90 protein-coding genes and 1 tRNA gene (2 of these 91 cut by a window edge) are annotated in these 115,343 nt (G+C 31.0%); 41 read left to right on the forward strand and 50 right to left on the reverse strand.

The window, feature by feature from the left end; all coding sequences use genetic code 11:
* Positions 1–1,408, forward strand: partial view of a two-component regulator propeller domain-containing protein gene (locus tag GFU93_RS08075; protein ID WP_160568603.1) — the 3' portion only. 839 nt of this gene lie to the left of the window's left edge; 1,408 of the gene's 2,247 nt are visible here — the last part of the coding sequence; its start codon lies off the left edge, out of view; it ends in the stop codon at positions 1,406–1,408.
* 11 nt (positions 1,409–1,419) lie between these two features.
* Positions 1,420–2,130, forward strand: a complete 711-nt coding sequence (locus GFU93_RS08080) for a DNA repair protein RecO (protein ID WP_160568605.1) — start codon at positions 1,420–1,422, stop codon at positions 2,128–2,130.
* Between the two features lie 16 nt (positions 2,131–2,146).
* On the opposite strand, the gene mnmA is transcribed toward GFU93_RS08080, so the two are convergent.
* The 10 genes from mnmA to GFU93_RS08130 all read right to left on the reverse strand — a co-directional run bounded on the left by mnmA (position 2,147) and on the right by GFU93_RS08130 (position 11,503).
* The gene (gene mnmA, locus GFU93_RS08085) at positions 2,147–3,331 is read right to left on the reverse strand and encodes a tRNA 2-thiouridine(34) synthase MnmA (RefSeq protein ID WP_160568607.1); all 1,185 of its coding nucleotides are present in this window, start codon (positions 3,329–3,331) and stop codon (positions 2,147–2,149) included.
* Positions 3,332–3,396: 65 nt separating this feature from the next.
* Positions 3,397–3,723: a preprotein translocase subunit YajC gene (yajC, locus tag GFU93_RS08090; RefSeq protein WP_105296364.1), complete on the reverse strand. Its 327-nt coding sequence runs from the start codon at positions 3,721–3,723 to the stop codon at positions 3,397–3,399.
* A gap of 18 nt (positions 3,724–3,741) precedes the next feature.
* Positions 3,742–4,194 carry a DUF1573 domain-containing protein gene (locus GFU93_RS08095; RefSeq protein WP_105296365.1) on the reverse strand — a complete coding sequence of 151 codons (453 nt, stop codon included), beginning with the start codon at positions 4,192–4,194 and terminating at the stop codon, positions 3,742–3,744.
* A gap of 12 nt (positions 4,195–4,206) precedes the next feature.
* A complete protein-coding gene (gene nusB / locus GFU93_RS10220) occupies positions 4,207–5,112 on the reverse strand; it encodes a transcription antitermination factor NusB (protein WP_105296366.1) in 906 nt (301 codons plus the stop codon).
* A gap of 64 nt (positions 5,113–5,176) precedes the next feature.
* On the reverse strand, positions 5,177–5,503 hold the full coding sequence (gene secG / locus GFU93_RS08105; RefSeq protein ID WP_105296367.1) for a preprotein translocase subunit SecG: 327 nt from the start codon (positions 5,501–5,503) through the stop codon (positions 5,177–5,179).
* 1 nt (position 5,504) lies between these two features.
* Positions 5,505–6,650, reverse strand: a complete 1,146-nt coding sequence (locus tag GFU93_RS08110) for a hypothetical protein (RefSeq protein ID WP_160568608.1) — start codon at positions 6,648–6,650, stop codon at positions 5,505–5,507.
* Between the two features lie 3 nt (positions 6,651–6,653).
* Positions 6,654–7,163, reverse strand: a complete 510-nt coding sequence (locus tag GFU93_RS08115) for an LptE family protein (RefSeq protein ID WP_160557612.1) — start codon at positions 7,161–7,163, stop codon at positions 6,654–6,656.
* Positions 7,147–8,424 (reverse strand): sigma-54-dependent Fis family transcriptional regulator, encoded by a 1,278-nt coding sequence (locus tag GFU93_RS08120; RefSeq protein WP_160568610.1) that lies wholly within the window; start codon positions 8,422–8,424, stop codon positions 7,147–7,149. Before GFU93_RS08120 ends, GFU93_RS08115 begins: the two co-directional genes overlap by 17 nt.
* Positions 8,425–8,434: 10 nt before the next feature.
* Entirely contained in the window at positions 8,435–9,865 is a 1,431-nt protein-coding gene (gene miaB / locus GFU93_RS08125; RefSeq protein WP_160568612.1) for a tRNA (N6-isopentenyl adenosine(37)-C2)-methylthiotransferase MiaB, read from the reverse strand.
* Positions 9,866–10,012: 147 nt separating this feature from the next.
* Positions 10,013–11,503, reverse strand: a complete 1,491-nt coding sequence (locus GFU93_RS08130) for a DASS family sodium-coupled anion symporter (protein ID WP_160568614.1) — start codon at positions 11,501–11,503, stop codon at positions 10,013–10,015.
* Between the two features lie 189 nt (positions 11,504–11,692).
* Between GFU93_RS08130 and GFU93_RS08135 the strand changes: the two genes are divergently transcribed.
* Positions 11,693–12,157, forward strand: coding sequence for a hypothetical protein (locus tag GFU93_RS08135; protein ID WP_160568616.1), 465 nt, complete (start codon positions 11,693–11,695; stop codon positions 12,155–12,157).
* A 372-nt stretch (positions 12,158–12,529) separates the two neighbouring features.
* Positions 12,530–15,199, forward strand: coding sequence for a reprolysin-like metallopeptidase (locus GFU93_RS08140; RefSeq protein ID WP_160568618.1), 2,670 nt, complete (start codon positions 12,530–12,532; stop codon positions 15,197–15,199).
* A 70-nt stretch (positions 15,200–15,269) separates the two neighbouring features.
* Here the strand turns inward: GFU93_RS08140 and GFU93_RS08145 are convergent, their stop codons facing one another.
* The 5 genes from GFU93_RS08145 to smpB form a co-directional block, all read right to left on the reverse strand.
* Complete coding sequence (locus GFU93_RS08145) at positions 15,270–15,932, reverse strand: histidine kinase (protein WP_160568620.1); 663 nt, start codon at positions 15,930–15,932, stop codon at positions 15,270–15,272.
* Positions 15,933–16,055: 123 nt separating this feature from the next.
* A complete protein-coding gene (locus GFU93_RS08150; protein ID WP_160568622.1) occupies positions 16,056–17,129 on the reverse strand; it encodes an iron-containing alcohol dehydrogenase family protein in 1,074 nt (357 codons plus the stop codon).
* 4 nt (positions 17,130–17,133) lie between these two features.
* Positions 17,134–17,883, reverse strand: a complete 750-nt coding sequence (kdsB, locus tag GFU93_RS08155; protein WP_105296377.1) for a 3-deoxy-manno-octulosonate cytidylyltransferase — start codon at positions 17,881–17,883, stop codon at positions 17,134–17,136.
* A gap of 240 nt (positions 17,884–18,123) precedes the next feature.
* Positions 18,124–19,551 (reverse strand): OmpA family protein, encoded by a 1,428-nt coding sequence (locus GFU93_RS08160; RefSeq protein WP_160568624.1) that lies wholly within the window; start codon positions 19,549–19,551, stop codon positions 18,124–18,126.
* Positions 19,552–19,614: 63 nt separating this feature from the next.
* Entirely contained in the window at positions 19,615–20,073 is a 459-nt protein-coding gene (gene smpB, locus GFU93_RS08165) for an SsrA-binding protein SmpB (RefSeq protein ID WP_105296380.1), read from the reverse strand.
* 45 nt (positions 20,074–20,118) lie between these two features.
* On the opposite strand from smpB, the gene GFU93_RS08170 reads away from it, so the two are divergent.
* Complete coding sequence (locus GFU93_RS08170; protein WP_160542542.1) at positions 20,119–21,741, forward strand: ABC-F family ATP-binding cassette domain-containing protein; 1,623 nt, start codon at positions 20,119–20,121, stop codon at positions 21,739–21,741.
* Between the two features lie 164 nt (positions 21,742–21,905).
* Here the strand turns inward: GFU93_RS08170 and GFU93_RS08175 are convergent, their stop codons facing one another.
* The 5 genes from GFU93_RS08175 to GFU93_RS08195 all read right to left on the reverse strand — a co-directional run bounded on the left by GFU93_RS08175 (position 21,906) and on the right by GFU93_RS08195 (position 25,927).
* Positions 21,906–22,547 (reverse strand): C40 family peptidase, encoded by a 642-nt coding sequence (locus GFU93_RS08175; RefSeq protein ID WP_255448669.1) that lies wholly within the window; start codon positions 22,545–22,547, stop codon positions 21,906–21,908.
* A gap of 114 nt (positions 22,548–22,661) precedes the next feature.
* Positions 22,662–23,144: a ribonuclease HI gene (gene rnhA / locus GFU93_RS08180; protein WP_160568746.1), complete on the reverse strand. Its 483-nt coding sequence runs from the start codon at positions 23,142–23,144 to the stop codon at positions 22,662–22,664.
* A gap of 6 nt (positions 23,145–23,150) precedes the next feature.
* A complete protein-coding gene (locus GFU93_RS08185; RefSeq protein WP_160568626.1) occupies positions 23,151–23,855 on the reverse strand; it encodes an HAD family hydrolase in 705 nt (234 codons plus the stop codon).
* Between the two features lie 12 nt (positions 23,856–23,867).
* Positions 23,868–24,791: a 1,4-dihydroxy-2-naphthoate octaprenyltransferase gene (gene menA, locus GFU93_RS08190; RefSeq protein ID WP_160557621.1), complete on the reverse strand. Its 924-nt coding sequence runs from the start codon at positions 24,789–24,791 to the stop codon at positions 23,868–23,870.
* 131 nt (positions 24,792–24,922) lie between these two features.
* The gene (locus tag GFU93_RS08195) at positions 24,923–25,927 is read right to left on the reverse strand and encodes a lipoate--protein ligase (protein WP_304505498.1); all 1,005 of its coding nucleotides are present in this window, start codon (positions 25,925–25,927) and stop codon (positions 24,923–24,925) included.
* A gap of 220 nt (positions 25,928–26,147) precedes the next feature.
* Between GFU93_RS08195 and tyrS the strand changes: the two genes are divergently transcribed.
* The 3 genes from tyrS to GFU93_RS08210 all read left to right on the forward strand — a co-directional run bounded on the left by tyrS (position 26,148) and on the right by GFU93_RS08210 (position 28,460).
* Positions 26,148–27,446: a tyrosine--tRNA ligase gene (gene tyrS, locus GFU93_RS08200; RefSeq protein WP_160568628.1), complete on the forward strand. Its 1,299-nt coding sequence runs from the start codon at positions 26,148–26,150 to the stop codon at positions 27,444–27,446.
* A 78-nt stretch (positions 27,447–27,524) separates the two neighbouring features.
* On the forward strand, positions 27,525–28,019 hold the full coding sequence (locus GFU93_RS08205; protein ID WP_160568630.1) for a hypothetical protein: 495 nt from the start codon (positions 27,525–27,527) through the stop codon (positions 28,017–28,019).
* Positions 28,020–28,034: 15 nt separating this feature from the next.
* Positions 28,035–28,460: a DUF6646 family protein gene (locus tag GFU93_RS08210; RefSeq protein ID WP_160568632.1), complete on the forward strand. Its 426-nt coding sequence runs from the start codon at positions 28,035–28,037 to the stop codon at positions 28,458–28,460.
* Positions 28,461–28,530: 70 nt separating this feature from the next.
* Here the strand turns inward: GFU93_RS08210 and GFU93_RS08215 are convergent, their stop codons facing one another.
* From GFU93_RS08215 to GFU93_RS08250, 8 genes are all read right to left on the reverse strand, one after another.
* On the reverse strand, positions 28,531–29,121 hold the full coding sequence (locus GFU93_RS08215; protein WP_160568634.1) for an HAD-IB family hydrolase: 591 nt from the start codon (positions 29,119–29,121) through the stop codon (positions 28,531–28,533).
* Between the two features lie 44 nt (positions 29,122–29,165).
* A complete protein-coding gene (locus GFU93_RS08220; protein ID WP_160568636.1) occupies positions 29,166–29,894 on the reverse strand; it encodes an SDR family NAD(P)-dependent oxidoreductase in 729 nt (242 codons plus the stop codon).
* Positions 29,891–30,691 (reverse strand): hypothetical protein, encoded by an 801-nt coding sequence (locus GFU93_RS08225; protein WP_160568638.1) that lies wholly within the window; start codon positions 30,689–30,691, stop codon positions 29,891–29,893. Before GFU93_RS08225 ends, GFU93_RS08220 begins: the two co-directional genes overlap by 4 nt.
* Before the next feature lie 593 nt (positions 30,692–31,284).
* Positions 31,285–32,610: an FAD-binding oxidoreductase gene (locus GFU93_RS08230; protein WP_160568640.1), complete on the reverse strand. Its 1,326-nt coding sequence runs from the start codon at positions 32,608–32,610 to the stop codon at positions 31,285–31,287.
* Between the two features lie 4 nt (positions 32,611–32,614).
* Entirely contained in the window at positions 32,615–33,478 is an 864-nt protein-coding gene (locus GFU93_RS08235; protein WP_160568642.1) for a decaprenyl-phosphate phosphoribosyltransferase, read from the reverse strand.
* 91 nt (positions 33,479–33,569) lie between these two features.
* Positions 33,570–34,166 (reverse strand): ribonuclease HII, encoded by a 597-nt coding sequence (locus GFU93_RS08240; RefSeq protein WP_160568651.1) that lies wholly within the window; start codon positions 34,164–34,166, stop codon positions 33,570–33,572.
* Entirely contained in the window at positions 34,167–34,937 is a 771-nt protein-coding gene (locus GFU93_RS08245) for a C40 family peptidase (protein WP_160568654.1), read from the reverse strand.
* A 10-nt stretch (positions 34,938–34,947) separates the two neighbouring features.
* On the reverse strand, positions 34,948–35,580 hold the full coding sequence (locus GFU93_RS08250) for an O-methyltransferase (protein ID WP_160568656.1): 633 nt from the start codon (positions 35,578–35,580) through the stop codon (positions 34,948–34,950).
* 588 nt (positions 35,581–36,168) lie between these two features.
* Here GFU93_RS08250 and GFU93_RS08255 point away from each other — a divergent pair.
* On the forward strand, positions 36,169–36,495 hold the full coding sequence (locus tag GFU93_RS08255) for a YegP family protein (protein WP_105296398.1): 327 nt from the start codon (positions 36,169–36,171) through the stop codon (positions 36,493–36,495).
* Positions 36,496–36,672: 177 nt separating this feature from the next.
* Positions 36,673–39,480, forward strand: coding sequence for an excinuclease ABC subunit UvrA (gene uvrA / locus GFU93_RS08260; RefSeq protein ID WP_185150457.1), 2,808 nt, complete (start codon positions 36,673–36,675; stop codon positions 39,478–39,480).
* Positions 39,481–39,619: 139 nt separating this feature from the next.
* Here uvrA and GFU93_RS08265 read toward each other — a convergent pair whose 3' ends face one another.
* The 11 genes from GFU93_RS08265 to GFU93_RS08315 all read right to left on the reverse strand — a co-directional run bounded on the left by GFU93_RS08265 (position 39,620) and on the right by GFU93_RS08315 (position 56,551).
* Positions 39,620–41,890: an aconitate hydratase gene (locus GFU93_RS08265; RefSeq protein WP_160568658.1), complete on the reverse strand. Its 2,271-nt coding sequence runs from the start codon at positions 41,888–41,890 to the stop codon at positions 39,620–39,622.
* A 1,499-nt stretch (positions 41,891–43,389) separates the two neighbouring features.
* Positions 43,390–43,893 (reverse strand): cupin domain-containing protein, encoded by a 504-nt coding sequence (locus GFU93_RS08270; protein WP_255448670.1) that lies wholly within the window; start codon positions 43,891–43,893, stop codon positions 43,390–43,392.
* A 45-nt stretch (positions 43,894–43,938) separates the two neighbouring features.
* Positions 43,939–45,000, reverse strand: coding sequence for an alpha/beta hydrolase (locus GFU93_RS08275; protein WP_160568660.1), 1,062 nt, complete (start codon positions 44,998–45,000; stop codon positions 43,939–43,941).
* A 10-nt stretch (positions 45,001–45,010) separates the two neighbouring features.
* The gene (locus tag GFU93_RS08280) at positions 45,011–45,757 is read right to left on the reverse strand and encodes a carboxymuconolactone decarboxylase family protein (protein WP_160568662.1); all 747 of its coding nucleotides are present in this window, start codon (positions 45,755–45,757) and stop codon (positions 45,011–45,013) included.
* 727 nt (positions 45,758–46,484) lie between these two features.
* On the reverse strand, positions 46,485–49,070 hold the full coding sequence (locus tag GFU93_RS08285; protein WP_160568664.1) for a TnsA endonuclease N-terminal domain-containing protein: 2,586 nt from the start codon (positions 49,068–49,070) through the stop codon (positions 46,485–46,487).
* Positions 49,070–50,782: a site-specific DNA-methyltransferase gene (locus tag GFU93_RS08290; protein ID WP_221411319.1), complete on the reverse strand. Its 1,713-nt coding sequence runs from the start codon at positions 50,780–50,782 to the stop codon at positions 49,070–49,072. Before GFU93_RS08290 ends, GFU93_RS08285 begins: the two co-directional genes overlap by 1 nt.
* A 234-nt stretch (positions 50,783–51,016) precedes the next feature.
* Positions 51,017–53,935: an ATP-dependent DNA helicase gene (locus GFU93_RS08295; protein WP_160568668.1), complete on the reverse strand. Its 2,919-nt coding sequence runs from the start codon at positions 53,933–53,935 to the stop codon at positions 51,017–51,019.
* A 703-nt stretch (positions 53,936–54,638) separates the two neighbouring features.
* Positions 54,639–54,712: transfer RNA gene (locus tag GFU93_RS08300), tRNA-Ala, on the reverse strand.
* Between the two features lie 10 nt (positions 54,713–54,722).
* The gene (locus tag GFU93_RS08305; protein WP_160568670.1) at positions 54,723–55,154 is read right to left on the reverse strand and encodes an Rrf2 family transcriptional regulator; all 432 of its coding nucleotides are present in this window, start codon (positions 55,152–55,154) and stop codon (positions 54,723–54,725) included.
* 14 nt (positions 55,155–55,168) lie between these two features.
* A complete protein-coding gene (gene rsmI, locus GFU93_RS08310) occupies positions 55,169–55,840 on the reverse strand; it encodes a 16S rRNA (cytidine(1402)-2'-O)-methyltransferase (RefSeq protein WP_160568672.1) in 672 nt (223 codons plus the stop codon).
* Between the two features lie 15 nt (positions 55,841–55,855).
* The gene (locus GFU93_RS08315) at positions 55,856–56,551 is read right to left on the reverse strand and encodes a hypothetical protein (RefSeq protein ID WP_160568674.1); all 696 of its coding nucleotides are present in this window, start codon (positions 56,549–56,551) and stop codon (positions 55,856–55,858) included.
* A 71-nt stretch (positions 56,552–56,622) separates the two neighbouring features.
* Here GFU93_RS08315 and GFU93_RS08320 point away from each other — a divergent pair, with 71 nt between their 5' ends.
* The gene (locus GFU93_RS08320) at positions 56,623–57,228 is read left to right on the forward strand and encodes a thymidine kinase (protein ID WP_160557642.1); all 606 of its coding nucleotides are present in this window, start codon (positions 56,623–56,625) and stop codon (positions 57,226–57,228) included.
* A 14-nt stretch (positions 57,229–57,242) separates the two neighbouring features.
* Positions 57,243–59,687, forward strand: coding sequence for a bifunctional UDP-N-acetylmuramoyl-tripeptide:D-alanyl-D-alanine ligase/alanine racemase (locus GFU93_RS08325; RefSeq protein ID WP_160568676.1), 2,445 nt, complete (start codon positions 57,243–57,245; stop codon positions 59,685–59,687).
* Positions 59,688–59,912: 225 nt separating this feature from the next.
* On the opposite strand, the gene GFU93_RS08330 is transcribed toward GFU93_RS08325, so the two are convergent.
* Complete coding sequence (locus tag GFU93_RS08330) at positions 59,913–60,644, reverse strand: S24 family peptidase (protein WP_185150456.1); 732 nt, start codon at positions 60,642–60,644, stop codon at positions 59,913–59,915.
* A 360-nt stretch (positions 60,645–61,004) separates the two neighbouring features.
* Here GFU93_RS08330 and GFU93_RS08335 point away from each other — a divergent pair, with 360 nt between their 5' ends.
* The 5 genes from GFU93_RS08335 (at position 61,005) to yaaA (ending at position 65,074) form a co-directional block, all read left to right on the forward strand.
* Positions 61,005–61,274, forward strand: a complete 270-nt coding sequence (locus GFU93_RS08335; RefSeq protein ID WP_105296408.1) for a hypothetical protein — start codon at positions 61,005–61,007, stop codon at positions 61,272–61,274.
* 253 nt (positions 61,275–61,527) lie between these two features.
* Positions 61,528–61,881: a hypothetical protein gene (locus GFU93_RS08340; RefSeq protein WP_160542565.1), complete on the forward strand. Its 354-nt coding sequence runs from the start codon at positions 61,528–61,530 to the stop codon at positions 61,879–61,881.
* A gap of 261 nt (positions 61,882–62,142) precedes the next feature.
* Complete coding sequence (gene sufC, locus GFU93_RS08345; RefSeq protein ID WP_160568678.1) at positions 62,143–62,877, forward strand: Fe-S cluster assembly ATPase SufC; 735 nt, start codon at positions 62,143–62,145, stop codon at positions 62,875–62,877.
* A gap of 46 nt (positions 62,878–62,923) precedes the next feature.
* Positions 62,924–64,189: a Fe-S cluster assembly protein SufD gene (gene sufD / locus GFU93_RS08350; protein ID WP_160568681.1), complete on the forward strand. Its 1,266-nt coding sequence runs from the start codon at positions 62,924–62,926 to the stop codon at positions 64,187–64,189.
* 126 nt (positions 64,190–64,315) lie between these two features.
* On the forward strand, positions 64,316–65,074 hold the full coding sequence (gene yaaA / locus GFU93_RS08355) for a peroxide stress protein YaaA (protein ID WP_160568683.1): 759 nt from the start codon (positions 64,316–64,318) through the stop codon (positions 65,072–65,074).
* A 16-nt stretch (positions 65,075–65,090) separates the two neighbouring features.
* Here the strand turns inward: yaaA and GFU93_RS08360 are convergent, their stop codons facing one another.
* Positions 65,091–65,621: an RNA polymerase sigma factor gene (locus tag GFU93_RS08360; protein ID WP_158254190.1), complete on the reverse strand. Its 531-nt coding sequence runs from the start codon at positions 65,619–65,621 to the stop codon at positions 65,091–65,093.
* Between the two features lie 180 nt (positions 65,622–65,801).
* On the opposite strand from GFU93_RS08360, the gene GFU93_RS08365 reads away from it, so the two are divergent.
* The 6 genes from GFU93_RS08365 to GFU93_RS08390 all read left to right on the forward strand — a co-directional run bounded on the left by GFU93_RS08365 (position 65,802) and on the right by GFU93_RS08390 (position 71,914).
* The gene (locus GFU93_RS08365; protein WP_160568685.1) at positions 65,802–66,347 is read left to right on the forward strand and encodes an HdeD family acid-resistance protein; all 546 of its coding nucleotides are present in this window, start codon (positions 65,802–65,804) and stop codon (positions 66,345–66,347) included.
* Between the two features lie 289 nt (positions 66,348–66,636).
* Positions 66,637–66,915, forward strand: a complete 279-nt coding sequence (gene groES / locus GFU93_RS08370) for a co-chaperone GroES (protein WP_055426187.1) — start codon at positions 66,637–66,639, stop codon at positions 66,913–66,915.
* Positions 66,916–66,949: 34 nt separating this feature from the next.
* Positions 66,950–68,578, forward strand: coding sequence for a chaperonin GroEL (groL, locus tag GFU93_RS08375; protein ID WP_105296415.1), 1,629 nt, complete (start codon positions 66,950–66,952; stop codon positions 68,576–68,578).
* A 481-nt stretch (positions 68,579–69,059) separates the two neighbouring features.
* The gene (locus GFU93_RS08380; RefSeq protein WP_160568687.1) at positions 69,060–69,986 is read left to right on the forward strand and encodes a mevalonate kinase; all 927 of its coding nucleotides are present in this window, start codon (positions 69,060–69,062) and stop codon (positions 69,984–69,986) included.
* Positions 69,987–70,039: 53 nt separating this feature from the next.
* Positions 70,040–70,936 carry a UbiA family prenyltransferase gene (locus GFU93_RS08385; protein WP_160568689.1) on the forward strand — a complete coding sequence of 299 codons (897 nt, stop codon included), beginning with the start codon at positions 70,040–70,042 and terminating at the stop codon, positions 70,934–70,936.
* A gap of 81 nt (positions 70,937–71,017) precedes the next feature.
* The gene (locus GFU93_RS08390) at positions 71,018–71,914 is read left to right on the forward strand and encodes a pseudouridine synthase (protein ID WP_160568691.1); all 897 of its coding nucleotides are present in this window, start codon (positions 71,018–71,020) and stop codon (positions 71,912–71,914) included.
* Positions 71,915–71,935: 21 nt separating this feature from the next.
* Here the strand turns inward: GFU93_RS08390 and GFU93_RS08395 are convergent, their stop codons facing one another.
* Positions 71,936–72,931 (reverse strand): acyltransferase, encoded by a 996-nt coding sequence (locus tag GFU93_RS08395; RefSeq protein WP_105296419.1) that lies wholly within the window; start codon positions 72,929–72,931, stop codon positions 71,936–71,938.
* A 10-nt stretch (positions 72,932–72,941) separates the two neighbouring features.
* Positions 72,942–73,964, reverse strand: coding sequence for an endolytic transglycosylase MltG (gene mltG / locus GFU93_RS08400; RefSeq protein ID WP_160568693.1), 1,023 nt, complete (start codon positions 73,962–73,964; stop codon positions 72,942–72,944).
* A gap of 129 nt (positions 73,965–74,093) precedes the next feature.
* Between mltG and GFU93_RS08405 the strand changes: the two genes are divergently transcribed.
* Entirely contained in the window at positions 74,094–74,816 is a 723-nt protein-coding gene (locus GFU93_RS08405) for a shikimate dehydrogenase (RefSeq protein ID WP_160568695.1), read from the forward strand.
* Between the two features lie 8 nt (positions 74,817–74,824).
* Here the strand turns inward: GFU93_RS08405 and GFU93_RS08410 are convergent, their stop codons facing one another.
* The 4 genes from GFU93_RS08410 to GFU93_RS08425 all read right to left on the reverse strand — a co-directional run bounded on the left by GFU93_RS08410 (position 74,825) and on the right by GFU93_RS08425 (position 80,505).
* On the reverse strand, positions 74,825–75,580 hold the full coding sequence (locus tag GFU93_RS08410; protein WP_160568697.1) for an SDR family NAD(P)-dependent oxidoreductase: 756 nt from the start codon (positions 75,578–75,580) through the stop codon (positions 74,825–74,827).
* An 89-nt stretch (positions 75,581–75,669) separates the two neighbouring features.
* On the reverse strand, positions 75,670–76,329 hold the full coding sequence (locus GFU93_RS08415) for a hypothetical protein (RefSeq protein WP_160568699.1): 660 nt from the start codon (positions 76,327–76,329) through the stop codon (positions 75,670–75,672).
* A gap of 11 nt (positions 76,330–76,340) precedes the next feature.
* Entirely contained in the window at positions 76,341–77,669 is a 1,329-nt protein-coding gene (locus GFU93_RS08420; RefSeq protein ID WP_160568701.1) for a DUF5689 domain-containing protein, read from the reverse strand.
* A gap of 40 nt (positions 77,670–77,709) precedes the next feature.
* Positions 77,710–80,505, reverse strand: a complete 2,796-nt coding sequence (locus GFU93_RS08425; protein WP_160568703.1) for a TonB-dependent receptor — start codon at positions 80,503–80,505, stop codon at positions 77,710–77,712.
* An 80-nt stretch (positions 80,506–80,585) separates the two neighbouring features.
* On the opposite strand from GFU93_RS08425, the gene GFU93_RS08430 reads away from it, so the two are divergent.
* The 7 genes from GFU93_RS08430 to GFU93_RS08460 all read left to right on the forward strand — a co-directional run bounded on the left by GFU93_RS08430 (position 80,586) and on the right by GFU93_RS08460 (position 98,523).
* On the forward strand, positions 80,586–81,776 hold the full coding sequence (locus tag GFU93_RS08430; protein WP_160568705.1) for an endonuclease: 1,191 nt from the start codon (positions 80,586–80,588) through the stop codon (positions 81,774–81,776).
* A 275-nt stretch (positions 81,777–82,051) separates the two neighbouring features.
* Positions 82,052–86,242: a type II CRISPR RNA-guided endonuclease Cas9 gene (gene cas9, locus GFU93_RS08435; protein ID WP_160568707.1), complete on the forward strand. Its 4,191-nt coding sequence runs from the start codon at positions 82,052–82,054 to the stop codon at positions 86,240–86,242.
* 1,151 nt (positions 86,243–87,393) lie between these two features.
* On the forward strand, positions 87,394–88,524 hold the full coding sequence (tgt, locus tag GFU93_RS08440; protein ID WP_160568709.1) for a tRNA guanosine(34) transglycosylase Tgt: 1,131 nt from the start codon (positions 87,394–87,396) through the stop codon (positions 88,522–88,524).
* On the forward strand, positions 88,482–89,621 hold the full coding sequence (locus GFU93_RS08445; protein WP_255448671.1) for an LptF/LptG family permease: 1,140 nt from the start codon (positions 88,482–88,484) through the stop codon (positions 89,619–89,621). Before tgt ends, GFU93_RS08445 begins: the two co-directional genes overlap by 43 nt.
* 25 nt (positions 89,622–89,646) lie before the next feature.
* Positions 89,647–89,844 (forward strand): hypothetical protein, encoded by a 198-nt coding sequence (locus tag GFU93_RS08450; protein ID WP_146105538.1) that lies wholly within the window; start codon positions 89,647–89,649, stop codon positions 89,842–89,844.
* Positions 89,844–90,512, forward strand: coding sequence for a tRNA (adenosine(37)-N6)-threonylcarbamoyltransferase complex dimerization subunit type 1 TsaB (gene tsaB / locus GFU93_RS08455; RefSeq protein ID WP_185150455.1), 669 nt, complete (start codon positions 89,844–89,846; stop codon positions 90,510–90,512). Before GFU93_RS08450 ends, tsaB begins: the two co-directional genes overlap by 1 nt.
* Before the next feature lie 508 nt (positions 90,513–91,020).
* Positions 91,021–98,523: an MBG domain-containing protein gene (locus GFU93_RS08460; RefSeq protein WP_160568711.1), complete on the forward strand. Its 7,503-nt coding sequence runs from the start codon at positions 91,021–91,023 to the stop codon at positions 98,521–98,523.
* A gap of 38 nt (positions 98,524–98,561) precedes the next feature.
* On the opposite strand, the gene lpxB is transcribed toward GFU93_RS08460, so the two are convergent.
* Together lpxB and GFU93_RS08470 are read right to left on the reverse strand one after the other, a co-directional pair.
* Positions 98,562–99,680 (reverse strand): lipid-A-disaccharide synthase, encoded by a 1,119-nt coding sequence (gene lpxB / locus GFU93_RS08465; protein ID WP_160568713.1) that lies wholly within the window; start codon positions 99,678–99,680, stop codon positions 98,562–98,564.
* A gap of 200 nt (positions 99,681–99,880) precedes the next feature.
* Entirely contained in the window at positions 99,881–100,660 is a 780-nt protein-coding gene (locus GFU93_RS08470) for an alpha/beta fold hydrolase (RefSeq protein ID WP_160568715.1), read from the reverse strand.
* A 163-nt stretch (positions 100,661–100,823) separates the two neighbouring features.
* Between GFU93_RS08470 and cycA the strand changes: the two genes are divergently transcribed.
* The 5 genes from cycA to glpC all read left to right on the forward strand — a co-directional run bounded on the left by cycA (position 100,824) and on the right by glpC (position 108,002).
* Positions 100,824–102,224 carry a D-serine/D-alanine/glycine transporter gene (gene cycA / locus GFU93_RS08475; protein WP_370456886.1) on the forward strand — a complete coding sequence of 467 codons (1,401 nt, stop codon included), beginning with the start codon at positions 100,824–100,826 and terminating at the stop codon, positions 102,222–102,224.
* A 245-nt stretch (positions 102,225–102,469) separates the two neighbouring features.
* The gene (gene menB / locus GFU93_RS08480) at positions 102,470–103,288 is read left to right on the forward strand and encodes a 1,4-dihydroxy-2-naphthoyl-CoA synthase (protein WP_160568718.1); all 819 of its coding nucleotides are present in this window, start codon (positions 102,470–102,472) and stop codon (positions 103,286–103,288) included.
* A 587-nt stretch (positions 103,289–103,875) separates the two neighbouring features.
* On the forward strand, positions 103,876–105,537 hold the full coding sequence (gene glpA, locus GFU93_RS08485) for an anaerobic glycerol-3-phosphate dehydrogenase subunit A (protein WP_160568720.1): 1,662 nt from the start codon (positions 103,876–103,878) through the stop codon (positions 105,535–105,537).
* Positions 105,527–106,807, forward strand: coding sequence for a glycerol-3-phosphate dehydrogenase subunit GlpB (gene glpB / locus GFU93_RS08490; RefSeq protein ID WP_160568722.1), 1,281 nt, complete (start codon positions 105,527–105,529; stop codon positions 106,805–106,807). The genes glpA and glpB overlap by 11 nt, the downstream gene beginning before the upstream one ends.
* The gene (gene glpC / locus GFU93_RS08495) at positions 106,788–108,002 is read left to right on the forward strand and encodes an anaerobic glycerol-3-phosphate dehydrogenase subunit GlpC (protein ID WP_160568724.1); all 1,215 of its coding nucleotides are present in this window, start codon (positions 106,788–106,790) and stop codon (positions 108,000–108,002) included. The genes glpB and glpC overlap by 20 nt, the downstream gene beginning before the upstream one ends.
* Before the next feature lie 67 nt (positions 108,003–108,069).
* On the opposite strand, the gene GFU93_RS08500 is transcribed toward glpC, so the two are convergent.
* The gene (locus GFU93_RS08500) at positions 108,070–108,837 is read right to left on the reverse strand and encodes a DeoR/GlpR family DNA-binding transcription regulator (protein WP_105296437.1); all 768 of its coding nucleotides are present in this window, start codon (positions 108,835–108,837) and stop codon (positions 108,070–108,072) included.
* Positions 108,838–109,126: 289 nt separating this feature from the next.
* Here GFU93_RS08500 and GFU93_RS08505 point away from each other — a divergent pair, with 289 nt between their 5' ends.
* From GFU93_RS08505 to GFU93_RS08525, 5 genes are all read left to right on the forward strand, one after another.
* Positions 109,127–110,701, forward strand: a complete 1,575-nt coding sequence (locus tag GFU93_RS08505) for a glycerol-3-phosphate dehydrogenase/oxidase (protein WP_160557792.1) — start codon at positions 109,127–109,129, stop codon at positions 110,699–110,701.
* A gap of 61 nt (positions 110,702–110,762) precedes the next feature.
* On the forward strand, positions 110,763–112,121 hold the full coding sequence (gene pgtP / locus GFU93_RS08510) for a phosphoglycerate transporter protein PgtP (RefSeq protein WP_160542972.1): 1,359 nt from the start codon (positions 110,763–110,765) through the stop codon (positions 112,119–112,121).
* Between the two features lie 329 nt (positions 112,122–112,450).
* The gene (locus tag GFU93_RS08515) at positions 112,451–113,677 is read left to right on the forward strand and encodes a glycerophosphodiester phosphodiesterase family protein (RefSeq protein WP_160568726.1); all 1,227 of its coding nucleotides are present in this window, start codon (positions 112,451–112,453) and stop codon (positions 113,675–113,677) included.
* 326 nt (positions 113,678–114,003) lie between these two features.
* Positions 114,004–114,867, forward strand: coding sequence for a hypothetical protein (locus GFU93_RS08520; RefSeq protein WP_160542970.1), 864 nt, complete (start codon positions 114,004–114,006; stop codon positions 114,865–114,867).
* Positions 114,868–114,987: 120 nt separating this feature from the next.
* Positions 114,988–115,343, forward strand: partial view of a hypothetical protein gene (locus GFU93_RS08525; RefSeq protein WP_160568728.1) — the 5' end (the start) only. The gene runs 952 nt beyond the window's last position; only the first 356 of its 1,308 coding nucleotides appear in the window; its start codon is at positions 114,988–114,990; its stop codon lies beyond the right edge, outside the window.

Raw genomic sequence — 115,343 nt, forward strand, 5'->3', positions numbered from 1 at the left:
TACTACCGGTTTTTACTCTAATGGAATTTTTTATGCAGGAACTCAATTAAAAGGCCTTATTAGAAATAACGCATACCTGGTTCCGGACGGCCCGTTTAATAACCGTTCTTATTCATTAACTATCTATGATAATCAATTATGGGTAGCACCAGGAGGAAGAAATATTGATAATTATTTCGAATTGAATCCCAACTCTTATGGTTTTTATCATTTTAACGGTCAAAAATGGAATCATATAGATTCTAAGAGTATTAACGATGAAAGTTATATTATGAAAGTTATACCTAATATTAACAATATTCATGAAGTTTTCATTATTTCCTATAGTAATGGGTTGATAAAAATGGTAAATGATCAGATGAAAATTATTTATAATCGGACCAATTCACCTATAATTGAATACGAGCGATTAGTTGGCGGTGACTTTGATTCCAATGGTAACTTAATTATGGTTCAATCATTTGCTGCGGAATCTAACAACGGTTTTAATAATGCCATTATCATAAAAACGCCTAATGATCAATTTAAATTTTTAAGTCTTTTACCTAAAAGATTTAACTTGGCCGGAGGAGCTATGAATCCTTATATAGATTCCCAAGGATATATATGGGTTCCTTCTCCAAGAAATAATGGATTGGTTGTATATAAATATAACCGAACTCCGCTTACTACGTCTGATGATAAAATTTATTTATTAGATTCCAATAAAAATAGCGGGAACTTACCTTCTAATAATATATTATGCGTAGAATTAGATAAATTCGGAACTGCTTGGATAGGAACCGACAGCGGTCTTCGTATTTTTAGAAATCCTTATCAATCATTAGAATCAGGAAACTATAATACCGAAAGAATTATTATTACTCAAAACGGTTTAGGTGAAGAAGTTTTACGAGAAACTAAGATTACGGCAATAAAAACCGACGGTGCTAACAGAAAATGGATTGGTACACATAGTTCAGGAGTTTTTTACTTATCGGAAGACGGAACAACTCTTTTAAATAGGTTTACGGAAGAAAATTCTCCTTTACCTTCAAATCTTATTACGGATATACAAATCGATAAGACCGGTGAAGTTTATTTTGTTACTCCTTCAGGTATTGTTTCTTATAGAGGAGACATTATTGATTCAGGAGATGATTTTGGAGAAATTGTAGCCTATCCTAATCCGGTTAGACCCGGTTATACAGGAAATATAACGATACGCGGATTAGCCCATGATGCTTTTGTTAAAATTACTGATGTAGCGGGTAACCTGGTGTATGAAACTAAAGCACCCGGAGGCGTTGCAATTTGGAATGGAACTAATTTTAATGGAAAACCTGTTGCTTCAGGGATTTATTTAGTTTTAATGAGCAATTCTGAAGGAAAAAAACATGCTACAACCAAAATTGCAATTATTCGTTAAGCTTAAAAGAAATGATTGAAACTACTAAAGCTATCGTATTGTCTTTTTTAAAGTATGGAGATTCTTCTCTTATTGTAAAATGCTATACCGAAAATTTTGGATATAAAAGTTTTATTTTAAAAAATTCTTTTTCTAAAAAAAATAGAAAAAGCCATTTTATCTTTTTATTTAATGAAATTGAAGTTACTTTTTATTCTAAAAAAAACCATTCTTTAGAATTGATTAAAGAAATTCATCAAGCTCATATTTTCAATACCATTCATACAAATATTATCAAGTCTTCGATAATAACATTTATTGGAGAAATGGTGAACCAAACGCTAAAAAACGAGGAAGCACAGGACACATCTTTATATAATTTTATTAAAAGCAGTTTAATTAATTTAGATACAAAAGACAGTTACTTTTCTGATTTCCATCTTTATTTTTTACTGCATTTTTCGAAATATATTGGGTTTTATCCCTTAGAAAATGATTCAGAATTTCCTTATTTTAATATTAAAGAGGGTATTTTTTCTTTAAAAGCTGATACTGTTTCAAGGGAAGAAAATGCTCATTTATGGAAGCAATTACTTTCTTATGATTTTAACTCTTTAAAAAATTGCTTTACTAATTCAGAGCGTAAACAGATGCTTTCAGAAATAATAACTTATTTTGAAATGCATTTGTCTAATTTTAAAAAACCTATTTCTTTAGATATTTTAAAATTAATTTTTGATTAAATATTACTAATTAAAATCAAGAGATTACTCCGCTTCCGATTAATTCATCTTCAACATACCAAGCCGCAAATTGCCCTCTAGTAATTGCTGATTGCAAATTTTCAAATTCAATGAAAATTCCTTCTTCAAATTGATACAAAACTGCCTCTTGCAAAGATTGTCTATACCTTATCCTGACTCGAACTCTCATCGTTTCTCCTATCTTCATTTGTAGGTCATCTCTAACCCAATGCACTTCTTTTTGATCTATAAATAGAGCTTTTCTAAATAATCCGGGATGATTTTTACCTTCACCTACATAGATTGTATTGTTTTGTACATCGGTATCTAATACAAAGCATGGCTCGATATGCCCACCTATTCCTAAACCTTTTCTTTGACCGATGGTATAATAATGCGCTCCTGAATGTTCACCGATCACTTTGCCATCCTCTATAGTATATTGAAAAGGAGTTGACAAATAAATCAATTCTTCTTTTTTAGTTGAAAATGATTGTTCTTCTTTTTTATATATAGGATTATCTGAAAAAATTTCAACCAGATTTCCTTTTTTAGGTTTTAATTTTTGTTGTAAAAAGTCAGGTAATCTTATTTTCCCAATAAAGCATAATCCTTGAGAATCCTTTTTATTTGCAGTAACTAAACCAATTTCACTTGCAATTTTCCTTACTTCCGGCTTGGTTAAATTTCCTATAGGAAATAAGGTTTTGGAAAGTTGGTATTGATTAAGTTGACATAAAAAATAGGATTGGTCTTTGTTGGAATCTATACCTGCTAAAAGCTGATAAATTGTTTGGCCTTCGTTATTCAATGATTGAACACGGGCATAATGACCGGTTGCTACTTTATCTGCGCCTAAAGATAAAGCCGTTTTAAGAAATATATCAAACTTGATTTCTCTGTTGCATAATACATCCGGATTAGGGGTACGTCCTGATTCGTATTCATGAAACATGTAATCAACAATTCTTTCTTTATATATTTCAGAAAGGTCTATGACTTGATAGGGAATATTAAGTTTTTGAGCTATTAGCAATGCATCATTGCTATCTTCTACCCATGGACATTCATCTTCCAGTGTAAATTCAGAATCGTTCCAATTCTTCATGAATAGACCTATAACATCATGACCTTGTTGTTGCAATAAATATGCTGCAACACTTGAATCTACTCCTCCCGATAAACCTACTACTACTTTCATTTTATATAATTAAAAAGCATATTCTATATACCATAGAATATGCCTTATGATTTATTTATAATCGTTTACTTCTTTGCAGGTGCATTTTCCGGATATCTCGCTATAGACAATTCTCTGGAAATTGCTGATTTTTCGATTTTTATTTTTCCCGCCATAGTTTCAATAATAAGTCCATCATCCATTATTTCCGCAACTTTTCCATGAATACCGGAAGTGGTAACTATTCTTGTTCCTTTAGCTATATTATCTTGAAAATTCTTTTCTTGTTTTTGTCTTTTTGTTTGCGGCCTAATAAAAAAGAAGTAAAACACCACAAATAGAAGGACTAGGGGAAGGAATGCTCCTGCTTGTTCCATAAAACCTCCTTTTGCTTGTAAAATTATTGTTAACATTTTTATTTAAATTTATTTTTAATTAACTTTTGCTTGAAATTTAATTACTTTAGTTTCAAAATTTCCTGAAACAGCTATTGTTTTAAGTACTTCTCCTTCAAAATTTGAAGAATCAAAAGTAACTGTAATTTCACCTTTCTTGCCCGGATATACGGGTTCTTTAGTATATTTTGGAGTGGTACACCCACAGGAAGGACGTACTTCTGAAATTAATAAAGGACGTTTTCCAACATTGGTAAATTTAAAAACATGGGAAACTTCTTGCCCTCTTTTTATATCCTTAAAATCATACGTATCTTCATTAAATTTTATAATAGATTCTTCGGTTATTTTGGGTACACCATGAGTATTTTTAGTATTCGTATTATCCTGTACGGTACTTTTGATTTGCTTTTGAGAAGAATTTTCTTTTTTGCAACCGATGGTGAATAACATACCTATTAATAAAAATATTACTGCTGACTTTTTCATTTTTCAGGATGTTTAAACTTTATTCATATCTCTAGCATATCTGTCTAAAATACCATTAATAAATACATTACTTTTAGCGCTAGAATAAACTTTTGCTAATTCAATACATTCATTAATAACAACTTTAGCCGGAACTTGAGGGAAATAATTGAGTTCTGTAAATCCCATTGCCAATATGATTTTATCTATTTCCGCAATTCTATCCAACTCCCAGTTATTTGATCTTTTTTCAATTAATTTTAAACTTTCCGGATAGTGTTTAACCGTGGTCCTGAATAAATTTTTTGCAAATAAAATACCCTCATCCGATTTTAAAACTTGAATTAATGTATCAAAGGGTGCCCCTTCCTCAATAGACTTGATAGTCTTCAGGGTCATATTATTGGCAATATGAACATCATCTGCCCAAGAAAGTTTTAATTCCTCAAACCATTCATACATGATGTCATTATCTGCTATATGCTTTAAAAACAGTTTAAGCAATACCTTTTTTTCCGACTCAAAATCTGTTTCTTTACTTTGCATATACTCTAAATAACTTCGCGATGTTTGAAATTTTTTAAAGATAATTGCCGGATAATTATTATTTAAATGCCACGATAATTCTAAATGTTTGTCCGAATACTCTTTTCTAGCTTTGTTTTTTTCTAACAGCTCAAATATCTTATTATTAACAAACTTAAGATTAGGATTTTTTTCCTCATCTGTGGCAAAACGTTTTTGCTTTTTCCTTTCTATTACTTCAAGAGCATAATCTCTCACAGCCAATAGAAGATTTAGTTGATATATATATAAATCATATATCTCATCTATAGACTGGAACATTCTATTTTCAACATATTCTAACTCATTCCCACTTATATTATACGCATACAGAACCTGTAGAATTTTTTCTCTAATTTGCCTTCTTCCTAACACAACAATAAATTTTTAAGAACTTTGTTAATACTATATTTTTAGTGTTAATTATTACAAGTATATTTTACTTAACGTTAGTTTTAGGCAAAGCCTGTTCTTGTTGAGGGGTTGAAGACTGTTTTGAGTTTTGGGTTGGAGTTGATGTATATATAGTTGGCTTTGCAATCAATACCGATGCAAAAATTGACAATACTACTATTACTCCTCCTAAGGTCCAAGTTGCCTTCTCCATAAAATCATTTGTTTTCTGAACACCGAACATTTGTGTTCCACTACCTCCGAAAGTTGAACTTAAACCTCCTCCTTTTGGATTTTGCGACAAAACAACTAATATTAGCAAAACGCATGCGATAATGATAAATATCATTAGTATTCCATATACTGCTGTCATATTATTTTGAATTTTTTATCTTTTTTATTCTTCTTATTTCCGAGGCAAAATAACTACTTTTTTCTGGATATTTCAAACTTAATATCTTAAAAGCTGTTAATGCTGTATCATATTTACCTTGCTCTACATATAATTGAGCTAAGGTAATAGTCATTAAATTTGCAATGTCCTGAATTTCTTCTTTTTTAAATTCTACTTCTTTACTATATTTCGTATCTTTTGCAACCGGTTTTATCTTGGGATTATTTTCAATAAAATTTGAAATAATGCTATTTTGTTTTTCTTGTTGTGGTATTACTTTTTCAGATTTTAAAGCTTTTTTTTGCTTGGAAAGTGAGATCCATTGATTAAAAGTTAATTTGTCCGATTCCAAAGTAATTTCCTCTTGTTTGTTTTCAATACTTGGTTCGCTTAACTGAATTTCATTGATTTCATTACCAACCAAATCTTCCTTTACTTCTTCTTCAATTTCCGAATGTTCAATTTCAGTACTTTCTTCCTTATTCTCGAAATTTTCTTCATTTTCTTTTTCTAAGCTTGAAGTAAATAAATGTGATATTCCTAACTTTTCTATATTGGTATAGGTGACACCACTGTTTAAAAAGATTTTCTTATTATCCTTAGCATCTTCATTAGTTAAAAGTAATTGAATTTTAGAATGATCTTCTATAGGTTCAATTTCTATATTGTTGTTATTTACTAATTCTTCGGATATTTTTTGTTCATTTATAATTTCAGAATTTGAATCTATTGCTTTCAATTGGGTTAAACTGATATCCTCTTCCATAAATTCATTACTAACAATATTTTCAAGAACTATAGTTTCTTCAAATTTATTATCATCTGCTTGTAAAATTTCATCTTCTTTTTTATCGATCAATTCCTCTGCTGTAATTGGTTCTACTAACTTCTTGTTAGTATCAATGGATTTTTTTATTAATTCTCGATAGTTCGTATAAATTGAAACCTTTTTAATATCTTCATTAGTTAACGGTTCTGATACATATCTATTTTTCCAATTTAAATAAATTAAATGAAACGATTGAGAAAATGGATAGTGAGTTATTAAATCTTCCACATAATTCTTATCGGAAAATTTAAGTTTTTCAGGGTTTTCTATTAACTGTATAATTCTACTATTATCCATAATTTACCAATCGGCTACTATCGCTAAAAATATTTGATCAATAATTCTTTGATTGATTTTCTGGGCAAGATCATCTTGAACGTTAATCAATAATTCTTTGCTAGAATAATCTTCATAATCGGAAAAAGTTTTTTCGAAACTCTTTTCAGGCTGCTTTTTATTTTCGTATCTAACAGAAACGCTTATCGTCAATCTGTTTTGCGTTGCTTCGTCGGAATTACTTTGTATATTTACCGGACTGGTTGAAAAATTTGTTATTTCACCTTCTAAAATGATATCCGGATCTATATTAGTCTCTACAAGCTTCGTTCTTTGATTAAATCTACTTTGTAAGGCGGTAGTAAAATCTACACTTAAATTCGGGCTTTGATAAGCTGAATAATTAGGAAATGATTTTATTTCTATAGTTTTTATATCGGGATCCAAAGAAGCCCCTGTGAATGAATAACATCCGGACAAAGATATAAAAAAAATTCCTATTAAGAGTAATATGATTTTATTCTTCAATATCATATTGTTTTATTTTTCTATATAATGTTCTTTCCGAAATCCCCAACTCTTTTGCTGCTAATTTACGTTTTCCATTATACTTTTCTAAAGCTTTTTTAATAAGTTCCTCTTCCTTTCTTTGTAAAGATAAAGATTCTGAATTGTTGGACACATCTTCATATTCATAGTCATCCAAAATTTCGTGATACTCATTAACTGATGAAGGAACTGTCGGTATGACGGGTTTTTCATCATAGTAAACAAGAGAATCTCCCGATTTAGGAATATCATAATCTTTATATACTCGTTGGAAAAGATCCTGATCATTTGAGTTTAGCATCAAATCGCCTTTATTTTTAATGAGCTCTAAAGTCAACGCTTTCAAATCGTTGAGATCTTTTTTCATATCAAATAAAAACTTATATAATATTTCCCTTTCACTGGAAAAATCGGAATGATTTTCATTTTGCTTGGAAAAGTTTACTAAAGACGTGGTTTGTGGAATGTCTTTTAAATATTCTTTTACCTTATCTATAGACAAATTCCTGTTGGTTTCCACCACCGTAATTTGTTCGGTGAAATTTCTTAATTGACGGATATTTCCCGGCCAATAATAATTTTGAATATAGGACATGGCTTCTTCTGATAAACTCACTGAAGGCATTCTATATTTTTCTGAAAAGTCAACTGCAAATTTTCTAAAGAGTAAAGGAATATCATCCTTCCTATCCCTTAAAGCAGGTATATCAATTTGTACTGTATTTAACCTGTAATATAAATCTTCTCTGAATCTGCCTTTTTTAATTGCTTCTAATAAATTAACATTAGTCGCAGCTACAATTCTTATATTTGTTTTTTGAATAGTAGATGATCCGACTTTCATAAATTCACCACTTTCCAACACTCTTAATAAACGAACTTGCGTTTGCAAAGGCAATTCTCCTACTTCATCTAAAAAAATGGTTCCTCCATCTGCTACTTCAAAATATCCTTTACGAACTTTATCTGCTCCCGTAAAAGCTCCTTTTTCGTGACCAAAAAGTTCTGAATCTATGGTCCCTTCAGGAATTGCTCCACAATTAACAGCAATATATTGTTTATGTTTTCTTGGTGAAAGATTATGAATTATTTTAGGAATAAACTCTTTTCCTACCCCACTTTCTCCAATTACCAAAACAGAAATATCTGTAGGTGCTACTTGCATAGCTTTTTCTAAAGCCCTGTTAAGTGCAAGGTTATTTCCAATTATTCCGAATCTTTGTTTTATTGCCTGTAATGAATCCATAATATTTATGTTACGCGATCTCTCCTATCAAGGTAGCTGAAGTGCAATCATTTACCAATACATTAACAAAATCTCCAACTTTTGTTTGATCTGTTTTAGTAAAAACCACCACTGCATTTTGAGAAATCCTTCCGTACCATTGATCTTTACTTTTTTTACTGGTTCCCTCTATCAAAACTTCGTGTACTTTGTTAGTATACGTTTTCATTCTTTCTAATGAAAGTTCTTGTTGAAGATTTATAATTTCTTTAAGTCTTCTTGACTTTATTTCCGCAGGCACATCGTCTTTCATTTTTTTATGAGCTAACGTACCGGGACGTTCTGAATAAGCAAACATGTATCCGAAATCGTATTTTGCATATTTCATTAGAGATAAGGTTTCTAGATGCTCTTCTTCCGTTTCCCCACAAAAACCTGCTATGATATCATGTGAAATCGCGCAGTCAGGTACGATTTCCCTTATTTTATCCACCAAATTAATATATTCTTCACGTGTATGTTGACGATTCATTCGCTGCAAAACTGTAGTGCTCCCACTTTGAACAGGTAAATGGATGTATTTGCAAATGTTATCATGTTTAGCCATTACGTGCAATACTTCTTCATGCATGTCTTGCGGATTAGACGTTGAAAATCGTATTCTAATTTCAGGACAAGCTTCAGCTACCATGTTCAATAATTGTGCAAAATTTATCGCTGTTGCCCTTTGCAATTCACTAGCTTTTAAGAAATCTTTTTTAGGACCTCCTCCATACCATAAGTAACTATCTATATTTTGTCCTAAAAGTGTAATTTCTTTATATCCGTTTTCTCTCAACTCTTTACATTCTTTAAGAATTGAATGTGGATCTCTACTGCGTTCTCTTCCTCTTGTAAAAGGAACCACACAGAATGTACACATATTATCACATCCTCGGGTTATGGACACAAAAGCTGTAACTCCATTTCCGCCTAAGCGTATCGGACTTATATCTGCATAGGTCTCTTCTTTTGATAAAAGTACATTAATGGCATTTCTTCCATCATCCGTATTTTTCAATAAGTTCGGAAGATCTCTGTATGCATCGGGACCTACCACTAGATCAACCAAATGCTCTTCTTCCAAAAACTTTGTTTTTAATCTTTCTGCCATGCAGCCGAGAACGCCTATAACCAGATCCGGCTTTTTTCTTTTTATTGCATTAAATTGAGAAAGTCTTTTTCTAACCGTTTGCTCCGCTTTTTCACGAATAGAGCAAGTGTTGAGAAGAACTAAATCTGCTTCTTCCAGTTGAGAGGTGGTATTATATCCTTCGTTACTAAGTATTGAAGCAACTATTTCACTATCGGAAAAATTCATTTGACAACCATAGCTTTCTAAAAACATTTTTTTGTTGTTTTTAATAGAACTTTCTTGTATTAAGATTTCTCCTTGTCTTCCTTCTATAATTTCTTTTTCCATATTTAAACATTCCCTACGAAAAAAAGTACCGGGATATTACTAAATCAAAATAAAAATAGTCTGCAAAGATAAAACTTTATATGCCAAGTTGACAGATTATTGTTTTAAATATTTCTTAAAATATATGTTAAGTAAATATAATTTTATTTATCTGCTTGTTAAGACCATCTCAAAATACCCCGTAAAATTTTGCAAAAATAACACCCAAGCCATGATTACTACAGTTCCTACTATTGCGGCATAAAAACCTCCAAAATAAAAGTCTGATTGTTTAAGCATTCCTGTACTGTATACTATTGCATTGGGAGGTGTTGACACGGGTAGGAATAATCCGCATGAAGCACAAAGACCAATTACTAAACCGATCGGCAGTATTTGTTCCGGAGGAAGTACCACCGCAGCAATATTTATGACGATGGTTGCTGTAGCCGTACTACTCATTATGTTAGAAAAAATCACAGTCACTATAGCAAAAATCATCATCATTAAATATTCATTAAACGAGGCATCTCCCAATAATTCGGAATAATAGGGCGCCAGCAATTCCTTTATTGCAATCCCTAGTGATAATCCACCGGCGACCAACATTAAGGTATCCCACGGAAGCTTTCTTATATCTTCAGCCGTTATAATCCCTAACATAGGAAGGAAAACAATAGGAATTCCTGAAGTGGCTGCACTTGGGATTTTCAATTTTGAACCCATCATCCAAAAGAAAACGGTTATAAATAAAATTAGTATTACAAAAAACCTCTGCAATCTAATCTTTTTGGGAATCGGGGCTAATTCTTCTAAGAAATTTAAATTAATTTTTTCAACTTTAGAAGTATATTTTTGCTTTAGCAGAATCCAAAAGAACAACAACAATACTATTGATACGGGCAAACCCAAGATCATCCAATCAAAAAAAGAAACCTCAATACCTTTGGATTTTAAAACATCTACTACAATCAAATTGGGAGGAGAAGATATTAAGCTGCCCATTCCTGCAAAAGTTGCCGAGGCCGGTATGCTTATCAATATTGCTTTTGTCATGGGCGAATCTTTACCTTCTCTGTCTAAAAAAGGCATAACAGCTGCCAAAATCATGGCTGACGTTGCCGTATTGGAAATAATTAATGATAAACAGGAAGTAGTTAGCATAATTCCTAACAACATATGCGAGGGCTTACTACCAAAAATAGATATGGTACCCCTAAATAAAGAAATATCTATTCCTGTTTTTCTCATACTTTCACTAAGAAAAAAACCGCCCAAGAAAATCCATATAACACTATCAGACCATGTATTAGAAATAGTTTTCGGATCAATTGTTGATCCTTCTATATTCCCCATGGTATAAATGAGAAAACCTGTGATCAGTATCCCTACGGCAAAGGGAGGGATTGCTTCTGTAACCCATAAAAGTATTGAAAACATCAGAATGAACAGGGTGTATTCTTGAGCTTTAGTAAATTCTTGAGGAGAAAGAAAATAAGTACCTAATAAAGCAATACCTAATGAAAAAAAGAATAAACCAACTTTAGTTTTTATATTCCAAACATCTAAAGATTTTTCTATAAGAAGATCACTATAGACTCTAATATTCGTATTAATCTTTTTAAAATCTTTATTAATTCTATGAAAATCAAAATCCATATATATAGCCCTAAATTAAATTTTATCTACTCTTGAAAACTTTGCTTACCTTAATGACACATAGCAAAACTCTTTATAAATTTACTATTTATTTCTAATAGTTTACCCTTAATTGAGAAATTAATTTTTAAATTTGTATCCTAATTCTCACATTAATAATACAGGTAAAGTTTACCTCTAACATAAATTATGAATAATTTTTCTAAGCTCTGGGTTTTTCAATCTAGAAGATTTCTTACCCTTGAAGAAATTCAAGATATCACCAAAATTCTTACTGATTTTTTGAAAACATGGGCGGCACATGGTGCTGATTTAAAATCTGAGCTTACGATTATTAAAAATAAATTCATAATTATAGCGGTTGATGAAAATCAAGCGAAAGCCACCGGATGTTCTATCGATAAATTGAATCAATGCATTAGACAAATCGATCAAAAATATCAATTAGAACTTTTAAACCGATTATGGGTAAGCTATGAAGACAATAAAGGGGAAATTACTACTGTTCCTATGAATTCTTTCAAGGAAAAAATCAAATCCGCTCAAATTTCTCCTGAAACCTATATTTATAACCTTGCTATAAGTACTTCTAAAGAATTCGATGAAAAATTTAGACTTCCTCTTAAAGAAAGCTGGGCAAGAATATTTATGTAATTTTTATTTATAAAAGGTTTTCATTTTATTAAAACGCGATATTAGTTGCTTCTCAATAAATAATTTCTCTTTTTAAAATAATTTAAGATTCCATAAACCTTATTTTTAATAAACAAACTAATTTTATCTTATAAAATTAAATACTTTCATTTATTGACTTCATTATGTTATTTATCTTGATAATTTTGTTTTATACTATACTATAAATCAAAAACCCTGTTTTTCATTTCATCTCTTTTTTAAAAACTGTTAATAGTAAAATTATAATTTATAATTTTATAGTTAATAATCATAAATAAACATCAATATTATTGCTTATTAATTTATAATGTATATTTTTGTTTTTATAATAACATAAAAAAATAGAAATACATGAAAATTTTCTTATTAATTATTAGTGTTTTTATGTTCAGTATTCCTCTTTCAGCACAAAATTATTGGAAGAGAACAAGCTTAACAGGTAAGAAGATAAAAAGTGAAAATATCAATTTACCCATTGAAGAACTATATACCGTTGATTTTTATTCTTTGAAAAAACAATTAAATTCGGCCGCATTAAGAGGAACTAACCATACTCCTATCATAGTATACGTTCCAACATCCGAAGGAAAAATAGAAAGATTTTCGGTTTATCATGCTCCTGTAATGGATGAAGAAATTGAAAATACATACGAATTGTATTCATACGCAGGAATCGGTTTAGACGATACAAATAAATATATTCGATTTAGTATTTCTCCCAATCAGTTCAATTCAATGATTATGGATAATACGGGTAGCATTCAGCTCATTGATCCTTATACAACCGATGGAGAAGTTTATTCAGTTCGTATTAGAAAGGAAAATATATTTAATGATTTTAATTGTAATACGGTTGATGAAATTAATTCGGAAGAATCAAGTTCCTATAAAATTATATCGAGTGATCGAAAATTTCGCACATATAGATTAGCTCTTTCAGTAACCGGTGAATATACTCAACATTTTGGTAGCGTAACCGGAGCTTTACAACAAATAAATATCACCTTAACCCGAGTGAATGGTATTTTGGAAAAAGATCTAGCTGTAAATCTTAAAATGATTAATAATATTTCTCTTATTTATGAAGATCCAAATACGGACCCTTATTCCGATTCTTCTTTAATGGATATCTGGAATATTGAACTTCAAAGAACATTAACAGCTGTGGTTGGAGAAAATAACTATGATATTGGCCATCTTTTTGGCGGTAATGGTGGAGGAGGAAATGCCGGGTGCATAGGGTGTATTTGTGTCAGTCCTTTGATGGATCAAAATGGAATTCCCACTTCTTTAGGAAAAGGTAGTGGGATAACTTCTCCCTCAAATAACAATCCGTCAGGAGATCATTTTGATATTGATTACGTAGCTCATGAAATGGGACATCAGCTGGGAGCTAATCATACTTTTTCGTGTTGGCTTGAAAATAAAGGGGTTAATATTGAACCGGGAAGCGGAAGTACAATAATGGGATATGCCGGTATTACATCTGCCAATGTACAATTAAGTTCGGATGCTTATTTTCATTCTGCAAGTATTCAGCAAATTAATAGAAATCTACAGCGTAAAATCTGTGGAACAATCAATCAAATTCCTAATCACCCCCCCGTAGTAAATGTAGGTCCCTCTAGTGTGACCATTCCTATAGGGACACGGTTTTACTTGGATGCAGAAGGAACAACAGATCCTGACGGGGATGAGCTGACTTTTTGTTGGGAACAAATTGATAATGCTCGTAAAAATGTTATTCGAGTCGATTCTTCACAAAGATCCGGTCCTATATTCAGATCTTTTATACCGACATCATCTACCAGAAGATATTTTCCCGCTTTAACTACCAATAGTTACTCTCCAAATACTTGGGAGACTGTTTCTAACGTCAAAAGAGTCCTAAATTTTACTGTAACCGTGCGTGATAATAATCTTATTAAACCTCAGACTAAGATTGTTACTAAAGAAGTTATGGTTTCTGATAGCGGGGGGCCATTTATCGCAACATTTCCTACCGCTGATTATATTGCTAAGAAAGGAAGTTCAATTAAAGTAGCATGGAATGTTGCTAATACAACAGCACAGCCATTTAATACACAATATGTGAATATTTCATTAGTTACGGATGAGGGGCAAACTATTACTCCTCTGGCTGATCATATTCCTAATTCGGGAAATGCAACTGTGGATTTACCTGTTGATCTTGTTGCTAAAAAAGCAAAATTAATGATTGAGGCTAGTAATAATATTTATTTTGCCTTAACCGAATATTTTTCAATAGGGTATGAATCGGAAGTAATTTGTAAAAAATATATGCCAAACTTTTCTCCGATTCCGATTCCTGACGGAAATGGTGATCATTTAAATTCTGATTTTGCTACCATGGGAATTATTATTCCTGAAAATGAGAATTATGATGAATTAATTAATTTACAGGTATCTGTTGATATAGATCATCCAAATATTAATGATTTATACATCGTTTTACAAGACCCCGGTCCGGATTATAAATCAACTGTTTTATGGAATCATTCATGTGAATATTATTCAGATTTAAAAGTTACTTTTGATGATAACGGAGCTGCCGTAAACTGTTCTTCTCCTACTACAGGTACGATTAAACCTCGTAATGCAATTCATTCACTTTATAAGAAAAAATATAGCGGTGAATGGCTATTAGGAGTAGCAGATCATTATGCTAACGATGTTGGTACATTAAATTCTTTTTCTTTGAATTTATGCAGTTTGAATTATAAGCAACTCCAAACCGATGAAAATTTTTCAGAAACCTCAACATTTAAAGTTTTCCCTAATCCTTCTGAAGGAGTTTTTACTATCGATTTAGGTGTTATTCAATTTAGAGGAAATACAAGTCATGTTAAAGTTTATAATTTGGCCGGTAGCTTATTATTTTCAAAAGTTGAAAAAAATAAGCTTTTTTCTATAGATCTTACTAATTATCCTGCGGGTATATATACCATAAATATTACGGGGAATGGTAATTCTATATCCAAAAATGTAATTAAGAAGTAATCCTTTAAGCTAAAATAAATAAAGCACTCTTTTATATATTTATGAGAGTGCTTTAAATTTTTCTTTATTCTTAAAATTTAAATTCTTTTTCAGGAATGATCTTGTTAATTTCAAGCGATTTAAATACAAGAATAAATTCTGAGTCATCCTCCTTGTTTTTAACAACCAAACGATACGGAAAGATTAGTCCGGAGACTAATTTAAAGTTTGAATATAATTTACTTTCATTTGAAGTATCTTCTCTAACTAATTGATAGCTGGTTTTATCAAAGTAATAAATTTCTGATTCTCTGTTATTAGTTAGTTTAATTTTATAACAATTCTTATTATCAATACGTTCTTCTCCGAGAAATATAGGAAGAAACCCTTTTGCAGAATAATCAATTAAATCTGATTCAAATGCTTCAGGAACGTAATTATTATCTTCTTCAAGGGAATTCGTTTGAAAGTTATATTGTATAGCTTTCTTTCCGTTGTAAGCATTTAAAATAATTTTTTTTCCTTGTATTTCTATACAAGTTTTATTAAGATTCGGTCTCTGCTGATAAATTTCTATAGGATATGACTCATTTAATCCTAAAATTATATCTCCTTTAATTATTATTGAATTCAATTCTTTCCAATGATCTGTTCCTCCGGTAACTTCCAAATGCTTTTTAATTATTTCTTCTACCGTCTGAGAATAACATATGTTCAAAAGGAATATCAGCAAAACAAAAAAAAGTTTCTTCATATAAAAATTAAAATGGGTTGACTGTAAAAAAATTCCAGGCAACTATAAAGTTATCCTGGAATTTCATTTTTCTTCAATTTATATCTTTGCATTAATTGAATTATTATCTTTCGAGTAATGGTATTACATTTCTTCGTAAAGTGCTCTTAATTTTTCTTTAGTCATTATTTTCTGCCAATCTTTACCTAATGCATTTTCCCAAAGCGGAGCCATTCCATAAGAAACATTAATCATGGTATTGAATTGCTCATCAGATAATCCTTTGCATACACCTTGTGGAATTTCAATCTGATTTTTTTCAACCATATATTTAAATTCCTTAACTCCTTCAGGATAATACTCTTCTAATCGGTCAAAAACAATGCAATTACCTACTCCATGATGAGTTCCTAGTAAATAAGAAAGTCCGTAACTCACCGCATGAGCAATTCCTACTTGTGAATAAGCGATGCTCATTCCTCCATGCCAAGATGCCATCATTAAATCTTCATCAGACTCATCATCCCATTCAGATTTATGAACATATACTTTTTGGCAAAGTTCTAATGCTTTTTCTCCATAACTTTTGCTGAAAGCATTAAGATATGTTCCTGTTAAAGACTCAATGCAATGAATATAACAATCCATACCGGTAAAAAAAGCTTGATTTTTTTCTACTCCTTTTACTAAAGAAGGATCCAATATGACTTGATCAAAAGGGGTAAAGTCTGAATTAATACCTAATTTTCTTTCCGGTCCGGTTAATATACAAGTTCTGGAAACTTCTGCGCCTGTACCACTAATTGTTGGTATACCTACATGATATACAGCCGGATTTTTCACTAAATCCCACCCTTGATATTGCGAAGAAGACCCTTCACTATTCATCATGATTGCAACAGCTTTTGCCGAATCCATTATACTTCCTCCCCCTATTCCAATAACTCCGGAAACAGTTCCATATTCCTCTTTTAATGAATCTCTAATCGCATCAATTCCTTTGGTTTTGGGTTCATCAGTAGTATCTATAAATATAATTTTATCTTTTCCTTTTAAGGGAATTCTTTTTTCTAATTCTTTTCCTTCAAACACTTTATCTACTAAAAAAATAAATGGATAATCTTTATTTCTTTTTTCTTCAATAATTTCTGAAGTTTGATCAAAGCTTCCACGTCCATAAATTACACGGGGAACCATTGGGAAATTTCTGAATTTCATATTTTTAATTTTTCTCGTTTATCTGTTTTTTTAATATTTCATTTGCTTTTTCCAAATCCTCCGGAGTGTCTATTTCAACTCCTACAAAATCAGTCTCTATTACTTTAATTTTCATGCCATATTCTAAATATCGTATGCACTCAACCTTTTCTGCTTGTTCGTTTTGTAACATCGGTAATTTTGCAAAATCTAGTAAGGCTTGTTTACGAAAAGCATATACGCCTACATGCTCATAGTAATCCGCCTGAAATGATTTTTCTCGAGGATATGGTATAACTGAACGCGAAAAATATAGTGCAAAGTCATTTTGGTCTTTAACTACTTTTACATAATTAGAATCTTCAATTAAATTCCAATCGTCCATTTTACGAATCAAGGTAGCAACATCTATTTTATTTTCTTGATCTTTCTTAAATACTTCAATTAGCCTTGCTAACGGTTCGGTTTTTACAAAAGGTTCATCTCCTTGTATGTTTATGATGATATCGCAGTCTAAATTTTCAACAGCTTCTGCAATTCGATCACTTCCTGTCTCATGTTCCTTTTTACTCATAATGGCTTTACCTCCGTTTCTGGTAATTTCATTATGAATGATTTCGGAATCAGTTACTACAAATACATCTGAAAAAAGATTGGTTTTGATTGCATTTTCATAGGTTGACCGAATGACTGTTTTTTCCCCTAACATACCCATCAGCTTTGCAGGGAAACGAGAGGCTGCATATCTTGCAGGAATAACTGCTATTATTTTCACGTTATTTATAATTTAATTACAAAGTTAACTAAAATAGATTTTGTTAACCGGTATTATCCCTATTAAAAAAACATTTTAAATGAGCTTATTTTTTATCTTTAAAATATCTTTAACAGCTATTATTTTTTTATAAATCATTTTAAATGTTTGTATAATTCTATAAAGCATTTATAAGTAATTAATAAAAAAAGTCATCCAAGATTTGGATGACTTTTTTATTATAAAAGTTTGTTTAGTAAATTATCTTCTTCTGTGACTAGGAGTTTTTACTTTAACTTCTTCTGTAATTGATACTTTTGAACCGGTTTGATCTAAGATCACAACTCTTCTGTTTTCTCTATCACAAGTTTCTTGATCCGGATAAAGAATATTTCCTTTATCGTCTTTCTTAGCATTGATATCATGTTGTTTACATAACAATTCTGATTTACCGAATCCTCTTGCTATCAATCTATCTTTGCTTACTCCATTTTTAACTAATTCGTTAACTACAGATTGTGCTCTTTGTTTTGATATTCTATTGTTTACGGCTACAGAACCTACTCTGTCGGTATGTCCGTCTACAAAGAATTTTTTACCATCAAAACTTCCGTCATTTAACATTTTTGCAGCATCGTTAACTAATGGTAAAGATTCTGCTGTTAATTTAGAGCTATTAAATTCAAAGTTGATATTTTTTAATTTGAATGTAACGTCTTTAGTTTCCCAAGGACAACCATTATTATCAATTGGTCCTTTTACTGTTGGACAATTATCATCAATATCAGGGATACCGTCTCCATCTGTGTCAGGACATCCTTGGAATTGTGCTGGTCCTGCTGCATTCGGACATCTGTCTTGATCGTCCGGAATACCGTCTCCGTCTGTGTCAGGACATCCTTGGAATTGTGGTAATCCCGGTGTATCCGGACATCTGTCTTGATCGTCAGGGATACCGTCTCCATCTCTATCACTTGGTGCTTCAACAGGTGGAGGCGGCGGAAGTGGTTCTTCTTTTTTTGCTCCAAATTTGAATATGATTGAAGCTGAATGTTGGAAGAAATCAGAATAATCTTTTGACTGATTGGTTACCCAGTTATATTGTGACTCAATGTTTAGACCAAAGTTTTTAGTTAACCAAAAGTTAATACCAACACCACCGTTTAACACAAACATATCATCTTTTCCTGTAAATTTACCTCCAAGTTTATAATTTTTCTTTGGATTATAATCATCATCGTAAGCGTCTAAGTGAGTAGTTGGATCGTTTTCAACGATTTTAATTCCTTTATAAGAATATTTGTGGTAATTTGCTCCTACTCTAACGTATGGATCTAACCATTTTAAAGATTTGGATTCACTTAATGGGGTATATCTAATACCTAATCCTGCTAAAACAAAGAATTCATCTTTAATTTTTAATCTTTTATTGTCTATTTCTCCAATTGAAGCTTGCAAGTCAACTGCAAAGTTTTTAGCTATGCTTCTAGCTACTGTTAATTTAGACAACGGTGGTACAATACTATAATCATCGGTATCAAAATATCCGTCAAAGATACCACGAACAGAAGTATAGTCTACCGCATGAGCTCCAATCCCGATATACCACTTATCCGAAATGTTTTGAGCAAATACAGTAGTTGCTAACGTTGTAGCCAATCCTGTAAGTAACAAATTGAACTTTTTCATATATAAAAATCTAATTTTTAGGTTGCAAAGTAACATTTTTATTATCTAACTCCCAAGAAAAAATTAATATTTCTTTACCATTCTGTTAATATTTCGTTTGGATTCTCTTTCTTTTATCGCTTCTCTTTTGTCATATAATTTTTTCCCTTTCGCAAGATATACTTGGATCTTAGCGATTCCTTTTTCATTGATATACAATTTTGTAGGAACAATCGTTAATCCTGTTTCTTTAGTTTTTCTTAACAGTTTGTTAATTTCCTTTTTATGTAATAACAGTTTTCTTTCCCTTTTTATTGTATGATTATAACGAGTTCCGTAATAATATTCGTCAATGGTCATATTTATTACATATAATTCGCCATTAATAATCTGACAAAAACTCTCTGCAATACTTGCTTTCCCTAATCTAATAGATTTTATCTCAGTACCATGTAAAACTATTCCTGCCTCATATTTATCCAATAATTCATAGTTAAATCTAGCTTTTCTATTCAGTATATTTACTTTATTTTCAAATTTCATAATCAAAGTTTTTCTTACTACTTTTGTACAAATTTATTAAAGTATATGCTTACAGTATCAAATTTATCTTTACAATTTGGAAAAAGAGTACTCTTTGATGAGGTTAATGTAAAATTTACGAAAGGAAACTGTTATGGAATTATTGGAGCTAATGGAGCAGGAAAATCTACATTTTTGAAAATTCTATCCGGCGATGTTGAACCGACTACAGGAAGTGTAAGCCTTGAAACAGATAAAAGGATGTCTGTATTGGAACAAAATCACTTTGCTTATGATGCATATCCTGTACTGGAAACGGTTATTAAAGGGAATCAGAAGCTTTTCCACATAAAGGAGGAAATGGATGCTTTATATGCCAAACCTGATTTTTCTGATGAAGATGGAGTTAAAGCGGGAGAACTAGGTATTATTTATGAAGAAATGGGGGGATGGAATGCTGAGTCTGACGCAGGAACTTTATTATCTAATCTTGGAATAAAAGACGATGCACATTATAAAATGATGTCTGAATTGGAAAATGCTGACAAAGTAAGAGTATTACTTGCTCAAGCTTTATTCGGAAATCCTGATGTTCTTATTCTTGATGAGCCTACGAATGATTTAGACATTGAAACCATATCTTGGTTAGAAGATTTCTTGGCGGGATACGAAAATACTGTAATTGTTGTTTCGCACGACCGTCACTTTTTGGATGCAGTTTGTACTCATACCTGCGATTTAGATTTCGGAAAATTAAATTTATATACCGGTAACTATTCTTTTTGGTATGAGGCCAGTCAATTAGCTGCCCGTCAAAGAGCTCAACAAAACAAAAAGGCTGAGGAAAAAAAGAAAGAACTTCAAGAGTTTATTTCCAGGTTTAGTTCTAATGTTGCTAAAGCTAAACAAGCCACGGCTCGTAAAAAAATGATCGAAAAATTAAACATTGAAGATATCAAGCCGTCTTCTAGAAGATATCCGGCAATTATTTTTGAACAAGAACGTGAAGCAGGGGATCAAATATTGGACGTTAAAGGATTGGAAAAAACTAAAGATGGTGAATTGTTATTCAGCAATATTGACTTGAACCTAAAAAAGGGGGATAAAGTTGCCGTTCTATCCAGAAATTCTTTGGCTATTACTGAATTTTTTCAAATATTATCCGGAGAGTCAGAACCTGATAAAGGGAGTTATTCTTGGGGTATAACTACTAAGCAAAGTTACCTTCCTTTAGATAATACTAAATATTTTCAATCGGACGATAACCTTGTAGATTGGCTTCGTCAGTATGTGAATACGGATGAGGAGAGACATGAAGAATATATCCGAGGATTTTTAGGTAAAATGCTATTTAGTGGTGATGAAGCTTTAAAATCTTGCAAAGTTCTTTCGGGAGGTGAAAAAATGCGTTGTATGTTTTCAAGAATGATGTTATTTAAAGCTAATGTTTTACTTCTTGATGAGCCTACCAACCATTTAGACTTGGAAAGTATTACGGCTCTTAACAACTCGTTAACCAATTTTAAGGGTACTATTTTACTTTCTTCTCATGACCACGAATTATTATCTACTGTTTGTAACAGAATCATTGAATTAACCCCTAAAGGTATCATTGACCGCTATATGAGCTATGATGAGTACTTATCTGACGCAAAAGTTAAAGAACTTAAAGCGCAATATTATAGCTAAGAAATTATTGGGCGAAATTTAAATCGCAAAGATTTTTATTTCACCAAAATGATAATACTACAAAACCTTTTAATCTTTAAGATGATTAAAAGGTTTTTTTATATAATAAACTTCGAATTATCCGGCTGGCAAGCGTATTATTCTAACAATATTTTTACTTTAACTTAAAGTATCCTTTGTGCTTTTTTAAATTTATTTTTCCAATAAGTTTCTTCGAGAGAACTAATTATAACCCCTTTAGATGTTGAGGCATGTATGAATGTTATTTCGCCTGAACCGGATATGTTATAGACTATACCTACATGATTTATTGAGCTCCCCCCTGTATTAAAAAATAATAAATCGCCTTCTTTTATTCGAGAGATACTTATATCTTTTCCTGCATTAGACATATCTATGGAACGTCTTGGTAATTTTACATCTATTCTTTGGTAAGCATTGCAAACTAAACCGGAGCAATCTATACCACTCAATGTATTTCCTCCATATTTATAAGGAGTCCCTTTATATTTTTCTGCTTCTTTCAAAACCAAAATAACATCCGTAGATTTTATATTTTTATGAACTCCGTATTTTTTTGATTCTGAATTCGAATCTTTCTTTATCGGTTTGGAAATATGGGGTGATTTATGCGATGGTTTTGAGTTTGAAATATGTTTATTTGTTTTATTGGAATTATAAGTATATCTTTTCGAATGAGAATGTTTTGGTTTTTTATATGAAGAAGTTGCCTCGTAAGATACACAAGATGTTATAAATGAAAAAAACATCAATCCGAACACATAGATTACCATTTTACTTTTCATATATCTTATTTTTTAATAATCTTTGTGCTAATTTATAAAATTATGAACATTTTTTTAACACGTTATTTACTAATTTATTAACAAATTATTTTTCTAACGGTTTAGACTATTTAATTAAAAAATATTATTGTTATCTGATATAAGATTTTCATACCCTATATCAATGGACAGATTTTCTCCTTTAGCTGCAGCAGTTGCCAACTGATCCGCCTTTTCATTGTAAAAATGCCCATGATGACCCTTTACCCAGTGGAAAGTTACTTTATGTTTTCTGTATATTTTAATAAATCGAATCCATAGATCTGGATTTTTAACTTTTTCAAATCTTTTTTTCTCCCAACCATAAATCCATTTATTATTAACGGCATCGACTACATATTTTGAATCAGAATATATTTCAACTTCTTGATCGGGTTTATTAATTTTTTCCAAAGCAATAATTACGGCCAATAATTCCATTCTATTGTTGGTAGTTAAGCGAAATCCTTCTGAAAACTTTTTTTCATATGAAGTTCCTTTCAGCTTCATTATTATGCCATATCCTCCTTTTCCCGGATTTCCGGAAGAAGCTCCGTCTGTATAAACCTCAATCATAATATCTATTTAAAAGATATTTTTTAATTCTAACAAATTTTCAATTATGGGAATTTCTGCACTTTTATGATGCTCTTCTTTTTTGTAATTAAAATAGACCGGATGCATCCCTATTTTTTGAGAACCTAATACATCTGCCTCCCAATCATCTCCGATAAACGCGGATTCATTCACTAATGCATGGGCTTTTTTAAGACCTAATTCAAATACTTCTTTAGCCGGCTTTCTTTTATTTATTTCTTCTCCGCTGGTTAGGGTGGTTATATAATCTTTAATACAAGTTTCTTGAACTTTTTGTTCGGTTTGTTGTATAAAGCCATTGGAAACAACATGTAATTGGTAACCATTTGTTTTTAGATATTTCAAAATTTCCTCTGCATACTCAATTAAATTATTGTTTTCCATGATCTGAGTTAAAAAATTGGCATTAAAATAATCCCAAATTTCAGGATCATTTATACGAAATTCCAAAAACGTATCCTTAAATCTTTTTTCCAGTATATCTGCCTTGCTTACCTTATCTTGCCTATATAAGGACCATAGATTTTCATTCCTGTTGTAATAACTTGTATAAAAATCTGAAAATTGTAATTGATACTTTTCTTCAATTTTTAAATTTTCATAAATATTTTTAAGAGTTAACTTTGAATTTTTATCCGTATCCCAAAGTGTATTATCAAGATCAAAGAATATGTGTTTTATGTTATTTTTCATGTATAGTTTTTTTTAAAGACTTAATCCCATTCCAAAGAAAACGGAAAAACATAAGGCTAACAATGCTGTAGGTTTTAAGTATAAATCTAAATCTTTGGGGTTTTGGGTGTAAAGAATTTTTCTGCGTACTATAGTATTCGGAATAAATAGTATAAAGAATAAAAATGGTTTTAATGATGACCAACTATCTAATTTTATAACAAATTCTTTCTGATGTATTAACAGGAAAATGAGACAAAGTATAAAAGGAAGATTCATTAGTACCATTTGATAATACTTAGCATTTTGAAATCCTAATCGTAATGCCAGCGTTTTTTTATGACTGATTCTATCCGATTCAATGTCTCTCATATTATTTAGATTCAAAACGGCTACACTAAATAAGCCAATTGCAGAGGCGGGAAGCAAATTATCCCAAGTAAAAGACTTTGTATAAAGAAATTCACTTCCTAAAACAGAAACCCATCCAAAAAAAATAAAAACAAAAAAATCCCCTAATCCCATATATCCGTAGGGCTTTTTTCCCATAGTATAAAATATAGCTGCCAATACACAAGCAATTCCCAAACCAATGAATATAAAAAATTCACTTTTATAATTGGGGATAAAAGCATACCAAAGAAGAACTACCGAAGAAAGTAGGGACAGAAATACAGTAATTAAAATTGCACGAAACATGGATTGTTGCGTAATAGCTCCCGATTGAATAGCACGGACCGGACCAACTCGTAACTCATTATCGGTTCCTTTGGTTCCATCTCCATAATCATTGGCAAAATTGGACAAGATTTGAAATAATATGGTTGTAAGACAAGAAAGTCCAAAAATAATTCCATCAAAATTTCCTTTCCATTTGGCAAGTAATCCTCCTAAAATAATTCCACTTAATGAAAGCGGTAACGTTCTTAATCTAGCGGCCTCAATCCAATTTTTCATCTGTTTTTCTTCTATTTTTTAACTTTTTACAAAAATACACTAATTATATGATAGATTTAACGCATCTTGAATTGGATAATAATTGCGTCAAAATATACAGAATTATACCTTTCTTTAAGATCCCCGATTTATCAATATATTAAGGAAAGAAATTCATCAAGTGTGATTTTCCCAAAATATGCTGATAGATCAATATCTTTTAATGAATCGGCAACGGAAGCTTTTGTGTATTTTTTTCCTAATAATCTGTTCTCTATATCTTCAAGGTCTCCCACTCCGAAGAAATCTCCGTATATTTTAATTGCAGTAATGTTTCCTTCTTCTACATTTAATTTTAAATCGATGGAACCTATTGAAAACCGTTGACTTCTTTCCATATAAAATTTGGGAGAACGTCCATAATTCCAATCCCAATTTGAATACCTTTGATGTGAAATTTTATTTATTTGTTCCCAATCTGTTTCCGTCAATTCATATTTATTGACATCTTCTGTTTTATCTACATTAAAAATTGAAAGTAGTAATTTATCTCTAAATTCTTCTATGGTTAAATCTGTTGTGACAAAATCAGATATATTGGCTACTCTGCTTCTGATTGATTTAATTCCTTTCGATTCAATTTTATCTTTTCTTACCTTTAAAGAGTTAACAACTTCATCCATGTTGCTGTTGAATAATAGTGTTCCATGGGTAAACATTCTTTTGTTAGTGGCAAATTGAGCATTTCCGCTTATTTTCTTTCCTTCCACTACTATGTCATTCCTTCCCTTAATTTCCGCATTGACTCCCATTTGCTTCAACGCTTCTAGTACCGGATGTAAATATTTTTGATAATTTGAAAAACTATTACCATCATTTTTGGTAATAAAACTAAAATTTAAATTACCTCTATCGTGATACACAGCTCCTCCTCCCGATAACCTCCTAACTACTTTTATGTTTTTTTCTTCTACATATTCAGTATTGATTTCTTCTATAGTGTTTTGGTGTTTTCCTATGATTATGGAAGGATCATTTATATAGAAAAGAAGATATGAATCTTCCTCAATTGGCAAGTTCATTACAAGATACTCTTCAATAGCTAAATTAATTTCGGGATTGTAATTGTTTTTATTATCTACAAATAACATTCTCATTTTTTTTTGGATCAAAAATACAATAAATAGTTTTTACGCCTTCTTTGCTGAATATACAGCGGCTCATGAATATTCATTATAAGTAAATCAATGTGATATTAAATATTATAATATATATTTAATTTGTTTAGTTAAAACCGTAAAAAAAGTATAATTTATGCTTATAAATGGAACATATTCATCGAAAAATTATAAATTTGCCTGTTGAAAAATCTAACATATGAATTCTTTTATTGAAGAGTTAACTTGGAGGGGATTAATTCATAATATAATCCCGGGAACAGAAGAACAATTAAATAAGGAAATGACGCTGGGTTATATTGGTTTTGATCCGACTGCAGATTCTCTTCATGTAGGAAGCCTGGTGCCTATCTTACTTTTAGTTCATTTTCAAAGACATGGTCATAAGCCTGTTGCTTTAGTGGGTGGTTCCACAGGTATGATCGGTGATCCATCCGGAAAAAGCACAGAGCGCAATTTACTGGATAGTGAAACTTTACAAAAGCACATTTTAGGAATAAAATCTCAATTAGAACGATTTTTAGACTTTGACAGTAACAAGTCAAATTCTGCCATACTGGTTAATAATTATGACTGGATGAAGGATGTTACTTTTTTAGACTTTGCGCGTGATATTGGAAAGCACATAACTGTTAATTACATGATGGCTAAAGATTCCGTCAAAAAAAGATTAAACGGTGAATATCAAGAGGGTATGTCTTTTACAGAATTTACATATCAACTTTTACAAGGTTTTGATTTTTATCATTTATACAAAGAAAAAGGGGTTAAACTTCAAATGGGAGGTTCCGACCAATGGGGAAATTTGACTACAGGAACTGAGCTCATTAGAAAAAAAATCGGTGAAGAAGCTTTTGCTTTAACTTGTCCACTAACTACAAAGTCTAATGGTACTAAATTCGGTAAAAGTGAGGGAGGTGAAAATGTTTGGTTAGATGTAAATAGAACTTCCGTTTTTAAATTTTATCAATTCTGGTTAAATATAACAGATATTGATGCTGAAAAATATATAAAAATTTATACATTCCTCTCCAAGGATGAAATTGAATCATTAATTAGAAATCATAATGAAAACCCATCCCTTAGGATTTTACAAAAAAAATTAGCTGAAGAGGTCACCCGTTGGGTTCATGGTAAGGAAGATACGGATAAGGTCATAAAAGCTTCCTCTATTTTGTTTGGAAAATCAACTAAGGAAGATTTCCTATCTTTAGATGAAACTACTTTTTTATCTTTATTTGAAGGGGTTCCGCAAAAAGAAGTTTCTTTAAATATTCTTAAAAATGGAATTTCAATTCTTGATGCATTATCAGAAATAAGCGGTTTTTTATCTTCAAAAAATGAAGCTAAAAGAGCTCTAAAGGAAAAATCAATATCTGTTAATCAAGAAAAAGTTAACGTTGATTTTATTATTAATGAATCAAATTTAATTCAAGGAAAATACGTTTTACTTCAACGAGGAAAAAAATCATATTTTATCCTTAAAGGAATTGAATAAAATAGTTTTTATTTTAAGTAAATAAATTTTATAAAATAACACAATATATATTTTTGCAACACGTTATATAACAAATAGATGAAAGGGCTTATTAAGTTTTATCATCCTGATGAAACCTTAGTGTATCACATCAGGAAATGTTTTTGTAAGGTTGTTTTTCTTAACAAGAAAAATACATTAGTAGTTGAAATAGAATCAGATGATGATTTAGATCACGTAGAAGAAGACTCATATCAAAATGAATACCCGCAAGTGTCTTTTTCCATTGAAGATTTCGAAATTCCAGTAAAAACTATACAGCAACTTTGCGGAAAATCTTTTCAAATACCTTCGTATGAAGAAAAAGAAAATGAAAATGGCGAAGCAGAAGAATTATATTATACAAATCTGAATTTAAATGATGAAGAGGATTTGGAAACTGACAATAATGAATTGAAATTCGGTAAAGATGAACAGGGTAATTTAAAACTTATATGGCAAGGCTATTGTGAAGATTTTATTACTCAAGAAGAACCCTTACGATTTAAAGTATCTTGCTCATTTATCAATGATATCTTAGAAATAGACGAATAACCTGAACCATACATAATGAAAAAATTAATAGTACTTTTTTATTTTTTAGGGCTGATTTCCTTTACCCATGCTCAGAGTTTTAGAGGTATTGGAGACCAAAAAGTACAGGTAGGAATTAATGCTTTCGGATATGGAACCGGAATTACTGCTTCTTATGATTACGGAGTAATGGATTGGCTTTCCATTGGTGGGGGTACCGATTTTTATTGGAGCGCAGATGATGATAATTTTTTTATTTATGGACGGGCTAATTTTCATTTAAATGATCTCTTAGATCTTCCTCATACTATGGACTTATATCCCGGAATAAATATAGGAGGAAGAAATGACGGTTTTGGTATAGGTGCACATATTGGGTATCGGTATTTCTTCGATGATAAATTTGGTGCATTTGCAGAGCTAGGGAGCCATGGTTCTATTGGAGTTATTATAAACTTATAAAAATATACAGAATATCAGATTAAATCAGGAATTTTACTAGTAGATTTTTTCTTCTGAACTTTCTACATTTTTATTCAAAATGACGATAAAAAGGATCTGTCGCAAGTTCTAACATATTTTTATCTCCTTTACTATCTCCAAATGCGTATATTTTGGAATAATGGGCTAATTGTATTTCATTAATTATTCTAACTACTTTCTGCTTATTATTACAATTAGGTGTAGCAAATTTACCGTTAAAAACTCCATTAATATATTCTGCTTCTGTAGAAATCAAACGTAATCCTAAATATTTTGCAAAAGGTTTAACCCATAGATCTAAGGAAGCCGTGACAATATATTTATTGGGTTCTCTTGATAACGCTCGTATGTATTCCAATGCCTTGGGTCTGATAATAGTATTTTTCCTACTTTCAAAATAACATTGAGCTAATTCTTCTAATTCTGAACGTGTTTTACCTTTTAAAAATTGAGAGATAAATTTTTGCTTAATTTTTCCTGCATCGAATATTTTAAATCTTACCAATATAAATAAAGGAATAAATTTAATAAAGACTTTTTTGTATTTATGAGGAAAAGAAAATTGTAAAAAATCAAATAAAGTATCTTTGTTTGTTAACGTTCCATCAAAGTCAAAAAGATATAATTTTTTTTCATCCATTGAAAATATGATTTGTTTAGCATTTGTTTTAAAAGTGTATTATATTACATCTTTAATTTTTTAAATATAAATTCCGGAATATTCCTTACAACTAACATTATATATCTCCAGATGCCCGTTATATATATTTTATTTTTTTTCTTCTTATATGCTTTATAGATAATGTCTGCGGCTTGTTGCGGTGAAGCGGTTAGGAGTTTAGGTAAAGCCATTCCCAAAGTCATTTTGGTATCCATAAATCCGGGAAGAACAGTCATAACATGAACATTTTTATGATAAAGATAATTACGCAAACCATCTAAATAAACCATAAATCCGGCTTTAGAACTCCCGTAAATAAAATTACTTTGCCTACCCCGAAGTCCGGCAACAGATGATAATCCGATGATAGTTCCTGATTTTTTATTTTCAAATTTTTGAGCAAAATAATTTACTAATGGTACAAGTTTAGAATAATTTATTTCAAGAATTCTTTGTGTATTATTTTCATCATATAATCCCTCTTCTGTATTTTTTCCTAAAAAACCTGTCGCACAAAATAATAAATCCGAATCAATAGAATCAAATACAGAATAATCAACATCTTTAGTTGAATCAAAATTTATAATTTCGGAATCTTGTTTAAACTTAATTAAAATATGCTTTGATAATCGTTGGGTTTCTTCCGGGTTTGACGTTATTAAATATATTTTGGGATATCTGTTTATATTGTCAGATAATAATTTATTAATAAATGCTTGAGAGATATCTGAAGTTGCTCCTAGAATTATCATTTTATTTCAGAATTGTATAATATTAAACTTTTATTCGTAATTGAATTATCTTTTTGAATGGTTTGGATATCAGGATTAATTGATCTTACAATATTAGAATTTATATAACCTGATTGTAAATAAGGATGAAAGTATTCAAATTTTTTATTAAGTAATGGAATTTTATATATGGAAACATGATCGTTACCCGTATCATTTAAAAAATATTTTAGATTTTTTCTTTCTTTTAAAATTTTTATCACTTTTGATCTATAATAAAGGTAATTTACCGGCGATTTCAATTGATATATTATATTTATTGCTAACGATAAAATACTTAACATAAAAATATAATGCAATTTGCTGGGATAAGTTTTAAAAAATAATATTAGAAATGAAAAACAAAAACAAAAAGATGCCGGAGCCAACATTCTTGTGTTTAATGATTCTATTCCTTGTGTAAATTCTGACATAAACATTAAAATGAGATATACACATCCTATAGTCAGTAATAATTGATGAAATGTGGTAACCTTACCTTTAAAAGGCATTCGATAAAACCATATATAGGATAGTAGGAAGAATAAATCTATTAACAATATACCTATCATTAAAAAAATTAATACCGTCGTCGGTTCCAGTATTTTAATTGAAAATATAGGATTAACAACATTTAGTACACCTAACAAATTATCTAATGTATGTTTCCATAGGCTATCTAAAGAGGGAGCTGATCTTATATGCTCACCAAAAAAACTTCCAAATTCCAAGTAATTATAGATTAAATATATACCGATTCCTAAAGATGAAAATAACAAATAATAAAAATAATTTTTATAAATAAGTTTATCGAAGAGATTATATTTAATTGTATAACATATAAAGTATATTGTTATTGCTATAAAAATATATAAGCCTGTATATCGTACTAAAGTTAAAAATACAGTTAAGATAACTGCCGGATAAATAATTTTAAATTTTAACTTGTTTTCTGTCAAAAATTTATTTAAATAAAAGATTAAAATATAAAAAAATGTTAAGAAAATACTTTCAGAAATAGAAAGAATATAGAGAGAAATAATAAATTTAAAAGTAACCAGTAAAGCCGTCTCCTTAAAATAAAATTTTTTAAAATATGAGAAGCTAATTATAACAGCAAAACTTAGGCAACTAATAATTCGAGAACTAAAATAAAACTCATTTGTAATAAAATATCCAATTCTTAAAACTATTGGATATCCGATAGGAAACAAATTACTTTTACCATTGGGTATATCCTTTGCAATCTTAAAATAAGATAATGAATCAGGTGTAATACCACCAAAAGGCAAAAACAAAGGTAATAAAGCAATACTTATTAATGTAATTATGATGAGAATCCAATATTTAACTTTCTTATAATCCACCATTATCAAGATAAATAATTGGTAATTCTTTTTCTTTGTAAGGAATCAAATTTACCTGTTTCAGGAACTTTGACATAGTCTATAAGTGATTTTTTGGACATGGAATCTTTGGCTAAATAAATCCTTCCCCCATAATGTTCCACTATTTCATCTAATTCCTTAACTAAAAATGGTAATTTTTTATTGATTTTAAAATCCAATGCTAAACTGTATCCGTCAATAGGAAACGAATTATGAGCATTTATATTTCCTTTTTTATATAATTTTAAAACTGCAAGGAATGAACCTTGGCCACTTTTTGCTATAGTTTTTAAAATCTCTGTCATTCCCTCTTTACCAACCTTTTTAGGTATTATAAATTGATATTGTATAAACCCATTTTTACCATAAATTCTGTTCCAATTGTTGATCGCATCTAAAGGGTAGAAAAATGTATCATAGTCTACTACATTACTTATGATTTTTTTTCTTTGTTTCAAATAATATAAAAAATTAAAAGCCTTAATAGACCATGTATTCAACACAAATGACGGAAAATCAAAAGGAACATTTAATTTTAATTTTTTCTTAGTTTGTAATGGATTTTCTTTCCATTGAGTGGGTAATTCTGACAACTTTGCATGTTCACCCACCATTAATATTGATCTCCCCATTTGGTTGCCTTTTTGTAGGCAATCAATCCATGCTACACTATACGTCCAGTTTTCACATTCCTCGAAAAATTTAAAAATTTTCTCAAGGTTTTCAGCCTTTAAAACTTTTTGTTTAATATAAGCCGTCTGTATTCTTTTTAAAGTAAATTTTGCAGAAATGATGATACCGGTTAATCCCATACCTCCAATGGTATTCCAAAATAAATCGGAATTTTCCTCACGGGAGCATTTTTTTATTTCTCCATCTTGGGTGATTATTTTGAAATCAATCAAATAATCCCCAAAACAACCTTCTGAATGATTATTTTTTCCATGAACATCAGATCCTATGGCTCCTCCAACCGTAATTAATTTAGTACCCGGTGTTACAGGTAAAAAATAACCTTCCGGAACAATTACATCAAGAATATCAGACAAAATAACTCCGGATTCACATTCAAAAATACCATTTTCTCTATCAAAGGATAAAAATTTATTTAATCGCAGAGTAGATAAAACATGATCGCTGTTTAACGAATTATCGCCATAAGACCTTCCGTTTCCCCTTGCAATAATTGAAGTACTATTTTTTATTATATTTACTATTTCTTTTACGTCAGATGTTATATGAAAATTAGTTTTAACTACCGGATATTTCCCCCAATTAGTTATATTTATTTTATTTTCAATTTCACTCATCTTTTTAATTTAAATATTTTAGTATAAAAATCATCACGATCCAAATTGCTAAGTCTATTTGGAGAAATAGGTCTCTGTAAATCATCTTGGTAGGAGATTCTGTTTTATTATATACAAAAGTTAATTGTAAATATCTTAGAATACCAATTACTGCAAACAAAGAAGTATACACAATGTAATAATGGAAGTTCATTTTTATTACAGGGTCTAAGGTATACATAATATAACAAACGACAAAAGAGGTAGAAACCATCGTAATTGCAATATCTATAAATTGGAGATTATACCCGTCTAAAGCTTTCCTAGTTTGACCTGTCAATTGAACGTTAATTAATTCACCTCTTCTCTTCCCTAAAGCCATTACTAATGCCAAGAAAAATGTAATTAATACAGCCCAAACTGATATGGGTAAATTAGTTGCATATCCCCCCATATAAATTCTCAGTAAAAAACCTATAGCAATAATTGATACATCAATAATGGCGATATGTTTTAAATTAAAGCTATAAGCTAAATTCATTATAAAGTAAACAGAAATTATTAAAATTACCCCCCAAGAATGAGTAAAATAACCAAAAAAATAGGATGCAATGACTAGAAATAGAAATACTATAATTGCATGATTAATTGGTATCTTGCCGGCTGCTAGAGGTCTATTTTTTTTTTCAGGATGCATCCTATCTTTTTCGATATCTGTATAATCATTAATTATATAAATAGAACTTGCTATAAATGAAAACGAAAAAAAGGCGATTATTGAATTTAACAATAAATTCAAATCTAATATTTTACCTGCAAAAAATATAGGAAGAAATACAAAAACATTTTTTAGCCATTGCTTGACCCTTATTAATCTTAAATAACCCACTTTTATTTTATCCCATTGATTTTATAAGTCGTAAAGATATAACATTTATGTTAATTATATATTCACAGGAATTAGCTAATAATTTTCTAATTCAGAAATTTAAGGATAATTGTTCGTCTAACAGTTTAAAAGTCTTTCTATGAAGATAAGTAATTCCATAATTTTTTATTGCTTGTCTATGAGCAGTCGTTGGGTATCCCTTGTTCTTTTTCCATAAATAATCAGGAAATTCTTCATGGAATTTATCCATTAAAAAATCTCTGTGATTTTTAGCCAAGATAGATGCAGCAGCTATATTCATATAATTAGCATCACCCTTTATAGCACAAAAATGCGGTATTTCTTTATATTTATGGAACCTATTTCCATCAACTAATAAAAATTCCGGTTGAATTTTTAATTTATCCACAGCTAAATGCATAGCTAAAAAGCTGGCATTTAAAATATTAATTTCATCAATTTTTTGTGGGGAAACTTCTGCAATTGCATAATCAATTGCATTTTGTCTAATAATACTATCTAATTCTTTTCTTTTCCTTTCACTTAGCTGTTTGGAATCATTGATTTCTTCATTAAAAAAGTCTTCAGGAAAAACGACTGCTGCTGCAACTACAGGACCTGCCAAACAGCCCCTCCCTACTTCATCCAGTGCAACTTCAAATTTATATTTTGAATATTTTAATTTCATTTAGAATATTCTTCTGATAAAACGCAACTGATGCGTATGTTTATTAAGATCTGAATTAAAAATTCCTGTATAATCTAAATTGTCAATGCGTACTTTTCCGTGGGCATGTAGAATTTTCTGATCAGGAAGTATAAACCCAACATGTATAATTTTTCCATCCTGATTTTCAAAAAAAGCAAGATCTCCCGGTTCTGCTTCTTCTATAAAACTTAATACTTGCCCTTCTAATGCTTGTTGACCGGCATCTCTTGGTAATTTATACCCGGCTAATTTATAAACCATTTGAACCAAGCCACTGCAATCAATACCATAGGTTGTTTTCCCCCCCCACAAATAGGGAGTATTTATGTATTTAAAAGCCAATTCTAAAATTTGATCTTTTTTTTGTTTTCCTTTTAACAAAGTTTCATCAATAAAAAAATGTTTATCGGGAGCTAATTTAAAAACGCTATTTTCAATAGCACCGTGAACCTCTGCACCAATAGTAACCGGAAAAGGTTGATTATTTAAAATTAATAGGCTGAAAGGCTCTGATATATATGAATGATCTTGAGAAAAATTAGCAAATTCTATCTCACTGAGAATGGAAACCTGTTTATAATCTACCCATCCTTCATAGCCATCAAAATAGATTTTAATTTTAACCCATTGTTGTTTCACTTCTAAAATCTCACATAGCTCACCAAACAACAATTGAGTAACCATTTCTGAAGAATCAGACGGTTCTTTTCGTACTGGGGCAACACTTACCTGACAAATAGATTTACTCATAAATGCAAATTTATTTTTTTCTAACAATACTTATACCATCTCTAATAGGTAAAATTAGCACTTCTAGTGATGAATCCGATCTTATAAAAGAATTGAATTCCTTTATACATTCCGTTTTTTTGTCTTTAAAATCTTGAACTACCTTTCCCTTCCATAAAATATTATCTGCTATTATTATTCCCCCTGAACGCAACTTTGGCTTAACTATCTCAACATACTTACTATAATTCTTTTTATCGGCATCCAGAAAAATCATATCAATTTCCTGATTAATTTCTTGTAAAACATTTATAGCATCATCCAAAATAAAATTAATTTTTTGGGAGTATTCTGATTTTAAAAAGTATTTTTTAGTTATATATGCCGTTTCGCGATTATTATCTACTGTTATTATTTTACCGGACTCTGAAAGTCCTTCAGCTAAACATAATGTTGAATATCCGGTAAAAGTTCCTATTTCAACAATTAAATGGGGAGAAATTAATTTCGAAATCATACTTAACAGTCTTCCTTGCAACAAACCGGACAACATATGTGGTTGTGTCGTTTTTAAAAACGTTTCTCTCCTTAATTCTTTTAATAAAGTCGGTTCTTCTGTACTGTTTTTTTCTATATAATCTTCAAGTAAAGGGGTTATCTCCATTATTTTATATTATTCTTTACAAATATAATTCGTTTCTAAAAATTCGTTACCATTAAATGGCAGTATATCTAACTAATAATTAGGATATTTAAACATAATAACATTTATATTCTATTATATAAAATGCCTTATATAAAGCAAATTATAAACAAAATTCTTTTATCAAAAATTTAATTACACATATTTTTAATGAATTTAATAACATAAATTATAATAACTTTTTAACAGTATAACATAATTTAGAAAAAACAATATTTTTATACACACAAAAGTTACAAAGAAAAAATATAACCATTAAGTATATATAAGATAAACTAAAATCATATAAAATTGCATGCAACTGGTGAAAAATGCAAAAATGTCAGTATACAATTTTGTGTACATCATTGTAAAAATTATCTTAAAAAATGTTAAAATTTAAATTATAAATTTTATTCAAAATAAGCTACAATCCTTTATTTTAGCCTATCCTATGAAATTATCACATTTTTTATCTATTGTTAAAAAATACAGAATAGTTTTGTTTATAAAATAATGGCATGATTTTTTCCTACCTTATGCCATATTAACACTAAATAGTATAACAATATGTTTGAAATTTTCAAAGACAAAGAAGGAGCTTTTTTCTTTAGATTAAAAGAAAAAAATGGTCAAATTATTCTTGAAAGTGATGGATATACACAAAAAACAAATTGTCAAAAAGGAATCAGTTCAGTAAAAAGAAATTCCAAAAATGAAGATCGTTTTGAAGTGAAACAAGCTTCCAATAAAAAATGGATGTTTAGTTTAAAATCCGGAAACGGACAATTAGTAGGGACCAGTTCTTATTTTGATTCTGAAACCGATGCTAAAAACGGTATAAGAACAGTAATGAAAACTGCACCTGTATCCGAAACAGTTGACTTGTCAAAATAATAGATTCCATAAATTGTTATCAAAAAATGAAAAAACCATCCGCTGGATGGTTTTTTTTTATAATTAATACGATACTAATTACATTTTTAAAAAATTATTTATTTCCCTACCTTTGTATATACTATATTTATAGTAAAATAGCGTTACTTTTCAATTTAGCTAATCAAATACAAACTTTTGAAAACAAATAATAAAATTAAAACACATCCAGATCAAGATGTGGTTTTCATAAAAAATGCACATCTTCATAATCTTAGAAATATAGATGTTTCCATTCCCAAAAATAAATTAACCATAATAACAGGTGTATCAGGAAGTGGAAAATCTACCCTGGCTTTTGATACCTTATATGCAGAAGGTCAAAGACGATATGTGGAAAGCCTAAGCTCCTATGCGCGGCAATTTTTAGGAAAATTAGAGAAACCTCAAGTAGATGACATTAAGGGACTTGCTCCGGCAATTGCCATTCAACAAAAAGTCATTTCAGGAAACCCTAGATCAACCGTAGGTACTTCTACTGAAATCTATGATTATTTAAGACTATTGTTTTCTCGTGTAGGTAAAACCTATTCGCCCATATCGGGACAAGAAGTGAAAAAAGATGAGGTTACAGATGTTATCGATTATATACTCTCTTTAGCGGAAGGTGGTAAATACATCTTATCTGCTCCGATTACTATGGTAGATAAAGATTTTAAAGTATTTTTAAATACTTTGAAAGGCCAAGGATATGTCAGGTTGGAAGTTGGTGGAAATATTGCTACTATTGAGGATTTGGAAAGTTTTGGATTTGTACCGGATAGCAATACCCCTATAAATTTAGTTATTGAACGTTTTTCCGTTGAACATAATGAGGAATTCTTACAAAGATTTGCTGATAGTGTTCAAATAGCTTTTTACGAAGGCAAAGGCTCTTGTTCCATTAAAAATGTTGACACTCAAGAAATTAAAACCTTTTCTAATGCATTTGAACTGGACGGAATTAAGTTTTTGGAGCCTACCATACATTTTTTTAGTTTTAATAATCCTTATGGAGCTTGTCCGGTTTGTGAAGGATATGGAAAAATTTTAGGTATTGATGAAGACCTGGTAATTCCTAACAAAAATTTATCAATCTATGAAGATGCTGTTGTTGCTTGGAGAGGAGAAAAAATGAGTGAATGGAAAGATGATTTTATTAAAAAATCATCTAAACTCAACTTTCCCATTCACAAACCGTATTTTGAATTAACAGATAAACAAAAAGATATTTTATGGAAAGGTACAGGGGATCATAGTTTTCCCAGCCTGAACCATTTCTTCAAAATGGTTGAAGAAAATACGTATAAAATTCAATACAGGGTTATGCTTTCCAGATATAGAGGCAAAACTATTTGCCCAGAATGCAAAGGAAAACGTTTACGACCTGAAACCAATTACGTTAAAATCAATGGATATTCGATTAACGATTGGATTGATTTACCTATTGACCAGTTACACGGTATAATAAAAAATTTAACGCTTAATGAATATCAACAAAAAATTGCTAAACGATTACTTTTTGAAATTAATAGCAGAATTGAATTTCTTTTAGACGTTGGCTTGGGATATTTAACTTTAAATCGAGCTTCTAATACCCTCTCAGGCGGAGAATCTCAACGAATTAATTTAGCAACTTCATTAGGAAGCAGTTTAGTAGGATCTATTTATATTTTAGATGAACCTAGTATCGGACTACATGGAAGAGATACCAACCGCTTAATCACTGTTCTGGAAAAATTAAGAGATCTGGGAAATACCGTGGTTGTAGTTGAACATGATGAGGATATTATGAAAGCTGCCGATTATTTGGTTGATATTGGACCAAAAGCCGGTAGTCTGGGAGGAAATGTCGTATTTTCTGGCACTTATTCGGAAATGATGCAAACCCATACATTAACCGCCGAATATTTAAATGGTGAAAAGAAAATTGAAATACCTAAAACTCGAAGAAAAACTAAAGAATTTATTGAAATAACAGGAGCCAGACAAAATAATTTAAAAGGCATTGATGTTAAATTACCCTTACACTGCTTAACGGTTATAACCGGAGTAAGCGGTTCAGGTAAAAGTACTTTAATGAAAAATATCTTAACTCCTGCATTACAAAGAAAATTGGGAATAAACGGTGATAAACCCGGTAATTTTTCTGAATTAAAGGGAAATTGGAAGGAAATTAAACATCTAGAACTGATTGACCAAAATCCAATTGGAAAATCTTCTCGATCCAACCCGGCCACCTATGTTAAGGCTTTTGACGATATACGCGATTTATTTTCCAAGCAAAAACTAAGTAAGCTTAACAATTTTAAACCGAAACATTTTTCATTCAATGTAGAGGGCGGACGTTGTGAAACTTGTTTAGGAGAAGGATTTATAACTGTTGAAATGCAGTTTATGGCAGATATTGAATTAGAATGCGAAACCTGTCATGGCAAAAGATTTAAGCAAGATGTTTTGGAAGTTAAATATGAAGGTAAAAATATTGCTGACGTCTTAGAAATGACCATTGACGAGGCCATAACCTTTTTTAATGAACACAATCAGGATAAAATTGCAACTAAATTGCAACCCTTACAAGATGTGGGCTTAGGTTATTTGGAATTAGGACAATCATCCGGTACACTATCCGGAGGAGAAGCTCAACGAATTAAAATAGCTTCATTTTTGGTAAAAGGTAATTCTTCCGAAAATACCTTATTTATTTTTGATGAACCAAGTACCGGCTTGCATTTTGATGACATAAATAAATTACTAAAATCATTTAATGCATTAATTGAGAAAGGCCACAGTGTTATGGTTATTGAACATCATCCGGATATTATCAAATGTGCAGATTATCTGGTTGATATCGGACCGGATGCCGGAATTAATGGAGGAAATATTGTCTTTCAAGGTACTCCTGAAGAAATTATTAAATGCAAAGAATCTTATACCGGACAATTTTTAAAAGAAAAGTTTAACTAATAATGATACGTACACCTTGTTTACACGTTTAAATGTTTATTTAAAAATGACAAAATTTTAGTAATCAATCATTATATTATTAAAAGAAAAAACACCGGAATAAACCAGTGTTTTTTTATGATTGTTTTTTTATTTTTTATTAAATCTTACCCTCATTTTTCTTAATTAAATTTAATGCTGAACCTGCTTTAAACCATTCGATTTGTCCATTATTATAAGTATGATTAGCTATGATATTTTCTCTAGTTCCATCAGAATGAACTAATTCAATAGTAATAGGTTTTCCGGGAGAAAATTGATCTAAATCTAAAAAATTAAATAAATCATCTTCCTGAATTTTATCGTAATCTTCGGGGTTAGCAAAAGTTAAAGCTAACATCCCCTGCTTTTTTAAATTTGTTTCATGTATTCTTGCAAAGGATTTAACCAAAACGGCTCTTACTCCTAAATGACGAGGCTGCATAGCAGCATGTTCTCTTGATGATCCTTCTCCATAATTATAATCTCCTACCACTATAGTAGGAACTCCATCTGCTTTATATTTTCTTGCCGAATCAGGAACAGCCATATATTCTCCTGTATCTTCATTCTTAACTTTATTAGTTTCCATGTTAAAAGCATTTACAGCACCAATCAAAGTATTATTTGAAATATTGTCTAAATGCCCTCTGTATTTTAACCAAGGTCCGGCCATAGAAATATGGTCTGTAGTACATTTTCCATAAGCTTTAATCAGCAATCTCATTCCGGTAATATTTTTACCGTCCCATGCAGGGAAGCTTTCTAACAACTGTAATCTTTCTGAAGTAGGTGAAACTTGAACCTGTATTTCGGAACCATCTTCGGCAGGTTTTTGATATCCCGGATCATCTACTTCAAATCCTCTCGGTGGAAGCTCAAATCCTTGCGGTTCGTCCAACATAAACTCTTCTCCTTGATCGTTTATCAATTTATCTTTTCTAGGATCAAAACTTAGATCTCCTGCAATAGCCAATGCAGTAACTAATTCCGGAGAAGCTACAAATGCATATGTATTAGGATTTCCATCTGCTCTTTTGGCAAAATTTCTATTGAAAGAATGCACAATAGTATTCTTTTGTTGTTTTTCTGCCCCTTCTCTAGCCCATTGTCCAATACATGGTCCACATGCATTTGCAAAGACTTTGCCTCCAATTTTATCGAAAACAGCTAAATATCCGTCTCTTTCTACGGTATAACGTACCAATTCCGATCCCGGTGTTATGGTATATTCTGCTTTAGGACTAATCTTTTTATCTGCTGCTTGTTTCGCTATCGAGGCTGCTCTTGAAATATCTTCATAAGAAGAATTGGTACAAGAACCTATCAATCCGACATCTACTTTTAAAGGCCATCCATTTTTTTCAGCTACTTCTTTAATTCGAGATATAGGTGTTGCTATATCCGGAGAAAATGGACCATTGAGATGAGGCTCTAAAGAAGTTAAATCAATTTCAAAAACTTGGTCATAATATTTTTCCGGGTTCTCATAAACTTCTTTATCGGAACGAAGTTCCTCTTTAATTTTATCTGCCATGTCTGCAACTTCAGTACGTCCGGTAGCTTTTAGATATTTTGACATATTTTCGTCGTAAGCAAATATTGAAGTAGTTGCTCCTACTTCCGCTCCCATGTTACAAATAGTTCCTTTTCCGGTAGCCGATAATGATTCTGCTCCTTCTCCGAAGTATTCTATGATACATCCGGTACCTCCTTTTACGGTCAAAAGACCTGTTACTTCCAATATGATATCTTTAGGTGCAGTCCAGCCATTGAGTTTACCTTTAAGATGAATTCCAATTAATTTTGGAAATTTTAATTCCCAAGACATTCCCGCCATAACGTCGACCGCATCAGCTCCTCCAACTCCAATGGCAACCATTCCTAAACCACCTGCATTCGGAGTATGGGAATCAGTTCCTATCATCATTCCTCCCGGAAATGCATAATTTTCAAGAATTACCTGATGTATAATTCCCGCTCCGGGTTTCCAAAATCCTATATTGTATTTGTTGGAAACAGACGATAGAAAATTATATACTTCATTATTTTTATTGATTGCCTCTTGCAAGTCTTTATCGGCTCCAACTCTGGCCTGAATTAAATGATCGGCATGAACGGTAGAAGGCACCGCTACCTTTTTCTTACCGGCTTGCATAAATTGTAATAAGGCCATTTGCGCAGTAGCATCCTGCATAGCTACTCTATCCGGTGCAAAATCTACATAAGATTCTCCTCTTTTATATGCTTCAGATGGATTTCCATCAAACAAATGTGAATATAATATTTTTTCAGAATATGTCAGAGGCCTCCCCACTACTTTTCGCGCCATTCCAACCTTTAACTGAAAGCGATTATATACCGCTTTTATCATATCTAAATCAAAAATCATATAGTAAATTTATTTTTTGCTTTGTTAATTTTATGTAACATTTAAATTTTACTTTGCTATTGCTGTTTAATGACAGCCTTTTAATAAAACAAGTATTTTTAAAGGAAAATTTATCTGCTAGGTTTTTAAATATACAATTTTAAAATCAATATATACGATGTTTTAATTTTTTGACAGATATTTATAAAGATTCTAAATAATTTTAAGATATATTACAGGTATTATATTAAATAAAGCACTTTATATATAAATTTATTTGATATAAGAATTTATTTTTTTTATTCAATTTATACACATTTATTAATATTTAAATATAACTAATTAAATATACTGTAAAACTATTTATAATTTAAAGAAAAGAGGCTGTTATTAACATATGTTTAAAATTATTCAAGTGTTATAAACGGAATTATTTGCCTATAAATTTAAAGCTTTAAACAAAGAATGAGAATATAAATTTAATCGATTAAATTTTAAATGGATTATCAATTAAAAGCTCCCTTTTTTTAAAAAAAGAGAGCTTTAACTACACTAATTAGTTGTTTACATATAACAATAGGTGCTTAATAATATTATAAAATTTGTACGAGGCAAAGATATTCTATTATTGTAACATTAAATTGAGGAATCCCGTAATTATAATTTTTTTTATAATAAAATTTTTAAAAATTAAAATTTATGAATCTCTAATAAATTATAATATCTTCTTAAAACTCCTTATAATGCTTAAATAATTCATCATAAATTTATTTTACAAGTATATATTTACAGATAAAAAATATATTTTTATGAAATAAATCATATCTAAAAAATCTCAATAAATATGTAAAGAGATATGGATTTTAGTTAATTACTTATGTATAAATACGATTTTTCTTACTATTCGATAATTAAAAATACAACAAAAATGAATAATATTATATTTAGATAAATATATTATTTTTAAAAAACAATTATCATATAATTTTATAATATTTACATATATTGCAAATTATATTACCATATATTTTTGTAATTGCTATTACAATTATATTAAAAATTGAGATTATATATTTATTTAAACGGTTAAACTTGTCTCTGATTTTCATCTTTATAAATATTATTTCAATTCTGACAATTATTTATAATTTAACTTTATTTTTTCATTTATATAGATTTTATATTTCAGATGTTTTTATGATTATAAAAAATTTATTTTTAAGATTGAAATAATATTTTACCTTATATATAACTAATAATAATGATTGTTTACTATTTTTTTTACTATATGATCATTTTGTCTTTTTTAAAATCTTTTTATGAAAACAGATGTAATAATATTATTCGACGCATATAATTGTTACCTTATTTAGGCTGCAAAATGAAAAATTTAAATTTATTATCCTGAACTTGATGATATTCTTTTTGTATAGGATTTAATTTATTCGAATATTTTAACAACTAGCAGCAGTATATATTATCGATAAAATGGAATAGAATATAAAATATTACCTTTTAAATTAAAAATCCCCGCTAAAATATTCTTTATCGGTAACCGGATGAAGCCACACAGCCCCGCCTAAATTGCTATTAGTTCCAATGGCAATATGTGTCATGGACTGATCTTTTGAAGCTCCATGCCAATGCTCAATATCACGCGTACATTTTATTACGTCTCCTTTTTTAATAATTTCAACGGGCTTACCTTTTTCTTGATACCATCCTTCCCCTTCAGTTATCAATAATATTTGGCCTCCAGGGTGATAATGCCAATGAGTTCTTGCTCCCGGCTCAAAACTTACAGAACCAATTACAACATTATAAACGCTATCGGATGGAGCTAAATATGTTAACCATACGTTTCCTGTAAAATGCTCATTGGAAACCTTAGTTCCTTTAGGAAAAATCGCCGACACTTCCCGTGCATCCAATCTATTACTTTGTCGGGTACTCCTACACGCCATTAATAATAATAAAGTACATAAAAGTATTCCTTGAAAAAATGAGCTCCTAATTTGATTCATGGTTTATTAAATTTTAAAAAAACTTGATGATTTATCCACTACTTTTTAAAGGTTTTTCTTATAAAATTCAACTAATTTATTTACTGCTTGAGATACGTATTCAGACTTCCAATAGGTTTGTATATGAGTTGCCCCTTCAATTTGGAATAACTCCTTATTTTTTGCATTAATAGCCTTAGAAAAAGCTTCTTCGGTCATGTATTTGGTATCTGCTTTACTTCCAGCAATCATTACTAATGGCTGATTAAGTAATTCTATTTGATCGGTCGCATCCCACGCCATTAAATATATAAGGCTACTAGTAGTGTAAAGAAAAGTTGAATTGGGATGCGCATGAGTTCGGTAATAATATACAAATCCTTCACGATATAAATCCGTAGGAGTTTTATTAATCTCTTCATCCGTAACACTAGCTACTCCCGAATACAAAATTTTTCCTCCGGATGCTTCTTGGGCTCGAGCCTCGGATGCTTGTTTTAAACGTTCTTGAATCGTACTGATTTGTGAGTTCCGGAATCCATTGCGTCGTACTTCTCCCGAATTAAACATACTAAGAGTGGCTATAGCTTTTAATCTTTTATCTGTTTGAGCCGCCTTAAGAGTATACCCACCGCCCCCGCAAATTCCCAGAGCTCCGATACGATTGGCGTCAACTCCGGGGTATTGAGAAATGTAGTCTGCCATGCCATGAATATCTTCGGTGCGATAGGCCGGATTATCCGTATGACGAGGCTCTCCCCCACTGGCTCCTTGATAGGCTGCATCGGCAGCTATGGTAATATAACCTGCTTCTGCTAGTTTTTGCGCATAAAGTCCGGCAGTTTGTTCTTTCACTCCCCCGTTAGGATGGGCTACCACTACAGCCGGATATTTTTTTGAAGACTCGTAATGGGCCGGAGTATAAACATTAGCCGCTATTTCAATTCCATGTAATTTATAGGTAACCGGATGTATATTTACTTTTCCCGGTTCATTTTTTCGGATCGCACCTTCATAAACTAAGGTAAACGAATTTTGTTGATCGTTTTTATGAGACGATTGTGCTTGCATTGCATCAGCCCCTACTAATGATGTTGCAATAGCTAATATTGAGGTTAATTTATTCATGATTAAAATGTTATGTATTTTTTTCTTGCTGTTCAACTATTTCATTTACAATTTTTCGCACAGAGGCAGCTTCTTTTCTTTTTAAAGTTGTTTTTATTATAGTTGTAAATTGTTGAAGTTGTCGGGGAGACCAACCTACATTAAGACAGATATTTAAATGGGAACGAAGCATAGGTTCTGCTTTTCCAATTGCACTAATAGCTGAAATGGTAACTAACTCCCTTTCAGCATAAGTAAGAATATTTCTTTCAAAAATATCGGCAAATAAATGTTCTTTCAAAAAGGTATCAATTATCGGAGCAAATGCTGAATAACCACTAAGTTTTTCAGGTTGTTGGGTTTTAGTCAATTCTTCCAGTATCCTTTTTCCTCTTTCATATTTGTTTTCGTTCCTCTTAATGGGAGAAATATCTTTTCCATCTATGTCTTTTATGCCTTGATTTTTACGATCCTCAATCACTTCCATAAAGGTTTGTAATCCCCGAATACTTCGCGGAAATCCACAATAGGCATATAAATGTACCAAGATCTCTTTGATTTCATTTACTGTTAAACCGGAGTTAAGCCCATTATTTAACGCTTTTTTAATTTGAGATAAGTCTCCTTTAGCTGTATAGTTCGATATAATTATTATACTCTGCTGCCTGGAATTCAAAAGAGTATCCTGTATTTTATTGTTATATTGTGATTTAAGATGGCTAACCATACCAATGACAATAAATAAAAACAGTATGGTTTTATGATATATTATTTTCATCATTTAAATACACGCAATTGTTAACATGATGGATCTTTTTAAAATTTAATTACTTCATCTCTACCTATAATCTAATTGCAATGATTATACCTTTATAATTTTTAAATCGTTGATAAAGACACCGATGGTATTCTTTAAACTGTTTTTATTTCATAAACAAATTATATTTAATGTTAATCATGTTAATTAACATTGATAGAGCTAATGTAAATTTCTGATTTTAAATCATCTTAATTTGTATACTGATTACCTTTATTTCTACCAATATAACTGATTTCAAAATGGATTAATTTTCAAAAGAGAGGAGATACTTATAGGTGTAGAAATTAGAGTTATTAAAAATATAAAAGCACCGAAAAAATAATTTGGAGCTTAGAGTTATTATGCTCAAGTTTAATTTCTTTTTTAAATAGTAAAATAAAGAGCTAATTAAATACTAATCCGGTGTCCATCTCCAGCCTACTTATACTGTTTTTATATTCAAAACTAAGTCTAACACTTTATTTAAATATTTTTTTATCCATCTTTTTGATTAATATTATATCATACTAAAAAAACAAAGTCTTTTATAGTTAAGGTTGAATTTTTCAACAATTAACTCTAAAGTTTCTTCAAACTTAATTTTAGACTAATAATATTCTAAATATTTTAAAAAAGACATAATAAAATACGATAAATGTAATCCAGCATTGTCTTATTTATAAATAAATGTTTTTATGAAATAACTTTAAAATTTAATTGTTGGATTACTTGATTGTATAATTTCATATCTCATTTTGTTTGCATCAGCCAATTGTTTAGCATATTCACTTTTAGCTTTTACCACTTCATCATCAATCATATAATCAGCTTTCACTTCTAATATAACATATGAACCATCTTTGAGCAATACTAGAAAGTCAGGATAATAACTGCGTAATGTATGCGAAACATTATCTATATAATGTATTACAAAATCAGATTGGCCATTTGCTAACATGCCTGTAAACCATACTTTGTCTACCTTGTTTTCATTAAGCAATGTTTGGAATAATGTTTTTTCTGGAACACTATCAAAACAATAATTGTCAAGATGGAACGATTTGTTTTTGAAAGGTTTGTATTTATTGTCTTCTAAACTTGCTAAGAGTTCAGGCTTAACCTTCATTTGGTAAAATCCTTCTTTTGGTGCTTTGACTAAATCAACTTTTATTTCATCCGTAGAGGTAAATTCCTGTATATCCCAATAATAATTGAATAGTTTGGGTATAACCCAATCGTATAACAATTCATTATAGTCATTTACCCATTTTAAAACTTCATCAAGCCTTTGTTTGGATTCTTGTAATATTTGTTTTATAAGTGTTGGTTTGAGATTCAAATATCGTGATATTTCACCGATTAATAATAATGTTGAATATTTAAATTTCTCTTTTATATAAGTAATATCTTTAGAATATCTTTTTTTTGATAAATCGGTAATTGATCTTTCTGTTTGAATAATCCTATACCTTTCAATATCAACCTTTTCAAATTCAAAGTCTATACCCTCATTAAGTTTTCGTTCTTTCAGTTTGTATAATTTCTTAACCTGTTTTAATTTCAATTCTACTGGTGGTGGAACGAAACGAACCTCAACTAATTCTTTGTCATCGTTTTCTCCTTTTAAATCATCAATCGTTAGTCTGAAATTTTCTTCCAATTCAGCATTCAAAATATCAACGTTTTCTTTGGATAGGAATACCATGGCTGTTTCTTGATACCCTGTGATTTTACGCAAACAACGCATTGTCGCCTGAAGTACAAATATCTTTGACTTAGGGCATCGATGCATACCCACACCAAATAATGAACGACAGTTCCAACCCTCTTTTCCTTTGTTTACAAGAAGAACGAATTGTTTCTCTGAGCTTATGGTGTCCAAATTAATAAACTCTCTTAAATCATCATTATTTGTGATAGTTGCATCACCTACATTTACAAGAATTTTTGAAATTGGTATATTCAATTCTATTAATACCTGCTCAACTGCAGGGCGTAATTCATTTTGAAGTTCATCTATTGAACTTGCAAAGAATGCTATTTTAGGTAACATCCCTTCAAAGCGTTTCCCATCATAAGCATCCCAAAATTTAGTAATTGAATATCTTACAAATGCTTGTGTTTGACTTCTTATATTTTCAAATTCTTCTACTTTGACTTTTTTCAAATACTTGTTATCAATCGCATCTTTCAAACCGTAATAATAAACTACCTCAGGTAATAAACGTTTACCAACGTAAGGAGTTCCTGTATAATTGTAACAGCCTACAATGTGAGTTCCTGCGTAATTCAAACTTTCTGCTAACTTATTGATAGTGTTTCGTAAACTTGTAGCCTTGTTGGGATCAAAATCTTTCTTTAAGGTACTACCAAATACATGGTGAGCTTCATCAACATAAATACCTAACTGAGAAATACGCCTTAAGGATTCAAAACGTTGATTTGTAAGGAGATTGTGTTCATTTAGTTCTTCACCATACAAGTCTTCTCCCATTTTTAAAAATGCATGGGTTCGATCACTGAATAATTGTTGAGTTTGAGTTTGCTCTTTTTGTTGCCTTCTCAGAATTATTTTTTGAGTATTGGATATGATAATATTAAATCTTGAACCTTCGAGCAGATTCAATGTAAGTCCTGTGTCATCCAAAAAATGGAATTTTATATTTTCTATAAAATTGACATATTCAGGAGGTACAACTTTTGATTTGTCAAAAGTTTGAATCTCTTTTAGTGATTGTAAAACAGTCTTGTCTGGTGCAAATACCAAAGCATTATGACAAAATTTTGGGTCTTTGGGAAATTTATTTGCTAATAGGAATTCATAAAAGATCGATGTAGCCATCAGAACAGTCTTCCCTAGCCCCATTGTGAGAGAAAAGATATAGTTGGGATACTCTTGTTTGAATTCTTCTATTTGATTAAAGACTGCTTGATAAAGATCCTTATTTTCATCGAAGTTAAATTCGTTTTCAAATAAATCTATTTGTCCTTTAGAACTTAATCCCGTGGTTTCTCTGTATTTAAACTCATTTTTTTTATAAACCCATTCTATAAATATTTCGTTCAAATGCTTGTTTTCACAAAACTCTTTTAGGAAAACATACATTTCCAAGGCTTCAAATTGTGGTTTGCGAAGATAGGCTTCAACATTTTCTTCAGGATTATTAAAAATTAAATATTTCTTAGTTATTCCTTTAAATTCTTTATATATCCGTTTCCTTTCTTGTGAAATGAATAAGTTCAAATACCGATAAAAGGGAAAATCAATATGTGATGATTTTTTCTTTGCCATTATTTAATAGTCTTTTCAAAAGTTTCACTCAAAAGGTCTGTTATTTTGATATGGATTGTACCCGAATCTTTTGGTATATCATAGACTCCCTTTACCAATTCATTTTTCTCCGGTATATCAACAATCTGAGGTTCGAAAATAGAACCATCATAATTGAAGTCTATCATTATACTTTCTGTCATTTCTTTCCAATTCTCTACATTTTCTTTTTGGATGGAAAGTTTTTGAAGTAAATTCATTGGATAGAATTCACGAACCAACAAACGATTACCCTCGATACTGATTTCAGCATCGCTGTCATGTTTGAATTCTAAGTTCGATTTATCCCTCAAAACATCCACTATTTTCACATCTAATGGAAAGGGTACTTGTTCTTTCAAATGTGCTGCCAAGTCGGGTTCGTGTCCCATACACACCAAAAGAATGGCTTCAACAGGTTTGTTTGGGCTTTCATTGTGACGTTTTTCAAATGTTTTGTAATCGAAATTAACTATTAGTTCATTCAGGTCGGCACGTGTAGCAATACGATTTACAGGCATCACTTTTACAAAACGTCCATCTTTTTCACCATCATACAACATGCTGTTTGGCATGGGTTGTACTTCTAATGCCTTTAGCAACAAATCTTTTGCTTCGATAGGATTACGAAAAACATCGTAATTGTTAACATTGTAGACATGAAAACCTGTATAGTAATTTTCTATCTTACTCTCATCATCAAAGTCTATTGTTGTTTGTTGACTACCTAATTCATTAGCTAACTTAACTAAACGTTTAGTCGTAATCTGAACAGCACCAAGATTGATATCAGCACCAATAAAGCGTCTACCAAGTTTTAATGCTGCAACTTGGGTAGTTCCACTACCCATAAAACAGTCAAAAATGATATCACCTTTGTTTGAACCCATTTTGATAATCCTGTCAAGTAAAGCTTCGGGTTTTTGCGTTGGATATCCATTCCTTTCTTCTGCAACAGGATTAACGGCATAAACATCTGTCCAAATGTCTTGCAATTTAATACCTTCCATTTCATCAAGGTACTGTTTATATTGTATACGACCATCCATATTCTCAGGGAATATTAATCTTCCTTCTGCTTCAAATTGCTCCATTTTTTCTTTTGTCCATTTATACCCATTCGCATGGGGTAAGTACCCCTTATATGAATAGTATAAATTGGGACGAGCCCCTGGGTTGCCTGTTGGAATTGGAATATACAATCTTCCATTTTCATCTTTTCGTGCTCTTTTTAAATATTTCTCATCATATTCATGGTATTGCATATTAAATACATAATCACTTGTTTTAGAATACCAATATATTGTGTCATGTAAAGTCCCACATCTTTTACTTGATAATCCTGTTGATGTACTTCTTTTCCAAATAATTTCATTAATAAAATTATTATTCCCAAAGACCTCTTCAAGTAACATCCTTAATAAGTAACTTTTACTATCATCACAATGAAGAAAAATAGAACCTGTATCAGATAATAGTTCTCTTAACAGAATTAATCGTTCATACATAAATTGAAGATATTCGTCATTTGTCCAAATATCTGTATATTGTTTTTCCTCAAATGCGTTTGCATCATTTTGGATATTCTTTCCTTTTAGGGATATCTTTTTTTTGTAATCAGCTTTACTATCAAATGGCGGGTCTATATAAATTAAATCTACCTGTCCACGATATTTTTTCAAAAGATGAGACATCACTTGTAAGTTATCACCCCAAAAGATTTTATTCATCCAACCATCGGTTTCTTCACCATGTTGTTCCTTCAATTGTGCAGGGTAATATTGCGTACTTGTAAAAGGACGTTTACCCTTCCATCTCAACATGGGATAACCTTTGATAGGTTCAAATTTAAATTTTTCAACCGAATCTATTTTTCGTTCTGCATTCAGATTTAATATATTATCTTCCATAGTATTTAATTCTTTCTTTTATTCACTAAACATATGTGGATTACAATAATATCGCATATCACATTCACCGCATTGCTTTTCACCTTTAGGCGTACGACTCATATCGTAATCTTTTGATTCTATTCTGTTTACTACCTCAGAAAATATATCAATCGTAGCGTTTATATTATCTATATTTGCTTTAAAAGTAATGTATGGGATACCATCATCTTCTTTTGGGTAGCACAAATGCAGTTTACTTATTTTTACCCCTTTGTTTTTCTCGATAATATGCGCATAAACTTCCAATTGACGTTGGTATTGGTTCAACAATTTTCGCTCCTTAGGGTCAGTTGAGTTTACATCGGGTTTATCACCTGATTTGAAATCCACCAATTCTACTGTTTCATTATCACCCTTTATAAGGTCGATAGTTCCTTTCAGAATATAATCTTCTTTTACCAAAGACACATCAACTTCGGTTTCTAATATCAAATTCCAACGACTCTGATTGCGGTCACGATACCTTAACACCTGTTTCAACAATGCGTTAAGCTGTCCTTGGTGTAGATAACTTCTTTGCTGTTTGGATAATAGTTGATAATTACGATTAAACCAATCGGTTATATTATCATTAGTGAGCTTATTTTCTTCTTTCTTCAATACTGCACGATGAATATCTTCAATCGTTTGATGTAATAAACTACCCCCTAAAACGCCCCCTGTACGAACTTCAACAAATCCTAATTCTTTATAGAATTTATATTGTAAAGGACAGTTTTCATATAATAAGATATCGGATGTAAAAGCATATTCACGCTTTATATTGATGGGTTTTAGGTTTTCTAATTCAAGCAATTCGGGTTTAAAACGTTTATCTGTCCAAGATGGCAATTTATTAAAAGTATCCGCAAAATGTTTGGATGGTGTGCGTCCTTGTCCCTCTCTTGTACAAGCTGATAATACCAATAGGTTCTGAGGTCTTGAAAAAGCAGTATAAAACAACCTGTAAAAGTCATAATACTTAGTTTTTTCAATCGGTTCGAAGGGTGGCTTGTGATAGTAGTCTGATTGAAGTTTCAAATCAATATCATCATATTGTTTTCGTGGTGATGCGTTTAGTGAACCAACAATAACAATAGGGAATTCAAGCCCTTTGGATTGGTGAATAGTCATAAATGAAATACAACCTGAGGGAGCGTATTCTTCAAAGTCTTCATATTCTTCAAGACCACCTTCCTTCAAAAATCGTAAGAATTTATTAAACAATTCTTTTAATGTTCTGTCAATATTCTTTTCTGTAAAAACAGTGAAATTATAGGTATGTTCAAACTTAAATAATAGTTTGGAGAACATAGCGATATTATATGTTGCTCTCAGGTCTGTTTTCTTTTCTTGTAGGTTGACATCCAAATATTTTGAAAACATTGGAAATTCAAGAAGTTGATACAAAAGGGCAGCAAATGCATAGTTGGTACTTTGAGAAAAGTTATTATGAGCTTTCATCTTACTCAAAGTCCACTTATAAAGTGTTTTGTGAGTTTGTGAGTCTTTCGTAAACTCATTCATAAATTCTACCTGACAACCTCTATAATAATCCCATATATCCAATTCTGCTGTATCATTCCATTTCAGACGTTGAAATATGTCAGGAAATATGGTAACAAATGCACCAATCAGCAAACGTATTTCTTCACGTTCAAAAAACATCTTGGAACGTGGTGAGAATACAGGTATGCCCTTATCTTCTAAAAATTCAGCTAATCCAATGGCTTGGTCACTTTGAACAGATTTGAATAGAAATGCTATTTGATTGTAATCAGTCAGTACACCCTTATCTTTTAAATCTTTGATGAAATTATAAACTTCTTGATGATAAGCTTCTGTATCATTATGTTTAGATACTTTTATCACAGCAGGGATGTTTGGAAATTCACCATTATTTGGTTTGATGGTCTTTTCATATCTGAAAGTTTTACCATTATGATTCCAATTATGTCTGTTCATAAACCTGTTATAGAAATTGATAATATCAGGGTGTGAACGATAATTGGTATCTAATGTAACCTTTTTACAAGTCCCTTTTTCAAAGTGTGTAGAAAACTCTAAAATATTTCGTATAGAAGCTCCTCGAAAACGATATAAACTTTGATCATCATCTCCAACAACACAAATATTTTTGTGTTTATCAGCTAGTAATAGAATAAGACGTTCTTGAATAGTATTGGTATCTTGATATTCATCAATCATAATATATTTAATCTTATTCTGCAATTCTGCTAATATATCAGGATTGTACTCTAATAACTCAAGAGCTTTACTCTGTATAGTAGCAAAATCAATAACATTTTCTTCTTTCAGCAGTTTTTGATATTCTTTGTAGAAATCACCAATCACTTGTAAATCAGGCTCATCAGAATTGTATAGCTCATCAGGGTCGATATATTCTTCTGCTATTTTAGATACATATTTTACAACGATATCAGCTTTAATCCAATTGGATAAATTTATCTTCCAAATGAAGTCACTATTTTCAACTGCTGTGAATCTATTGATATTTCTAAATATAAGATATCGTTGGTCAAATTGATCAAGAATATTATAGTTTCGGTTAAGACTCGTAAACTCTCTATATTCTTCCAATATTCTAAGAAAAATAGAATGTAGTGTACCAATATACATTTCATTGAGATTAATATCTATCCCAAGTTGTAATAATCGATTTGAAATTCTTGTGACAAGTTCTTTTGCTGCTTTCTCAGTGAATGTAGCAACAAGTATATTCTCTGCATTAACACCTTTTGATATAAGGTAAACTACACGTTCCACAAGGGTTTTTGTTTTACCTGCTCCTGGACCCGCAATTATTAGCAGGGGGCCTTCTGTATTTAAAATAGCTTCCTTTTGGTTTTTATTAAGAGCTTGTTTATCGATTTTCCATATTTCTTCTAATACCATTGTATATCAACATAACGTCAAAATCAAAGGATAAATATATATATTAATATAAAATAAAACAACAAAAAGTAAAAGGCTTATACTTAATACTTTGACACTAAACAAAAACAAATCAATTTTATAAACCATTATTTGTTTCATGTATCTATAATTAATTGAATATAAAAACAATGATGGGAAAATTGTTTATAATAAAAAATGTTAGGGAAAACTTATTTTCGAGCTAGATCCAAATATGCATCATGGAAGAAATGTAATATCTTCTCGAATTATTAGGAGTTTAACCGGAAGAATAGGTAAATAAGTTGAAACTTTCTTAACAAACGGTATCTAAACTTGAGAAAAAGGAGTAAATAAATGATAATATTCTAGATAAAAATGCTTCTGCTCTACATTTTCTTATTGAATCCATTAAGATTTATAAAGAAAAGGGTATTAATTATAATAAATATATGTCAAGATGAATCATTCAGTTACGCTGTTCATTATAAATATGCTATTTATCCTATTGAAAAAATAGTAGAATTCTATATTATAAAATAAGCACTTTATGAAAAAATGATTTAATAGAGAAACTGTTTAATAAGTAAAATAATATTTATTTATTGAAAATAAAAATCAAACCGGCTTTATAGATATTGCCTAAAAATAAAAACACCGAATATTATAATTCGGTGTTACAGATATTTGAATTTTAATCTTGTGGAGCTGATGGGGCTCGAACCCACGACCTTTAGACTGCCAGTCTAACACTCTAGCCAGCTGAGCTACAGCCCCGAATTTTCGATCACAAAGATAACTTATTTTTCTTTTTTGCCAAACTTGCTATGGTTGTTTTTCTATATATTTCTAAGGTTGCATCTCGAACTTCTATAAATACATCGCGTATGGTACAAGTATCTTCTGTTGTACAAGTATCACACGGCTGATGGTACATAATCGACACACAAGGCAATAATGCTATCGGACCATCCATTAATCTAATCACTTCTATCAAGGTTACTTTTTCGGGGTCTTTATTCAATCGATACCCTCCTTTTGCTCCTCTTCTACTGGTTAAAAATTGTGCATTCTTAAGGTCTCTTAAAATATTTTCCAAAAACTTTTTGGGAATATTTTCATCATTAGAGATTTCTGTCGACAATATACTTTTATCCTTATCTTGTCTTGCTATATAAATTAAAGCTTTTAAAGCGTATTTACACCGGTTGGAAATCATAAATCTAAAGATACTTATTTTCCTTCAATTAGTAAAACTATTTCGCCTTTCAAAGGCTTTTGTTTGCATATTTTTACTATTTCGCCTACGCTACCCCGCAACGTTTCTTCATACATTTTGGTAAGTTCCCTGCTTATGCTAACTCTTCGATCTTCTCCGAAGATTTCAGAGATTTGTTCCAAAATATTATTTATTTTATGGGGGCTTTCATATAAAATAATAGTTCTGCTCTCTTGAGATAGCTCTTTAAGTTTTGTTTGCCTTCCTTTTTTGGCCGGTAAAAAGCCTACAAAAATAAATTCATGAGAAGGAAGCCCGGAGATAGCCAGGGCAGGAACAAAAGCCGTTGCTCCCGGAAGGCATTCTACCGATATATTTTTTTCGATACACGATTTTACAAGCATATATCCGGGGTCCGAGATACCCGGTGTTCCGGCATCGGTGATTAAAGCAATGACACGTCCTTCAGAAATTTGTTGAGTATATCCCTCTGTTTTTTGATGTTCATTAAACATATGATATGATTGCATAGGTGTTTGGATATCGTAATGCTTTAAAAGCTTTCCGGAAGTACGAGTATCTTCTGCCAAAATTAAGTCTACTTCCTTCAAAAGACGTAAAGCCCGCAGGGTTATATCTTCCAGATTTCCAATAGGAGTTGGAATTAAATATAGCTTTCCACTCATATATTTTATAAACTTTTAAGAATCAAACCTGTGTACTATTAAACCGGATAGACGTTCCACATATTCTTCTTTGTTTTTCCAATTGTATTTTACGAACATTTTTTCCATCCATCTTTTTGCTTCTTCTATGGTTTGGGTTTGGTTTAACTGAGCAAATTCAGCATCCATATCTGATTTGCTGCCATTAAACAATTGACTGATAAATGCTATGGAATCATTAAAATCTAAATTAATTGGTCGTACAATTCTATTCTTTTCTTGAGGTTTTATTTCTGCAATTTGGATATTCAGAGAATCCATTTTTTTTAAATTTTCTTCCTCTGATTTTCTCATCTCTTCAGTTGTATCAACTGCTTCTACAAAGGGATCCTCAACATTTTGTTCTTCTGTGATTACATTGTTTTCAACATTATCTTTTTTTATTGAGTCTATAGGATCAGACACTTCACTTGCCGCCTCTTTGTTCGTTTCATAAAAATCTCTAACCTCTACTTTTTTTTCCTGAACTTTTCCATTACTTTCTAAACTTTCAAGAATCTGCTGATATTTAGAAGTAGATAATTGTTTTAAAAAAATAAATTTTTCGTATAAATTTTGAATTTTCTGCTGATGCGACAAAAGACCTGAAAAGCTTTGCACACGGCTAATTTCTCCGGCAATGGATTTTATTTCCTCTAGAACTACCTTTTGAAATATTTCTTTAGCATTCATAATTTGCTTTTTAATATGTTCGTTAATTTCTACTTTTGTAAAAATTTTTATTAAAGACCCGAAATTTACAAATGTTTCTTGAAAATACAACAAATAGCACTCAACAAACTGGCTGGATTGAAGTAATTTGCGGTTCCATGTTCTCCGGTAAAACTGAAGAACTTATACGCAGACTTAAACGTGCAGAATTTGCAAAACAAAAGGTTGAAATTTTCAAACCTGCCATGGATGTAAGATATGATGAAACATTGGTGGTTTCCCATGATCAAACTTCTTATCCCAGCACTCCTATTGATAATCCTTTAGAAATTCCTCTTTTGGCAGCCGATTGCGATGTTGTAGGAATCGATGAAGCTCAGTTTTTTAGCGATACTATAGTGGAAGTTTGCAATCTACTTGCTAATCAAGGAAAACGAGTTATAGTTGCAGGTTTGGATATGGATTTTAAAGGCAGACCTTTTGGACCGATGCCCTTTTTAATGGCTACCGCCGAATACGTAACAAAAGTACATGCTGTTTGCGTAAAAACCGGAAATTTAGCTAATTATTCCCATCGAATTTCATCCGGTGAGAACTTGGTGGAATTAGGAGAAAAGGACAAATATGAACCTCTAAGCAGGCAAGCTTTTTGGGAGATAATGAATAAGGAAAAAGTACAGAAAAAGGATGAAATTTAACTAGAGATTCTACGATGAAATATTCAGCATCTCAACTGGCTCGAATTATCGATGCCCAACTCATCGGCAATCCTGATAGAATAATTAAACATGTATTCTATGACAGCCGAAATATAGTATCTCCTGCCGATGGTACTTTTATTGCATTTAAAGGAGTTCGAGACGGACATACTTATATGGAAGATGCCTATAATAAATCGGTTCGAATTTTTATAGCGTCACATATTCCCTCAATGCATCCCGATGCTACGTATTTGATAGTAGATGATACGGTTTCTGCATTGCAAAAATGGGCTCGTCATCACACAAATTCTTTTCCTAATCTTCTAACTATAGGCATTACCGGAAGTAATGGTAAAACTATACTAAAAGAGTGGCTTGACCAATGTTTATGGGATGAATTTTCAATTATAAAAAGTCCTAAGAGTTTTAATTCTCAAATTGGACTTCCCTTATCTCTATTACAAATTACTTCTAAACACAATTTAGGAATTTTTGAAGTCGGAATTTCCAAACCCGGTGAAATGGATAAACAGGAAGATGTTTTGCATCCTTCGATTGGAGTTCTCACAAATGTACTGGCAGCTCATTCCGAATATTTTAAAGATCGGGAAGAGCAAATTGTGGAAAAAATTAAACTTTTTAAACACTCAAGGGTAATTATTTATCCAAGTGATCCGATTATTTCAAAAATAATTCAAAAAACGTATCCCAATAAAAAATTAATTTCTTTCGGAAAGGAAAATTCAGACATCCAATTATTAGATATTTCTCTTACCGGTAATACAACAGAATTGAACGTTTCCATTTGGGGAGAAAAAAGAAAATATACTATCCCTTTTACTGATAATGCCTCTATTCAAAATGTATTATGTTTAGTAGCCGTACTTTCTGAATTGGGTTGTAAATACGATTTTATACAAGAAAAAATTTTTCATTTGCAACCGGTATCGATGCGTTTAGAACAAGTATCGGGAATTAACAATTGTACTATCATAAACGACACCTTCAACTCGGATTATCAATCTTTGGAAATAGCCTTACAGTTTCTTTTTCAGCAAAATAAACCTAAAAAAGTATTGATATTGTCGGATATTTTCCAATCTCGTCTTCCTGAAGCTGCATTGTATAAAAAAATTGCTGACTTGGTTAATTCTTTTCCTTTACATCATGTCCTTTTAGTAGGAGAAAAAATGCACCAATATCAAAGCTTATTTAATGCTATATTAAAAAGCTTTTTGTCCACAGCAGAAGTTATTAAGTTTTTAGAAAGTCGATCTATAAAAGACGCTGCCCTATTAATTAAAGGGGCCCGCGCGTTTGAATTGGAAAAAGTCGCTCAATTATTGCAAATTCAATCTCATGATACCATACTGGAAGTTAATCTGAATTCACTTTTGATTAATGTAAATTATTTCAAAAGTCAATTAAAACCTAAAACTAAAATTATTGCCATGGTTAAGGCTTTTTCTTACGGTTTGGGAAATTTTGAAATTGCAGAAGTTTTACAATATTATCATATAGACTATCTGGCCGTAGCTTATGCGGATGAAGGTATTAAATTAAGAGACCGGGGGATTTATTTACCTATTATGGTTATGAATCCTGAAATCAGCAGTTATAATCGTGTCATTGAATATAACTTGGAGCCGGAAATATACAGTTTTAGGGAACTTGACTTATTTACACAAAAATTAAAAGAAAAAAACGTATCGGATTATCCTATTCATATTAAAATAGATACCGGAATGCATCGCTTAGGCTTCCAACCCGATGAAGCTCAAAAATTAGGTGACTTATTAAAAGATAATATTTATGTAAAGGTAAAATCGGTTTTCAGTCATTTTGCAGTGTCCGATGTGTTAGAGCAAGAAGAATTTACCAGATTACAAGCGACGAGACTGAAATATTCATTTGATCTATTAGTTAAAATATTAGGTTATCGACCTCTTCTTCATATAGCAAATTCAAACGGTATTCTTAATTATCCCGATTATCAATTTGACGCCGTTCGTTTAGGTATTGGTATGTATGGATATATTGATAACGAAAAGGCTTTAAAAATGCTGGAAAATGTAATTACTTTAAAAACTGTTATCTCTAATATTCACAATCTTAAACCCGGAGAAACAGTCGGATATGGTCGACATTATGTTGTTGAAAAAAATTCTTCTATTGCAACTTTACCTATTGGCTATGCAGATGGTATTCGTAGAATCATAGGAAATGGTAAAGGATATGTAACGATACAGGGAATGAAAGCTCCTATCATTGGAAATATTTGTATGGATATGATGATGATTGATGTAACGGGCATTGCTTGTAAGGAAGGTGACCCAGTCACTATAATTGGTGAAAATCCTAGTTTGAAAGAATATGCTGACTGGTATCAAACAATTCCTTATGAAGTCTTAACCTCTATTTCGCCCAGAGTAAAGCGCATCTATTACAGGGATTAAATATTCCTTATTATACTATTATATTTGAGGATCATCTATATTCTTATATAATTTTGAACTAATAAGCCTTTAATTACTATCGATCACAATATTATTTATTTATAAAAAATTTATAATATCTACAGGTTTTAAAAAAAACGGTTAAGGTAAAAAAGTTACTTTATGAAGTTTACAAATAAATTTTACTTAACCGTATAAAATCTTAAATGTATTAAAAATAGTAATTTAATTATGCAACCGTATACTTGCTCGTATTAACGCAATAGCATTTATATGTTCCATTAACATATCTTTAGGCTGATGATGTTGATTCTGTGAAACCAGCTTTATATAATTGTCTCCTAATTCGGATTTTTGGACAAACTTAACGGTAATATATTCACTCCAATCATCAATTTTTATAGATAGTAAATACATTTCTCCCCAAAAAATTTTATCTAAAGTTATTTCTTTATATAATACTATATCACCACTTTTCAGTAATGGATACATGGAATCTCCTTTCACATATACTCCTCCATCGCAATTAGCTATACCCGGTATACGAATTCGATCCAGAACCGCTTCACTGGAAGTCCCCTTAAAAAGCTCAACCAAACCGGCCGTAGCTTCTAAATCATATAATGGAACATCTTGTATTTCTCTAACAGGATCCGCCGTTTTACGGTGCACATTTATCGGAACAGTAATAATTTCTTTTCCCCTCGGAAATCCTGATCCTCTTTTTAACATGGATTCCCTTCCGGTAAGAAGCCAATTTACATTTATTTCATCAAACTTATTGGCAATATCTTCTAATATGTCATAAGAAGGTTTAGTTCCTTCCCTTTTTAATCGGTTTAATTTTTCCGAAGAACTATATCCCAACCCATTAATTGCAAAATCATGAACACTTCTAAATCCTTTATATTTAATGATCTCAGCTATTCTTTCAAAGAAATTTGTGTTATTTTTCATATTTTATTTATTTTTTGCAAATATGTTTGTATGTTTGTTTTGTATTATAACGTAAATATACATTATTTTTTTAAAAACCCATATAATTACCAGAAAATTAATTTATTAGATATCGAAATTTTTATTTCGATTTACAAACAAACAAGAAAGATGTTAACTAAATAGGAACTAATAAATAATTAAATGAATATTAAGAACAAAATACCATTTTTAAGATTGATTCCACGAATTATAACGGTTTAATTAATATAGTTCGCGAATCTAAAATGCTCCAATTATTAATATTCAATTATAACCCGATTTAGCCTAGTCTCAATTAGCAATTAAAAAGAATTAATTCACCAATTAATAAACCATACCATGAGAAAAAGAAAATTAAACATCCATGATTTAAGAACCTGTTTAAGCTATGATTCTGAAGTTCGAAAATTTCTTAGTTTAAAGGAAAGATGCATCATCCATCATAATCAGATTAAAATTTTAGAGTGGTCCTACCCTTTAGAAATACCCGTCGACCTCATTGATAAAATTGAAGATAAATTAGATGAAATACGTCGAAAAAGATGGAAACGACCTGAGTTTCATTTTGAAAGAGAAAGCAACCATATTACGAGAATACAAATAAAATGAAAGAAAATATTCTTTTTTTATGATTTATCTATTGATATGTTACCGATTTCATTTAGTAAGAATTTCCTTTTTTTATTCTTTTTTATTAAAAGCTTCTTTATTATTAGCTTTTCTTATCCCTTAATTTTCAAGAAGTAATAAGCTAATAATTTTTGTTATCGAAACAAGACACCCTAAAAATTAATATTTTATATGATATAATTAAAGTGTATTTCATATTAAAACCTTAAATAACAACCTTTAAAAAGTCCATATGATACCATATTATAAAGAAATTAACGAAACACTATTTGATTTTTTTATCCAAAACAAAGGTGTGATCCTTGTTACTGTGATCAGTATGATCGCTCGTTCCTTATATAAAGGAACTTCGGTATGCAGACTTCTTATTAAAACACCCATTTCCATAATAATAGGAATTTCTATGGGGATACTGATGCAAGAATTTACCGATGTATCCCACAATACTATATACGTATTATGTATGCTTACCGGTGCATATACGGGAGAAATTTTAGATGGCATTGAACAACTTTTAAAGTGGATTCCATCGGCTTTAAAGAAAATTATAAGTAAAAAACTGGATATTGACGATAAAGACTCTTAATTTAAAGAGAATCAACATCAATTGAATTCATTGAATTTATTAAAACATACTTTTTTAAATAAGAAGTATTTTAAAATGAGAGATTTTCTGTGAAATATTCCATTTAATAGGAAACCTTTGCATTAGTAAGTCTTTGAAAAATATTTATTTAAATAATGTTAATCAATTTTGAAATCAATAAAATTTATAACCTATTTTTTACAGCAGTTATAAAGGTAGTATATTTGTTTTTGAATAAGTTTAAGATAATATACGATAAAAATGCTATCAATAAAAAATTTGCACGCAAGAATTGGAGAAAAAGAAATACTTAAAGGAATAAATCTTGAAATCAATAAAGGAGAAGTACATGCGATTATGGGGCCTAATGGAGGGGGAAAAAGTACGCTTTCCAACGTAATTACCGGAAGAGAAGATTATGAAGTTACCGAAGGTTCTATTCTTTTAGACGGAAAAAATTTGTTAGACCTTGCTCCTGAAGAAAGAGCCAATGACGGAATATTTATGTCTTTTCAATATCCCGTGGAAATTCCTGGTGTAGGCGTTTCCAACTTTTTAAAGGCAGCCATAAATGCTAATCGCAAAGCTCGCGGACAGGAAGATATTTCGGCACAAGAATTTTTACAAAAAGTTAAAGAAAAATCTGAAATGCTTGAAATAAGAAAAGATTTTCTTTCCCGATCTCTTAATGAAGGATTTTCAGGTGGTGAAAAGAAAAGAAATGAAATTTTCCAAATGGCTATGTTAGAACCTAAATTATCCATTTTGGATGAAACGGATTCAGGGCTTGATATTGATGCATTACGTATTGTTTCTAATGGGGTTAATAAATTAAAAAATAAAGATAATGCCGTTTTAGTTATTACTCATTACCAACGCTTATTGGATTATATCGTTCCTGACTTCGTACATGTTTTAATGAACGGAAAAATTATAAAATCGGGAACTAAAGAATTAGCATTGGAATTAGAAGAAAAAGGTTACGATTGGTTATAATTTTCAAATACGCCAATCAGTCATCCTCTTAACTAAAATTAGTAAAATGAACATTCCACAACATACAGAATTAGTAAAAATTATAAAACAAGCTCAACAAACATTAGAGAATAGCAGTCTTCCTACCTCAAAAAATGAAGATTGGAAATTTTCAAAAATAGAAGATTTTAATCCGGAAACCTATGAAGCTGCAAAAAATAATCCTGTTTCTAAAGAGATTATAGAGAGTATTTTAGGTAATGAATCGAATTCTTTTAAAATAGTTTTGATTGATGGAATCATTTCACCAATGTATTCCAATTACCCACAGGATTCATGGAAAGTGCTTCCTTTTTCTGAAGCTTTAAAAAATGAAACGTATCAAACAATTATTCTCTCTAAGCTAAATTCCATTTCTAATAATGAAAATTATTTTAACGTATTAAATACGGCATCATATCAAGAAGGTACTTTTATTTATGTACCTAAACATACAATAGAGAATCAGTTAATTGAATTAATCTATATAAGCTCAAAACAAGAATATAAAGCCATTAGCAACCTTCGTAATTTATTTGTCATTGAAGATCAGTCTCAAATTCAAATTTCTGAAAGAATTCATACGCTTTCTGAATTGGACTTCTTTCATAATATCGTTACAGAAATAGTTGTTGGAAAAAATACGAATTTCAGCCTTTATAAAATTCAGGATGATAAACATTCCTCTTGTTTAATAGACTCTACCTATATTGAACAAGAAAAAGACAGCAACGCTTTTGTGCATACTTTTTCTTTTGGCGGCAAAACGGTTCGTAATGAATTATCTTTTGATCACAAAGGAGAAAATATCAATTCAACGTTAAAAGGTGTTACTCTTATAGGAGAAGGACAAGAAGTGGGAAATCATACACTAGTTAAACATAACCAACCTAATTGTGAAAGCCATGAACTTTATAGAGGGATATATCAAGATTCTGCACATGGCATATTTAACGGAAAAATCAAAGTAAATAAAATAGCTCAAAAAACGAATGCTTTCCAGCAAAATAATAATATTTTGCTATCTGAAAACTCGAGCATCGATACGAAACCTCAGTTAGAAATTTTTGCAGACGACGTGAAATGTTCCCATGGGTGTACTGTAGGGCAACTTGATGAAGATGCCTTGTTTTATATGAAACAAAGGGGAATTCATGAGAAAGAAGCTAAAGCTTTACTTATGTTCGCATTCTGTGCGGATGTAATGGAATCTGTTTCCATTCCTTATTTGAAAAATAAAATAAACAAGATTATTGCTCAAAAATTAGATGTAAATTCTGATTTTGAAATATAAAAAATATATATAATTTTTTTCAAAGGTTAGGATTAATTCCTAACCTTTCGTATTTAAATAAGTTAAATTCAACGTTTAAACTTCAATCTTTTTTAATAACTTAGCTACATCGCTAATAAATTTTAAATGAAAATACTTCTTTCTCCGGCAAAAATTATGAGTTTGGAAACCAATTCAAGCTGGAATCAACACACTCAACCCGAATTCATTGATTATAGTAAAAAATTACAACATGTTTTAAAGGAATATTCTCCTTCTGATTTAGAAAATCTATTGAATATCTCATCAAAATTGTCCGAAGAAAATTGGGAACGAATTCAGAAATGGACTCCCAATCCTTTAAAAAAGGAATGCGTACAGGCAATTTTTGCATTTAAAGGAGAAGTTTACAGAGGGCTAGATGCCGAATCCTTATCTAAATCCGCCTTAGATTATTTACAAAAAAATTTATTAATTCTTTCAGGTCTTTACGGTTTGCTTCATCCTTCAGATGATATTATGTTATATCGATTGGAAATGGGCAAAAAACTTAAAACCGAACAAGCCAACGATTTATATGGATTTTGGAAAGATATATTGAATACTTATTTGAATAACTTACTTGAAAATGATGAACCTATACTAAACCTTGCGAGTAAAGAATATTTTAAAGTAATTGACTTAAAAAAGTTGAAAGGTCAAGTTATGGATATTGAATTTAAAGATTATAAAAATGGAACTTTAAAAAGCATTATGATGTATTTTAAAAATGCCCGTGGAAAGATGACTCGTTGGTGCGCTGAAAACTCTATCACCCATTGGGAGGATATCAAGACGTATAATGAGGACGGCTATGAATATTCAGATCAATTATCTACAGAAAAAAGTTTAGTATTTGTCAGGTAATTAAAGTAAATTTTTTTTAAGATAAAAGCTTACGTGCTCTCATCAAGCTTACTTTTACATTAGCTAAAGATAAACCGGTTTCTTCAACTATATCTTTAAGCTTTTTACCTTCTACATATCGAGAATAAATTAATTTTCGATAATTTTCAGGAAGATTATTTAATCTTTTTTCAAATGCTTCTAAATTTTGTTTATCAATAAACAACTGCTCAGGCGATGGTTCCCAATCTCTTGGCTGTTGATAGTCATCGTCTAAAAATTTATTTTTATCCTTATTTTTTTTTCTTAAAAAATCTATGGCTGAATTATGCGCAATGGAAGTGACCCAAGTTCTAAAATCAAAATCAGAATTGTATAAATTTAACTTACTTAAAACTTTTGTAAAGGTTTCAACAGTGAGCTCTTCTGAATAATTTTCATCTTTCACTAAAGAAAAAATATAGGACTTAATATCACTCCAAAATAAATTTACTATTTTACTTTGAGCCTGTTGCCTGGAATTTTTTGCTTCTTCGATTAGCTGTAATAGATCTAATTTATTTTTCAATTTGAAATTATTCTCTTTTTTAGTTGACAATCTACAATAATAATACCTAATTAAAAAAATAAAAATTTAATAGTTGCACTTATTATATGAGTACTTATCAACCTTTATTTCATTTGTATATAACAATTTCATGGCATTATTTTTGAAATTATCTTATCCTAATAATTACATAAAATTTATATGAAATCATTTATAAAAAATTGGTGGATTATGCTCCTTTTAGGCATATTGTTCATTTTAGCAGGTATTATAGTAATGGTGTCTCCTACTCCATCACTAATTTTCTTAACAACATTTTTTTCTGTCTCTTTTCTGATTTTTGGTATTTTTGAAATTGTTTTTTCATTAAGTAATACTCATACCAGCAATTGGGGATGGTATTTGGCCGGTGGTATTTTAGATTTATTGGTAGGGATTATATTAATATCCTCCAATATATTTACTCAAATGGGAATCTTATCTTTCTTTATTGGCTTCTGGCTGTTATTTAAAGGAGTTAGTTTAATTGGCCACTCGTTTGATATTAAGAACATGGGGTTAAGTAATTGGGGATGGTTATTAACTTTAGGCATACTGGAAGTTATCCTTTCATTTGTAATAGTGGTATTCCCTCCAATAGGATTAGCCGCTTTGCTAATATGGGTTAGCATATCTATGTTGTTTTTAGGAATTTATTACATCAGTTTATCTTTTAGTGTTAAAAAAATAAAAAATAATATAGTTTAATTTTAAATTATCTATATTTCATTATAGACCTTTGATATTTTTATTTTATCAAAGGTTTTTTCATTTATACTTAACTTTTTAAACGTATTTTAAACTTATAGTGCTGTATTACAGATACTTATTTATAAAAATAAATACCCCACTTAAACCATATATATAAGTCATCTGACACCTTGACGCGTTTACTTTCTTTTTGTCATAAAACTTTTATTTGGCATATTTTTAGAAAAAAGAAAAGGGTATTACCAATTAGTTTAAAAAAATAATATAAAAATTAAAAATAATAGATATGTCAGAACTATCAATTAAACCATTGGCTGACCGTGTAGTAGTAGAGCCGGCAGCTGCTGAAACAAAAACAGCTTCAGGAATCATTATCCCTGATAGTGCTAAAGAAAAACCACAAGAAGGGGTTATAGTTGCAGTAGGAGCCGGAAAAAAAGACGAACCGTTAACTGTTAAAGTTGGTGATAAAGTTTTATATGGAAAATATTCCGGAACTGAACTAAAACTTAATGGAAAGGATTATCTTATAATGAGAGAGTCTGATATTTTAGCAATTGTTTAATTAAACCAAATACTCAAATCTTAAAAAAATTAAAATGGCAAAAGATATAAAATTTAATATTGAATCTAGAGATGCCCTTAAAAAAGGGGTAGACGCTTTAGCTGACGCTGTTAAAGTTACTTTAGGACCTAAAGGAAGAAATGTAGTTATACAAAAATCTTTCGGAGCTCCTCATGTAACTAAAGATGGTGTTACTGTTGCAAAAGAAATTGAATTAGAAGAGCCTATTGAAAATTTAGGAGCTCAAATGGTTAAAGAAGTTGCTTCTAAAACCAATGATGTTGCCGGTGATGGAACAACTACAGCAACTGTATTGGCACAAGCTATTGTAAGAGAAGGATTAAAAAATGTAGCTGCGGGTGCAAATCCAATGGATTTAAAAAGAGGGATTGATAAAGCAGTAGCTGCTGTTGTTGAAGAATTAAAAAAACAATCTCAAGAAGTTGGTTCTGATTCAGAAAAGATCAAACAAGTTGCATCAATTTCTGCAAATAACGATGATACTATCGGTTCACTTATTGCTGAAGCTTTCGGTAAAGTAGGAAAAGAAGGTGTTATCACTGTGGAAGAAGCAAAAGGTACTGATACTTACGTAGACGTAGTAGAAGGTATGCAATTTGACAGAGGATACCAATCTCCTTACTTTGTGACTAATACAGATAAAATGATCACTGAGCTGGAAAATCCATATATTTTATTATGCGATAAAAAAATATCCAGCATGAAAGATTTACTTCCAGTGTTAGAACCAGTTGCACAACATGGTAAATCTTTACTTATTATTTCTGAAGAAGTAGATGGTGAAGCATTGGCTACTTTAGTAGTAAATAAGTTAAGAGGGTCTTTAAAAATTGCTGCTGTTAAAGCTCCGGGATTTGGAGACAGAAGAAAAGCAATGTTGGAAGATATCGCTATTTTAACAGGTGGAACTGTTATTTCTGAAGAAGCCGGATTAACTCTTGAAGGAGCTACATTAGAAATGTTAGGTACTGCTGAAAAAGTATCTATCGATAAAGATAACACGACTATTGTTAATGGTGCAGGAAGTGATGAAAACATCAAACAAAGAGTAGCTCAAATTAAAGCTCAAATTGAAAATACTACTTCTGATTACGATAAAGAAAAACTTCAAGAGAGACTTGCTAAATTAGCGGGAGGAGTTGCTGTTTTATATGTAGGGGCTGCTTCAGAAGTTGAAATGAAAGAGAAAAAAGACCGAGTAGATGATGCATTACATGCAACTCGTGCTGCTGTTGAGGAAGGTTTTGTTGCCGGAGGTGGTGTCGCTTTAGTTCGCGCAATTAACGGAATTGAATCTCTTAAAGGTATTAATCAAGATGAAGAAACCGGTATCAAAATCGTTAGAAGAGCTATTGAAGAACCACTTCGTCAAATTGTAGCTAATGCCGGTGGTGAAGGCTCTGTTGTAGTTAATAAAGTTAAAGAAGGAAAAGATGATTTCGGTTACAATGCCAAATCTGAACAATACGAAAATATGTTCAGCGCCGGAATTATTGACCCTACTAAAGTAACTCGTGTTGCATTAGAAAATGCGGCTTCTGTTGCCGGAATGTTATTAACTACTGAATGTGTAATTACTGATATTAAAAAAGATGAACCTGCAATGCCTCCAATGGGTGGAGGAATGCCGGGAATGATGTAATAATCACATTTTTTCTTTATAAAAATAAAAAAATCCCGGAATTCCGGGATTTTTTTATTTTATTTTAAATTATTCAATTAATTTTTAGAATATTCTTTTCTTTATATTTATACCGTTATTTATTGAATTTATTTTCCCCCATACATTACAACTAGTTAACTTCTTATTTAAAAAACCGCCTACAACAGGTTAACTTGCTAATTAGGTGATTAATAGCAATTACATCCAAACCTAAAAAACTAATGATACGTATGCAATATCCCAAAATTTGTATATAAATTAAGTTAATGTTTTAATCTCTGAAAAAATTAATGCCAACTTTTTCATTATCAGCATGAATATTTTGTTTTTATATCCATTGGATTTAAATAGTTTTTAAAATTAGAAACTTTCAAAGGTTTATAAAAATATTAGTTAAATTTTAATTACAAAATTAATATAATGTGTAAATTTGTAATGTTTTTTGAAGAATATATAAAATATGAAGCATCCTTTATTTTATGCAAAAATTTTACTCTTTGGAGAATATGGAATTATTGAAAATTCAAGAGGGTTAACCCTACCCTACAATACCTATAAAGGAACTTTACAGTTTTCTTCAAAACTTAATGAAATTGAATCAAAATCAAATAAATCATTGCATAAATTTGCAGATTATTTGAAAACTTTATCATTGCCTGAAAAATTTTCGATTAATATTTCTCAGCTTGAAAAAGATATTGAAAAAGGAATGTTCTTTGATTCTAATATTCCTCAAGGATATGGGGTTGGTAGCTCCGGTGCTCTGGTAGCAGCTATCTTCGATAAATATTCTGTAAATAAAATCTCATCTGATAAGATTCTAAAAACTGATTTAAAAGATTTAAAAAACGTTTTAGGACAAATGGAATCTTTTTTTCACGGAAAAAGTTCAGGTATTGACCCTCTTATCTGTTATATGAATATCCCATTATTAATTCAGCCTAATGCAGATGTTGACAAAATAGGATTAACTGAGAGTAAAGATGGAAAAGGAGCTGTTTTTTTAATTAATTCCGGTATGCCCGGTGAAACAGAACCTATGGTTCAGATTTTTTTCGAAAAACTTAAAAATGAAGGTTTTAGAAAAACTTTAAAAGAAGAATTTATAAAATATAATAACAATTGTATAGATTCTTTCCTAAATAGGGACATGGGATCCTTTTTTCAAAACTTGAAACATCTTTCTCTGTGGGCCTTAGATCATTTTACCCCCATGATCCCTCGAAAATTTTTAAAAATTTGGAAAAAGGGTATTGATACTAATACCTATTATTTGAAACTTTGCGGATCGGGAGGAGGCGGATATATATTAGGTTTTACCCAGGATTATGAAGCTACTGAAAAAATGTTAAAAAATTATAAAAAAGAAATCGTATATCGTTTTTAATTATAAATCCCATAATTTTTTTTGTATTTTTACCTGATTAATATCCTTAATGGATGTACTCTTCAGGAAAAAAAATATTTTTAATTAACCTTTCTTTTTTGGTTAGAGTTAGAATTTTTAATGTAATTATGCTAATTCTAGCCATGTATATTTCTGCTATCTATTTATTTGGTGATGAAAAAAATATTGTCGAAAATTTAAAAAATATAAAGCTTCATGGTATTATCTTATCCTCATCACTAAGTGCCATGGCTGGTTATATTATAAATTTTTTTTACGATCAGGAAAAAGATATGATATATAAACCGATAACTTCTATATTGCAACGATTTATCAGTAATGGAATAGCTTTACGATTTTACATTTTTTTCAATTTCGTATCTTTAACTATTGCCATAGTGTTATCTTATCGTATTTTTATTTTTTTTCTAATTTATCAATTTATCATTTGGTTTTACAGCCATAAACTTAGTCGAATAGTTTTTATCAATAATTTGACTAATTCTGCAATCATGCTTTTTCCTTTTTTAGCGCTGTTTTTATTTTATGAAAATTTTTCTTCTTACATTTTATATCTTTCTGGATTTTTATTCTTTATCATATTCATAAAAGATATTTGTAAAGATCTTCTCTCCTATAAATATGATCATCTATTTAACTACCATACTTTGCCTAATACTTTAGGTATTATACCTACCAAAATTATATTAAATATATTATTTTGTTTATTATTAGGTATTTCCTTTCAATTAAGTTGCGAACCTCATCTTTATGAAATACGACTTTATTATTTACTAACCATACTATTATGCGTTTGTTCGATTGTGGTTATCTGGTTAAGTAAACCTCAATATATTCAGATATTAATATTTATGATCAAATTTTGGATTTTTTTAGGCACTATTTCTCTAGTATTTATTGATGGGAATCCCTTAACTTTGCACTTTTAATGAAGTTTGTTTAAAAATAGCTTTCTACCCTATTTATATTCACATATATCATAAAGGTATATTAACATAGATTTGTAACAGATGAAAAATAATAAATCATACGACAGAAGAGGCTCTGGAAGAAATGAAAAGTCTCATAAAAAAGAATATTTCAAAGCCAATGATAAAAAGGAAAATAAACCCGGTAAAAAAAATAAATTCGAGGATAAAAAACGATTTGCATCAACTGCTCCATTTAGAAAAAGATTACCTAAAACTCCTAAAGAAAATGACGGAACAAGACTTAATAAATATATAGCAAATTCAGGAGTTTGCAGCAGAAGAGAAGCGGATATATTTATTCAAAATGGAGTTGTTGAAGTTAACGGAAAAATTATTACAGAATTTGGGTATAAAGTACAACCGGGCGATGAAGTATTTTTTGACGGGAGATATATTCGTCCTGAGAAAAATGTATACGTACTTTTGAATAAACCCAAAGGTTATATTTCAACCACTAAGGATGAAAAGGCCAGAAAGACCGTATTAGATCTAGTTGCCAACGCTTCTCCTTATCGTTTGTATCCTGTTGGCCGATTGGATAGGCAAACCACCGGTGTACTTCTTTTAACCAATGATGGAGATCTTACTAAAAAATTAACCCATCCTTCCCATGAAGTTAAAAAGATTTATCATGTCACATTAAATAAAAAAGTTTCGGTTGAAGATTTTGGAAAATTGTTGGATGGTTTACGATTTGAAGAGGGTATAGCTAAGGTTGACAAGATATCCTATATTGAAGGAGCTCCAAAAAACGAAGTAGGGGTTGAAATCCATATCGGGTGGAACCGTATAATTCGAAGAATGTTTGAAAGGTTAGGATATGAGGTAGAAAAGCTCGATCGGGTTATGTTTGCCGGACTAACTAAAAAAGCATTAAAACGAGGTTACTGGAGAATTCTCACAGACCTCGAAGTTAATACTTTAAAAATGCTTTAATTATTATAATATTAAACTTTCCTATTGGAAAGTTTTTTTCTTTATAGTTATCTTATTAACAATATTGTCAACTAATTTTTGCCAAATATACGCCAAAATAATTGTTACAATAAATGCGCAAATATCTTGAATATTTGAAGGTAAAAACAGATAAAATAAGAATAAGATTTTTTCGTGGAAAATAAATAAGGTAAGACTGTGAATTCCAAAAAAAGTGAGAATAGGAAATTTATACGACTTAAATAAAGAAAAGAAATAACATAAGAACATACACAATGGGAATGTTATAAGAATAAAAGGAGCCACATAAATTCCATATTGTTCAAAATAGGGAGTATAATAATAAAAATAATAAAGAAAGCTTACTCCTGCTATTAGACTTAATGCACATAAAACTATTGTAAATTTGTTTAATTCATATTCCTTATTTCTAATTAAGAAATCGGCTAACCAAAATCCTATTACATAATGAGGAATTCTAAAAGTTAAATTATAAAGATAATCATAATTCCCATTAGTAGAATAGCTAAAAACATATGCTGCTATAATAGCAAATATAGTAGTAACATTCTTGTTAATTTTAAAAAATTTATAATATAATGGCGTTACCAAATATAAAAATATAAGTGCCGGTATATACCAATCGTATATTTTTCCTAAACCCACATTTCTCCAGTAGCCTAAGGTTGTTAAATTATAAAATAATGAATCTGTATTCCAAATTCCCAATTTTATCGCTATAATAGTTACTATTATAACAATTGGATAGTAATAAGGTAATATACGTAACGCTCTTTTTTTATAAAAATGTCTTATTGAATCATCATTATGGATTGAAAAATAGACTCCAAAACCGGATACTAATATAAAAATATCCACCCCTCCATAACCTATACGCTTAAAGAATTCAAAAAATGTTGATGTACCTACCTGCACATGCGAATGGAAAAACATGACCCATAAAATGGCAACACCCATCAATAAAGTTCTATACTTACTAAGCAAATTTAATTTCATAATATTTATTTTAGTTTATTTTGATTGAGTTTAACCATTCTATATATGCTTTTGCATTTTTCATATGTTCTTCCGGTTTTGAAGTAAAGGCATGTCTGCCGGTATTTCTAATAGCGCACATATATAAATATTCAGTTTTAGCCGGATTTAAAACGGCATCGATTACAAAATCATTAGGAATACAAATAGGTAAAGGAGGTAAGCCTTTATACTTATAGGTATTATATGGAGAATCAATAGATACATTTTTTACTCTCTTGATTTGAACCTTAAAACCATATACCTTTCTTTCTGCATACTGAACGGTAGGATCCGATTGTAATTTCATATTTTCTTTTAAACGATTAAGATATAAGCTGGCAATGATGGGCAATTCTTCTTTATTTACATATTCCCTTTGAACTATGGAAGCTAAGGTATAAACTTCTAAAATAGACAACCCTAAGTTATAGGCTTCTGCCTTTCTTTTTTCATTCCAAAAACGGTTATGAATAGTTTCAAATCTTGAAAATAATAGTTCCGGCGAAGTATTCCAGTCCATATAATAGGTTTCCGGAGTGAAATATATTTTCAGTTCTTCTACATCATTATATCCTTTTAATGATGCTTGTTTTTTAAAATAATTTATAAAATGTAAAGAATCGTCCTCTAAATTTTTACCTAAGTCGGAAGCCAATTCATAAATGTCATCATATGATTTAATTCTTAAATGAACTTCATCTTGTTTGCCCAATAATAAACGTCTGATTAAATCTTTATTATTTTCTCCTACATTTAATTTATATCTCCCGGCTTTTATTTTATTCGGATATTTTTCGGCATAAGCTACTTTGTCAAAAGATTCAATGTCTTTAAGATAAGGAGCGATCATTTTTTTTACCTGATGGTAACTAGCTCGAGTTGGAATATATATAAGCTTTTCCTGTATAACATTTGAGCTGTAATATTTTTTGTAATAAGGAACGCCTACAATAATTAATCCCAACGAAAATAATAAAAACAAAATTATTATGACAATAATTATTTTTTTCATATTCGATTACTTGGTTCGATAAACATCCAATATGGATTGAACGCTGCAAAAATACATATCTTTATTTAATTTGTATAATATAAACTCGGGTTTTTATATATTTGTTAGTAACTTCAAGTTTAAAAAAATATGATTTTAGGTTTATTAGGAAAAAATATTTCTTATTCTTTTTCCAAAAATTATTTCACGGAAAAATTTAAACTACAGGGATTAAAAGATTTTTCCTATAAAATATTTGATATTCCTTCCAAAAATGATATTTCAAAACTTTTTAACACGCCAGATTTACTCGGTTTTAATGTTACCATTCCTTATAAAAAAGATATACTAGATTTTCTAGATGAATTAAGTCCTGAGGCTGAAAAAATTGGGGCTGTTAATACGGTTAAAATTAAAGGTAAAAAAAGGATTGGTTATAATACCGATGCAATCGGTTTTAAAAACTCATTAGTTCCTTTATTAAAACCTCATCACCAATCGGCTTTAATTCTCGGTAACGGTGGAGCTTCACAAGCGGTCGCTTATATTTTACACCATCTTTCCATACCTTATACAATCATCTCCCGAAACGGAATAAATACTTATAGCTCATTAACCCAAGAAATAATTTCATCTCACAATTTAATTATAAATACAACACCGGTAGGAACTTATCCTAATATAGATGATTGTCCCCCTGTACCCACTCATTTTTTTACCCCTGAACATTTAATTTATGATTTGATATACAATCCGGAAGAAACTAAATTGTTACAACTGGGAAAAAAAGCAGGTTCACAAACTAAAAATGGATTGGAAATGCTTCATTTACAAGCTGATCATGCCTGGAATATCTGGTATGAAAATAAGTAACTAAAAAATTATTTTCTGTCAAATAACGTTCCGGAAGCTTGAGCTTTCGGAAATATGGTCATATCCGCAATTTGTACATGATCAGGTCTTGATACTGCATAATAGATAGCGTCCGCTATATCTTCTGCGACTAAAGGCTCAAATCCCTGATATACAGCATCTGCCCTTTTTTGGTCTCCTTTAAATCGAACCAAGGAAAATTCAGTTTCAACAGCACCCGGAGCAATATTGGTAACCTTTATCCCTTGAGTTAACAAATCCATTCTCATTCCTTTACTGATTGCTTCCACGGCATGTTTGGTAGCACAATATACCGTTCCTTTTGGATAAGTTTCCTTTCCTGCAATAGAACTTATGTTTATTATATGTCCTCTTTTGTTGGCAACTAAAATAGGAACGACGGCTTTGGATACATACAGAAGTCCTTTAACATTCGAATCGATCATCGAATCAAAATCATCAATTGAAGAATCCAAAAATGTGTCTAATCCATGGGCATTTCCTGCACAATTTACTAATATATTTATATCTTTCTTATTTTGATCCGACAAACTTTCTATTGCAGAAAATACCGCTTCTCTATTTCCAACATCAAATGAAAGAGTGGTTATTTTCACTTTATCTTCCAATGCTTTTTTTATATCGTCCAATCTACTTTTTCTTCTTCCACAGAGTATAAGATTGATTCCATTTTCAGCGAATATTTTCGCCGTAGCTTGACCTATACCTGAAGTAGCCCCTGTAATTAAAGCTGTTTTTTGCATATACTATTTTTAAAGAATTTACCTACTAAATATACAAAATTATTCCAATTAAAATAGTTTATAAAAAACAGTTTGTATATTATTTGACTTTATTCAAAATTCGGAAAATTCTCAACCAATTCAATATCATCAACTCTAAAACCTCTATCATTACTTGCCGCTTCACTAATCAATTCTAAGGTTGAAATTTCTTTTAAAATTTCATCCGGAATTCTGATCATTACGCCTTTATATTTGTTTCTATTGTTGAAGGCATTGAGTTCAATATCGGGTAATGTCAGCTCTTTCTCATTAAATCTAATCCTTAGCTTGTTTGTATTAGAAATTTCATCTGAGTTATAAATGTTTGCATTGAAATTATATCTCAAGGCTATATTTTTTCGGTTTCCTAATGGAATATGACTTATGATTAAAGACGATTCTTTGTTTGCCGGAAACCATATAAAAAATTCTTTCTTGGCAATTTCACTGGTCCCGTTTAATTTTCTTATATCAGCCAGTTTAAATGAATCCGAATAAACTGCTCCTACTGCTTCTCCATCAAAATTAGTAACCGCAGATATTTTAGGCCATGGACTTGAAATAATTAATCCTCCCTTGACTTTAGTTACCTTATTAAAAGTTTCTTTAAAAAATCCGCTTGGAGGAATTGGTGGCGTTGAGTAGTCATCATTATCAACACAGGAGATAAGAAATCCCTTAACCACTAATCCAATTATTATAAGTGAATATATGTATTTTAATTTCATCATTTCAATAATTAATCTTCCAATTGTATCGTATCAATCCTAATTCCTTTTTTATTTTTACTTGCTGATCCAAAAAATTCAATTTTTTGAGTATCATCGGGAATAGGAATTCGCACAGTATAAAATGTATTTTTATTATTGCTTTTATCTAAAGCAATATGGGGCAGCTCTACTTCAAAATCATTACATTTAACTATTAGATCATCCACAAAGCCGATATCCAATGAATCAAAAATGCCTACATTAAGTTTAAAGGATAAAATCATTTGTTTATGACCTGATGTATTGATATGGTCTATAATTAATGAAGCATTAGTATTTGCCGGAAACCAAACTAAAGGGGAAGGAAATGAAGTTCCAGAAGTCCTAATATCTGCTTTTCCATAAGGATCACTATAGGTGACCGATTGAGAATTATCAAAACCGATTGCATTATTTATTTTAGGTCTTACGGATACATTTGAAACCTTATTAAAAGTTTCAATAAAAAAAGGTTGAGTAAGTGGAAAATTTTTGACATCTTCTATAGTTCTCAGGTTCAATCTATAGGTTTTATACATCCCATCATATCGGGTCATAATTCCTCTCAATTTACCCTCTCCATAGGGAATTTTATATCCCGCAAAAGAAGCATAATTACTTATAGGTACAGCAAAATAATTGAGATTTATAGTATTTACCTGATTGTCAGTGCTTGAATTGTTTCTTACAAATGTCTTACCCGGTTCATTAAATTCTACTCCGCTAATTTCAACCAAGGTACACAAATATGTTTCATTATTATTGACCTCTCTAGCAGTTAATAATTTACCGTCTGAATTTCTTTTAATAACCAATTCTTCTTCATTTTTTTGATCTTTACCCAAGATAATATTCGATTTCATAATTGAAGGGGATATTTGATCGACGATATATTTTTCCGGCTGTGTGGGAAGCATACCAATCTGAACCATACCGTTTTGCTTTCCATAATAGAGATTATCTAATTTAATATATAGTTTAGACCCAAGCGGATAATAAGTATATAAGCTGGATTTATTAATGCTGAGTACAATTCCTTGAGTTCCGTCTTCAGTTACTAAAAATAAATTTTTATAAATATTTCCGGCATGATCTGTTGAAATAACATAACCCTCTAAAAGTTCGCCATTTGTAAAAGCTTGTGCCTCTATACCATTTTTTCCGGTAAAAACAGGAGCTGTTTTTAAAAGATCAGAAATGTATACAGTCGCTTGCATTAGCCGACCTTGATTTACTGAGGGATTTTTATAATCATCATCATGTACACAGGCCAAGAGAAACCAAGATATAAATATAAATAGTACACTATTTTTAATCATTTTTTCAATTTTAAAATTTATCGTTTATTTCAGCATTAATTTAAAATCTAAAAGAAACGTTTATGAAATACGATCTGCCTCTATCGTAAAAAAGCTTATTGCCAAAAAGCGGATAGGCCAACGATTTATCTTTTTCCAATTGTTCATAATTGGAATATCTTCCTTGCTCAAATGATCCGGTAACATATCCTCTTTCATTTAAAATATTATTTACCGAAGCACTTAAACCCAGGGAATATTTACCCATTTTAAGAGATTTACCCAGAGAAGCATTTAACATAAAAACATCTTGAAATTGCTTCTGTTTTATAATTGATTTAACATTTTCTTGAGTAGCTCCCTCATATGGAAAAGCATCATCTTTCATTATAAAATTTTTGGTTCTTGATAGAGAAGATATATTCGAATAATTATCTTGTAAGAAATTACCACTAACTCCTACCCACCAATAGTTAGGCGAATCATATTTAATACCAATTACATATGCTTTTTGCGGTGTTCCGGAAATCTTATAATTTTTAATGAAAGAAGATCCGTAATCATGTACACCCGGTGAATTATCACTAAGTATGTACAAATTAGGATTATTTTTATATGTAAATTGCCCTACAGATGCTATACCGGAGAGGGTTAAAGATGGTGTTAATTTCCATTCCAACCCTATTTCGGACCCTAAATATTCTTTTTCAACACCTGCTAAAACTTCTGAAACAAACGCGTCTTCACTTTCATCTAAACTAACTCCTTTAGCATAATAACGTGTTATTTCTACCGCATCTTTTATCTTTGTATAATATCCGGTAATCCTGGCTTTCACAGAAGGAGACTTTAAAATATATGTTAAATCATTAGTATTTATTCTTTGATTGGATATATGAGGTGTTATATCATTATTTAATCGGGAATTCACAAATATTTCATTTAAAGTTGGTGAAGACTCAAAATAGGCGGAGTTTACTATAATGAAATTTCTTCCATTAATCTTATAAGTTATTCCTGTTCTAAGACCCAATTCTGTAAAATTGGCTTTATTAGATTTTCCGTACGAATTATTCGGATATAATCCGTGTTTAAATTTTCCGTCTCTATAGGCTTCATTCCAACCGAATACTAATGATACTGCCATCTCCCAATGGTTTAACGTTACTCTTGAGGTAGCATTTCCTGTTATTTCCTGCCTGAACATTCGGTAATCATATTCCGTTTTCTCGCCTTTCCTTGCCACACTACCCGGTTTTAAGCTGTTATAATCATCGGTAGATGAACCGGAACCATCACCCTTGATAAATGAACTTTTATTTACGACAAAATCTGCTCCCAATAAATCATTTACCTCTCTATAATTATCTGAAACTAAATTTTGATAATTAATATTGAGAAATAATTTCCAATTATCGCTTAAAAAAGTCTGCAAATGAGTGGCAGCATTAAAGGTTTTATCTTTATAAACATCATCCACCAGGAAATAGGAAGCCCTTCTGCCTATTTGCCCGCTGTAGGGATCTTGATATGTTGGAGCATGATAATTCGTATTATATAAATATTCCCAATCGAGTTGTGTCACGTTGAGATCATTTGTCTCCCAAGCATGTAGAAAATTTTCATATTCCGTCATATTTCCCTGACTAAGCCAGTAACTAGGTAAATTTTTATAATAAGTTGGAGATGGGTTATCGGCTTCATATCTATTTAGACGGGAATTTTTATTATACCCGAATTGATATGAGGCTGTAGTTGTTATCTTTGATTTATCGCTTAAATTCCAGTAATGAGTTAACATAAATATCGGTTCAAAAATTCTTTTTACCCTTTCATTTCTTTTATCTCCATCTTGCCAGCCCCAATATGAATTATAATTCTTACCTCTTAGATCATATACTTCTTGTGTATTAGGACTCATTCCTGTTTTTCTTGTTGGAGCACCGAATGCAGTAAGATTTAGTCTGTGATTATCGTTGATTTTTTTTTCCAGGGATGCGAAATATGCATAGGAATTATTATAAGTCCCATCAATTACTCCTTCTTCCATCCATCTTCTAGAGCCTGAAAAAGTGAAAGCCCATCCCGACGGAAGCATTCCCGAGGAATACGTTGTCATGATTCTATGTTGATACGTACGATTTGAAAAAGAATAGGTTAGCTGAAATCCTTTCCTGTAAGAAGAAGAACGTGTATCGTAATAGGTTGTTCCTCCCAAATTGCTGAAAGAATAATCAGAGATGGTATTATTTTCCGCTAATTCGTAAGGATATTTAACAACATTATTTAAACCACCCCAATTTCCAAAATCAGGTTTTCCTGTATGATTTTTAGACATTGGAATACCATTAAACATAATATTTGCATAACTGTTATCAATTCCCCTTACTTTGAACCAGTAAGATCCTAATTCAAAAGAGGCGGTTTTAGAAAATACATCTTTAGAAGATTGTAATAACCCAATTCCTGTCATAGATTGAGAACTCTCTTCATCCGGCGAAAAATCATCTTCCATCAAAGTCAATAAACCTTCATCCTCTTGCGAAGGATTATATTCTAATTTTATTACTCCTAAATCTTTCTTCGTTTCTTTAGGAAAAATTTTTACCGTTAGAGTTAAGGGCACATAGCCTAATCTATTAATGATTATTAGATAAGTTCCGGCAGCTACATCTTTAAATTGAAAATATCCTACCCTATCGGATTTGGATTGTATCAAACGATCTTCACCTAAGCTAACGACAGCCTGATCTAAAGGTTTATCTTGATCTCCTTTGAGATAACCATAGATCATAGTTTGCGCAAATATTACCTGATTTACAAAAAGTATCCAATACAATAACTTAAATTTCATCATCTTTTAGTAATTTCAAGAAGCCTATTGAAGCAAATATAATTATTTATTTTTAGTTTTGTTAATATAAAAAAAGCGGATCTATGCGTATATTTTTAAGAAATATATTTGTTTTTATTTTTTTATTACCTGCTAACACCCCTATTGAAGCACAAATACGATATAAATCAGCAACCGTTATGTCCTATAACGTAGAAAATCTCTATGACACCATTCCATCTGCTGATCTTATTAACGGCACCCTAGATCCTAATGATCCAAAGTATCAAATAAGCGTATCCGAAGATGAAGCTTTACAATCCGGATATGAGATGTACAGAGGTGAACTATCCTTCAATAAACTAAAAGGAAAAAAGGTAATCAGAAAGCATATTTTAACCGATGAATTCCATTACAAAGGTTCGAAACGTTGGAATTCAAAGAAATATAAAGAAAAAATCAATAACATCAGCCGAGTTATATCCGAAACCGGTAAAGCCGAAACTCAATCTATGCCGGTCATCATTGGTTTATGTGAAATTGAAAATGAGCATGTATTGAATGATCTATGCGAAGCCATCAATAAAAGAGGAGGAAATTATGAATTTATTCATTTTAATTCTTTCGATGAAAGAGGCATTGACGTTGGCTTATTATATAACAAAACAAGGTTTATCCCCCTAAATAAACAAAAGCTGTTAATAAATTTACCCAGACAAGAAGGTTATAAAAATTATACACGCGATATACTACTGGTAGAAGGTTTGTTAGAAGGTGAAAAAATGTATTTCTTCGTCAATCATTGGCCTTCCCGACGAGGAGGTGAACAAAGAAGTCTTCCCAAAAGGATGGCGGCTGCCAAAGTCTTAAAACAAGCAATGGACAGCCTAATAAGCATCAACCCAAAGGCAAAAATAGTAGCTATGGGTGATTTTAATGATGATTGCACCAGCCCAAGTATTAAAAAAGGGTTAAATACGGTATCTAAAAAAGAAAACGTAACAACCGGTTCTTATTATAATCCCGCAGAGAACTTATTTAAAAAAGGATTGGGAACTATTGCCTATCAAGATTCATTTAGCTTTTTCGATCAACAAATTATGTCTCCCGCCCTTGTTACAGATCAGGAAGGTTATCACTTTTATAAAATGAATGTGTTTGCGCCATTTTATTTAGTTACACAAGAAGGACCTTATAAAGGCTATCCCTACCGTACTTTTTCTAATGATAATTATACCGGAGGATATAGTGATCATTTTCCGGTTTATACTATTCTTATTAAAGAAATTAAATAAGTTTAATTTAAAATAAATTATTCTATATAATTATCCTTAAAAAATACCATCTACTATAACAGCATAAAATCACCTAGACACCAATAAAAAAAGCGAGATAATTCCCGCCTTTAATGTTTTCACAACGGAATAATCCTTATTGTGAATTGCTTTCAAATTTTATTCGCTTCAAATATAAACAATAAATTAAACTAATTCATCATAAATATACATTTTTTTTATTTCTAATTTGTTTATACTTTTATTGAATAATTACTAAAACCAAATAGATCATTATGTCTTTTAAGAAAATTCTTGGCCTGAACGTAGGAGTATCTTCTATTGGCTGGGCTGTTGTCCATGAAAATGAAGAAAATCCAAATTTAAATACTATTACCAAATTAGGGGTGCGGGTGATTCCTATAACCAAAGATGAAAAGAATAATTTTGATAAAGGATTGTCTGTAACACCCAATGCAGAAAGATCTTCAGCAAGAAGCGCTAGAAGAAATCTTCAACGTTTTAAGCTGAGAAGAAATAACTTAATCGCATTGCTACTTCAAAACCAAATTATTACATCCAACTCTTCTTTGACAGAAAAAGGTAAATTTACCTCTTTCGAAACCTTAAAAAATCGAGCAAAAGCAACAAAAGAAAGAATAGAGCTGGAAGAATTAGCCAGGGTTTTACTTCATATAAACAAAAAGAGAGGGTATAAAAGCAGTCGAAAAGTAAAAAACAATGAGGATGGGAAGGCAATAGACGGAATGGAGATCGCTAAGCTTTTATATGAAAAAAAGTTAACTCCCGGACAATATACTTACCAACTTATTAGAAAAGGAAAAAAACAAACTCCGGACTTTTACCGTTCTGATTTAGAAAAGGAATGGTCTGCATTATGGGATTTTCAAAAAAAATATTATCCCGATATTATGACCGAAGATTTAAAAAAAGAGCTGGAAGGAAAAGGACAAAGAGCAACTGCCGCTTTATTTCTAAAAAAATATGGAATCAGAATCGCCATAAATAAAGGGAAAAGAGATGAAAAAAAGTTACAAGCCTTTAAATGGAGAAACCAAGCAGTCTCGGAAAAAATAACCCTTGAAGAAATAGCCTATGTTTTGGCTGAAATAAATAACCATATTGCTAATACCAGCGGATATTTAGGCGCAATTAGTGATCGAAGTAAAGAGCTATATTTCAACCAACAGACAATAGGCGAAAATCTTTTTTCTCAAGTAGAAAAAAATATTCATACCAAATTAAAAAATCAAGTATTTTTGAGACAAGACTATCTTGATGAGTTTGAGCAAATATGGGAAACTCAAGCGCAATTCTACCCTCAACTTACTCCTGAGCTAAAAAAAAAGATTCGAGATTCCGTTATCTTTTACCAACGTAAACTTCGTTCCCAAAAAAGATTAATTAGTCTTTGTGAATTTGAAAACCAAGAAATTGAAATAAGTAAAAACGGAAAAAAGAAAAAGAAAAAAATCGGTTTGAAGGTTGCCCCCAAGTCCTCCCCTCTTTTCCAACAGTTTAAAATATGGCAAAGCCTTGGTAATGTTCTCATCAAAAAGGAAGGAAACGATCGTCCGTTGACGTTAAAAGAAAAAGAATTACTATTTACAGAACTGAATATTAAAGGAAACCTATCCGGACCAAAGGTTTTATCCCTATTAAAATTGCCTTCTAAAGAAACTAAAATCAATTTTACGAACCTGGAAGGAAATCGAACTCAAGAACAGCTTTACCGAATTTATCTTAAAATTTTAGATATGGAAGGATATAATGTTTTTGAACTTTTAGACATACCGGAAGATCAAGAAGAATTAAAACCGGGAGAAAGTAAAATCCCTGCCGCCGAAATCAAAGAAATAGTAAAATCTGTTTTTGAAACATGTTCTATTTCTACTTCTATATTAGATTTTGACCCGTTGCTTCCAAATCCTGAATTTGAGAATCAAAGCGCATATCAACTTTGGCATCTAATATATTCTTATGAAGAGGACAATTCTACCTCGGGAAATGATAAATTGTTGGAACTGTTAACTACTAAATTCGGATTTAAAAAGGAATATGCACAACTGTTTGCTTCTATCTCATATGATTCAGAATATGGTAATTTAAGTAGTAAGGCAATGCGAAAAATTTTCCCCTATTGTAAAGAAAATACTTTTAGTGAGGCTTGCATATTGGCGGGATATCAACATTATTCTAAACATTACCTATTTCGTGAGGACAGTAATAACCGCAAATTAAAAGATCGACTCGAAATTTTACCTAAAAATTCTTTGAGAAGTCCTGTAGTGGAAAAAGTCATAAACCAATTAATTAATTTGGTAAATTCATTAATGGATGAATATGGTGCTTTTGATGAAATACGCCTTGAATCAGCAAAAGAGCTCAAAAAAAACGCTAAAGAGCGAGAGAAAATTTCAAAAAATAGGGATGCTGCTAAAATTCGATATCAAAAATATGCAGAAATACTAAAAAAAGAATTTAATATTTCGAGCCCCTCTAAGAACGATATAATTCGCTATCGATTATATTTAGAATTGGAAGCGAATGGTTTTAACGATTTATATACTCATACTCCTATAAATAAAGATTATCTTTTTACAAACAACTATGACGTAGACCATATCATCCCGCAATCCAAAGTATTTGATAACAGCTTTTCCAATAAAGTACTGGTTCCCAGGCAAGCAAACCTTGAAAAAAGTAATTTAACTGCTTTCGATTACCTATCAAATCAAGGAAAAGAGAAAGAAGAACACTTTCAATATGTAATTTCAGAATTATATAAAAAAGGAGCTATTTCCGAAACCAAATATAAAAACTTACGTAAAAAAGGCTCCGAAATAGGAGAAAGTTTTATCAACAGAGAGTTGCAAGATACACCATATATTGCCGGAAAAATTAAGGAACTCCTTTTTGAAATTGCTCCCGATGTGGTTACTACTTGCAGTGATATTACTTCTAAATTACGTAAAGATTGGAACTTAACTGATCTTATGAAAGAATTGAATATTGAAAAATTCCGTAACGCCGGACTTACAAAGTTGGTTGGAAATTCAAGAGGTGAAAAAAAAGAAATGATCATCGATTGGGACAAAGGAAATGACCATCGTCATCAAGCTCTCGATGCCTTACTTGTTGCTTTTACATCCCGAAATCATATTCAATATTTAAATCATATGAATGCTCGGGACGATGAAAAACATAAACGACATGCAGTTATTCTTGCTATTGAAAAGAAGATCAAATATGATAAAATCAATGAAAATGGAAGCAGCCCCTCTCGATTTACTTTTCCAACTCAAAATTTTCGACAAGAAGTCGAAAAGCAATTAAAAGAAATATTGGTTTCATACAAAACTAAAAATACGGTAGCCACTGTAAACTTAAATAAACCTAAGAAAAAAGGCGGATATTCGCCCAAGCTTGAACTTACGCCAAGAGGCCCTTTACATAAAGAAACCATTTATGGGATGTCAAAAATTTCCCGGACTAAAGAAATAATGATTTCTTCAAAATGTAACTATGAGACGGTATCAATGGTTCAAAATCCTATATACAAAAATGCTTTATTAAAACGATTGAATGATCATTTCAATGATCCTAAAAAAGCTTTTTCCGGTAAAAATTCAGTAACTAAAAAACCAATTTTTTTGAATGCTTTTTCAACCGATACCATTCCTGAAAAAGTTACCATCCAATGGTTTGAAAAAGTTTATACTATAAGAAAAGCTATTACCCCCGAAAATTTTAAAAATGAAAAAACTATTGAAAAAGTATTGGATCCCACTACCCAAAACATACTAAGAAATCGATTAAAAGAAGCTCATGGAAATGCTAAAGAAGCCTTTTCAGATTTGGAAAAAAAACCAATCTGGCTAAACCAAGAAAAAGGAATCTGCATTAAAACAGCAACTATAATCGGAGTTAGTAACGTGGAATCGCTACATACTAAAAAAGACCATTTCGGAAATGAACTTTTAGATTTAAACGGCAAACCTATTCCGGTGGACTTTGTGAGTACGGGAAATAACCATCATGTAGCTATTTATGAAGATGCAGAAGGAAACCTACAGGAAAAAATAGTCAGTTTTTTTGAAGCGGTCGAAAAAGTAAATCAAGGACTTCCCGTAATTGATAAGTTCTATAATGAAAACCTGGGTTGGAAATTTCTTTTTACCATGAAACAAAACGAGATGTTTTTATTTCCTTCAGAAGATTTCAATCCGAATGATCTAGATATCAACGATGAAAAAAACTTAAATCTAATTTCCCAACATCTATTCAGAGTCCAAAAATTAGCTTCTAAAGACTATTATTTTAGACATCATTTGGAAACCGGCATTGAATTTAATGATGCAAATTTAAAAAGAATAATCTGGAGGAGGGAAAGACCTAGTGGGGTTAGAAATATCGTTAAAGTTCGTTTGAATCATATGGGGAAAATTGTTCATATAGGAGAATGAAAAGAATTATGAAGACTCATTCCCTTTATTTCGTTTTATCTCATACTTAAAGATTTATTTACATCCTAAAAGTAAGACGGCTATTTAAGGAAACGGATCGTGTACGTCTTTAATTGAATTGGTGAAAAATTGTATAAAATAGTTAAGCGGTCCTACAATTATTCTCGTGATAGCTAAATATCTCCGACATTAAAAAGCAGTTTTACTAATTTATTAGAATAAAAACAGATATACTATGGAGTAAAATTACAATAATATTTGAATAATTAGAAAAGCTTTAAATAATAATAAAGATAATTTTAAATTAGATACTTGTGCTCAAAAAGCTCATTTTTTTGCAACATCTCGAGAAGAATCATGCTCAGATTAAAAAGAAGCTTTAAAAGGAGAAAGTTTAAATTATGCTGCGGAAGACAGTCATTATACTTTAGATAGTGCAGACTTTGTATGGTAAGTTTTTAAATGAGTTCCAAAATGAAAAAAATAATGTTATTGATTAGAAACTACTAAAATAAGTTAAACAATAAAAAAAACAAGGTTGACTAATTTCACCTAAATGTAAACTGAATCTGATGGATGGATTAATCGAAAGTTAAATTGACCTATAGGGTACTATTCAATTAATTTTGAATATACAAAACAAAAAAATAAATACCCATTTAAAAGTCAATAATATATTTCTATATCTAATAAAATTTGAAATCAATTCACAACATTACATATTTTCCAACCCTTACGGGTACTTGCGATTGATTTATACCATTATGATTTAAATTACCTAAAAGCGTTCACAATATTCTCACATCAAGTTGTTCACTAATTGTTATTATGAAAACTCGGTATATCTAATAAAATTTAAAGCAATTCACAACACTAAGTATACTTCATTGTAATAATTAAAGTTGTGAATTATCACTAAAACATCATATTAAAAAAGCATTATCATCATGACTTCTTTAATCTTTTAAAGATAAAATGATTACAATTTTACAAATATATAAAATTTATCAATCTTTATCCATGAATACTCTAGTTAAATATCGAACGCAAAATTTAAAAATCAAAAATAATTAAAATTTATAGGTTATCTTAAATGTTAAAAAACATCCTTTTTTAGAATATTTCTTAAATCAGTTTATATATTTGCATTTATGTTTTTTAGTAGCAACGTTAAGGATAAAAATTCTAAAGCAAGAGCAGGTATTTTGCAAACAGATCACGGAAAAATAGAAACCCCTATTTTTATGCCGGTTGGAACAGTTGGATCTGTAAAATCAGTACATCAGAGAGAACTTAAAGAAGATATTAAAGCCCAGATCATTTTAGGAAATACTTATCATCTATATCTAAGACCGGGTACCGATATATTATACAAGGCCGGCGGGTTACATAAATTTATCCATTGGGATCGTCCTATCCTTACAGATAGTGGCGGTTATCAAGTATTTTCTCTTTCTCAAACTCGTAAAATCCAAGAAGAAGGAGTAAAATTTAAATCGCACATTGACGGATCGTATCATTTTTTTACACCTGAAAAATCTATGGAAATCCAACGATATATCGGAGGGGATATCTTTATGGCGTTTGATGAATGTACCCCCTATCCTTGCGATTATTCCTATGCTAAAAATTCATTGGAAATTACGCATAAATGGCTTAAACGTTGTGTGAAATGGTGTGATGAAAATCCGGAATTTTATAATTATAAACAACATTTATTCCCTATTGTACAAGGAAGTACCTTCGATGATTTACGCAAATTTTCAGCAGAATTTATTTCCTCTGTCAATGCGGATGGTAATGCTATTGGTGGGTTAAGCGTTGGAGAACCGGAAGAAGAAATGTATCGTATCACCGATTTGGTAACCGATATTTTGCCTCTTGAAAAACCGAGATATTTAATGGGTGTAGGTACTCCATGGAATATTTTGGAATCCATTTCTTTAGGTATTGATATGATGGACTGTGTAATGCCTACTCGAAATGCCCGAAACGGTATGCTATTTACCTGGGATGGCGTTATTAATATTAAAAACAAAAAATGGGCGGATGATTTTTCCGAACTGGACCCTAAAGGTACTGCTTTTGTTGACCATGATTACTCCAAAGCCTATCTAAGGCATTTGTTTTCTGCTAATGAATTTTTAGGAAAACAAATTGCTTCTGTACATAATCTTGCTTTTTATTTAGACTTGGTTAAAACCGCTCGTAAACATATTGTAGAAGGTGATTTTACAAGTTGGAAAAAATCGGTCATTCCGCAGCTAAGAAACAGATTATGATTACTATTTTAGACCGGTATATTATTCGAAACTTTCTGGGAACCTTGTTTTTCATGCTGCTTCTTTTAATTGCTGTTTTTGTGATTATTGATATTCAAAGTCATTATCAGGAATTCAGCGAAAACGGATTTTCCGTATTGGATACCCTAAAATTATATTATCCGTTTTATGTTATTTGGGCAGTAAATGTTTTTGCATCCATACTGGTTTTTATTTCAGTAATTTATTTTACCTCTCGAATGGCAAATAATACGGAAATTGTTGCCATAACCAGCTCAGGGACCAGTTTTTTCAGATTTTCACGACCCTATTTTATCGTGGGAATCATGATTGCGTTAGGTTCTTTCATGACCAATCATTTTCTTCTTCCTTGGGCAAACATTAAAAAGAATGAGTTTAATGTAAAAATTCTTACCGGAAACAAAAAAGATGCCTATATGGCCAATCAAAATATATCTGCACAAATTTCTCCTACAGAATATATTTTCGTTAACAGCTATAATCGTCAAATGAAGAGAGGAACGGGATTTTTATATCAGAAATTTAATGAAAAAAGAATATTGCTGCATGAATTACGTTCTGCTGAAATTTATTGGTCTGAAGAAGACAATACCTATGTCTTAGGCAACTATTACGAAAAGGAAATGTCTTCTAATGGAAATATAGTATCTTTAAAAAACGGAAGTACGTTAAAAAAACATTTTAATTTTACTCCTGATGAATTACTGCCTGAAGCCTTTGTAGCAGAAACTATGAATACTCCTGAATTAAGAGAGTTTATAAAAAAAGAAAAGATGAGAGGTGCTAATAATGTAAATATCTATCTTAATGAGCTTCATCAAAGAACCAGCTCATCTGTAGCTGTAGTTATTCTTACCTTCCTTGCCTTATCTCTTTCTTCAACCAAAAAAAGAGGCGGATTAGGAATAAATTTGGCGATTGGTATATCCTGTGCTTTTTTATATATATTTTCTTTCCAAGCCTTACAAGTATTCTCTTCCAAAGGAATTTTACCTTCTTGGTTTGCAGTATGGCTCCCAAATATTATTTTTGGTATAATTACTTTAGTCTTGTATGTAAAACGCGCATACGCTTAAATAAATAAGTAACACTACTATTACGATGAAAAAAAAGATTGCAAATTTTATAGCATTTATAATTGGTATTTATTTTATTATCCGTTCGTTTTTCTGGTATAACCGCTCGCAAGGTGATCCCTCACAAAATAATTTTTTTGCGATCGTTTATTTTTGCATTGGAATAGTTGCCATTATCATTCAATTAGTTGTAAATTACCGTAAGAAAAAGAAAAAACAGTAATGGCAATCAACATTCTTCATATAGAAACCTCTTCAAAATACTGTTCGGTAGCGATTGGAACTGACGGTAAAATAAATTCATATTGTGAAGAAATATCCCAAGATTATAAACATAGCGAAAATCTTCATTTATTTATTCAATGGGCTCTTGAAGGTGCAGAATTAGCACTTTCAGATATCCACGCCATCTCTGTAGGAAAAGGACCCGGATCTTATACGGGTTTACGTATAGGATTAGCATCAGCCAAAGGGTTTTGTTTTGGAAATGATATCCCACTAATCTCCATAAACTCTTTATATATTTTAGCCGTTCCCTATTTAAATTCCGAGTACGATTATATTATACCTGTTATTGATGCGAGAAGGATGGAAATTTACACGTCTGTCTTAAATAAAAAAGGTGAATATTTAATTGAGACTCATGCTCATGTTTTAAATGAAAAATCTTTTGAACAAATAAGTTCAAAGAAAGTACTCTTTGTTGGAGATGCCGTTGAAAAAACTGAAAATTTCTTGAAAGAAACTTCATTTCCTTTGGAAAACGCTACCTTTATTAATGCTTATCCTCAAGCAAAAAATATGGTTGATCTCTCATATAAAAAATTCCAACAAACTATATTTGAAAATGTTGCCTATTTCGATCCTTTGTATTTAAAAGATTGGAAATAGTTTTTTCAAATAACTATTCCAAACTAGATCTTTATACTTTTAAAGTAAAGTTAATTGTAATAACTTATCTAATTACATTTACTCTATACTAATTTAGCTCAATAATTTAAAAATAGTTTTTTAATTTTAAAATTATTTCTACAATAAGATTAAAAATTATTTTTTTATAAAATTGTTTTTATAAAATAAAATCTATTATATAATTCTTACACATTTAATTTATATCTATTAACAATAATTCATCTAAATATAAATAATTTTATTATATAATAAGTAATTTTATACAAATATTCAGATAAACACCTTAATAATAATATAGAAATATTTGTATTTTTGCAAAATTGTGTGTGTGTAATTAGTTTTAGTTTATGTTATTTAAATAGTTCTTACTATCAATTTATTATATTTGTTCATATATTTCTATTTAAATATTCTTTATTAATCAGATTACTTCATTCACTTTGATAATTTAATTAATTATTTAATTTTTTTGATCAATAGTTGATTTATGAAACATCTATATTTTGTTCTTATTTTACTGCAAACTATAGGCATTGGGTCCCTTTATTCGCAAGAAAAAAATTCAATACTTACAGAATCTTCTCAAACACTTAAAGAAAGAACCTACCAACATCTAATTATGTATGGACAAAGTTTGTCCACCGGAGCTCAATCGTATCCCGCTCTATCTACCGAAAATATTGAGGGAAACTATATGATAGGAGATCAAGTCTGGATCGAGCAGGGAAATACCCATTTCACGGACTTTAATCCGTTGAAAGCTTCCACTGCCATAATGTACCAAAATTATCCTAAAAACAGAGCATCCATCACGTTGGCGGAAACTCCTTTGGTAGGCCTGGTAAACCATTTACAATTAAAGCAACCCAAAGCAGGTATTAAATATCTGGCTTCATCCGATGGAGAAAATGGAAAAAGCATTGAAGCTTTATCTAAAAAAGGGTATTTTAAAACTAATTATTATAACAATTATTTTTTAAAATCAGTTGAATCTGCTGCAAATATTGCCCGATCTAATGGTTATAAAATGGTCACTCCGGCTATTTTTTGGCTTCAAGGAGAATACAATTATTTTACTCTTCATGATGATAATACTAGTGGTGCTACTCTTGACAAATACGGTTATAAAAAACTTCTGGTTGAATTAAAAAATGATATGCAGAAAGATATCATGAATGCTTATGGGCAAACTAAAAAACCGGTATTTATTACCTATCAAGTAGGATCGTTACGAAATGATGATAATCTCAATATTGGACTCGCTCAATTAGAATTATCAAATACATATGATGACATTATAAATGCCGGCCCAATTTATCATTTGCCACACAGAGGAATTCATATGGATGCCAACGGATACAGATGGTATGGTGAAATGTTGGCAAAAGTATATTATAAAACCCAAGTACTAGGCGAAGATTTTAAACCTCTACAACCTAAACAGATCTATCGTATATCTTCGAATTCAGTGGGGATTATATTTCATGTACCTCAACCACCTCTGGTATTTGATACCAATCTTGTGCAAGCACTTCCCAATTATGGATTTAAAATAAAGAATAACGGGGTGGAACAAAATATATCTGAGGTAAAAATCGATTCGAATAATAATACGATAATTATTTCTTGTACAAATGCTATTACCGGAAATGTAGAGGTCATATACGGACAGCAAAATATATATCTTAATAATAAATTATTGATTAAAGCCGGAAATCTAAGGGATAGTGATAACTATCCTGCTTTTTTTACTTATGTAGATTTGGATGCTAAAAAGGATGGCGAATATATCTATCCAAGAGAAAAATCAGAAACAACCTTAAGACCGGACAATGAACCTAAAGATAAGGACGGGAGTTTTTTACATGGCAAACCTTATCCGTTGTATAATTTTAGTGTAGCTTTCAGTTACACTCTGGATGCTAATAGAAATTCAGTTTTTATGCCCGGTTTCAGATCCAAACAAGACATTTTATATGTTAAAAAAGGTAGTAATGGAGATGGAAGTTCTTGGGAAAATGCTTTGGGAGAATTAGCTGATGCTTTAAAAATTGCCGAAGAGCAGAATATGGGTAATGAGATACAGGTTAACCAAATATGGGTTGCTAAAGGTTCTTATTCTCCATTATATACTGCAGGTGATGGAGGAAATGCTAATGATCGTTCATTTGTATTACCAAAAAATGTAGAAATTTATGGTGGATTTACTGGAACAGAAACATCCGTTAGTCAAAGAGATTGGAAAAATAATAGTACTACGCTCCAAGGGGATAATGTTTACCATGTTGTTATTTCATCAGGAGATGCCGGAAAAACAGTTCTTGACGGTTTCACTATAAAAGGAGGTAATGCAAGTCTAGCTACTAAAGCATGTAATAAATGGCCATTTAATACCCTTTGTCACATTATGCTTAATAATAGTTGGATTTTTACAGGATATGGAGGAGGAGTTTATCTTTCCAATTCATCGCCCAAACTAAAAAATTTGATTATTGAAGAAAACAAAGCAGCGGATGCCGGAGCCGGTTTAATAATTGATGTATCTAGCCCTTTATTAAGCAATGTTACAATAAAAGATAATATATTAAAAGGTAATGAGGTAATTGGTGGTGGCGGCGTTTATAATTATAAATCATCACCTAACCTAGTTAATGTTACCATTAATAATAATAAAATTGAAGCAACTAATAGCACTGTTGGTGGCGGAATATATAATCATGAATCAATACAACCCAAACTAACTAATGTACTAATTGCTGATAATTCAATTACTATTTATTCCAAAAATAAAAATGTAATTGGTAGAGGTGGAGGTATTTTTAATAAAAACTCCGGTTTATTATTAACTAACTCTTTAATTGTTAGAAATAAATCCCACGTAGGTGGAGGTATTTATATGGAAGGAACAGATGGATCTAAATTTACAAATGTTACTGTTTCAGACAATGAAGTTTTGGCTAATAGAGGAAGTGGTTTATATTGTAATTCTGCTGACCCAATAATTTACAATAGTATTATTTGGGGCAACAAACCCAATACAACCTTTAATGATGAAGGTCAAAAACCTATTTTTAATTATAGTTTAGTTCAATATAATTTTTCCACCGATAATTTTAATTTAAGCGGTCAAACAGATCCTTTATTCGAAGACGGATATAAATTAAATCTAAACAGTCCGGTTATAAATAAGGGCAATAATGAGTATATAACTGCAACGAATAAAGACTTAGACAACAACCCTCGAATTGTTAACAAAACCGTAGATATAGGTGCTTATGAATATCAAAATGAAACCTCATGTAACAGCTTTAATGATATTACAATTAATGACACAGAAGTAACTTATGATGGAACACCTAAAGAAATTGTTTTAAATGATCTTCCTGATCATATAAGTGCAGAAATCAAATATAAAGGTATCGGGAATACTTCTTATAATGAAAGTTCTGACGCTCCTATTGATGCCGGAACTTATTTAGTAATCGTTCAATTAAAAAATAATTCTGAATCAACTGATTGCGAAACAACTCTTACAGCAAATTTGACTATCAATAAAGCTATAACTGAAATTGTTTCGGATGATTTATATACCTACATTTACGATGGAAAAGAAAAGAAAGTATTCGCTTCCCATAATCATACTGATTCTTCAATTACTTATGAACCCCAACAAGAATATGTAAATGCCGGTGGGTATACCATAACAGCAAAATCTGCTGAAACAAAAAATTACCTTGCCGCAAAAAAAGATATTATATTAGTTATAGAAAAAGCAAACTTTACTAATATTTCATTACCTGAAATAAGTGTTACTTATGATGGTTTAGAAAAATCTGTTGAGATTACCGGAACTGTACCGGCAGAAACCGATATAGTGTATGAATACGAAGGCATTAATGCAACATCCTATCCTAAACAAAAAAATAAACCTGTAAATAGTGGTACTTACCTTGTAACGGCAACAGTAAGTAACCCTAATTATAATACCCTGTTGATACAAGGTAAATTAATAATTAATAAGGCAAATTTTAACGGTATTAAACTTAATGAGAAAGTTACTACTTACAATGGTGATAAACATAATAATGTTATCACTGTTTCAGATAAACTCCCCAACAATACCGAAATAAAATATGAATACGAAGGAGTTAAACATACTTCATATCCTAAAAATACAGAAGAACCGATCAATTCCGGTACATACAAGGTGACAGCCACTATAACAAACATTAATTATAATACACTGATTCTAAACAACAACCTTATAATAAACAAAGCTGAAGCAATTATTACTGCTGAAGACGAACAAAGTTTTATTTATGATGGTAATGAGAAAAATATAAGTGCCATTCTTAATCATTCGGAAAGCCAACTTCAATATTTACCTAACAATACATATATTAATGCAGGAGACTATGAAATAAAAATTGAAGCTCCGGAATCAGATAATTACCAAAAGGCCAGTAAGAAAGTAATATTAAAAATTAAAAGGGCAAAAACTGTAATTACAGCCCAAAGTATACAAATATATACATATGATGGCAAGGAAAAAACTGTTACCGGCTCTATTAATCATAAGGAAACCACCATTGATTTTCATCCCCAAAAAGGATATATTAATGCCGGAGAATATTCAATAACATTAAAAACAAGACAAACCAATAATTATGAAGCAGCATCATTAGATGTAAAATTGATTATTGAAAAAGCACAATCCATAATTTCTGCTGATGATATACAAACATTTTTCTATAATGGTAAACAAAGAAACATTTCTGCAACTTTAAACCATAATGAGGCAGATTTAACCTTTAGCCCTCAAAAAGGCTTTACTGAATCAGGTTCTTATGATATTGTTATAAATGCACCCGCTTCAACAAATTATGAATCCGGTTCAAAGAAAGTTAAACTTATTATTAAAAAAGCGGAGGCTTTAATCACCGGTAACGAAATTCAAACATATACTTTTGATGGGACAGTAAAAAATGTAGTTGCTCAATTAAACCATGACGAAGCCACACTTACCTATTCTCCACAAAGAGGATATACAGATGCCGGCTCCTATAAAATTATCGTTAGTGCTCCTTCTACTTCTAATTATGAAGCTGTTACTAAATCCATTACTTTAAATATTAATAAAGCTGTTTCTTATCCATCAACGATTAAATTAGAAAGTAAAACATTTACTTATGATGGAAATCCACATAGTTTATTTGTTGAAGATTATCCGGAAGGCACACAAATTAATTATGAAAATAATGATAAAATTAAAAGTGGAACATATACAGTTACCGCCACTTTAATACATAAAAATTACAAAGACGTTCAATTATTCGCTCAATTAATTATTAATAAAGCTCCTTCAATTATATCCGCTGAAGATTTACAAAATTTCACTTATGATGGTAAAGAAAAAGTTGTAACGGCTTCTCTAAATCATAATGAGACATCCTTATCTTATTTTCCACAACAAGGATACAGTCAGGCGGGTAAATATACAATTACCGCTAAAGCTGCAGAGTCTAATAATTATAAACATTCTTCAAAACATATTGTTTTAAACATTGAAAAAGCTAATGCTGAAATTACGGCCGATGAGGTACAAACATTTACTTATGATGGAAATTTAAAAAAGATATCAGCTACACTTAATCATAATGAAACCGAATTAACCTTTTCACCGGTAAATGGATTTACAAATGCCGGAGAATATACAATTACCATTTCTGCTAAAGCAACTGATAATTATAAATCTGTTTCTAAAACCGTAATTTTAAGAATTGAAAAAGCAGAGGCTTCCATTATTGCAGATGATACGCAAATATTTTCATATGATGGTTCTGTTAAAAATGTAAAGGCTATTTTAAATCATAAAGAAGCCCACGTAACGTATAGTCCTAAACAAGGATATACTGAGGTAGGATCCTATGCTATTACAGCTACTGCTCCAGAAACACCTAATTATAAAAAAGTTTCTAAGGAAATTACATTGAAAATTAATTATCCTAACAAATTCCCTTCTACTGTGAAGTTGGAAAATAAATCTTTCACATACAACGGAGAACCTCATAGCTTAGTAATTTTCGGATTACCGGAATCTACCCAAGTTACTTATAAAAATAATGAACATGTAAAGGCGGGCTCATACTTGGTTACAGCGATATTAACTCATCCTAATTATGGTAAAGCAGAGTATACCGCTACCTTAACCATTGATAAGGCTAAGGCAAATATCTCCGCTGATGATGTACAATCATTTATCTATGATGGTTTAGTTAAAAATGTGACAGCTACCCTTAATCATACGGAAACTGATTTAATTTATTCACAAGGATATATTAATGCCGGGGAATATACTATAAAAGTCAGTGCTCCTGAATCTGATAATTATAAGGAAGTTTCTAAAATAATTACTTTAAAAATTGAAAAAGCTACTACAATAATTTCTGCCGAAGAGATACAAATTGCCACCTATGATGGAACAGTTAAAAAAGTTAATGCTTACCTAAATCACAACGAAACAGCAATCAATTTTGTCCCTAATGAAGGCGGCTATATCAATGCAGGAACTTATAAAATTACCATTGAAGCTCCAGCCACCCAAAATTATAAGGCAGCATCCAAAACTGTAACATTAAAAATTAATAAGGCTGATGCTGAAATTATGGCTCCTGAATTCCAAACATATGATTATGATGGATCCGTGAAAAAAATCACTGCAAGACTTAATCATGACGAAGCGGTAATTTCCTATGCACCTCAACAAGGATATACAGATATAGGAATTTATTTAATTACGGCCAGTGCTCCTGAAACAACTAATTACAATAAAGTTTCAAAAGATATTAAATTAAAAATTGTCGCAACTAATTCATTCCCGGCTTCTGTCTTATTGAAAAGTAAATCGTTTATATATGATGGCAAACCACATAGTTTATCGGTTACAGGTATACCGGAATCAACTCAAGTTTCTTATGAAAACAATGGTCATACAAATGCCGGTTCTTACTTAGTTAAAGCTAAATTAAATCACCCTAATTACGGTTCTGCGGAATATACGGCTACTCTCACCATCGATAAGGCTCCGTCCATTATTTCCGGTTCTGATACGCAAACATTAACTTATGATGGTTCTGTAAAAAATGTGACAGCTACCCTGAACCATACAGAATCAAATTTAATTTATAGTCCACAAGAAATTAGAAATGCAGGAGAATATGTTATTACCGTTTTTGCTCCGGGGTCCAAAAATTACAAAGAGGCCTCCAAACAAATAACTCTAATAATTAAAAAGGCAGTGGCAAACATTTCTGCTGATGAAACTCAAAAATTTACATATGACGGTTCTGTAAAAAATGTAACAGCTACTTTGAATCATACGGAAACTAATTTAATTTATACGCCACAGAGCTTTATTAATGCAGGTATACATAAAGTAACCGTAAGTGCTCCTGAAACTCAAAATTATTTGGAAGTATCTAAACAAATATCTTTAATTATTGAAAAGGCTAAGTCTGTTATTTCTGCTGATGACACACAAACTTTCATTTATGACGGTTCGGTGAAAAATGTTCAAGCCAATTTAAATCATACAGAAACTAATTTAATTTATTCTCCTCAACAAGGATATATTGAAGAAGGTTCTTATGATATTATCATTATAGCTAATGAAAGTTCAAATTATTTAGCTTCATCTAAAAATGTAAAACTAGTTATAAATAAAAATTCACTGGGAGTAGATGATATTACGGTAGAAAATAAAGAAATCAAAATAGCACCGAATCCAGTTTCAACTATTTTAAAAATAGCTTTCTCAAAACCACTGGTTAAAAAAGAAGTAATAAGCATCTATGATCTAATGGGTAGATTAATTATGAAAACCACCATTGCTCCGGGAGAAAAAATTAAAGAAGTCGATTTTAACGGTTATTATTCCGGTGTTTATATTTTAAAATATAAAAACAAAGTATTCAAAATCGTTAAAGAGTAAAATAGTTTTCAAATAATTACAAAAAAAGGATTCCTAAATTAGGAATCCTTTTTTAATTCTTCAACTATCAGTTTAGCCGTTCGAGAAGAAGCTCCGGAATCTCCCAACTTATGCCTGAGCTCTATATAGTTCTTTTTAATTTCTGCTGCATTTTCGGGCTCCAATATTTTAGTTAATTCACTCTTTAAATTATTGTAATTTAAATCATCTTGGATAAGCTCGGTTACTACTTTTCGATCCATGATTAGATTAACTAAAGAAATATACTGTATATGCTTAATTAATCTTTTGGCTATTTCATAAGAAATTCTACTGCCTTTATAACAAACCACTTCAGGCACGTTCAGTAAAGCAGTTTCCAGGGTAGCTGTTCCGGAGGTAACTAAAGCAGCTTGAGAGATCCTCAATAAATTATACGTTTGATTGGAAACGATCTTTACATGTGAATTCAAAAATTGTTGATAAAACTCTATTTCAATAGAGGGTGCACCTGCAATGACAAACTCATAAGATAAAAAATCTTTTTCCACCGATAACATTTGAGATAACATCTTTTTAATCTCTTGTTTTCTACTACCCGGTAGTAATGCTATTATAGGCTTATCCGAGAGACCATGCTCTTTTCTGAACTTATTTTGATCTAGTTCAGGTAATGAATTTAAAGCATCTAATAAAGGATGTCCCACAAAATCCACCGGATAATTATATTTAGCATAAAAATCTTTCTCAAAAGGAAGAATTACAAACATTCGATCAATATATTTTTTAATAATCTTTACCCTTCCGGATTTCCATGCCCATAATTGAGGAGATATATAATAAAATGTTTTTATCCCTAATTTTTTCACACTTTTACAAATGCGAAGATTGAATCCGGGATAATCAATAAAGATCACACAATCCGGTTTATATGCAGTAATATCTTTTTTACACAAGTTAATATTACCCAGTATAGTACCTAAATTAGCCACTACTTCAAGAAATCCCATAAAAGATAAATCCTTATAATGTTTAACCATTATTCCCCCTTGAGCTTGCATTAAATCTCCTCCCCAGAAACGAAATTCTGCGTTTTGATCCTCTTTTTTAATTTCTTTCATGAGGTTAGAACCATGTAAATCTCCTGAAGCCTCTCCTGCAATTATGTAGTATTTCATATTATTTAAAATTTAAGGTAGAAAATGTTCGAACCTTCCTTCTTACTCTTGTAAAGATACGTTCTTCCTCCTTTTCAATAATCAATCTGTCTCCAACGTATTTTAAATTTCTCTTATACTAATTTTTAAAATCTTTAGATTAGAATGTACGTGTTAACAATTTCTTCTTATAACTTAAAAGCGAATAAAATCTTTATAAATTAAGATAGAAGAAAAGTGGTTACAGTTTCATAAAAAACTGTAGGATTATCTACTTGAACCCAATGCCCGGCATTAGGGATAACAACTGTTTTTTCATTTGGAAATTGTTGACGTATCGAAAATTCATCTTCCTTCAAAATATAATTAGAATTTTCTCCGGCAATAAATAAAGTAGGACCTTCATATTTTCCAAAAGAAATTGTATTATTTATTAACTGATTGTATTTCTCTTTTAAGGTTTTTAAATTAAAACGAAAATCGAAACGGTTATCTTCCGTTCTGTAAACATTTTTCATTAAAAACATTAGTATTCCGGCATCACTTATATGCTGAGATAACATGTTTTCAACATCTTTTTTTTCATTTACCTTTGAAAAATCAACGCTTTCTAATGCCTTGAAAATTTGTTGATGATGTGGAGGATAGGCTTTAGGTGCCATATCAACAACTATTAATTTTTCAACAAGATCAGGGTGTTTAACAGCGCATTCCATGACAGCCTTTCCCCCTAAAGAATGCCCTAATAAAATGGCTTTATCTAATGAATAATGTTTCATATAATTAACAATATCATCAGACATAGTTGTGTAGCTCATCTCATCCGAATGAAAACTTCTACCGTGATTTCGTAAATCGATAAGATGTACTTCATTGGTTTCAGAAAATTTTTTTCCTAAAGTCCCCCAATTGTCCAACATTCCAAATAAACCGTGAAAAATCAATAAGGGCATTTTTCCGGGATTATAAAATATTTTTGAATTTAAGACACGATTTTCCATTGAATTATCTTTTTTACAAAAATATGGATATTCTTAAATATACTTATTTTTTAAATAGAAACACAAATAGGTTTTAATTTATATGTGAAACTTCATAAAAAAATGTAATTTTATACTATATTTTATCAACAAAACAATTAATTATTACATAACTAAGAAAAAAATTGAACACATGAATAATTCCAACAATCAGTTAAAAAGGAGTTTAACTAACAGACACATACAGCTCATTGCAATTGGAGGAGCTATCGGAACGGGATTATTTATGGGATCGGGAAAAACCATAAACTTGGCCGGTCCATCAATTTTATTGGTGTATACCATTATAGGTTTTATTTTGTTCTTTGTCATGAGAGCCATGGGCGAATTGCTCCTTTCCAATCTTAACTATAAATCTTTTGTCGATTTTACTACCGATTTATTAGGCCCTATGGCAGGTTTTTTTATGGGATGGACTTATTGGTTTTGCTGGATAGTTACCGGAAGTGCTGATTTAATCGCTATTTCCGGATATGTAGAATATCTTTTTCCGAATATGGTTGCACCGTGGATTCCAGCCTTAGCTTGTATAATATTATTCTTATGTTTAAATCTATTAACTGTTAAGCTTTTTGGAGAAGCAGAATTTTGGTTTGCCATAATTAAAATTATTGCCATAATTTCCCTTATTGCAATCGGTATACTATTCATAATTAATCATTTCAAATCTCCATCCGGAGTAACTACCTCACTTTCCAATATATGGAACGATGGAGGATTTTTCCCTACCGGTTTTACCGGATTTGTTGCGGGATTTCAAATCGCCGCTTTTGCATTTGTTGGAGTAGAATTGGTAGGAACGACAGCTGCTGAAACTAAAGATCCGGAAAAAACTCTTCCCAGAGCCATTAATGCCATTCCTGTTCGAGTTATTCTATTTTATGTACTTTCTTTAGCCGTAATCATGTCGGTAATGCCTTGGAGAACTATAGACCCCGACAAAAGTCCTTTTGTTGTTTTATTTTCTTTTGCCGGAATAACTGCTGCATTCAGTATAACTTATTTTGTAGTACTTACTTCCGCTGCTTCTTCTGCTAACAGCGGGATATTTTCAACCAGTAGAATGTTATACGGTCTTTCGTTAAGCAAAAAAGCACCTGTTTATTTCCGAAAACTTTCCAAAGCTTCAGTTCCTTCCTATGGATTAACGTTCTCCTGCATCTGTTTGCTCCCTGCCGTACTAATCCTTTGCTATGGAAACGAAAATATAATGTATGCTTTTACATTGGTAACTACAGTTGCTACCGTACTTTTTATTTTTATTTGGTCTATGATCCTCATATCCTATATTTCATTCCGAAAGAGAAAACCCGAACTTCACCAAAAATCAAATTATAAAGTTCCCGGAGGTCTTCTATCCATTTATTTATCCTTATTGTTTTTCTTATTTCTCATTGTGGCTTTTTGGTTTAAAGAAGACACAAGACAGGCTCTCATTTTTACTCCTTTATGGTTTATATTATTGGGAATTTGCTACTCAATAATTCCAAAACAAATAAAAAACCAGTGGAAAGCACATTTTTAGAATTTTATACCTTTTATCAAGTAAAAAGATTTTCTAAAATCAATTAGTTCAAACAAAAAGTGATCTTTACTAATCATTTAAGATTTTAAATTGTTTGTAGAGTTAAATTAAAAAGCGTTGTCCGTTATCCTCAAAATTGCCATAGTTTGGTGGTAAAACACAAGCAGCCTTAGTACTCATACTTTTATAATAGGTATTAAATACCTAAATTTGAAAAATATCAACGAAAATAAATCTAATACAATATGGCTAGAAATTGGGAAACCATAAAAGAATACTCTGATATTTTATTTGAATACTGGAACGGAATTGCAAAAATAACTATTAATCGACCGGAAGTTTATAATGCTTTCCGACCGGAAACCAATTTTCAAATGATTGAAGCAATGGAATATTGTCGAGAGCATCCCGAAATTGATGTAGTTATCCTAACCGGAGCGGGAGATAAAGCCTTTTGCAGCGGAGGTGATCAAAATGTGAAAGGTGTTGGCGGCTACGTAGGAGAAGATGGAGTACCTAGATTAAATGTATTGGAATTACATAAAAAAATAAGGGAAATTCCTAAACCGGTAATTGCTATGGTAAACGGATATGCTATCGGAGGAGGACATGTGCTTCATGTCGTTTGTGATTTAACAATAGCTTCCGAAAATGCTAAATTTGGACAAACCGGTCCAAAAGTTGGAAGCTTTGACGGTGGTTTTGGTTCATCGTACCTTGCCAGAAGTATTGGTCAAAAAAAGACAAGAGAAATTTGGTTCCTATGCCAACAATATACCGCTGAAGAAGCTAGAGAAATGGGAATGGTAAATAAAGTTGTTCCAAAGGAACAACTTGAAGATGCCACCATAGAATGGTGTGAAATTATGCAGCAACGAAGTCCAATGGCATTACGTATGATAAAACGTTGTTTAAATGCTGAGCTTGACGGGCAGCATGGTCTAATGCAATTAGCCGGAGATGCTACCCTTATGTATTATTTAATGGATGAAGCCCAAGAAGGTAAAAAAGCTTTCTTGGAAAAACGTAAACCCGATTTTAAAAAATTCCCTAAATTTCCTTAATAATATTAAAAAAGTTCCTTAATCAAGGAACTTTTTTTATTTGAATATGAAAATACTTTGTTTTATATCGTTCATACAAAACAATATCATTTTAAAACTACATCAATAATTTTTATCTATTAAAAACTTTATTTTAAATGATGAAATAATTTCATTGATTATCAAGTCTCTTAGTTCTATATACTCTTATCTTTCATTTTATAATTGGTAAAGATAGTATACAAAAAAATACAAGTCCATTAAATCTATTTTATTTTCCATTGTTAAAAAAATCACTATTTCTCCCTTATAAAATTTTACCATTACTTACGTTTTAAAACCGATTTTTCAGATAAAAACAAAAGTAATAGTAGACCCTATTAGAAAATTTTTCTAAAAATTTTCATCATAATAATTTGTAAATAAATTTTAATTAATTAAAACTTTTACAATTAATTAAGTAATAATTAATCTAATTTATCAATCATATATTGATAAGAAAAAATTATCTTATCTGTTTTTTAAAAAAATGATTAATATCAGAATAGTAACTCCATATTGTTTCGTTTTCTTTCGTAATTTTGCTACTAAAATAAAACCAAACATTTGTGAAAACAGAATTATCTAATTCTAGTAAAACTAACACTTGGGATGTAATTGTTATCGGAGGAGGTGCGACCGGTGCCGGAACTGCCCGAGATTGTGCAAGGAGAGGATTGCGTACGCTTATGTTAGAGCGTCACGATATAGCTACTGGAGCTACGGGAAGAAATCACGGATTACTACATAGCGGCAGCCGTTATGCGGTTACTGATAGAGAATCCGCTGAAGAATGTATCAAAGAAAATATGATCTTAAAACGTATCGCCAGCCATTGTGTTGAAAAAACAGACGGTCTTTTTTTAACCTTACCGGAAGACGATATTGCTTTTCAATCTAAATTTATAGAGGCTTGCCATACTGCAGGAATTGATGCTAAGGCCATCGACCCTAAAGAGGCATTACATTTAGAGCCTTCTGCAAATCCTTCCATAATCGGTGCAGTAGTTGTACCGGATGGAACTGTAGATCCGTTCCGTTTAACTCTTTCTAATATAGTAGATGCTAAACAACATGGAGCAACCATTGAAACCTACCATGAAGTTTTAGGATTAATTAAAGAGCAGAACAGAGTTATCGGAGTAAAAGTTTATGATCATATAACTAAACAGGAAAAAAATTTATATGCTTCTATAGTAGTAAATGCCGGAGGAATATGGGGTCAAAAAATTGCGGAGTATGCTGATTTAAAAATAAAAATGTTTCCTGCTAAAGGATCGCTTCTTATTTTTGGACACAGAGTTAACAATATGGTATTAAACCGTTGTCGTAAACCTGCGGACTCTGATATCCTCGTACCCGGAGACACCATTTGTTTAATAGGTACAACTTCCACCCATGTCCCTTACGAAGAAATTGACAACATGTATGTTACTCCTGAAGAAGTAGACATCTTAATCCGTGAAGGTGGAAAACTATCCCCTACCCTGCTTCAAACCCGAATATTACGTGGGTATGCAGGAGTGCGACCATTAGTAGCTTCCGATGATGATCCTACAGGACGTAATGTTAGCCGAGGTATCGTTTTATTAGACCATGCTACAAGAGATGGCCTGGAAGGTTTTATCACCATTACCGGTGGTAAATTAATGACGTACCGATTAATGGCTGAATGGGCTACAGACTTAGTATGTAAAAAATTAAATAATACAACTCCTTGTACAACCGCTGAATCCAATCTTCCGGGATCTCAACAAAGTACTGAAGAAATAAATCAAAAAATGACTTCAGTACCAACTACCATACGTAAATCTGCCATTTACAGATTGGGAGATATGGCAGAGAATTTAAAAGCAAACAAGGTTACGGAAAATAGTTTAGTTTGCGAATGTGAGGAAGTATCTGTCGGAGAAGTCGAATATGCTATTAATGAATTACATGTCAACAATCTAATTGATCTTCGTAGAAGAACTCGTGTTGGCATGGGAACCTGTCAAGGAGAACTTTGTGCCTGTAGAGCAGCCGGATTAATGAACCATTATCAAGTTTTAAGCCCGGATAAATCTAAAGAAGATTTAACCATTTTCCTTAATGAAAGATGGAAAGGAATACGTCCTATTGCTTGGGGCGATACTTTAAGAGAGAGTGAATTTACCAGTTGGGTTTATGAAGGAGTATGCGGATTAGATATGATACAAGAACAAATTAAAAAAGCAAAAGATGAAATTTGATACAGTAATAGTAGGAGGTGGTTTAACCGGATTGGTTAGTGGAATTAGATTAATGCAGAAAGGGCAAAAATGCGCTATTATCTCTTCCGGACAAAGTGCTTTACATTTTTTTTCAGGTTCTTTCGATTTGTTAAATAATCTTCCGGACGGAACGCCTGTTAATAACCCGGAAGCTTCCCTATCAGAACTTTCTAAACAAGCGCCGAATCATCCATATACCAAAATGGGCGAATCTAAATTTAAAGAATTAGCCCAAGAAGCTAAAAATTTTCTAAATGAAATTGGAATAAAAATCCAAGGGTCTTCAACTAAAAATCATTATCGAATTACCCCTATGGGTATGATAAAACCCACTTGGTTAACCATGCCAAATTTTGTTTTTTTTGAAAATGGAAAATTTCCGATTAAAAAAGCAGCAATTATAAATGTTGAGGGATTTTTAGATTTTAATCCTGATTTTATTTCCGAAGCATTTGAAAAAATAGGTGTGGAAACTACCATCAACTATTTCAACTTACCGGAATTAAATACAATCAGAAAAAATCCGAGCGAATTTAGATCTACTAACCTGTCCTTTGTATTTGACAAAGAAGCTAACCAAGATCTTCTGGCTAAAATTCTCACTGAAAAAAGTCAAGGATGCGATGCTATTATTTTCCCTGATTGTATTGGCTTTAGAAATTCGGATGTATTACCTAAACTCATTCAAAAGGTAGGAAAACCTATATATTTAATCCCGACCTTCCCTCCTTCCCTAGTAGGTGTTAGTACTCAATTATATCTAAAAGATTATTTCACAAAATTGGGCGGTATTTTTATGCTGGGAGACAGCGTAACCCATGCCAACATTGAAGGAAATCAAGTTACCGAATTATATACACTCAACCACGGAAATATTCCAATTTCTGCCAAAAACGTAATACTTTCTTCCGGAAGCTTTTTTAGTCAAGGATTATTAGCTGATAGTAAACAAGTTTATGAACCTGTATTTGACCTTGATACGGATTATTTACAAGATCGAGCAGAGTGGTATAATAGTAATTTATTTGAAAAGCAAAATTATCAACAGTTTGGTGTTAAAACTGACAAAAATTTTCACGGTATAAAAAACGATATGCCTATCGATAATCTATATGTGGCAGGTGCCATTCTTAGTGGGTTCAATCCATTAAAAGAAGGATGCGGTGCAGGTGTTTCTTTTTTATCCGCATTATATGTAGCTGAACAAATTTTAATCAAAGAAAAGACCTATGAACCTATTGCTCAATAAAAGTGAAAATAATTTCGAACAATGCATTAAATGTACGATCTGTACGGTGTATTGTCCCGTATCCAAAGTAAATCCCGATTATCCGGGACCAAAACATTCCGGCCCTGATGGAGAAAGATTACGTTTAAAAGACCCTGAATTTTATGACGAATCTTTAAAATATTGTATTAACTGCAAAAGATGTGAAGTTGCTTGTCCATCTAACGTTAAGATTGGAGATATAATCCAGATGGCTCGTATTAAATACAGCAAGAAAAAACCTATTTTAAGGGATGTAATTCTTGCTCACACGGACTTTATGGGTACACTGGCTACTCCATTTGCTCCTATTGTGAATGCAATGACTTCTTTTAAACCGGTTAAAAGCTTAATTGAGCCTATCTTAAAAATAGATAAGAGAAGAAGCCTTCCCAAATATTCATTCGGTACGTTCAGAAGTTGGTACAAAAATGTTGCTGAAGAACAAAAAAAATATCCAACACAAGTATCTTATTTTCACGGTTGTTATGTAAATTATAATAATCCGCAGCTTGGAAAGGATATGATCAAAGTTCTTAACTCATTGAACATAGGGATTCAACTTCTTGAAAAAGAAAGATGTTGCGGTATTGCTTTAATATCAAACGGTTTTATAGATAAAGCTAAGAAAAACGCGACCATCGATGAAGCTGAAATTCGCAAATCCGTAATAGACAAAAAACTTCCGGTAATCACTACTTCTTCTTCCTGTACGTTTACTGTACGTGATGAACATTCTCATCTTTTGGGAGTAGATAATAGTTCCGTTAAAGATCAAGTAGAATTAGCTACTCGATACATTTACCGATTACTGAGTTCTTCTGACACTAAACTTAAGTTTAAAAATAAACCTTTAAAAATTGCGTATCATACCCCTTGTCACATGGCAAAATTAGGATGGACGTATTATTCCGTTGAATTGTTAAAACTTATTCCAAATGTAGAAGTAACCGTTTTAGAATCTAATTGTTGCGGAATTGCCGGAACTTTTGGATTTAAAAAAGAAAATCACGAAGTTTCTAAAAAAATTGGTGATCCATTATTTAATCAAATAGAAACGGGAGGTTTCGATCTTGTTGCAACCGATTGCGAAACTTGTAAATGGCAAATTGAAATGTTTACCACTAAAAAATGTGAACATCCCCTTAGTATAATTGCCAATGCATTAGAGAATTGATATTATATTTTCAGTAAAAAACCCTTATGAAAAATCATAAGGGTTTTTTTTATAAACAAATCAAAATTTATTTGGCTACAATTACTTCTATTCCATTATCTTCTAAAGTGGTAAGATCCTTTTCCGTAATATCATTATCTGTAATCAAAACATCTACTTTATCCAGAGAACAAATCTGACCAAACCCTCTTTTATTTATTTTAGTTGAATCTGCCAAAACAATGACTTTCTCCGATTGCTCTATCATTACTTTATTAAGATGAGCTTCTGTTGAATTGGAGGTTGAAAGACCAAAGTCTAGGTCTATGCCATCTATTCCCAAAAACAATTTATTACATGAAAATTTTTTTAATTCGGATTCTGCTAAAGATCCTATTACGGAAATGGAGCTTTTCCTTAGATTTCCCCCCAGCTGAATTACATCAATAAAAGAATCCTTACTCAACTCCATTGATACACTTAACGAAGAGGTAATGATTGTTAATTTTTCATATCCTGAAATGATTTTTGCTAAATAATATACAGTAGTTCCTGAAGCTAAAATAATAAAATCCTGATCGTTAACGAACTTAAGTGCAGCTTTCGCTATTTTTTGTTTTTGCATTACTTGCACAAATTCTTTTTCGTTAATATTTTTTTCGAAAGCATAGAGAGGCTGCTTACTTGCTCCACCATGTGTTCTATATAAAAGACCGGTATTTTCCAAATATTGAAGATCCTTTCTGATAGTAACCGCCGAAACATTTAATTTTTCACAAAGCTCATTAACTTTAGTGAAATTATGCTCATCTAATTCATCGATAATAAGTTGCTGCCTTCTATTAAGCTTAATCATGATCAGGAATTTTTGAAAGTTTAAAGTTAAGAATAAAATCTAAATCTTTATTGCATTTTATCAATATGTCAATTAAATTATCATTAACAACTATACAGCCAATAAATTATTTTATTTTTATTCCATTAATTAACAGCCTGCACCTTTATTTTATCAAATTTTTAACTAAAATTTATAGGAATTTCAACAGAAAATTGTATATTAAAAAATTTCATACTGTTTCGTATTGTTTTTTTTGTAATTTTACCGACAACAGAAAAGAAGCAAAAAACAATTAAATTAAAACAAAATGAAACGAAGTGATCAATTATCAAAACTAAATACAAATTCTGAATGGGATGTAATTATAATTGGTGGCGGTTCAAGTGGTTTGGGAGCAGCTGTAGATGCAGCAACAAGAGGATATAAAACCGTTTTATTTGAAGCTCATGATTTTGCAAAAGCAACATCAAGTCGTTCTACAAAATTACTTCATGGAGGTGTTCGATATTTAGCACAAGGAGATATTGCCTTAGTAAAAGAGGCACTAAGAGAAAGAGGTCTTTTGGAAAGAAATGCCAGTCACCTTGCAAAAAAACAAGTTTTTGTTATACCTAACTATAAATGGATTGATGGTCCTTTTTACACCATTGGGCTAAAAATATATGATATGCTTTCGAAAAAACTTAGCTTAGGAAAATCCGAGCATATCAGTAAAAGCAAAGCGCTGGAAATGCTACCTACTGTAGAACCTAACGGTCTACATGGAGGGGTAATATATTATGATGGACAGTTTGACGATTCTCGTATGGCTGTAAATCTTGCCCAAACTGCTGTAGAAAATGGGGGAGCCATCTTAAACTATATGAAAGTAACCGGTTTAATCAAAGATGATAAAAACCAAATTACAGGTGTAAAAGTTAAAGACGAAATTAACGGTACCGAATACGAAGTAAAAGGAAAGGTAGTATTAAATGCCACCGGTGTATTTACTAATGATATTCTTAATATGAATGACCCTAACCATAAAAAAACAGTTGTTCCAAGTCAAGGGATCCACTTAGTATTAGACAAATCATTCTTACCGGGAGATAATGCTTTGATGATTCCTAAAACCAGCGACGGAAGGGTATTATTTGCCGTTCCATGGCATAACAGACTAGTGGTAGGTACCACAGATGTATTAGTTGATCACCCAAGTTTAGAGCCTAGAGCTTTGGAACAAGAAATTGAATTTGTACTTAATACAGCATCTCAATATCTTGTTAAAAAACCTACTCGAAAAGACGTATTATCCATCTTTGCGGGACAAAGACCATTAGCGGCTCCTGATAAAGAAGGAGGAAGCACTAAAGAAGTATCTAGAAATCATAAAATTTTAGTTTCAGAAACCGGATTATTAAGTATAATCGGTGGAAAATGGACTACCTTCCGACAAATGGCAGAAGACTTTATAGATAAAGCCATAGAGACCGGAAAAATTGACCGTAAACCTTGTAAAACAGTTAATCTTTCCATTCACGGGAATATGCCGGCAAATCAAGTAGACAGAACCAATCATTTATATGTTTATGGTTCCGATATACCGGCTATCAAAAAACTTCAGCAAGAAAATCCTGAATATGCAGAAAAAATCCATCCAAACCATGACTATACAAAAGCTGAAATTGTATGGGCTGTTAGACAAGAGATGGCGCAAAAAGTTGAAGATATATTAGCCCGAAGAGTTCGACTATTATTTGTTGATGCGCGCGCTGCTATAGATGCAGCTGAATCGGTAGCAAAAATTATAGCTAACGAATTAGGATATGACGACAATTGGGTTGCTAAAGAAACTAAAGAGTTCCAAGATTTAGCCAAAGGATATTTATTAGTTAATTACTAAAATAAGTTGTCTATCATTTTTTCATTAAAAAAATAATTAACTCTATTATAAATTTAAAAAAATGTCAAATTTTTTAGCTCCACCTAAGCCTATTGAACGTAAGCCGGAATCGGAAGTTAAATCTTCCTATACGCAATTGAGGCTTCAGGTCTTCATAGGAATATTTATAGGATATGCAGCCTATTATCTTGTTAGAAAAAACTTTTCATTGGCTATGCCTTATTTAGTTGAAATGGGTTTTTCTAAATCAGACCTCGGAATTGCCTTTTCATTCAATGCTACTGCGTATGGTTTATCTAAGTTCATTATGGGTGGTATTTCAGATAGAAGTAATGCAAGAAAATTCCTTCCTTTAGGATTAATTTTAGCTGCGGTTTCAACCATTATAGCAGGAACTTCCATAGGAATGTATAATATTACCGTAATGGCCGTTTTCCAATTTTTAGTGGGTTGGTTCGGGGGTATGGGTTGGCCTCCCTGCGGACGTGTGATGACTCATTGGTTTTCTGTTAAAGAAAGGGGAACAAAAATGGCTATATGGAATTTAGCTCACAATGTTGGTGGTGGATTATTAGGTCAGGTAACCAAATGGGGAATTCTTTTCGCTTCATCTCTTAGTATGAGTGTTCTAAGCTGGAAAGTAGGAATGTTTTGGTTTCCTGCAGGAATTGCCATCCTAATCGCTATAATTTCTTATATTCTTATTCGTGACAATCCTCAAGCATGCGGCTTGCCGAGCATTGAAGAATATAAAAATGATTTCCCTCCTAATTATTCTAAAGATTCCGAAAAAGTATTATCGACTAAAGAAATATTTTTCAAATACGTTTTAAATAACAAAATGCTTTGGTTCGTTGCATTCGCTAACGCCTTTGTTTACTTTATCCGATACGGAGTACAAGACTGGGCTCCAACTTATCTTTCAGAAGTAAAAGGATATTCCCAAAGTGATATCAGCAATGCCTATACCTATTATGAATTGGCTGCTATACCGGGAACCTTATTATGTGGTTGGGTTAGTGATAAGATATTTAAAGGGAAAAGAGCCATGACTACCATTATATTTATGTTATTGGTAATTGTATCAATAGTTGTGTATTGGCAAAATCCGGACAGTAAATTAGTTGATTTAATAGCATTAACTTCAATTGGATTCTTTATCTATGGTCCGGTGATGTTAATAGGTGTTCAAGCATTAGATTTAGCTCCTAAAAATGCAGCAGGAACAGCTGCAGGTCTTACCGGTTTCTTCGGTTATTTTATCGGTACTTCATTACTTGCTAATATAGTTATGGGAAAAGTAGTTGAATCCCTTGGATGGTCGGCAAGCTTCCAATTGTTAATTGGCAGCGGCATTTTATCCATTATATTTATGGCTTTCACTTACAAAAAAGAACAAGAATTGGATAAAAATAAATAACAATATAAAAATACATTCTTTTTCTGTTTTTAATAAGTTTTGATTGTGATAAAATTTTTTGGAATGAATTACAAATGGATGTATAAATCCATTACTGAATAAAAGCTCTGATTTAATTGAAAATTATTTGAAAAAATAATGATTGATAAAAGATAAAACTTGAGTTATAAAATAAGAGTTAAAAATTCTGTTTTAGATATGATGTAAATAGAGCCACCAATAAAATTTTTCACAATCAAAACCTATTAGCATTTAAAAGAAATACCATCAAGTAGCAAGATATCTCAAAAATTAAATTCAAACTAAATTCACTTTTTTATAATAGTTATATGAGAAATAATAAGCTGGTTACATTAGCATGTTTAAGTATGATAGCTTTATCATGTAGTAGCGATGATAACGCATCCACAAACAGTAAAGAAGAAGTTCTTCATTTATCTCCTGAAATGCAAAAAGTAAGGGATTACGTTCCTGAAAATGCCGTAATAGGTCACAGAGGAACCTCTTATTGGGCACCGGAGTCTACAGAGTCCGCATATAGATGGGCACGAAATATGGGAGCAGATTATTTGGAAGCTGATCTTCAAATTACCAAAGACAGCGTAATTTTAGTAGTGCATGACAATGTACTGACCCGAACGTCCAACATTAAAGATATCTATCCGGACAGAGCAACTCAACCTGCCTCTACCTTTACTTATGAAGAATTATTAAAGTTGGATGCCGGTACTTGGTTTAACCATGATAAAAATACATCACCCGACAGAGCTAGACCAAGCTTCTCCTCTCAAAAACAATATATCAGCACCTTGGAAGACTTACTAATGTTTGCACAAGGAAAACGTTTAAAAAGAGATGCTAACGGAGAAAGAATTTGGAAAAAAACAAACGGAAAATATACTTTTGAATATGAAAATGATCCGGCAGATAATGGAAACAGACCCGGAATTTATATTGAAACTAAAGAGCCCAGCTTAAATCCCGGAATAGAGCATGCTTTAGTTAAGGAATTGAATCGACATGGATGGAACATTATTGAAAAACCGGCTACAGAAACTGCCCATTTCAAAAACGGTAAAGTAAATGTCGGAAATACCAATGGAAAAGTTGTATTACAGACTTTTTCTCATAATAGCTTACTGATTTTAAAAGATTTATTTAAAGGAAAAATTCCAACCGCTTTATTATTTTGGAAAGGTACCGGTCCGGATGATATACATGATGATCAACAATCCACTTATATAAAGCATATTAATTTTGGAATTGAAAATTTAGCACAGTTTATTGGTCCTTCTATTGCCGGAGGAACTCCACCCGACAATTGGCCGGAATTATTAAATCCTTGGCAAGCAGAATTAATACACCAATCAGGCATGAAAATACATCCTTACTCTTTCGATAATGAGGGACAAATGATTAAATATTTTTCTTTTTATGATGGAATGTTTACCAATCAATCGGATCTAACAATTCGTTTCTATCATGAAAAGCAACTCAGAGAAGGAGGACCGGCTTATCAAGATGCTAAAACTATATTGACAGATTTAGGCTACTAAACAAAAAAATTATAGGTTATTTTCAATTTTATTACTTCGATATAGTTTAAATGTTGTTTTCTTAAGAAGTTTAACAAAATTGAAAATAACCCTTTCATCAAACAGTAAAAAACTACTTATCAAAATTTCACCTAATTAAAATTTAAAAATTAGATACGCGTCAATCGTTTACTATCACATTTCATTTTTTAATCAGATCCTATTAATAAAAATAATCTTATAAAAAACACGAAGTAAAAAATCTAGCCATTAGTTGATCAATAAAGAATAAATAAACGAGTCAAAATAAAAAATAAAATAAATATTAACGTTACAAAAAAAAGATCATGAAAAAACTAATACTTGCACTATTAGTAGTTGGATTCACTTCCATGAATGCTCAAAAATTAGCAAAATCAGGGAGTAGCTACAAACTAAAAAAAGTTATTCCTGTTGAAGGAAGACAAGGTATTGCTATAGACAAAGATTACTACTATGTATCAAGCAGCACCGCTTTATTCAAATACGATAAAAATGGGAATCTAATTACAAAAAACGATAAACCATTTACCAAATTTGAAAAACAAGTAAATCATTTCGGAGATATCGATATTTATAATGGAGAAGTTTATACCGGAGTAGAATTTTTTGATTCTGGAGTTGTACGCAACATTCAAATTGCCGTTTACGATGCTGAAACTTTAGATTATAAATATTCTATAGATTTTGGAGAAATTGAACAACCGGAAGTTAGTGGTATTACTATTGACAGAAAGAACAACATTGCTTGGATGTCTGATTGGACTTCCGGATGGTATGTATACAAATATGATTTAAAAACTAGAAAATATATTGGTAAAGTTCATTTACAACCCTCTCCGCAATGGCAGCAAGGGGTTTATCATATTGATGGAAAACTTTTAATAACTTCTGATGACGGGGATTCCGATATTCCGGAAGCAGATAATGTTTATATTGCTGACGTAAGCGATCCGAACCAAACTCGTGCGGAAGTTTCTTTATTTAGATCAATTCCTGAATTTAAAAGAGCCGGAGAAATTGAAGGTCTTTCAATTGATCCTGTAACCAATGACCTTGTTATCCTTAATAATAGAGGAGCAATCATTAAAATGGGTATGCCGTCCGGATTCTACCCAGGCTATGACAGAGAAATTCACGAATTGTATATTTTTGAAAAAACTAAAAAATAATTCTCTTTCGTTCCACTTATTAACATAAAAAGATAAGGCAAAGCATTGAATACCAAATCTTTGCCTTATTTCAACAACTACATTACGAAACCAATTAATTACTAAACAAAAACAACTAACATGAAATTTAAACGCAGTTTATCTCTTTTCTTTACGGCAGCATTTATTTTAGGCTATGGCCAAAAAGCCTCCCTGGATAAATTCCAACAAGACAGCGATTCTATTAAAAAAAGACCTTCACTTGTGGAACGTATGAACAGCGATAGCTCCCAACTTTCTCAAGGTATTAAGTTAAATTTTATTAAAGAATTAACGGGAGGAGATGAAAATAGCTTTACTCCTACTCTGAAATACGGAATCGGTATGGTTCTGGAAACTATTTACCAACAAGTTCCTAGTGAAAAAGGACCTCATAAAGAAGCAAATTCAAGCTATAATTTTCAACCGGCTGCATTCAAAATAGGATTCTTACATAC

The organism is Apibacter sp. B3546 (assembly GCF_009827885.1).
Taxonomy (GTDB): Bacteria; Bacteroidota; Bacteroidia; order Flavobacteriales; family Weeksellaceae; genus Apibacter.

What these genes read in the sequence shown, in the direction of transcription:
- tgt (WP_160568709.1), top strand. Translation starts at nt 87,394, where the DNA reads ATGTTTTTTAGTAGCAACGTTAAGGATAAAAATTCTAAAGCAAGAGCA.
- GFU93_RS08415 (WP_160568699.1), bottom strand. Translation starts at nt 76,329, where the DNA reads ATGAAATTAAAATACATATATTCACTTATAATAATTGGATTAGTGGTT.
- GFU93_RS08410 (WP_160568697.1), bottom strand. Translation starts at nt 75,580, where the DNA reads ATGCAAAAAACAGCTTTAATTACAGGGGCTACTTCAGGTATAGGTCAA.
- tyrS (WP_160568628.1), top strand. Translation starts at nt 26,148, where the DNA reads ATGAATTCTTTTATTGAAGAGTTAACTTGGAGGGGATTAATTCATAAT.
- GFU93_RS08080 (WP_160568605.1), top strand. Translation starts at nt 1,420, where the DNA reads ATGATTGAAACTACTAAAGCTATCGTATTGTCTTTTTTAAAGTATGGA.
- GFU93_RS08390 (WP_160568691.1), top strand. Translation starts at nt 71,018, where the DNA reads ATGAAAAATAATAAATCATACGACAGAAGAGGCTCTGGAAGAAATGAA.
- secG (WP_105296367.1), bottom strand. Translation starts at nt 5,503, where the DNA reads ATGACAGCAGTATATGGAATACTAATGATATTTATCATTATCGCATGC.
- GFU93_RS08450 (WP_146105538.1), top strand. Translation starts at nt 89,647, where the DNA reads ATGAAAAAAAAGATTGCAAATTTTATAGCATTTATAATTGGTATTTAT.
- GFU93_RS08150 (WP_160568622.1), bottom strand. Translation starts at nt 17,129, where the DNA reads ATGAAATTCAGAAATTTCCCAATGGTTCCCCGTGTAATTTATGGACGT.
- cas9 (WP_160568707.1), top strand. Translation starts at nt 82,052, where the DNA reads ATGTCTTTTAAGAAAATTCTTGGCCTGAACGTAGGAGTATCTTCTATT.
- GFU93_RS08095 (WP_105296365.1), bottom strand. Translation starts at nt 4,194, where the DNA reads ATGAAAAAGTCAGCAGTAATATTTTTATTAATAGGTATGTTATTCACC.
- lpxB (WP_160568713.1), bottom strand. Translation starts at nt 99,680, where the DNA reads ATGAAATACTACATAATTGCAGGAGAGGCTTCAGGAGATTTACATGGT.
- GFU93_RS08140 (WP_160568618.1), top strand. Translation starts at nt 12,530, where the DNA reads ATGAAAATTTTCTTATTAATTATTAGTGTTTTTATGTTCAGTATTCCT.
- menA (WP_160557621.1), bottom strand. Translation starts at nt 24,791, where the DNA reads ATGAAAAATTGGATTGAGGCCGCTAGATTAAGAACGTTACCGCTTTCA.
- GFU93_RS08460 (WP_160568711.1), top strand. Translation starts at nt 91,021, where the DNA reads ATGAAACATCTATATTTTGTTCTTATTTTACTGCAAACTATAGGCATT.
- GFU93_RS08295 (WP_160568668.1), bottom strand. Translation starts at nt 53,935, where the DNA reads ATGGTATTAGAAGAAATATGGAAAATCGATAAACAAGCTCTTAATAAA.
- rsmI (WP_160568672.1), bottom strand. Translation starts at nt 55,840, where the DNA reads ATGAGTGGAAAGCTATATTTAATTCCAACTCCTATTGGAAATCTGGAA.
- GFU93_RS08270 (WP_255448670.1), bottom strand. Translation starts at nt 43,893, where the DNA reads ATGAATCAAATTAGGAGCTCATTTTTTCAAGGAATACTTTTATGTACT.
- GFU93_RS08245 (WP_160568654.1), bottom strand. Translation starts at nt 34,937, where the DNA reads ATGAGTAAATCTATTTGTCAGGTAAGTGTTGCCCCAGTACGAAAAGAA.
- GFU93_RS08175 (WP_255448669.1), bottom strand. Translation starts at nt 22,547, where the DNA reads ATGAAAAGTAAAATGGTAATCTATGTGTTCGGATTGATGTTTTTTTCA.
- GFU93_RS08430 (WP_160568705.1), top strand. Translation starts at nt 80,586, where the DNA reads ATGCGTATATTTTTAAGAAATATATTTGTTTTTATTTTTTTATTACCT.
- GFU93_RS08330 (WP_185150456.1), bottom strand. Translation starts at nt 60,644, where the DNA reads ATGAAAAATAACACAAATTTCTTTGAAAGAATAGCTGAGATCATTAAA.
- miaB (WP_160568612.1), bottom strand. Translation starts at nt 9,865, where the DNA reads ATGGAAAAAGAAATTATAGAAGGAAGACAAGGAGAAATCTTAATACAA.
- GFU93_RS08120 (WP_160568610.1), bottom strand. Translation starts at nt 8,424, where the DNA reads ATGGATTCATTACAGGCAATAAAACAAAGATTCGGAATAATTGGAAAT.
- GFU93_RS08110 (WP_160568608.1), bottom strand. Translation starts at nt 6,650, where the DNA reads ATGGATAATAGTAGAATTATACAGTTAATAGAAAACCCTGAAAAACTT.
- smpB (WP_105296380.1), bottom strand. Translation starts at nt 20,073, where the DNA reads ATGAAATTTGAAAATAAAGTAAATATACTGAATAGAAAAGCTAGATTT.
- GFU93_RS08505 (WP_160557792.1), top strand. Translation starts at nt 109,127, where the DNA reads ATGAAACGAAGTGATCAATTATCAAAACTAAATACAAATTCTGAATGG.
- GFU93_RS08205 (WP_160568630.1), top strand. Translation starts at nt 27,525, where the DNA reads ATGAAAGGGCTTATTAAGTTTTATCATCCTGATGAAACCTTAGTGTAT.
- groES (WP_055426187.1), top strand. Translation starts at nt 66,637, where the DNA reads ATGTCAGAACTATCAATTAAACCATTGGCTGACCGTGTAGTAGTAGAG.
- sufC (WP_160568678.1), top strand. Translation starts at nt 62,143, where the DNA reads ATGCTATCAATAAAAAATTTGCACGCAAGAATTGGAGAAAAAGAAATA.
- GFU93_RS08160 (WP_160568624.1), bottom strand. Translation starts at nt 19,551, where the DNA reads ATGAAAAAGTTCAATTTGTTACTTACAGGATTGGCTACAACGTTAGCA.
- GFU93_RS08425 (WP_160568703.1), bottom strand. Translation starts at nt 80,505, where the DNA reads ATGATGAAATTTAAGTTATTGTATTGGATACTTTTTGTAAATCAGGTA.
- GFU93_RS08115 (WP_160557612.1), bottom strand. Translation starts at nt 7,163, where the DNA reads ATGATATTGAAGAATAAAATCATATTACTCTTAATAGGAATTTTTTTT.
- GFU93_RS08305 (WP_160568670.1), bottom strand. Translation starts at nt 55,154, where the DNA reads ATGATTTCCAACCGGTGTAAATACGCTTTAAAAGCTTTAATTTATATA.
- tsaB (WP_185150455.1), top strand. Translation starts at nt 89,844, where the DNA reads ATGGCAATCAACATTCTTCATATAGAAACCTCTTCAAAATACTGTTCG.
- GFU93_RS08315 (WP_160568674.1), bottom strand. Translation starts at nt 56,551, where the DNA reads ATGAATGCTAAAGAAATATTTCAAAAGGTAGTTCTAGAGGAAATAAAA.
- GFU93_RS08220 (WP_160568636.1), bottom strand. Translation starts at nt 29,894, where the DNA reads ATGATAATTCTAGGAGCAACTTCAGATATCTCTCAAGCATTTATTAAT.
- glpC (WP_160568724.1), top strand. Translation starts at nt 106,788, where the DNA reads ATGAACCTATTGCTCAATAAAAGTGAAAATAATTTCGAACAATGCATT.
- GFU93_RS08320 (WP_160557642.1), top strand. Translation starts at nt 56,623, where the DNA reads ATGTTTCTTGAAAATACAACAAATAGCACTCAACAAACTGGCTGGATT.
- mnmA (WP_160568607.1), bottom strand. Translation starts at nt 3,331, where the DNA reads ATGAAAGTAGTAGTAGGTTTATCGGGAGGAGTAGATTCAAGTGTTGCA.
- GFU93_RS08230 (WP_160568640.1), bottom strand. Translation starts at nt 32,610, where the DNA reads ATGAGTGAAATTGAAAATAAAATAAATATAACTAATTGGGGGAAATAT.
- GFU93_RS08515 (WP_160568726.1), top strand. Translation starts at nt 112,451, where the DNA reads ATGAGAAATAATAAGCTGGTTACATTAGCATGTTTAAGTATGATAGCT.
- GFU93_RS08420 (WP_160568701.1), bottom strand. Translation starts at nt 77,669, where the DNA reads ATGATTAAAAATAGTGTACTATTTATATTTATATCTTGGTTTCTCTTG.
- yajC (WP_105296364.1), bottom strand. Translation starts at nt 3,723, where the DNA reads ATGTTAACAATAATTTTACAAGCAAAAGGAGGTTTTATGGAACAAGCA.
- GFU93_RS08290 (WP_221411319.1), bottom strand. Translation starts at nt 50,782, where the DNA reads ATGTCTCATCTTTTGAAAAAATATCGTGGACAGGTAGATTTAATTTAT.
- GFU93_RS08325 (WP_160568676.1), top strand. Translation starts at nt 57,243, where the DNA reads ATGAAATATTCAGCATCTCAACTGGCTCGAATTATCGATGCCCAACTC.
- menB (WP_160568718.1), top strand. Translation starts at nt 102,470, where the DNA reads ATGGCTAGAAATTGGGAAACCATAAAAGAATACTCTGATATTTTATTT.
- mltG (WP_160568693.1), bottom strand. Translation starts at nt 73,964, where the DNA reads ATGAAAAAAATAATTATTGTCATAATAATTTTGTTTTTATTATTTTCG.
- GFU93_RS08365 (WP_160568685.1), top strand. Translation starts at nt 65,802, where the DNA reads ATGAAATCATTTATAAAAAATTGGTGGATTATGCTCCTTTTAGGCATA.
- yaaA (WP_160568683.1), top strand. Translation starts at nt 64,316, where the DNA reads ATGAAAATACTTCTTTCTCCGGCAAAAATTATGAGTTTGGAAACCAAT.
- GFU93_RS08275 (WP_160568660.1), bottom strand. Translation starts at nt 45,000, where the DNA reads ATGAATAAATTAACCTCAATATTAGCTATTGCAACATCATTAGTAGGG.
- GFU93_RS08280 (WP_160568662.1), bottom strand. Translation starts at nt 45,757, where the DNA reads ATGAAAATAATATATCATAAAACCATACTGTTTTTATTTATTGTCATT.
- GFU93_RS08210 (WP_160568632.1), top strand. Translation starts at nt 28,035, where the DNA reads ATGAAAAAATTAATAGTACTTTTTTATTTTTTAGGGCTGATTTCCTTT.
- GFU93_RS08340 (WP_160542565.1), top strand. Translation starts at nt 61,528, where the DNA reads ATGATACCATATTATAAAGAAATTAACGAAACACTATTTGATTTTTTT.
- pgtP (WP_160542972.1), top strand. Translation starts at nt 110,763, where the DNA reads ATGTCAAATTTTTTAGCTCCACCTAAGCCTATTGAACGTAAGCCGGAA.
- glpB (WP_160568722.1), top strand. Translation starts at nt 105,527, where the DNA reads ATGAAATTTGATACAGTAATAGTAGGAGGTGGTTTAACCGGATTGGTT.
- GFU93_RS08215 (WP_160568634.1), bottom strand. Translation starts at nt 29,121, where the DNA reads ATGGATGAAAAAAAATTATATCTTTTTGACTTTGATGGAACGTTAACA.
- GFU93_RS08395 (WP_105296419.1), bottom strand. Translation starts at nt 72,931, where the DNA reads ATGAAATTAAATTTGCTTAGTAAGTATAGAACTTTATTGATGGGTGTT.
- GFU93_RS08500 (WP_105296437.1), bottom strand. Translation starts at nt 108,837, where the DNA reads ATGATTAAGCTTAATAGAAGGCAGCAACTTATTATCGATGAATTAGAT.
- GFU93_RS08470 (WP_160568715.1), bottom strand. Translation starts at nt 100,660, where the DNA reads ATGGAAAATCGTGTCTTAAATTCAAAAATATTTTATAATCCCGGAAAA.
- sufD (WP_160568681.1), top strand. Translation starts at nt 62,924, where the DNA reads ATGAACATTCCACAACATACAGAATTAGTAAAAATTATAAAACAAGCT.
- GFU93_RS08240 (WP_160568651.1), bottom strand. Translation starts at nt 34,166, where the DNA reads ATGAAATTAAAATATTCAAAATATAAATTTGAAGTTGCACTGGATGAA.
- GFU93_RS08265 (WP_160568658.1), bottom strand. Translation starts at nt 41,890, where the DNA reads ATGATTTTTGATTTAGATATGATAAAAGCGGTATATAATCGCTTTCAG.
- GFU93_RS08170 (WP_160542542.1), top strand. Translation starts at nt 20,119, where the DNA reads ATGCTTACAGTATCAAATTTATCTTTACAATTTGGAAAAAGAGTACTC.
- GFU93_RS08255 (WP_105296398.1), top strand. Translation starts at nt 36,169, where the DNA reads ATGTTTGAAATTTTCAAAGACAAAGAAGGAGCTTTTTTCTTTAGATTA.
- GFU93_RS08380 (WP_160568687.1), top strand. Translation starts at nt 69,060, where the DNA reads ATGAAGCATCCTTTATTTTATGCAAAAATTTTACTCTTTGGAGAATAT.
- GFU93_RS08130 (WP_160568614.1), bottom strand. Translation starts at nt 11,503, where the DNA reads ATGGATTTTGATTTTCATAGAATTAATAAAGATTTTAAAAAGATTAAT.
- GFU93_RS08385 (WP_160568689.1), top strand. Translation starts at nt 70,040, where the DNA reads ATGTACTCTTCAGGAAAAAAAATATTTTTAATTAACCTTTCTTTTTTG.
- GFU93_RS08250 (WP_160568656.1), bottom strand. Translation starts at nt 35,580, where the DNA reads ATGGAGATAACCCCTTTACTTGAAGATTATATAGAAAAAAACAGTACA.
- GFU93_RS08285 (WP_160568664.1), bottom strand. Translation starts at nt 49,070, where the DNA reads ATGGCAAAGAAAAAATCATCACATATTGATTTTCCCTTTTATCGGTAT.
- GFU93_RS08335 (WP_105296408.1), top strand. Translation starts at nt 61,005, where the DNA reads ATGAGAAAAAGAAAATTAAACATCCATGATTTAAGAACCTGTTTAAGC.
- GFU93_RS08195 (WP_304505498.1), bottom strand. Translation starts at nt 25,927, where the DNA reads ATGAGAATGTTATTTGTAGATAATAAAAACAATTACAATCCCGAAATT.
- GFU93_RS08520 (WP_160542970.1), top strand. Translation starts at nt 114,004, where the DNA reads ATGAAAAAACTAATACTTGCACTATTAGTAGTTGGATTCACTTCCATG.
- GFU93_RS08135 (WP_160568616.1), top strand. Translation starts at nt 11,693, where the DNA reads ATGAATAATTTTTCTAAGCTCTGGGTTTTTCAATCTAGAAGATTTCTT.
- GFU93_RS08185 (WP_160568626.1), bottom strand. Translation starts at nt 23,855, where the DNA reads ATGAAAAATAACATAAAACACATATTCTTTGATCTTGATAATACACTT.
- groL (WP_105296415.1), top strand. Translation starts at nt 66,950, where the DNA reads ATGGCAAAAGATATAAAATTTAATATTGAATCTAGAGATGCCCTTAAA.
- GFU93_RS08405 (WP_160568695.1), top strand. Translation starts at nt 74,094, where the DNA reads ATGATTTTAGGTTTATTAGGAAAAAATATTTCTTATTCTTTTTCCAAA.
- GFU93_RS08145 (WP_160568620.1), bottom strand. Translation starts at nt 15,932, where the DNA reads ATGAAGAAACTTTTTTTTGTTTTGCTGATATTCCTTTTGAACATATGT.